General features: G+C 68.9%; 99 protein-coding genes and 1 riboswitch (1 of these 100 running past the window's edge). Of the genes, 54 read left to right on the top strand and 45 right to left on the bottom strand.

What is annotated here, in order from left to right:
- Together AB0J16_RS45220 and AB0J16_RS45215 are read left to right on the top strand one after the other, a co-directional pair.
- A partial coding sequence (locus tag AB0J16_RS45220) for a zinc ribbon domain-containing protein (RefSeq protein ID WP_358551725.1) occupies positions 1 to 1484 on the top strand: 1484 nt, incomplete at its 5' end.
- Positions 1485 to 1715: 231 nt separating this feature from the next.
- Entirely contained in the window at positions 1716 to 2654 is a 939-nt protein-coding gene (locus AB0J16_RS45215) for an MBL fold metallo-hydrolase (protein ID WP_358551723.1), read from the top strand.
- A 142-nt stretch (positions 2655 to 2796) separates the two neighbouring features.
- Here AB0J16_RS45215 and AB0J16_RS45210 read toward each other — a convergent pair whose 3' ends face one another.
- The 9 genes from AB0J16_RS45210 to AB0J16_RS45170 all read right to left on the bottom strand — a co-directional run bounded on the left by AB0J16_RS45210 (position 2797) and on the right by AB0J16_RS45170 (position 16603).
- Positions 2797 to 3918 carry a hypothetical protein gene (locus AB0J16_RS45210; protein ID WP_358551721.1) on the bottom strand — a complete coding sequence of 374 codons (1122 nt, stop codon included), beginning with the start codon at positions 3916 to 3918 and terminating at the stop codon, positions 2797 to 2799.
- A 242-nt stretch (positions 3919 to 4160) separates the two neighbouring features.
- Complete coding sequence (locus AB0J16_RS45205; protein ID WP_358551719.1) at positions 4161 to 6830, bottom strand: penicillin acylase family protein; 2670 nt, start codon at positions 6828 to 6830, stop codon at positions 4161 to 4163.
- 316 nt (positions 6831 to 7146) lie between these two features.
- The gene (cysS, locus tag AB0J16_RS45200) at positions 7147 to 8505 is read right to left on the bottom strand and encodes a cysteine--tRNA ligase (RefSeq protein WP_358551717.1); all 1359 of its coding nucleotides are present in this window, start codon (positions 8503 to 8505) and stop codon (positions 7147 to 7149) included.
- Between the two features lie 33 nt (positions 8506 to 8538).
- A complete protein-coding gene (locus tag AB0J16_RS45195; protein ID WP_358551715.1) occupies positions 8539 to 10386 on the bottom strand; it encodes a sigma factor-like helix-turn-helix DNA-binding protein in 1848 nt (615 codons plus the stop codon).
- 48 nt (positions 10387 to 10434) lie between these two features.
- Positions 10435 to 12255 carry a UvrD-helicase domain-containing protein gene (locus tag AB0J16_RS45190; protein WP_358551713.1) on the bottom strand — a complete coding sequence of 607 codons (1821 nt, stop codon included), beginning with the start codon at positions 12253 to 12255 and terminating at the stop codon, positions 10435 to 10437.
- A 3-nt stretch (positions 12256 to 12258) separates the two neighbouring features.
- Positions 12259 to 14262, bottom strand: a complete 2004-nt coding sequence (locus tag AB0J16_RS45185; RefSeq protein ID WP_358551711.1) for a hypothetical protein — start codon at positions 14260 to 14262, stop codon at positions 12259 to 12261.
- Between the two features lie 153 nt (positions 14263 to 14415).
- On the bottom strand, positions 14416 to 15192 hold the full coding sequence (locus tag AB0J16_RS45180; protein WP_357944215.1) for a class I SAM-dependent methyltransferase: 777 nt from the start codon (positions 15190 to 15192) through the stop codon (positions 14416 to 14418).
- 101 nt (positions 15193 to 15293) lie between these two features.
- The gene (locus AB0J16_RS45175) at positions 15294 to 16355 is read right to left on the bottom strand and encodes an ABC transporter substrate-binding protein (RefSeq protein ID WP_358551709.1); all 1062 of its coding nucleotides are present in this window, start codon (positions 16353 to 16355) and stop codon (positions 15294 to 15296) included.
- Between the two features lie 17 nt (positions 16356 to 16372).
- Positions 16373 to 16603, bottom strand: a complete 231-nt coding sequence (locus AB0J16_RS45170; RefSeq protein WP_358551707.1) for a hypothetical protein — start codon at positions 16601 to 16603, stop codon at positions 16373 to 16375.
- Positions 16604 to 16706: 103 nt separating this feature from the next.
- On the opposite strand from AB0J16_RS45170, the gene fdxA reads away from it, so the two are divergent.
- From fdxA to AB0J16_RS45155, 3 genes are all read left to right on the top strand, one after another.
- Entirely contained in the window at positions 16707 to 17033 is a 327-nt protein-coding gene (gene fdxA / locus AB0J16_RS45165; protein ID WP_358551705.1) for a ferredoxin, read from the top strand.
- A gap of 103 nt (positions 17034 to 17136) precedes the next feature.
- Positions 17137 to 18207, top strand: a complete 1071-nt coding sequence (gene dapC / locus AB0J16_RS45160; RefSeq protein ID WP_358551703.1) for a succinyldiaminopimelate transaminase — start codon at positions 17137 to 17139, stop codon at positions 18205 to 18207.
- 78 nt (positions 18208 to 18285) lie between these two features.
- Complete coding sequence (locus tag AB0J16_RS45155) at positions 18286 to 18951, top strand: DUF4178 domain-containing protein (protein ID WP_358551701.1); 666 nt, start codon at positions 18286 to 18288, stop codon at positions 18949 to 18951.
- An 11-nt stretch (positions 18952 to 18962) separates the two neighbouring features.
- On the opposite strand, the gene AB0J16_RS45150 is transcribed toward AB0J16_RS45155, so the two are convergent.
- Positions 18963 to 19784: a hypothetical protein gene (locus tag AB0J16_RS45150; RefSeq protein ID WP_358551699.1), complete on the bottom strand. Its 822-nt coding sequence runs from the start codon at positions 19782 to 19784 to the stop codon at positions 18963 to 18965.
- 37 nt (positions 19785 to 19821) lie between these two features.
- Here AB0J16_RS45150 and AB0J16_RS45145 point away from each other — a divergent pair, with 37 nt between their 5' ends.
- The 6 genes from AB0J16_RS45145 (at position 19822) to AB0J16_RS45120 (ending at position 24787) form a co-directional block, all read left to right on the top strand.
- Positions 19822 to 20655: a 2,3,4,5-tetrahydropyridine-2,6-dicarboxylate N-succinyltransferase gene (locus AB0J16_RS45145; RefSeq protein WP_358179325.1), complete on the top strand. Its 834-nt coding sequence runs from the start codon at positions 19822 to 19824 to the stop codon at positions 20653 to 20655.
- Positions 20656 to 21711, top strand: a complete 1056-nt coding sequence (gene dapE, locus AB0J16_RS45140) for a succinyl-diaminopimelate desuccinylase (RefSeq protein WP_358551697.1) — start codon at positions 20656 to 20658, stop codon at positions 21709 to 21711.
- Positions 21712 to 21938: 227 nt separating this feature from the next.
- Positions 21939 to 22736 (top strand): TIGR00730 family Rossman fold protein, encoded by a 798-nt coding sequence (locus AB0J16_RS45135; protein ID WP_358551695.1) that lies wholly within the window; start codon positions 21939 to 21941, stop codon positions 22734 to 22736.
- Positions 22737 to 22746: 10 nt separating this feature from the next.
- Positions 22747 to 23331: a TIGR00730 family Rossman fold protein gene (locus AB0J16_RS45130; protein WP_358551693.1), complete on the top strand. Its 585-nt coding sequence runs from the start codon at positions 22747 to 22749 to the stop codon at positions 23329 to 23331.
- An 80-nt stretch (positions 23332 to 23411) separates the two neighbouring features.
- Positions 23412 to 24224 (top strand): hypothetical protein, encoded by an 813-nt coding sequence (locus AB0J16_RS45125; RefSeq protein WP_358551691.1) that lies wholly within the window; start codon positions 23412 to 23414, stop codon positions 24222 to 24224.
- 14 nt (positions 24225 to 24238) lie between these two features.
- Positions 24239 to 24787: a DNA-3-methyladenine glycosylase I gene (locus tag AB0J16_RS45120; RefSeq protein WP_358551737.1), complete on the top strand. Its 549-nt coding sequence runs from the start codon at positions 24239 to 24241 to the stop codon at positions 24785 to 24787.
- A 3-nt stretch (positions 24788 to 24790) separates the two neighbouring features.
- Here the strand turns inward: AB0J16_RS45120 and AB0J16_RS45115 are convergent, their stop codons facing one another.
- Together AB0J16_RS45115 and AB0J16_RS45110 are read right to left on the bottom strand one after the other, a co-directional pair.
- On the bottom strand, positions 24791 to 25567 hold the full coding sequence (locus AB0J16_RS45115) for an enoyl-CoA hydratase-related protein (RefSeq protein ID WP_358551689.1): 777 nt from the start codon (positions 25565 to 25567) through the stop codon (positions 24791 to 24793).
- Positions 25564 to 26370, bottom strand: a complete 807-nt coding sequence (locus AB0J16_RS45110; RefSeq protein WP_357944246.1) for a PaaX family transcriptional regulator C-terminal domain-containing protein — start codon at positions 26368 to 26370, stop codon at positions 25564 to 25566. Before AB0J16_RS45110 ends, AB0J16_RS45115 begins: the two co-directional genes overlap by 4 nt.
- Before the next feature lie 150 nt (positions 26371 to 26520).
- Here AB0J16_RS45110 and AB0J16_RS45105 point away from each other — a divergent pair, with 150 nt between their 5' ends.
- Positions 26521 to 26688, top strand: a complete 168-nt coding sequence (locus AB0J16_RS45105) for a DUF3117 domain-containing protein (protein WP_020545024.1) — start codon at positions 26521 to 26523, stop codon at positions 26686 to 26688.
- Positions 26689 to 26766: 78 nt separating this feature from the next.
- Entirely contained in the window at positions 26767 to 28173 is a 1407-nt protein-coding gene (locus AB0J16_RS45100; protein WP_358551687.1) for a leucyl aminopeptidase, read from the top strand.
- A 69-nt stretch (positions 28174 to 28242) separates the two neighbouring features.
- Here the strand turns inward: AB0J16_RS45100 and AB0J16_RS45095 are convergent, their stop codons facing one another.
- Positions 28243 to 28881 carry an O-methyltransferase gene (locus AB0J16_RS45095; RefSeq protein WP_225300697.1) on the bottom strand — a complete coding sequence of 213 codons (639 nt, stop codon included), beginning with the start codon at positions 28879 to 28881 and terminating at the stop codon, positions 28243 to 28245.
- Positions 28882 to 29042: 161 nt separating this feature from the next.
- Between AB0J16_RS45095 and sigE the strand changes: the two genes are divergently transcribed.
- From sigE to AB0J16_RS45075, 4 genes are all read left to right on the top strand, one after another.
- Positions 29043 to 29684, top strand: a complete 642-nt coding sequence (sigE, locus tag AB0J16_RS45090; protein WP_214639755.1) for an RNA polymerase sigma factor SigE — start codon at positions 29043 to 29045, stop codon at positions 29682 to 29684.
- 1 nt (position 29685) lies between these two features.
- Positions 29686 to 30222, top strand: a complete 537-nt coding sequence (locus AB0J16_RS45085) for a zf-HC2 domain-containing protein (protein WP_357651909.1) — start codon at positions 29686 to 29688, stop codon at positions 30220 to 30222.
- Positions 30223 to 30416: 194 nt separating this feature from the next.
- Positions 30417 to 31976, top strand: a complete 1560-nt coding sequence (locus AB0J16_RS45080) for a trypsin-like peptidase domain-containing protein (RefSeq protein ID WP_358551685.1) — start codon at positions 30417 to 30419, stop codon at positions 31974 to 31976.
- A 271-nt stretch (positions 31977 to 32247) separates the two neighbouring features.
- The gene (locus tag AB0J16_RS45075; RefSeq protein WP_358551683.1) at positions 32248 to 32604 is read left to right on the top strand and encodes a sec-independent translocase; all 357 of its coding nucleotides are present in this window, start codon (positions 32248 to 32250) and stop codon (positions 32602 to 32604) included.
- A gap of 308 nt (positions 32605 to 32912) precedes the next feature.
- On the opposite strand, the gene AB0J16_RS45070 is transcribed toward AB0J16_RS45075, so the two are convergent.
- Entirely contained in the window at positions 32913 to 33332 is a 420-nt protein-coding gene (locus AB0J16_RS45070; protein WP_358551681.1) for a MarR family winged helix-turn-helix transcriptional regulator, read from the bottom strand.
- 80 nt (positions 33333 to 33412) lie between these two features.
- Here AB0J16_RS45070 and AB0J16_RS45065 point away from each other — a divergent pair, with 80 nt between their 5' ends.
- The 7 genes from AB0J16_RS45065 to AB0J16_RS45035 all read left to right on the top strand — a co-directional run bounded on the left by AB0J16_RS45065 (position 33413) and on the right by AB0J16_RS45035 (position 38031).
- On the top strand, positions 33413 to 34036 hold the full coding sequence (locus AB0J16_RS45065; RefSeq protein WP_358551679.1) for an SDR family NAD(P)-dependent oxidoreductase: 624 nt from the start codon (positions 33413 to 33415) through the stop codon (positions 34034 to 34036).
- 197 nt (positions 34037 to 34233) lie between these two features.
- A riboswitch (guanidine-III (ykkC-III) riboswitch) is annotated at positions 34234 to 34299 on the top strand.
- Between the two features lie 18 nt (positions 34300 to 34317).
- Positions 34318 to 34641: a multidrug efflux SMR transporter gene (locus tag AB0J16_RS45060; protein ID WP_358551677.1), complete on the top strand. Its 324-nt coding sequence runs from the start codon at positions 34318 to 34320 to the stop codon at positions 34639 to 34641.
- A gap of 195 nt (positions 34642 to 34836) precedes the next feature.
- Entirely contained in the window at positions 34837 to 35163 is a 327-nt protein-coding gene (locus AB0J16_RS45055; RefSeq protein ID WP_358551675.1) for a PadR family transcriptional regulator, read from the top strand.
- Positions 35160 to 35516 carry a DUF1048 domain-containing protein gene (locus AB0J16_RS45050; RefSeq protein WP_358551673.1) on the top strand — a complete coding sequence of 119 codons (357 nt, stop codon included), beginning with the start codon at positions 35160 to 35162 and terminating at the stop codon, positions 35514 to 35516. The genes AB0J16_RS45055 and AB0J16_RS45050 overlap by 4 nt, the downstream gene beginning before the upstream one ends.
- A gap of 1 nt (position 35517) precedes the next feature.
- Entirely contained in the window at positions 35518 to 35844 is a 327-nt protein-coding gene (locus AB0J16_RS45045; RefSeq protein WP_358551671.1) for a DUF1048 domain-containing protein, read from the top strand.
- Positions 35845 to 36495: 651 nt separating this feature from the next.
- On the top strand, positions 36496 to 37260 hold the full coding sequence (locus tag AB0J16_RS45040; RefSeq protein ID WP_358551669.1) for an ATP-binding cassette domain-containing protein: 765 nt from the start codon (positions 36496 to 36498) through the stop codon (positions 37258 to 37260).
- 9 nt (positions 37261 to 37269) lie between these two features.
- Complete coding sequence (locus AB0J16_RS45035; protein WP_358551667.1) at positions 37270 to 38031, top strand: ABC transporter permease; 762 nt, start codon at positions 37270 to 37272, stop codon at positions 38029 to 38031.
- Positions 38032 to 38296: 265 nt separating this feature from the next.
- Here AB0J16_RS45035 and AB0J16_RS45030 read toward each other — a convergent pair whose 3' ends face one another.
- Complete coding sequence (locus AB0J16_RS45030) at positions 38297 to 38995, bottom strand: sulfite exporter TauE/SafE family protein (RefSeq protein WP_358551665.1); 699 nt, start codon at positions 38993 to 38995, stop codon at positions 38297 to 38299.
- Positions 38996 to 39183: 188 nt separating this feature from the next.
- Between AB0J16_RS45030 and AB0J16_RS45025 the strand changes: the two genes are divergently transcribed.
- Positions 39184 to 39882 carry an alpha/beta fold hydrolase gene (locus tag AB0J16_RS45025; protein WP_358551663.1) on the top strand — a complete coding sequence of 233 codons (699 nt, stop codon included), beginning with the start codon at positions 39184 to 39186 and terminating at the stop codon, positions 39880 to 39882.
- A 6-nt stretch (positions 39883 to 39888) separates the two neighbouring features.
- Here the strand turns inward: AB0J16_RS45025 and AB0J16_RS45020 are convergent, their stop codons facing one another.
- The 7 genes from AB0J16_RS45020 to AB0J16_RS44990 form a co-directional block, all read right to left on the bottom strand.
- Positions 39889 to 44922 (bottom strand): SDR family NAD(P)-dependent oxidoreductase, encoded by a 5034-nt coding sequence (locus tag AB0J16_RS45020; protein ID WP_358551661.1) that lies wholly within the window; start codon positions 44920 to 44922, stop codon positions 39889 to 39891.
- A gap of 59 nt (positions 44923 to 44981) precedes the next feature.
- Positions 44982 to 46802 (bottom strand): AMP-binding protein, encoded by a 1821-nt coding sequence (locus tag AB0J16_RS45015; RefSeq protein ID WP_358551659.1) that lies wholly within the window; start codon positions 46800 to 46802, stop codon positions 44982 to 44984.
- A 51-nt stretch (positions 46803 to 46853) separates the two neighbouring features.
- The gene (locus AB0J16_RS45010; RefSeq protein WP_358551657.1) at positions 46854 to 48044 is read right to left on the bottom strand and encodes a peptidogalycan biosysnthesis protein; all 1191 of its coding nucleotides are present in this window, start codon (positions 48042 to 48044) and stop codon (positions 46854 to 46856) included.
- Positions 48045 to 48089: 45 nt separating this feature from the next.
- Positions 48090 to 49022, bottom strand: a complete 933-nt coding sequence (locus tag AB0J16_RS45005) for a sulfotransferase domain-containing protein (RefSeq protein WP_358551655.1) — start codon at positions 49020 to 49022, stop codon at positions 48090 to 48092.
- Between the two features lie 215 nt (positions 49023 to 49237).
- Positions 49238 to 50416 carry a hypothetical protein gene (locus AB0J16_RS45000; RefSeq protein WP_358551653.1) on the bottom strand — a complete coding sequence of 393 codons (1179 nt, stop codon included), beginning with the start codon at positions 50414 to 50416 and terminating at the stop codon, positions 49238 to 49240.
- Positions 50413 to 50898, bottom strand: coding sequence for a SigE family RNA polymerase sigma factor (locus AB0J16_RS44995; protein WP_357944289.1), 486 nt, complete (start codon positions 50896 to 50898; stop codon positions 50413 to 50415). The genes AB0J16_RS45000 and AB0J16_RS44995 overlap by 4 nt, the downstream gene beginning before the upstream one ends.
- A gap of 140 nt (positions 50899 to 51038) precedes the next feature.
- Positions 51039 to 52175, bottom strand: a complete 1137-nt coding sequence (locus AB0J16_RS44990; protein ID WP_358446048.1) for an Mrp/NBP35 family ATP-binding protein — start codon at positions 52173 to 52175, stop codon at positions 51039 to 51041.
- A 158-nt stretch (positions 52176 to 52333) separates the two neighbouring features.
- Here AB0J16_RS44990 and AB0J16_RS44985 point away from each other — a divergent pair, with 158 nt between their 5' ends.
- A complete protein-coding gene (locus tag AB0J16_RS44985; protein ID WP_358551651.1) occupies positions 52334 to 52837 on the top strand; it encodes a MarR family transcriptional regulator in 504 nt (167 codons plus the stop codon).
- A gap of 81 nt (positions 52838 to 52918) precedes the next feature.
- Here AB0J16_RS44985 and AB0J16_RS44980 read toward each other — a convergent pair whose 3' ends face one another.
- Complete coding sequence (locus AB0J16_RS44980) at positions 52919 to 53407, bottom strand: DUF1003 domain-containing protein (protein ID WP_358551649.1); 489 nt, start codon at positions 53405 to 53407, stop codon at positions 52919 to 52921.
- Complete coding sequence (locus AB0J16_RS44975) at positions 53397 to 54608, bottom strand: CBS domain-containing protein (RefSeq protein WP_358551647.1); 1212 nt, start codon at positions 54606 to 54608, stop codon at positions 53397 to 53399. Before AB0J16_RS44975 ends, AB0J16_RS44980 begins: the two co-directional genes overlap by 11 nt.
- Before the next feature lie 95 nt (positions 54609 to 54703).
- On the opposite strand from AB0J16_RS44975, the gene AB0J16_RS44970 reads away from it, so the two are divergent.
- A complete protein-coding gene (locus tag AB0J16_RS44970; RefSeq protein WP_358551645.1) occupies positions 54704 to 55666 on the top strand; it encodes an EamA family transporter in 963 nt (320 codons plus the stop codon).
- Between the two features lie 68 nt (positions 55667 to 55734).
- On the opposite strand, the gene AB0J16_RS44965 is transcribed toward AB0J16_RS44970, so the two are convergent.
- The 4 genes from AB0J16_RS44965 to AB0J16_RS44950 all read right to left on the bottom strand — a co-directional run bounded on the left by AB0J16_RS44965 (position 55735) and on the right by AB0J16_RS44950 (position 57749).
- The gene (locus AB0J16_RS44965) at positions 55735 to 56100 is read right to left on the bottom strand and encodes a hypothetical protein (RefSeq protein WP_358446035.1); all 366 of its coding nucleotides are present in this window, start codon (positions 56098 to 56100) and stop codon (positions 55735 to 55737) included.
- Between the two features lie 20 nt (positions 56101 to 56120).
- Positions 56121 to 56525 carry a RidA family protein gene (locus tag AB0J16_RS44960; RefSeq protein WP_358551643.1) on the bottom strand — a complete coding sequence of 135 codons (405 nt, stop codon included), beginning with the start codon at positions 56523 to 56525 and terminating at the stop codon, positions 56121 to 56123.
- Between the two features lie 691 nt (positions 56526 to 57216).
- Entirely contained in the window at positions 57217 to 57438 is a 222-nt protein-coding gene (locus tag AB0J16_RS44955) for a hypothetical protein (protein WP_358551641.1), read from the bottom strand.
- Positions 57439 to 57458: 20 nt separating this feature from the next.
- Positions 57459 to 57749: a DUF6247 family protein gene (locus AB0J16_RS44950; RefSeq protein ID WP_358551639.1), complete on the bottom strand. Its 291-nt coding sequence runs from the start codon at positions 57747 to 57749 to the stop codon at positions 57459 to 57461.
- A 435-nt stretch (positions 57750 to 58184) separates the two neighbouring features.
- Between AB0J16_RS44950 and AB0J16_RS44945 the strand changes: the two genes are divergently transcribed.
- The gene (locus AB0J16_RS44945; protein WP_357944315.1) at positions 58185 to 59123 is read left to right on the top strand and encodes a CoA ester lyase; all 939 of its coding nucleotides are present in this window, start codon (positions 58185 to 58187) and stop codon (positions 59121 to 59123) included.
- A 108-nt stretch (positions 59124 to 59231) separates the two neighbouring features.
- Here AB0J16_RS44945 and AB0J16_RS44940 read toward each other — a convergent pair whose 3' ends face one another.
- Both AB0J16_RS44940 and AB0J16_RS44935 read right to left on the bottom strand, forming a co-directional pair.
- On the bottom strand, positions 59232 to 59774 hold the full coding sequence (locus AB0J16_RS44940; protein WP_358551637.1) for a DUF6529 family protein: 543 nt from the start codon (positions 59772 to 59774) through the stop codon (positions 59232 to 59234).
- On the bottom strand, positions 59771 to 60502 hold the full coding sequence (locus tag AB0J16_RS44935; RefSeq protein ID WP_358551635.1) for a hypothetical protein: 732 nt from the start codon (positions 60500 to 60502) through the stop codon (positions 59771 to 59773). Before AB0J16_RS44935 ends, AB0J16_RS44940 begins: the two co-directional genes overlap by 4 nt.
- Before the next feature lie 99 nt (positions 60503 to 60601).
- Here AB0J16_RS44935 and AB0J16_RS44930 point away from each other — a divergent pair, with 99 nt between their 5' ends.
- A complete protein-coding gene (locus AB0J16_RS44930) occupies positions 60602 to 61603 on the top strand; it encodes a CPBP family intramembrane glutamic endopeptidase (protein WP_358551633.1) in 1002 nt (333 codons plus the stop codon).
- A gap of 274 nt (positions 61604 to 61877) precedes the next feature.
- A complete protein-coding gene (locus tag AB0J16_RS44925) occupies positions 61878 to 64775 on the top strand; it encodes a hypothetical protein (protein ID WP_358551631.1) in 2898 nt (965 codons plus the stop codon).
- A 412-nt stretch (positions 64776 to 65187) separates the two neighbouring features.
- Here the strand turns inward: AB0J16_RS44925 and AB0J16_RS44920 are convergent, their stop codons facing one another.
- The 3 genes from AB0J16_RS44920 to AB0J16_RS44910 form a co-directional block, all read right to left on the bottom strand.
- The gene (locus AB0J16_RS44920) at positions 65188 to 65460 is read right to left on the bottom strand and encodes a DUF397 domain-containing protein (RefSeq protein WP_358551629.1); all 273 of its coding nucleotides are present in this window, start codon (positions 65458 to 65460) and stop codon (positions 65188 to 65190) included.
- On the bottom strand, positions 65460 to 66314 hold the full coding sequence (locus AB0J16_RS44915; RefSeq protein WP_358551627.1) for a helix-turn-helix transcriptional regulator: 855 nt from the start codon (positions 66312 to 66314) through the stop codon (positions 65460 to 65462). Before AB0J16_RS44915 ends, AB0J16_RS44920 begins: the two co-directional genes overlap by 1 nt.
- A 570-nt stretch (positions 66315 to 66884) precedes the next feature.
- Positions 66885 to 68519 carry an ATP-binding cassette domain-containing protein gene (locus AB0J16_RS44910; RefSeq protein ID WP_358551625.1) on the bottom strand — a complete coding sequence of 545 codons (1635 nt, stop codon included), beginning with the start codon at positions 68517 to 68519 and terminating at the stop codon, positions 66885 to 66887.
- Positions 68520 to 68601: 82 nt separating this feature from the next.
- On the opposite strand from AB0J16_RS44910, the gene AB0J16_RS44905 reads away from it, so the two are divergent.
- The 4 genes from AB0J16_RS44905 to AB0J16_RS44890 all read left to right on the top strand — a co-directional run bounded on the left by AB0J16_RS44905 (position 68602) and on the right by AB0J16_RS44890 (position 72579).
- On the top strand, positions 68602 to 69357 hold the full coding sequence (locus AB0J16_RS44905; RefSeq protein ID WP_358551735.1) for a TetR/AcrR family transcriptional regulator: 756 nt from the start codon (positions 68602 to 68604) through the stop codon (positions 69355 to 69357).
- 604 nt (positions 69358 to 69961) lie between these two features.
- On the top strand, positions 69962 to 71272 hold the full coding sequence (locus AB0J16_RS44900) for an aspartyl protease family protein (protein ID WP_358551623.1): 1311 nt from the start codon (positions 69962 to 69964) through the stop codon (positions 71270 to 71272).
- A gap of 65 nt (positions 71273 to 71337) precedes the next feature.
- A complete protein-coding gene (locus AB0J16_RS44895; RefSeq protein WP_358551621.1) occupies positions 71338 to 71532 on the top strand; it encodes a hypothetical protein in 195 nt (64 codons plus the stop codon).
- 318 nt (positions 71533 to 71850) lie between these two features.
- Positions 71851 to 72579, top strand: coding sequence for a class I SAM-dependent methyltransferase (locus AB0J16_RS44890; RefSeq protein ID WP_358551619.1), 729 nt, complete (start codon positions 71851 to 71853; stop codon positions 72577 to 72579).
- A gap of 68 nt (positions 72580 to 72647) precedes the next feature.
- Here the strand turns inward: AB0J16_RS44890 and AB0J16_RS44885 are convergent, their stop codons facing one another.
- Entirely contained in the window at positions 72648 to 73490 is an 843-nt protein-coding gene (locus AB0J16_RS44885) for an SMP-30/gluconolactonase/LRE family protein (protein ID WP_358551617.1), read from the bottom strand.
- Between the two features lie 319 nt (positions 73491 to 73809).
- Here AB0J16_RS44885 and AB0J16_RS44880 point away from each other — a divergent pair, with 319 nt between their 5' ends.
- A complete protein-coding gene (locus AB0J16_RS44880; RefSeq protein ID WP_358551615.1) occupies positions 73810 to 74325 on the top strand; it encodes a GNAT family N-acetyltransferase in 516 nt (171 codons plus the stop codon).
- Between the two features lie 86 nt (positions 74326 to 74411).
- On the opposite strand, the gene AB0J16_RS44875 is transcribed toward AB0J16_RS44880, so the two are convergent.
- Positions 74412 to 74903, bottom strand: coding sequence for a GNAT family N-acetyltransferase (locus AB0J16_RS44875; RefSeq protein WP_358551613.1), 492 nt, complete (start codon positions 74901 to 74903; stop codon positions 74412 to 74414).
- 124 nt (positions 74904 to 75027) lie between these two features.
- On the opposite strand from AB0J16_RS44875, the gene AB0J16_RS44870 reads away from it, so the two are divergent.
- The gene (locus AB0J16_RS44870) at positions 75028 to 76332 is read left to right on the top strand and encodes an MFS transporter (protein WP_358551611.1); all 1305 of its coding nucleotides are present in this window, start codon (positions 75028 to 75030) and stop codon (positions 76330 to 76332) included.
- 117 nt (positions 76333 to 76449) lie between these two features.
- The gene (locus AB0J16_RS44865; protein ID WP_358551609.1) at positions 76450 to 77760 is read left to right on the top strand and encodes an ATP-binding protein; all 1311 of its coding nucleotides are present in this window, start codon (positions 76450 to 76452) and stop codon (positions 77758 to 77760) included.
- Here the strand turns inward: AB0J16_RS44865 and AB0J16_RS44860 are convergent.
- Positions 77681 to 78103, bottom strand: a complete 423-nt coding sequence (locus tag AB0J16_RS44860) for an NUDIX domain-containing protein (protein WP_358551607.1) — start codon at positions 78101 to 78103, stop codon at positions 77681 to 77683. The two genes, AB0J16_RS44865 and AB0J16_RS44860, sit on opposite strands and share 80 nt — an antisense overlap.
- A gap of 74 nt (positions 78104 to 78177) precedes the next feature.
- Here AB0J16_RS44860 and AB0J16_RS44855 point away from each other — a divergent pair, with 74 nt between their 5' ends.
- The 9 genes from AB0J16_RS44855 (at position 78178) to pqqE (ending at position 84932) form a co-directional block, all read left to right on the top strand.
- Complete coding sequence (locus AB0J16_RS44855; RefSeq protein WP_358551605.1) at positions 78178 to 78801, top strand: DUF6758 family protein; 624 nt, start codon at positions 78178 to 78180, stop codon at positions 78799 to 78801.
- Positions 78802 to 78878: 77 nt separating this feature from the next.
- Positions 78879 to 79589: an MBL fold metallo-hydrolase gene (locus AB0J16_RS44850; protein WP_358551603.1), complete on the top strand. Its 711-nt coding sequence runs from the start codon at positions 78879 to 78881 to the stop codon at positions 79587 to 79589.
- Positions 79570 to 80556, top strand: coding sequence for a PD-(D/E)XK nuclease family protein (locus tag AB0J16_RS44845; RefSeq protein ID WP_358551601.1), 987 nt, complete (start codon positions 79570 to 79572; stop codon positions 80554 to 80556). The genes AB0J16_RS44850 and AB0J16_RS44845 overlap by 20 nt, the downstream gene beginning before the upstream one ends.
- Positions 80557 to 80657: 101 nt before the next feature.
- A complete protein-coding gene (locus AB0J16_RS44840) occupies positions 80658 to 81815 on the top strand; it encodes an MFS transporter (RefSeq protein ID WP_358551599.1) in 1158 nt (385 codons plus the stop codon).
- A gap of 108 nt (positions 81816 to 81923) precedes the next feature.
- Positions 81924 to 82079 (top strand): pyrroloquinoline quinone precursor peptide PqqA, encoded by a 156-nt coding sequence (pqqA, locus tag AB0J16_RS44835; RefSeq protein WP_358551597.1) that lies wholly within the window; start codon positions 81924 to 81926, stop codon positions 82077 to 82079.
- A gap of 12 nt (positions 82080 to 82091) precedes the next feature.
- Positions 82092 to 82892: an MBL fold metallo-hydrolase gene (locus AB0J16_RS44830; RefSeq protein WP_358551595.1), complete on the top strand. Its 801-nt coding sequence runs from the start codon at positions 82092 to 82094 to the stop codon at positions 82890 to 82892.
- Positions 82889 to 83560: a pyrroloquinoline-quinone synthase PqqC gene (gene pqqC, locus AB0J16_RS44825; protein ID WP_358551593.1), complete on the top strand. Its 672-nt coding sequence runs from the start codon at positions 82889 to 82891 to the stop codon at positions 83558 to 83560. The genes AB0J16_RS44830 and pqqC overlap by 4 nt, the downstream gene beginning before the upstream one ends.
- A complete protein-coding gene (pqqD, locus tag AB0J16_RS44820) occupies positions 83557 to 83856 on the top strand; it encodes a pyrroloquinoline quinone biosynthesis peptide chaperone PqqD (protein ID WP_358551591.1) in 300 nt (99 codons plus the stop codon). Before pqqC ends, pqqD begins: the two co-directional genes overlap by 4 nt.
- Positions 83853 to 84932 carry a pyrroloquinoline quinone biosynthesis protein PqqE gene (gene pqqE / locus AB0J16_RS44815; RefSeq protein ID WP_358551589.1) on the top strand — a complete coding sequence of 360 codons (1080 nt, stop codon included), beginning with the start codon at positions 83853 to 83855 and terminating at the stop codon, positions 84930 to 84932. The genes pqqD and pqqE overlap by 4 nt, the downstream gene beginning before the upstream one ends.
- Here pqqE and AB0J16_RS44810 read toward each other — a convergent pair.
- The 3 genes from AB0J16_RS44810 to AB0J16_RS44800 all read right to left on the bottom strand — a co-directional run bounded on the left by AB0J16_RS44810 (position 84883) and on the right by AB0J16_RS44800 (position 88870).
- Positions 84883 to 85794, bottom strand: a complete 912-nt coding sequence (locus AB0J16_RS44810; RefSeq protein WP_358551587.1) for an oxygenase MpaB family protein — start codon at positions 85792 to 85794, stop codon at positions 84883 to 84885. The genes pqqE and AB0J16_RS44810 overlap by 50 nt on opposite strands.
- A gap of 13 nt (positions 85795 to 85807) precedes the next feature.
- Positions 85808 to 86698: an alpha/beta hydrolase gene (locus AB0J16_RS44805; RefSeq protein ID WP_358551585.1), complete on the bottom strand. Its 891-nt coding sequence runs from the start codon at positions 86696 to 86698 to the stop codon at positions 85808 to 85810.
- A 171-nt stretch (positions 86699 to 86869) separates the two neighbouring features.
- Positions 86870 to 88870, bottom strand: a complete 2001-nt coding sequence (locus tag AB0J16_RS44800) for a DEAD/DEAH box helicase (protein ID WP_358551583.1) — start codon at positions 88868 to 88870, stop codon at positions 86870 to 86872.
- A gap of 337 nt (positions 88871 to 89207) precedes the next feature.
- On the opposite strand from AB0J16_RS44800, the gene AB0J16_RS44795 reads away from it, so the two are divergent.
- Complete coding sequence (locus AB0J16_RS44795; protein ID WP_358551581.1) at positions 89208 to 89852, top strand: ferritin-like fold-containing protein; 645 nt, start codon at positions 89208 to 89210, stop codon at positions 89850 to 89852.
- Positions 89853 to 89954: 102 nt separating this feature from the next.
- Here the strand turns inward: AB0J16_RS44795 and AB0J16_RS44790 are convergent, their stop codons facing one another.
- The 5 genes from AB0J16_RS44790 to ligD (AB0J16_RS44770) form a co-directional block, all read right to left on the bottom strand.
- Positions 89955 to 90188 carry a DUF3107 domain-containing protein gene (locus tag AB0J16_RS44790; protein WP_357651993.1) on the bottom strand — a complete coding sequence of 78 codons (234 nt, stop codon included), beginning with the start codon at positions 90186 to 90188 and terminating at the stop codon, positions 89955 to 89957.
- Between the two features lie 83 nt (positions 90189 to 90271).
- Complete coding sequence (locus AB0J16_RS44785) at positions 90272 to 90892, bottom strand: TetR/AcrR family transcriptional regulator (protein ID WP_225300629.1); 621 nt, start codon at positions 90890 to 90892, stop codon at positions 90272 to 90274.
- 78 nt (positions 90893 to 90970) lie between these two features.
- Complete coding sequence (locus tag AB0J16_RS44780) at positions 90971 to 91171, bottom strand: hypothetical protein (protein WP_358551579.1); 201 nt, start codon at positions 91169 to 91171, stop codon at positions 90971 to 90973.
- Positions 91172 to 91204: 33 nt separating this feature from the next.
- Positions 91205 to 92086, bottom strand: coding sequence for a non-homologous end-joining DNA ligase (gene ligD / locus AB0J16_RS44775; RefSeq protein WP_358551577.1), 882 nt, complete (start codon positions 92084 to 92086; stop codon positions 91205 to 91207).
- Positions 92083 to 92985, bottom strand: a complete 903-nt coding sequence (gene ligD / locus AB0J16_RS44770; RefSeq protein ID WP_358551575.1) for a non-homologous end-joining DNA ligase — start codon at positions 92983 to 92985, stop codon at positions 92083 to 92085. Before ligD (AB0J16_RS44770) ends, ligD (AB0J16_RS44775) begins: the two co-directional genes overlap by 4 nt.
- Positions 92986 to 93045: 60 nt before the next feature.
- On the opposite strand from ligD (AB0J16_RS44770), the gene AB0J16_RS44765 reads away from it, so the two are divergent.
- Positions 93046 to 93933: a Ku protein gene (locus AB0J16_RS44765; RefSeq protein WP_358551573.1), complete on the top strand. Its 888-nt coding sequence runs from the start codon at positions 93046 to 93048 to the stop codon at positions 93931 to 93933.
- Between the two features lie 451 nt (positions 93934 to 94384).
- On the opposite strand, the gene AB0J16_RS44760 is transcribed toward AB0J16_RS44765, so the two are convergent.
- Positions 94385 to 94741: a hypothetical protein gene (locus AB0J16_RS44760; protein WP_358551571.1), complete on the bottom strand. Its 357-nt coding sequence runs from the start codon at positions 94739 to 94741 to the stop codon at positions 94385 to 94387.
- Between the two features lie 405 nt (positions 94742 to 95146).
- Between AB0J16_RS44760 and AB0J16_RS44755 the strand changes: the two genes are divergently transcribed.
- The 6 genes from AB0J16_RS44755 to AB0J16_RS44730 form a co-directional block, all read left to right on the top strand.
- Positions 95147 to 96046, top strand: a complete 900-nt coding sequence (locus AB0J16_RS44755; RefSeq protein ID WP_358551569.1) for an alpha/beta hydrolase — start codon at positions 95147 to 95149, stop codon at positions 96044 to 96046.
- A gap of 47 nt (positions 96047 to 96093) precedes the next feature.
- Positions 96094 to 97275 carry an adenylyltransferase/sulfurtransferase MoeZ gene (gene moeZ, locus AB0J16_RS44750; RefSeq protein ID WP_357944403.1) on the top strand — a complete coding sequence of 394 codons (1182 nt, stop codon included), beginning with the start codon at positions 96094 to 96096 and terminating at the stop codon, positions 97273 to 97275.
- Positions 97276 to 97352: 77 nt separating this feature from the next.
- A complete protein-coding gene (locus AB0J16_RS44745; protein WP_358551567.1) occupies positions 97353 to 98072 on the top strand; it encodes a hypothetical protein in 720 nt (239 codons plus the stop codon).
- Positions 98066 to 99328, top strand: coding sequence for a S8 family serine peptidase (locus AB0J16_RS44740; protein ID WP_358551565.1), 1263 nt, complete (start codon positions 98066 to 98068; stop codon positions 99326 to 99328). Before AB0J16_RS44745 ends, AB0J16_RS44740 begins: the two co-directional genes overlap by 7 nt.
- Before the next feature lie 155 nt (positions 99329 to 99483).
- Entirely contained in the window at positions 99484 to 100284 is an 801-nt protein-coding gene (locus tag AB0J16_RS44735) for a hypothetical protein (protein ID WP_357944410.1), read from the top strand.
- Positions 100278 to 100998 carry the 5' portion of a S8 family serine peptidase gene (locus tag AB0J16_RS44730; protein WP_358551563.1) on the top strand. 437 nt of this gene lie beyond the right edge of the window, so only the first 721 of its 1158 coding nucleotides appear in the window; it begins with the start codon at positions 100278 to 100280; its stop codon lies beyond the right edge, outside the window. Before AB0J16_RS44735 ends, AB0J16_RS44730 begins: the two co-directional genes overlap by 7 nt.

Below are 100998 nucleotides of genomic sequence, written 5' to 3'. Positions count from 1 at the left end.
TCCCGGCCGATCTGACCGAACTGGAGGAGCCGCCGAACGTTGCGGCGCAGGTCGTGCTGGCGGCGGCCGACCGGCAACTGCTCACCCTGGAGCGCGTCGGCGACGACGGCGCCCGGCTGCGGGTGCGGCTTCCGCTGGTGGAGTTTCCCGCCTCTTCCAGGGACTGGGCGTGGCATGTGCTGCCGGTCGCGTTGCCGCCGACGGTGCCGGCGGAGGCGGCGTTGTGCGCCCCTACCGTGCGGGTGGTCAAGGGGCGGGTGCGCGTCGACCTGCCGTTCCAGATCGCGGTCGGTTTCGCGCCGGCTACCGGTCATCGGGTCGGGTGCGGGTTCGACTGGGGGCTCAACGGGTTGCTGGTCGGCGTGGCGGGGCGTCTGGCCGATGTGGCCGATGGTCGGGTGATCAGTGATGGGCGGCCGCTGGTCTACGATGCGAGCGGTGTGTCGGCCAAGCTGCACCGGCTGCGCGGCGAGCGTGAACACCTGGCCGCCAAGCACCGGCACCTGCAAAGGCTGCTGGCCGGGATCACGCCTGCTGATCCCCGCTACCTCGCGTTGCGTACGGCCTGCCAGAGGCTCGGGGTCGAGCATGAGCGGCTGTGCGCCCGTATCCGGCATCTGAACAAGGCATTGACCTGGTCGGCGGCGCGGTGGGCGGTCGATCAGGCCGCCGCCGCGGGGGCGACGGTCATCTATCTGGAGGACCTGGCCACCCTGGAGGCGCACGGACGCCGGGCCAGGGCGAACGCGCGCCTGTCGGGGCAGGTGCGCGGCCGGATCGTGCAGGCGATCCGGCACCTGGCGGCCAAGGACGCCATCGCGGTGGTCACGGTCGCGGCGCGTGGCACTTCCCGGTACTGCCCCCGGTGCGGGGATGGCACGTCGGTGCTCCAGCATTGCCCGGCCCCGGACCGGCTCACCGACAAGGGCTGGAGGTGGGCTTACTGCCCGGCCTGCGGCCTGTCGTGTGATCGGGACTGGGCAGCGGCCGAGCGGATCGTCTCCCGCGGCCTGCTCGGCCAACACGCCACCCGCACCCACCGTTCCACCGGGGCGCGCACCATCCACGCCGTCGTGGAGGGCAACGTGGCCCGCGCCCGCCGCACTCGCAGGCCCACCCGGGCGGCCCGCCGCGCCCGCCGCACCCGAACCGATCTGCACCCCCGCCCGGCAGCACGCGACAGAGCCAAGAGGCGCCCCACCCCGAAACGGCCCACCCGCACCCAGGCCAGCCCACGCAACAACCCGATGACCTCCAGCCGTGTGCCCGACCGGCGCACGGTGCCCGCCCCACCGCCCACCGGCGGTGGACAGCGTCCGGCGGGCCATGCACCCCAGCCGGGACGGCACCAGCCGCACCGGACAGGGCATGCCAGGAATTCTCACCATCGGACCGGCTTCCACCACGCCAAAGCCACCCCCGTGCTCACGCTCATCGAGCACGGGAACAGCCCAGGCCAGGCCACGCCCGTCCGAGTTACCTGACTCCTTCAGGGAACCACAGAGAATTCAAGACGCTTCACCCGATCGGGGATCGTGGTTGCTCAGGGTGATCTATATGCGCCTCGGGTGGGGAGGGACGGGGGTTGGTCAGGGTGACCCGCGCAGCCTCTGGTGGGGCGGTTGAGGTGATGCGTGTACCCCTCTGATGGGGAAGGGGCGCAGGTCACGATTGGTCTGGGTGACTGATCCGCTACGTAGGGCAGAGCGACGCGTATGACGCAGACGATCGAGGTCCCGCACTGGCCGGACAGCTTCAAGGACCGCCTCACCGCCCCGCTCCCCGAGTTTCGTGAGTTGCTGAGCGTCACCTGGCATGGCGCGTTCCGTCCGGACATCGGTGACGCCGACCAGATTCCGGTGCTGCGCAACGGCGGTCTTCCTCGGGCCAAAACCGGCGAGACCATGGTCACCTGGGTGGGTCACTCCACATTCGTCCTGCAGATCAGAGGGTTAACGATCCTGACCGATCCGGTGTGGTCGCGCAGGATTCCCGGTGTACGGCAGCGGCTGACGCCTCCGGGTGTCGCCTGGAGCGACCTGCCGAGGATCGACGCCGTGGTGATCAGCCACAACCACTACGACCACCTGGACGCGCCCACCATGCGCAAGCTGCCGAGGGACACGCCGATCCTCGTGCCGGCCCGGCTGAAGCCCTGGTTCGACCGGCGCGGCTTCACCCAGGTGACGGAGCTGGACTGGTGGGAGTCCACGTCGATCGGCGGTGTCACGTTCGACTTCGTACCCGCACACCACTGGAGCCGGCGGACCGTCTGGGACACGTGTAAGACGCTTTGGGGTGGGTGGGTGATCGACGGCTCGGTCTACTTCGCGGGCGACACCGGCTATGGAGACCGGCTGGCGCAGATCGGGGACAGGTTCGGCGGGCTGGACCTGGCGCTCATGCCGGTGGGGGCGTATGAGCCGCACTCGTTCATGAAGGCCGCGCACATCAACCCCGAGGAGGCGGTGCTGGGGTGTCTGGACGTCGGGGCGCGGCGGATGGCCACCATGCACTGGGGCACGTTCGTGCTGTCGGGGGAGCCGCTGCTGGCGCCGATCAAGGCCGCACGGTCCGCCTGGCGCGCCCAGAGCTTGCCACGAGAGGGTCTGTGGGATCTGGCGATCGGGGAGTCGCGCTCCTTCGTCTCCTGATGGGTTTGGGCTGTGGGTCGGTGGCTGGCAGGGGTCACGTTCCTTCGTCTCCTGATGTGTGTGGGATGTGGGTCTGTGGCTTGTGGGGGGTGACGCTTCTTCATCTCCTGATCTGTGGGCTGTGCGCTGGCGGGCGGGGGAGTCATGTTCCTTCGTCTCCCGATGCGTTTGGGCTGTGCGTCTGCGGGCGGAGGAGCGTGCCCAGAGTCAGGGCGACGATGGCCAAGCCTGAGATCGCGCCCGCGCAGAGCACCGAGGCGGTGGACGGGCTGACGATGGTGATGCCGAAGAGGGCCAGGGCCGAGACGATCGCGGAGACGGTGATGTACGTCTCGATCGCCAGCCGTACGACACGCAGGCGGGTCTGCTCGGACGGGTGGGTGCGGGAGAGGAGCCAGGCCAGGGCGGGCAGGAGCAGCACACCGTGCATGAGGATGGCGTGGGCGGACTTGAGCGAGCCGGCCACCGTGTAGGCGAGCTGCTGGGAGCCGGTCATGGCCTCGACCACTCCGCGGGCGATCATGATGCCCCCAAAGGCCATCGCCGCCAGGAACGTGCCGAACCCGGCCTGGACAGCCAGACGCATGCTGGGCGATCCGCCAGGACCCGTGCTGGGTGACCTGCCTAAGCGCACGACAGATGTCCCGGTCAGACCCATGCTGGGCGATCCGGCCAGACGTACGCTGGGCGCTCCACCGAGACCTGTGTTGGGCGACCCGGCCAACCGCACGATGAGAGACCCGCCGGGATCCGTGCTGGGTCCGGTGTGACCTGTGCTGGGTGACCCACCGGGACCCGCGGCGGGTCCAGTGAGACCCGTGGTGGGGGAGCCGCCGTGACCTGTGCTGGGCGGCTCGCCGGTATCCGGGTGTGATGGGCGGAAGGCGGAGATGGTCATGAAGATTGCAACGGCGATCAGGGTGAAGCCGCCGGCGGCCAAGGTTCTGGCGATGAGCGAGTCCACGTCGGTGGACATGTTGAAGTGCGAGGGCACGCCGCGCCACGCCTGCACGCTGATGAGCGCGACCTCCATGACCGAGGCCACGGCGAAGAGGCCCAGGAGGACGTTGCGCCTGCGTAGCTGGATGAACTGTGACACCCAGGTGAGCGAAAGCACGCTCAACCCGAACGAGACCCCGAACGTGAACGGTTTGCGCCACGACACAGGGCCGTCCCACGGGCCACCGTCGACCACGAGCACGCCCAGGTGGACGAGCCCGGAGACGATCAGGAGCAGTCCGATCAGGTACCAGAGGCGAGTCATGTTCGCCATGGTGACGTGGAGGAGGGGGCGTGGGCGTCAGCCCAGGGTCTTGATTCCACATACGGCTGTGGTCGTAGCTGCCAGGTCAGGGGATGAGGCACAGAGGTTAGCGAGCGCCCTGCCAGGCCAGGAGCGGGTCGCAAGGGTCAGGGGAGCGCCCCACCAGACTAGGGAGCGCCCGGCGGGCCAGGAGTAGGCCGCAAGGGTCAGAGAGTGAGGCGCTGGTCAAGCGCCGTGCCTGGTCAAGGAGTGAGGCGCAAGGTGTGGACGGCGGTCTTCTTGACGGTTGCCGGTTTTGAGTACATCGGGAGTAACTGTCCCTTAGCCCACAGCGGTGCCTGGTCCCAGTAGTTGTCGTGGAACGCGTGCCCCGAAGCCCCCGTCAGGTTGATCCATTCAGACTTGTCCAGATCGCCCAGATCGACGATCATCCGCATCGACGGCACCGAAGTCACCGCGTAGTCGCGCTGCGCGTTCCAGCCGGTGGCGTTCGGCGCGTCCTTGCTGCCCGGTACCTCGAACGGGCCGCGGTTGAAGAGTGCCTCGATGGGCGCTATGCCCGATGTGCCGAGTGAGCCGTTGGTGAGCGTCAGCTGGTGCAGGTCGCCCCAGCGCCAGGCCTTGACGTCCGTGCCGAGCCGGTCGGACACCTCCTGGTAGGCCGAGGCCAGCGCCTGCTGGACGATGTCGTCGCGGGTCTCGGTACGGCCCTTGGTCGTGGTGTCGTCCCAGTACGGGTCGTCGGGGGTGTCGAGCAGTCGCTTGATCACCTCGTACCAGCGGTCGCCGCCGTTCGGCCTGGCGCCGGCGGGCAGGTCGTCGTCGAACGTCAGCTTGAGCAACTGCCGCCAGACCGCGTTGAAGTACGCCGCAGGCGCCGAGTCGACGCCCTGTGAGCCGTCCCAGTCCTTCAGCGACTGCCTGGCCTGTACGGCAGGACCCGCCAGAGGCACCCGCATCAGGGCGGGGACCAGGGTCTTGGCCAGGCCGTTCTGGGTGTCCTGCTGGATCTTGGACATGGTCGTGGCGTCGACCTTGCCCTTCGCGATCTCCTGGTTGAGCCGGTCGATGATGCGCTGGGAGCGATAGCCGTACGCCCAGTCCTTGGTCAGCAGCGGCCGGTACTGCCTGGGGTCGATGACGGCGTTGTTGGCCGTCACGATGTAGCCGTCGGAGGGGTCTTCCATGGAGGGCAGCTGGTCGTAGGGGATGGGGGCGGTGCGCCAGTCGTACTCGCCGGTCCAGCCGGGCACCGGCCATGTGCCGTCGCCCTTCTGGCGTACGGGGATCCGGCCGGGCGCCTGGTAGCCGATGTGGCCCTCGGTGTCGGCGTACACCAGGTTCTGGGCCGGCACGTCGAAGAGCGCGGCCGCGGCGCGGAACTCCTGCCAGTCGGTGGCCGAGTTCAGCGCGAAGATCGCGTCGACCGTGGTGCCGGGCGTCAGGGCGGTCCACCGGAGGGCCACGGCGTTCGCGCCGTCGCTCGGTTTGACGTCGCCCATCACCTCGTTGATCAGTGGGCCGTGCCGGGTGCTCCTGACGTTCAGTGTGACCGTGGCGCCGCCGGCCACCTTGATCTCTTCCTGTCGGGTCTCCAGCTTCACCGACTCGTCCTTGTACAGGTACGTGTCGCCCTTCACCCGCTCCAGGAACAGGTCGGCCACGTCGGGGCCCAGGTTGGTGAAGCCCCAGGCGATCTTGTCGGTGTGGCCGATGATCACACCGGGAACGCCGGAGAAGCTGAACCCGGTCACGTCGTACGCGCAGGATTCCGTGATCTTCCGGCAGTGCAGCCCGACCTGGTACCAGACGGACGGCATCTGCGCCGACAGGTGCGGGTCGTTCGCCAGCAAGGGCTTGCCGCTGGCCGTGTGCTCGCCGGAGACCACCCACGAGTTCGAACCGATGCCCTCGCGGTCCGCGGCGCTCATCGTGCCGGGCACCGCGTCGAGCGCCTTCGCGGCCTGGGCGAGCGCCCTGGCCGCGCCCTGGCCTTGTGTTGTCGCCTCCTGTGGCGTGGTCTTGCGTGTCGTGGTGCCACGCGGAGTGGTGCCGCGTGGAGTGGTGCCGCGTGGAGTGGTGCCACGTGGAGTGGTGCCACGTGGAGTGGTGCCGTCCGTTGTGGTGCCGCGCATGGAGGTGTCGCGTGCGGGCAGACGGTCGCGCTGGTCGAAGCGGTTGTCGGCGATCGTGCCCTGGGTGACGATCGGCATATGGCTGTCGTACGGGTAATCCGGGTAAAGCTGCTCAACCCGGGCCCGAGGCAGCTTGGTAAGCGCCAGAGCGCGGTCGATCTCGTCTTCCATATTGGAACGCAGGTCCCAGGCCATGGCCTTGAGCCAGGCGACGGAGTCGAGCGCTGTCCACGGCTCGGGCTTGTAGGACCCGTTCTGCACCTTGAGCACCGAGTATTCGAGGCTCCGGTCGGAGGCATTGGGGTTGGCCTGGAGCCAGGCGTTGACGCCCTTGGCGTACGCGTCGAGGTAGCGGCCGGTGCTTTCGCCCAGCTCGGGCAGCTCCTGCTCGGCCACCTTGCGCCAGCCCATGGTCCGGATGGCCTTGTCGTTGTCGAGCGTCGCCTTGCCGAACAGCTCCGACAGCCGCCCTGAGGTCACGTGCCGCCGGAAGTCCATCTCCCAGAACCGGTCCTGCGCGTGGACGAACCCCTGCGCCATGAACAGATCCTCGGCCGTGTCCGCGTAGATCTGTGGAATTCCCGCTTTATCGCGATAAATCTCCACATTCCCGGTTAAACCGGGTAGCCGCACGGCTCCGTCCACCTGAGGGAACGACCGTCGCACCGTGTACACGAGCACCCCGGCGAGCACCAGCGCGAGGACGAGGACCACGGTCAATGCCCGCGCCACCCACCGGAACGGCCAGGGCATCCAGGCGTAGGGCCGCAACCTCACGAAGACCTCCATCTCTCGCGCAGCCCCTTAAGTCTGACAGCCCACGATCACTACTCCCGCCCCACGAGCCCCTCCTGAAACACCGGCGCCTACGGGGTTCCAGCACATGGGGACGGCCGGCCAGGGGTAACGAAGGGCCGACTGCTCCAACATCGAACTGCGGCCGGGGGAATCTACCGAGATGCGGCCGATGCTCCCGTCTTGAGGCGGGATGTTGTGGGCGCGGGCGGGGACAGGACGTGGAGACTTGCCGGTAGGCGGGTCGGTGAAGCGTCAAGCATCCTGGCCGCTGCGAAAGCAGCAGGCGAGGAGCACGTCAATCCCACACCTGTCCGGAAGGCGTATCGGAAACCCGGACACCCATCCTCACAAGGGACTCCCGCAGCCGGTCCGAAGCCGCCCAATCCCCCGCCTCCCGAGCCCGCGCCCGTTCGGCCAGCAGCTCCGCCGCCCCCGGCGGCAACGCCGGCCGTCGAGACCGCCCGATCTCGACGGCCAGGTCCAGCCCCAGCACCTGGTCCAGATGCAGGAACGACTCCAGCTTCGCCCCCGGCGCCACCGACTCGTCCCGCTCCAGCTCCCGCAGCGCACGTAGCGCGGCCGGCGTGTCGAGGTCGTCGTCGAAGGCGGACTCCGCCCGCCGTACGTAGTCGGCCGCCATCGGCGCGCTGGGCGACTCCGACCACTCGGCCACCCGTGTCCGCCACCGCCGTACGGTCCTGTCGGCCGCGTGCAGGGTGTCCCAGGTGAGGTTGAGCTGCTGCCGGTAGCGGTGTTCCAGGAACGCCAGGCGTACGGCCAGCGGATCGAGGCCCGCCTCGGTCACGTCGGACAGGAGCACCACGTTCCCGGTGGACTTGGCCATCTTCCGCCCGTCGAACAGCAGGTGCTCCCCGTGCACCCAATGACGCACCACCTCGTGGCCGGCCGCCGCGTTCGACTGGGCCCGCTCATCCTCGTGGTGGGGGAAGCGCAGGTCGATGCCGGCGGTGTGGAGGTCGATGCGCTCGCCGAGGAAGTGCAGCGACATGGCCGAGCACTCGATGTGCCAGCCGGGGAAGCCGCGGCCCCAGGGGGCCTCCCAGGACAGTTCGCCGTCGGAGGGCTTCCAGAGGGCCCAGTCGGCGTGGAAGCGCTTGCGGGGGTCGGTGCCGTCGGGACGGAGGGAGTCGAGGCGGTTGCCGGAAATTTCGCCGTAAGTGGGGAAGGAGGTGGCGTCGAAGTACACCGCTCCGTCCGGCAGCGCGTACGCGTGTCCCCGCTCGATCAGCTTGGCGATCAGCTCGATCATCAGGTCGATCGTCTCGCTCGCGCGGGGCATGTGCTCAGGCGGCCGCATGTTCAGGGCGGCGGTGTCCCGCTTGAAGGCGTCCTCGTAGTAGCGGGCCAGGTCACGCGGCGAGCGGCCCTCGGCCCGCGCCCGCATGAGCACCTTGTCCTCGCCGGCCTCCGAGTCGTCGGCCAGATGGCCCACGTCGGTGATGTTCTGGCAGACCACCATGCGGACCCGCTGCCGTTCCAGGACCCGCCGGATCAGGTCGGACAGCAGCTGGGAGCGCAGGTTGCCGACATGCGCGTGGCGATAGACCGTCGGCCCGCAGGAGTACATGCGCATGGCGCGGGCGGGGGCGATCTCCTCGACCTGCCTGGCGCGCGTGTCGTAGATCCGCAACATCCCCCGAGCCTAGCCCCCGGCCTCCAAGCAACGTCAGCCACCCAAAAAGCCGACGATGTCCCGGTCCCCCCGCTCCCGCAGCCGTGCCAGCACCTCGTCACGCGTCGCCGTGTCCGGCAACCCGATGCGCGCCCCGATCAGCCGCAGCCCCTCCAACTCCGAGGTGACCGGAGCGGTGTAGCCGATCAGATAGAGCGCCCGGTTCAACGGCGGCATCCCCGGAGCCGCCGCGGGCAGGTAGCGGGTCAGCAGCTCGCCCCCGTCGGACACGGTCAGGAAGACGTGGTCGCCCTCCCCGGCCTTGAAGTCCGCCAGCACGTTCCTGATCGACCCCATGGTCGGCTGGTTGTGCCAGCTGACCACCACGTCGCCGGACGGCGTCGCGGCCGTGAGCTGCCCGCCGGGAGCCATCCCCAGGTACGCCGCGAACCCCGTCGGCAGCGGCGACCCCGACCCGCGCAGGTGCTCGGCGTTGACGTCGACGCGGTGCCACCAGCGGCCGTCGCGGCTGCGGAAGCTGCGCCGGGTCTCCGACACGTCCCTGCGCGGCTGGTACGGCTCGGCCTCACCGGTCGGCGAGGTGCCCGCCACCCGGATCCAGCCCCGCTGCGTCCGCTCGAACCCGGGACCGCCCGAGTAGGCGCGTACCGAGCTCTCGCTGACGTCGTAGCGGGAGGTGAGGTTCGAGACGATCGTGCTGACCGACGCCTCACCGCCGGCGCGCTCGATCTCCCTGGCGATCATCTCCCGGATCCCCAGGTATTCGTCGCCGCCCCATCTGGTCAGCCCGTACTTGTTCCGGTCCACGCGGCGGAAGCGCTCGTCGGCGGTGAGCTGGTTGCGGATGCCGACCAGGCTGTAGTCCTCGCCGATGCGCTCCTGGATCTCCTCCGGCGTCATCGGCTGCCCGGCCACCGCCAGAACCGCCTCCGCCTTCTCGTTGATGCTGCGCGGCCACGGCACCACGTGCTGGTCCAGTACGCGCAGCTGTGGCACGGCCAGGATCCACCGCTCGGCCACGTCCTCGCGGATGCCGAGCTGCGTGACCATGGTGACGGCCTCGCCGATCGGCCGCGGCCCGTCGGTGAACAGCTGGCGCGTCTTCTCCCTCAGCTCGTCCGCGCCGCCCGCGATGAGCCAGCCGTCGGCCTGCTCGTACCCGGTCAGCAGGGTGCGGACGAACCGCCAGGCGGGGATGCCCAGCGTGCGCAGCTCGCCGCGGTGCCACGGCACGGCCGCGGCCAGGTCGTCGGCGGGTACGGCCGAGCCGAGCCGGCCGCGCAGCCAGGTGACGTGCGCGACGAGCGAGACCGCCTCCGGGCCGCCCAGCCAGGCTTCGACATGGTCGCGCAGGTCGCGTTCGATCTGCCGGATCCGCTCCCGCGTGACCGAGAAGCGCTGCGCCAGCTCGTCGAGTGTGGCCCGCTGCGAGGCGTACAGGCGGTCGCGGGCGATCGCCCGCTGCCGCTCGTCCAGCGCCGCGAACAGGGCGTCGATCAATTCGGGCAGTGGCTTGTCCGGCCGGGCCACGGTCGCGGCGACCGGTTCAGACGGAGGTTCGAGCAAGCGCTCGAACACCCCGCTGAACAGCTTCTGCACGACGTCCTTGCCCAGCATCTCGGGCGTACGCTCGGCTTCGGCGGGGTCGGAGAAACGCAGCAGCGGCAGGATGTCGCCGATCAGCAGGTGCCCCCAGCAGGCCACGGCGAGATCGGCGAGATGGCCCGCCACGGTCTGCGTTGTGATGACCGCGCACGCGCGGTCGAGGGGAATCGTCTGCCACCACGCCTCGGGAAGCTGGGGCTCCTCCACGATCGGCGCTATCTGCACAGGAGAAGTCCAGCGCAGCGGTGGCGCGAGGTCGCTCAGGCTGAGGTTCATTGAGGTCCAACCGGCAATGGGAATATATCCGCAGTTCAGACTATGTGATCAGAGCGACAGAAAGGGGCTACCTCTTCCTGAATGGGAGATATAGAGCATGGATCGGGCCCGCGTGCAGGCTACATACAGCATGCTCCGTTCCCGTTGCAGTGCTCTCGCCCGGGCCCCCGGTTCGTCGGGCGGCGGTTCGGGCACCACGCCCTCCGCCACGCCGATGAGCGCGACCCGCTCGAACTCCAGCCCCTTCAGATTCTGGAACGCCGCCACCCGCACGTCCGCCCGCCCGAGCGCCTTGCGCGCCTCACGGACCAGCTTCGAGGTGCGCGCGCCGACGGCGATCTCATCGGCCGGGACACCGTCGTCCAGCCAGGAGACGACCGTGGCCACCAGCCCGGCCAGCTCCGCCTCCGGCGAGTCATACGCCCTGAGCACCGGCCGCTCGCCGTTGCGCAGCGCGCGGAACCCGTACAGCGGGGACATGCCCTTGACCAGCCCGTCGACGGGTCCGCCGCCGCGCAACCGGACCGCGAACGACAGTAGCTCGTGCGGCAGCCGGTAGGACACCTTGAGCGTGTGCTGCAGGGCCGGGATGCCCACCGAGCCGAGCGTCACGCGCGTGTCGGTGATCCGCTGGTGCGGGTCGCCGACGATGAACAGGTCGTCGTGCGCCCGCGGCGCCACCGCCCGCAGCAGCCGCCACTGCGACGGGCTGATGTCCTGCGCCTCGTCCACCACGACGTGCCGGTACGGCTTGCGGCCCGGCTCGATGTCGTCGAGCAGGTCGCCGGTGGCCCTCGACAGCAGCCGGAGCGCCTCGTCGGTCAGCTCGGCCAGCGTACGCGCGCCGGGGCCGATCAGCGCCGGACGCTGGCCCTCGGCGCTGGCCACGATGCGCATCGCCAGCCGCTCGGCGTTGTCCACGTCGACCCGCTTGCGCGTCACCCCGTCGTCGATCAGCCGGTCGAGCCGGTCTGACAGGTCCTCGCCCAGCCCCTGTGAGTACGTCACCAGCAGCACCGGCCCGCTCCCGTGCGCGGCCAGATAGGCCGCCCGATGCAGCGCGATGATCGTCTTGCCGGTGCCCGCCCCGCCGATCACCAGCACCGGGTGCTCGTAGCGCGCGGCGCGGGCCAGCCGGTGCTGTTCCGGACGCGGGAAGGCGCACCATTCCGGCGCGTCGAGGATCCGTTCCAGCTCCACCTTGTCGGCGGCGAACACCGCACGGTCCGGACTGCGGCGCAGCGCCGCGTGGAAGTCGTTTACATCGACCAGGTCGGCGCCCTCGTCCGTGGCGCGGCAGGCGTCCAGCTCCCGCCAGGCTTCGGCGAGGGTGCCGCCCCGGGCCAGCACCGCGAGCGGCACGTGCTGGGTCGGGGGGAGCAGCGGTTCGAGCGCCTCCACGTCGGCCTCGTTGCTGATGAGCCGCACCAGTGGCAGCGCGCGCACGTCGATGCCCAGCGCGAGCAGATCACCATCGCAGATCGGGGCGAACAACCCCGAAGCACTCGCCGATCGCCGTAACGCGGGCTCGACCCGTTCGAGCGCCTCGGCGTCCCACTCCTCGACGACGCCGATCACCGGGTTGATCCCGTAGCGGTAGCGCTGCGCGTACGACCAGGCCTCGGGATCCGGGAGCACGGTACGCAGCCAGTACACGTCCCGCTGACGCACCACCACGCCCCGATGCCCCGAAGTGAGACGGAGCGTCGCGATCCGCGGGTCCCTGGCGCCCCTGACCCGCTCGGGGTGGGGGGCGCCTGAGACGTTCAGCAGCAGGCGGCGGAGTGCGACCACGGCGTCCCTGCGCACCGGCTGTGCCAGTGCGCTGAGGTCCCGGGGGAAGCCCGGGGCGATCGCCAGCCGCGGCACGGCTCAGTCCAAGAGTTGCAGCAGGTCGCGGTCCCCGCGTTCGCGGAGCCTGGTGAGCAGGTCGGGCAGTCCGACAGGTCCGGTCATCCCGATCCTGGTGGCGATCACTCTGGCGGCCTGGTCGCGGGTCCCGCCGGGGGCGGTGTAGCCGACCAGGCGCAGCGCCTTGGTGATCTTCTCGGCCCCCTGCGCGGCCACCGGCAGGTGCCTGGCCCGCAACACGCCCTCGTCCGACAGCGTGAGGAACAGGTGCCCGCCCTCCTTCGCGCCGACGTCCGCGAGCAGCCGCTCGACCGATTCGAGCACCGGCCTGCCGTGCCAGACCATGGTCAGCTCGCCGGCCGCGCTCCGCACGGTCCTGCTCTCTCCCGGCGACAGTCCGAGGTACGTGGCGAACCCCGTGGGCAGCGCGCACTCGCCGCCGCCGAGCTGCTCGGCCGTCACGTCGATCCGCAGCCACCACCGGCCGTCCGGCTGGCGGAAGCACCGCCTGGTCTGCGAGACGTCCTTCAGCGGCTGGTACGGCTTGGCCGGCTCGTTCGACGCTCCGTTGCCCTCACCCACCACGACCTCGGCCGGAGCGAACGCCTGGAACTGCGGCGTCCCCGGCGGCGGCGACGGGATCGGCGGCACCTGGGCGAACGCGGATGCCGGGGGGACCTCAATGATTTTCGGCTCCGAAGCAGCCGGCGGCTCAGACGGCCTGGCGGGCGCCTCCGACGGCAGCGTGGCCAGCACGAACTGCCAGGCGGGGACCTCCAGCGCGCGGATCTCCTGGGCGTGCCAGTCGGCCGCGCCGATCAGCTGGTCCCTGGGGGCGGCCGGGCCGATCGTCCGGCGCAGCTCGTCCAGATGCGCCCGGTACGGGGCCGCCTCCTCGCTGGCCAGCCACTGGCCGAGGCGGGCCCGCAACTCGGTCTCGGTGGCGGAGATGTCGGCGGCCGGCACGGCGAACAGCTTGGCGAGCTGGTCCACGGCGGACGGCTGGTCGGTGAAGACCCGGTTCTGGGCGACGGCCCAGCTCTTGTCGTCCAGACCGGCGAACGCGGCCTCGATCAGCTCGGGCAGCTCGTGCCCCGCGGGCTCTTCCGGCTCCGGCTCCTCCGATTCGGCCGCCTCGAAGTCCGGCGTGTCGTACTTGGGTTTCGCCTCTTCGGGAGTGGGCTCGGGTTCAGGTGCGGCTTCGGCGTCCTGCGGTTCCGGCTCCGCGCCCTCGGCTTCGAGCGCGGCGGCCTCCTCGGCGGCGGGCTCCGGCGCGGGCTCGTCGGCGGCGTCCAGGACGGGCTGGGGCTCGGACTCGGCCTCCGGCTCGGCGGCCTCGTCGACGACCGGCTCGTCGTCGGCGTCGAGCACCGGCTCCTCGGCCTCCGTCGCGTCCTCGGCCTTGTGGGCGGCCACCGCCTCTTCGGCGTCCGGCGCTTCCTCGCGCTCCGGTGCCTCCTCGGCGATCGGGGCCTGCTCGGCGACGCGAGCCTCCTCGACGACCGGCTCGGCGCTCGGCGGCGCCTCCACCGGCAGTGCGACCGGCACGGCCTCGGGCGCGAGGGCAACCGGGGCCGGGGCCGGGGCCGGCGCGGCTACCGGCGCCGACGGGCGCTGGAGCTGGGGCGCGAGGTGTACCAGGGCCGCGGAGAACAGCGTGTTGAGCACCGGACGCGCCTGGATGAACGGCTGGTCCACCAGCTCTCTGCCGGTCAGCGCGAGCAGCCCCGTCCACGACCCGGCGCGGTCCAGCGCGATCGCCACCTGCGGCTCGTCGGCCTCGTCCGGATCCAGGACGTGCAGCGCCGGCAGCACGTCGCCCACAGCGGCGGCCGGCCAGTGCTCAAGCGCGATCTCCGTGAGCAGCTCGGCCAGCGGCTCGGGGCCGATGGCCGCGAGCACGAGCGGCATGGGCAGGCTGCGCCACCAGGCGTCCGGAAGCTCCGGCTGCCCGGTGAGCAGCGTGATCGTGGACGCGTCGCTCCACCTCAACGGTGGTACGAGGTCGCTCAGGCAGAAATTCATCCCGTTCCGTTCACCAGCCCCTCACGCCGCCGTATCGTCGCAAGGCTCCTCAACTTCGTCAGCGGTGCAGCCTTACTCTCTCCGCCACTCTTTCCGCCGCCCACGAACAGACCATAGTCCGGCAAAACTCCCCTACGCATCATCCACTACGTATCAGCGCCGGACGGCGGCGAAGCGTAGACGGACGTAGTCGGCCATCCAGCCCGTCTCCCTGCGCAGAGCGGGTGCGGCGAGTTCGTTGACCCGCTGGAGCAGCGGCTCGACGATGTCCTTCGGCAGCCCCTCGATGACCGAGGACGCGAACATGCGTACCCAGTCGGCGGCCCCCTGCGGGCACTCCTCCAGCGGCGTCGGCCGGTCGAAGTACTCGAGCAGGCGGACCACGAAGCCCTCCTGCTCCAGCCGGCGGGCGTACTCGGCCGGCGTGGGGAAGTACCAGGGCAGGTCGGGCTCGCGCAGACCGTACTCCCGCCAGGCGGTGTGCATGGCGGCGGTGAGCTCGGCGCAGTTGCCCGCGCCGCCCATCTCGGCCACGAACCGGCCGCCGGGCGAGAGCGCCTCGTGCACGTTGGCGATGACGGAGACGGGGTCGCGACTCATCCAGTGCAGCGCGGCGTTGGAGAAGACGGCGTCATAGGCCAGCGCCACGCTGAAGTCGTGCCCGTCGCCGACGATGAAGTCGACACCCGGATAAAGGGCCAGGGCCTTCTCGATCATGGCGGGGGAGCCGTCGATCCCCAGGACGTCGGCACCCCGCGACGCGATCTGGGCGGTCAGCACCCCGGTGCCGCAGCCGAGGTCGAGCACGCGCTCTCCCGGCCGCGGATCGAGCAGGTCCACCAGGGGCGCGCCCTGCGTCGAGACGTAGCCGAAACTGCCGTCGTAGGCGCGACTGCTCCACCGCTCCAAGCTCGGTGTGTCGTATCGCAAGACGATCAGCTCTCATTCGTCAGACAAGGGCCCCCTGTGGCCGTGCTGTCTGTTCACTTTAGAGGCTGATTGTCTCCGCGACATATCAAGTCACAATGGTCTCATCGCACACTTTGCGTCCATCGCTTCTTGAGGTAGGACTTTCCGGCATCTGTCTGCGGAATCGTGAGGAGCACCGGCGGTCCGGGGGCGACGGGCATCTTGGCTGCCTGCTCGGCGTCGAGCGTGCCGCGCATCAGCATCGCCTCGCCGCGGGCGGGGCGGGCCCAGCCCTTCTGCAGGAGATTCTGGCCCTCGTCGGAGAACAGGAACTCCTGCCAGAGACGGGCCGCGGCAGGATGCGGCGCGTCCTTGCTGATCGCCTGTACGTGGTAGTCGCCCAGCGGCGCGTCACGCGGGATCGTCACCTTCCACGCCTCCGCGTCGCGGGCGCTGCGGGCGGCGTTGAGGTGGTCCCAGTCCACGATCACGTTGGCCTTGGCCGGATCGGTGAGCCGGCCCGCCTGCTTGAGCTTCGCGAACAGCTCGACACCGCGCTGCGGCTGTGGCGCGCCCGACACCAGCGAGGCGGCCATCACGCCGTCGAAGGCCGCCGCCGAGTGCAGCGGGTCGCCGTCGAGCGCGACCAGGTAGCCCGGCTTGGCGGCCAGATCGGCGAAGGAGGCGGGGGCGGGGACCTTGCGCGGGTCGTAGCCGAGCGACATGTAGGCGCCGTAGACGCCGTACCAGGCGCCCGCGGGGTCCTTGATGTGATCGGGCAGGTCCTGCCAGCCCTGCACCTTGTACGGGGCGAACTTGGCGGCATCGGCCACCGCGACGTCAAGGGTGAGGTCGAACACGTCGGGTTTGAGCTGGGCGGCGGCGTCGATCTCGCGCCGGCTGCTGGCGCCGGGCTCGAGCTCGTTGACCTTGATGCCGTACTTGTCGGTAAAGGCGTTGATGATCGCGCCATAGTTGACCCAGTCCCGGGGAAGCCCGATCACGGTGAGCGAGCCTTCCCGCTTGGCGGTCGCGGCGAGGTTTTCGAGGGTGGTGAAACCCTGCTTCATGGAGGCGGCCTTGACGTTCACCGGCGGCAGCGGCTTCTCGGCCGGGGACGACGACGCGCCGCATCCGGCGCTTGCGATGAGGACGGTTACGGCGGCGCAGATACGTACGGTCACACGACGAATACTCGCCGTTACTTCCGTCCAGGTCGAGGAGGCGCGGCCGGAACCACCTTGGCCGCCACCAGCGCCTCTTCGGAGATCTCCACCAGAGTGCCGTCTCTCTTGCGGACACGCAGCACGCCGCCGTCCCAGGATTCGAGAATCCCGACGGCGTCACGGAAGCCTTCCGGAACCCGTCTGCGGGTGGTGATCCGGGCGCCGACGTCAGCTGTTGTGATCGCGATCACGAGGCGAGCGGCCACGAGTTTGCCACCCTCCGTTTCGGCCAGTTGGCAAGCACGGCAATACTAGGGCTAGCAGACCGCCGTCAGAGTCATGCCATGGTGCGGAGAGAAGGAGCTCGAGGTGACCTACGTCATCGCGCAGCCTTGCGTGGACGTCCTGGACAAGGCGTGCATCGAGGAGTGCCCCGTTGATTGCATTTACGAGGGCGAGCGCATGCTTTACATCCACCCCGACGAGTGCGTGGACTGCGGCGCTTGTGAGCCAGTGTGCCCCGTCGAGGCCATTTTCTACGAAGACGACCTTCCCGAGCAGTGGAAGGACTACTACAAGGCCAACGTCGACTTCTTCGAGGACCTGGGCTCGCCCGGTGGCGCCTCGAAGGTCGGCAAGATCGACAAGGACCACCCGGTCATCGCCGCGCTGCCGCCGCAGGCCGAAGAGCACTAGCCCGCACCCCGCAGCGGGGCGCCCGAACGGTGGGCCCCGCTGCCGGGCGTACGGCGCGCACGCCTGAGAGCTGGAGGCGTGCCCGCCTGATACCTGGAGAACCGTGAACAACCTGCCCGACTTCCCTTGGGACCGGCTGGAGCCGTACAAGGCGCGCGCGCTGGCCCACCCCGACGGCATCGTCGACCTGTCGATCGGCACGCCCGTCGATCCGGTGCCGCCGCTCGTGCAAAGCGCCCTCGTCGAGGCCGCCAACAGCCCCGGCTACCCGCTCACCCACGGGACGAAGGCGCTGCGGGAGGCCGCCGCCGGCTGGCTGCGCCGCAGGCACGAGGTCACCGTCGAGCCGAGCGACGTGCTGCCGCTGATCGGCTCGAAGGAGTTCGTCGCCTGGCTGCCCAGCTACCTGGGCGCGCGGCGGGTCGTCTTCCCCGAGCTGGCCTATCCCACCTACGACGTGGGCGCCCGGCTGGCCGGAGCGGAGGCGACGGCCTCCGACGGCCTGCTCGCGCTGGGGCCCCAGCACGTGGACCTCGTCTGGGTCAACTCGCCCGGCAATCCCACGGGCCGGGTGCTGCCCGTCGAGCACCTGCGCAAGGTGGTGGCCTGGGCGCGCGAGCGCGGCGTGGTCGTCGCCTCCGACGAGTGCTACATCGAGCTGGGCTGGGAGGAGCGACCCGTCTCCATCCTGCATCCCGACGTCTGTGAGGGCTCCCACGAGGGGCTGCTCGCGGTCCACTCGCTGTCCAAGCGCTCCAACCTGGCCGGTTACCGTGCCGGGTTCGTGACCGGCGATCCGGCTCTGGTCAAGCGGCTCCTGGAGATCCGCAAGCACGCGGGGATGCTCATGCCGGCCCCCGTACAGGCCGCCATGACGGCCGCGCTGGGCGACGACGCGCACGCCGAGGAGCAGCGCGAGCGCTACGCCAGGCGGCGCCTGCAGCTGCGGCCGGTGCTGGAGAAGGCGGGCTGGAGCATCGAGCACTCGACCGCCGGGCTGTATTTCTGGGCGACGGACGGGACCAGTTCCTGGGAACAGGTCAGTAAGCTCTCCGAAATCGGTATTTTGGTTGCTCCGGGGGAATTCTACGGATCGGCAGGTGGGCGGCATATCCGCATCGCCATGACCGCCACTGATGAACGCATCAGTGCGGCGGTGCGCCGCCTCCAGTAGGATCCCCCGCGAAGCAGGGCACACATAAGTTGATAACGGCGTTTGCTGAGGCAGACCGCGAGTGGAGCGAGCTGATCGATGAGCATGACCTTCGTGGTCGTACTCGGGCTGAGCATCGCCACCGTCCTCCTGCTGCTGGGTGCCTTCCTGGCCACCATGCGCCAGGACAGGAAGGGCCGCGCGACCGCACAGCCGGTCGAGATCGCGGCCACCGAGGCCCCGCTGCCGGCACCGGTGAGCATGTCCGGGTACACCGGATCCGACTATGTCGATCCCCGTACCATCAAGGTCGGTGACCGGATAGAGGTCCACGGATCGCCCGCGCGAGTGCTCGGTGCCATGTACGTCTCGTGGCAGGGCATGCAGTGGGTCGAATATCGGCTGCGTGACAGCTCCCGTCGCATGCAGTGGCTGTCGGTGCAGGTGCGGCAGGCCGAGGGCGAGCCGTCGCATCTGGAAGTGCTCATCTGGACCGAGGTGCCCACCGAGGGCATGGTGCCCGCCAAGAGCATGCTGATCATGGAGGGCGTCGAGTTCCATCCGATCGAGCGGGGCACGGCCGCGTTCAGGTCGGAGGGCAACACCGGCAACGCCGAGCGGGGCCTGCTCGACTTCGCCGACTACCGCGCCTCCGACGGGCGGCTGCTCTCCTTCGAGCGGATCCAGGGCGCCAGATGGACGGCCAGCTACGCCAGGCCGCTGCCGCCCGGCTCGATCAGCATCGTCAGCCGCGCCACTTCCTAGGGCGGATCCGCCTAGGAGATGTCCACCTTGCTGTCGGTCGCCTTGCCGCCCGACTGCCAGCCCTCCAGGTTCATGTCGTTGGTCCAGGTGGCGCCGTTGAAGCCGACGTGCTTGAGTCCGTACTTCCGCGCGTGGGCCACCGACCAGGCGGCGATCAGCCAGCCGCGCTTGCGCGTCGAGATGGACGGGTCGCCGAGCGCCCGGACGAGCTGGCGCCGCGCCTCGGCGGTCTTGGCCTGAGGGGCGGGCGTGCCCGTCTTGGGCGGTGGGTACCAGCAGTGCACCGCCTTCGGAACACGCCCGGTGAAGGCCGCCGCGAGGATCTTGGCGTCCTCCTCGTGCTGGGCGTAGGCGTAGCCGCCCGCCGAGCGCTGCACGGCCTGGGCGGCGTCCTCCAGCGGGATCTTCCGGTAGTTCTTGACCTTGACCAGCGCGGCGAAGAACCGGTTGGTCGCGTAGACGGGGTCGAGGAGTTGCTTGCGCTTGCCCCACCCCTGCGACTGGCGCTGCTGGAACACGCCGACGGAGTCGCGGTCGCCGTAGTCGAGGTTGAAGAGCTTCGACTCCTGCAGCGCGGTCGCGTAGGCGATCACCACCGCCCGCTCGGGCAGCTTGCGGCGCTCCGCGACGGCCGCGATGGTGGCCGATATCTGGGCCTGCTCGATGTCGAGATCCCGGTCGCCCACGGGGGTCTTGACGCTGCAGTGGGCTTCCGGAATGGCCAGCGGCTCCGTCTTTTTGAGCAGGTGAAAGAGGCCGACGGAGATCCCCACCGCGAGCAGCAGAACGATGACCGCGATGGTGATGACTCCGCGGGAGAAGCGCAGGCGCACCCTGAAAAACCTACCCGGCCAGATAAGCTCCGTGGCCATGAGGCACGTGAGCGGTGTGTCACCGATCGTATCCGCGGTGGACGAGCTGTGGGCGCGTCGCGAGGAGCTGTCACCCCGCGACCTGGACGCGCGCAAGGTGGTGGTGAGCGCGATCGACCTGCTGGACAGGGGACAGGCGCGGGCCGCCCGGTTGTCCGACGGCGAGGTGGTCGTGGATGAGCGGGCCAAGCGGGCGATCCTGCTCAGTTTCCAGGTGCTCGGCCTGGCCAGGTCGCAGGTGGGCGACTTCCAGCACCACGACCGGCATCCGCTCAAGACCACGCTCGACGGGGTGCGGGTGGTTCCGGGGGCGATCGCGCGCTGGGGCTCCTATCTGGCGCCCGGCGTGGTGCTGATGCCGTCGTTCACGAACATCGGCGCGTACGTCGGCGAAGGCACGATGGTCGACACCTGGGCCACGGTCGGCTCCTGTGCCCAAATCGGGAAAAACGTCCATTTGTCGGGCGGTGTGGGGATCGGCGGTGTGCTGGAGCCGCCCAACGCCGTGCCGGTGATCGTGGAGGATGACGCGCTCATCGGCAGCCGTGCGATGCTGGTCGAAGGCGCCCGGGTGGGACGCGGCGCCGTCATCGGGGCGGGCACGATCCTGTCGGCCTCCATCCCGGTGATCGATGTGCAGACCGGCGAGGAGCTGGCCCGCGGCCGCGTACCCGACTGGTGCGTCGCCGTCGGCGGCACCCGCCAGAAGGAGTTCCCCGGCGGCACGTTCGGATTGCCCTGCGTGCTGGTGATCAAGCGCCTGGAGCCGGGGCAGCGTCATGACAAGGCAGCGCTCAACGAGGCGCTGCGCGAACACGGAGTGAACACCTAGATGCTGGACCTGACGCAGGACGTACGGACGCTGACCGCGGCCATCGTGGACATCAAGTCGGTGAGCGGCGACGAGAAGACGCTGACCGACGCGGTCGAGCAGGCTCTGGCGGCGTTGCCGTACCTCAAGGTCGACAGATCGGGCGAGACGCTCGTCGCGCGCACGGAGCTGGGCCGCGCCGAGCGGGTGCTGATCGCCGGGCACCTCGACACGGTGCCGGTCGCCGGCAACCTGCCCAGCCGCGTCGAGGGCGACCTGCTCTTCGGCTGCGGCACCTCGGACATGAAGGCGGGGGTGGCGGTCGCGCTCAAGCTGGCGGCCACCGTGCCCGCGCCCAACCGTGACGTCACCTATGTCTTCTACGACTGCGAGGAGATCGAGGCCGAGCGCAACGGGCTGACGAGGGTGGCGCGCGAGCACCCCGACTGGCTGGCGGCCGACTTCGCGGTGCTCATGGAGCCCACCGACGGGGTGATCGAGGGCGGCTGCCAGGGCACCCTGCGGGCCGAGATCACCGTGGCCGGCAAGCGCGCGCACAGCGCCAGATCGTGGCTCGGGGTCAACGCCATTCACGGCATCGAGCCGGTCCTGGCCCGGCTCAACGCCTACGAGGCCCGGCAGCCCGTGGTCGACGGGCTCGCCTACCACGAGGGGCTCAACGCGGTCGGCGTGCGCGGCGGCGTGGCGGGCAACGTGATCCCGGACGAGTGCGTGGTCACGGTCAACTACCGGTTCGCGCCCGACCTGTCGATCGAGCAGGCGCAGGAGCACGTACGCGAGGTGTTCGACGGGTTCGCGGTCCGCTTCACCGACGGCGCCCCGGCGGCGCGGCCCGGCCTCACCCACCCGGTGGCGGCGGCCTTCACCGCCGCGGTCGGCGGCACACCGCGAGCCAAGCTGGGCTGGACGGATGTCGCGCGCTTCTCCACACTGGGGGTGCCGGCCGTCAACTACGGTCCCGGTGACCCGAACCTGGCGCATCAGCAGGGGGAGTACGTGTCGCTTCCCAAGATCGTGGAGAGCGAGCGGGCTCTGCTGAACTGGCTGACAAAGTGAAAGTGGCTTTCCTCGCCGGCCATTTGGCGGGGAAAGCCACTTTCAGTCCCGAGCAGCACCCTCGGCAGTTAGACGCAGGCAGGTCGAAATCTGGTTCCTGCTTCTTACAAGATTTTTTACGCGGGTTCTTAAGGCCATCTACCAGGGCATTTGCCTCAGAGGCCCTCTAACGGGTGACTAGTCCTCGTTGTGCGCGGGGCCGCCCGGCGTTGGGCTAGCGTGACCGCATGGAACAGACACGTCCGGAACGCCGTCAGGGGCAGGCCGTGATCCGCGGCAGTCTCGCGCTTCAAACCACCCATGATCAGCGGCTGCTCGACCGTCAGGGTCCCGCCGACTGGGTGCACATGGACCCGTGGCGAGTGCTGCGCATCCAGGCGGAGTTCGTGGAGGGGTTCGGGCAGCTGGCCGAGCTGCCCCCGGCGGTCACCGTCTTCGGCTCCGCCCGCACGCCCGAGGGCTCGGCCGACTACGGCATGGGCCGCGCGCTCGGCCGTGCGCTGGCCCAGGCCGGATACGCGGTCATCACCGGCGGCGGCCCCGGGATCATGGAGGCGGCCAACCGGGGTGCTCTGGACGTGGCGGGCGCCATGTCGGTGGGGCTCGGCATCGAGCTGCCCTTCGAGCAGAAGATGAACGACTACGTGGACCTCGGCATCGAGTTCCGCTACTTCTTCGTCCGCAAGACGATGTTCGTCAAATACTCGTGCGGCTTCATCGCGCTGCCCGGTGGGTTCGGCACGCTCGACGAGCTGTTTGAGGCGCTCACGCTGGTGCAGACGCAGAAGGTGACCTCCTTCCCCGTCGTGCTGATGGGCTCGGAGTTCTGGGGCGGCCTGATGGACTGGATCAAGGGCACGCTCCTGGACAGCGGCAAGATCGCCGAGCAGGATCTCGGCCTCATCACCATGACCGACGACGTCGAGGAGGCCGTACGCATCATCGTCGACGCCGACCTCAAGCGGTCCGAGCAGCTCCGGGAGGAGCAGAGCGCCGTCGCCGCCCAGCCGGCCGAGCCCCAATAAGCTCAAATATGTGAATATCTGCGTGTTTTGCGCCTCAAGTCAGAAGATTGATGAGAAGTACCTCCAACTCGCAACAGAGGTCGGCGCCGAGCTCGCCCAGCGTGGCCACACGCTGGTGAGCGGCGGCGCCACCGTCTCGTGCATGGGCGCCATCACCGCCGCCACCCGCGCCTCCGGCGGCCGGACCATCGGCGTGATCCCCCAGGTCCTGGTCGACATCGAGGTCGCCGACACGGCCTCCGACGAGCTGATCGTCACCACCGGCATGCGCGAGCGCAAAGCCGCCATGGATGAGCGCTCCGACGCCTTCCTCGTCCTGCCCGGCGGCATCGGCACGCTGGAGGAGCTCTTCGAGATCTGGACGGCCCGCGTCCTCGGCATCCATGACCGTCCGCTGGTGATCCTCGACCCATGGGGTCTGTACACGCCGCTGCGACAGCTCATCGAGAACATGTACGAGGCGGGCTTCACCCGGGCCAACATCTTCGACGCCATCTCCTGGACCAACACGGTCGAGGAGGCGTTCGCGCACCTGGAGGCCACCGGCAAGCCGGTTCGGCCCAGCGTCGAGGAGCTCGGCGAGGCCACCGGCTGACCCGTCCCGGGGAGTCCCAAGACGCAACAGGCGCGGCAAGTGCGGGACTCGTGCCTCGATCGTATGAGTACGATGCCAATGTGCTGGTCGTACTCGCCATTGCCGCGCTCGCCATTCTGGCCTGCGTGGTCCTGGTCTCCCTCGGAAGGGGCGGGGAGCTGACCGAGTTCCCGCCGGACGTGCCGCCTCTCGACCTGCCCGAGCCCGGGCAGCTCACGGCGGTGGACTTCATGGCGCTGCAGCTGCCGGTCAACCTGGTCGGCTATCACACGCAGAGTGTCGACGAGACCCTGCGCAGGGCGGCGACGGCGATCAGCGCTCGGGACACGAGGATCGCGGTGCTCGAACAGCGGGTCTCCGAGCTGCTGTCGAGCCGGCTGTACGCGCGCCAGGAGGTCTACGCGGCTCCGGGCGCCGGTCTGCGTACCGACCACCAGCCACCGGCCGCGCCCCGGGACCTCTCCCAGGAGGGGGACTCGGCGGCCGAGCCGCACAACTTGGGAGACCAGCACGCCGACCCGGACGCTTCGAGCGACCACCACGCCGAGCCGTCCACGGACGAGCCGGAGGACGTGGCGGCGGTGCCCGACCTGCGGGACGTGGTGGCGGGGCCGGACGCTGTGGGGAAGCCGGAAGACGACGCCACGCCATCCGAGGCGCCGGCCGATCGCACGGCCGCGTTCGACGCCTCGGCTGCGGCAACAGAAGACGAGCCCGTCCGCGACGGTGAGCTGGTCCGCGATGGGGTGCCGGTTCGCGACGGCGAGCCGGTCGCGGTCCAGCCCAGCGACGACGGGGAGCCGATCGCGGCCCAGCCGAGCGACAAGGGGCTGGAGCGCGAGGGCGAGCCGGTGCGGGTGGCGCCGGGCGAGGACAGGGACGAGAGCAAGTGACGCAAGCGACCGAAGTGATCCGCTGTACCTGGCCGGGGATGGCGGACCCCATCTACATCTCCTACCACGACGAGGAATGGGGCCGCCCGGTCCGGGGCGACGACGGTGTCTTCGAGCGGGTCTCCCTGGAAGCCTTCCAGTCAGGCCTGTCGTGGCTGACGATCCTGCGCAAGCGCGAGAACTTCCGCGCCGCCTTCGACCAGTTCTCCATCCCCAAGGTCGCCGCGTACACCGAGGAGGACGTGACCCGGCTCCTCGGCGACCCCGGCATCGTGCGCAACCGCGCCAAGGTGGAGGCGACCATCGCCAACGCGCGGGTCGCACTGGACCTGCCCGGCGGCCTGTCCGATCTGGTCTGGCAGTACGCCGACGCCGAGTCCCCGATCCCCAGGTCGATGACCGACGTCCCGGCCATCACCCCGGCCTCCAAGGCGCTGGCCAAGGACCTCAAGAAGCGTGGCTTCAGATTCGTCGGCCCGACCACCGCGTACGCCCTCATGCAGGCCATCGGCCTGGTCAACGACCACATCGAGGGCTGCGTCGCCCGGCAGGAACAGCCCTGACAGTCAGCGGCCGTGGAACGTCGGCAGCTCCTTGGCCAGGAAGGCCCGCGTGGCGTCGAGGTGGTCCTGGGTGGCCACGCACTCGTCCTGCAGGTCGGCCTCCACGGCCAGGGTCTCGGGCAGTGAGTGCGTCGCGGCGTAGGCCAGCGCCCGCTTCGTGGCCGCGTACGCCCTGGTGGGCCCCGCCGCCAGTCGTACGGCCAGTTCATGGGCGGTCTTGAGCACGTCTTCGGCGGGCACCACGCGCGTGACCACGCCCAGTTCGAGCGCGCGGGCCGCGCCGAGCGGCTCGCCGAGCAGCAGCAGCTCGGTCGCCCGTCCCAGACCCACCAGGCGGGCCAGCGTCCACGACGCGCCCGAGTCGGGCGCCAGGCCCACCCCGGCGAACGCCATCGCGAACTTGGCCTTGTCCGAGGCCACCCGAAGGTCGCAGGCGAAGGCCAGCGAGGCGCCCGCCCCGGCGGCCACGCCGTTGACCGCCGCCACGACCGGCTTGGCCATCGTGGTGATCAGCTCGACGATGGGGTTGTAGTGCGCGCGGACCGTATCGGCCAGGCCGCGGCCCGCCTCCAGGTTGTCGGCGTGCTCGCGCAGGTCCTGGCCCGCGCAGAAGGCCCGTCCCGAGCCGGTGAGCAGCACCGCGCGCACCTCGGGGTCGGCGGCGGCGCGGCGCAGCGCGTCGAGCAGGGCCGCCTTCACCTCGGCCGTCAGTGAGTTCATCGCCTCGGGCCGGTCGAGGGTGATGGTGGCGACGGCATCGGACACGTCATAGCGGATCAAGGCAGCTCCCTGTCGACGAACGCGGCGGCCGCGGGCAGCAGGCGGACCGCCTCCTGCTCGAAGTAGGCCCTGGCCTTCTCGCCCGGCCAGGCGGACGGCAGCAGTTCCGGGGGGAGGCCAGGGTCCCGGAACAGGAAGTTGCGCCATCCATGCACGAGTTTGCTCCTGGTCGCGAACACCTGATCAGCCGGGGCGCCACCGGGCAGCGCGCCGACCAGAGTGACAGCTTCCGACAGCCAGTGCTCGTACGCCGCGCCGATGGCGGTCAGATCCCAGGCGCGGGCCACCAGCTCGCGCGGGTCGCCCTCCAACGCCGCGTCGAACCTGTCGGCGCGCACGCCTTCGCCCTCCAGCAGGTTGTCCAGCTCGATCGACGAACGCGGGCCGATCCACGTCGTCTCCGACAGCGCGGCGTACCCCAGGAAGGTCAGGTCGGCGCGGATCCGTTCCCTGCGCGGACGGTCCTTGACCGGCTCGAGGACGATCAGGTGCCACCGGCCACGCCAGCTCAAAGTTCCGGCTCGGTAAATTCTCAAGGCGGCTTCGTCCAGACGTCTGACGCACTTCGGCGTAAGTCCGTAACCGGCGCCCTGGGGCAGCCTGACGGGCTGCAACCAGCCCTGCCGCACCATGCGGGAAACGGCCGTCCGCACGGCTGGGGCGGCGATTTCGAGGGGCTTCATGAGCCGTACGAGAGCGGCCACGGACGCCTGTCCACCGCGCGAGCGCAGGTGGTCTCCATAGAGGTCGAACAGAGCGGCGCGAGCATGCACGAAGTCCAGTTTGGCCGCCTTCGCCAGCATGGACAACGCATTCTGGGAGGAGATCGTTACCCATGAGCGCTCTCGATGCGGGAGAATAGGACATCACAGATGACGTGAATGCGTCGGCCATCCTCAGGGGCGGCCGGAAACCGCGGGCCGCGGGAGCCCAAGGCAGGAAGGGATGCACGCATGGCGGCGATGAAGCCGCGGACCGGCGATGGTCCGCTGGAGGTCACCAAGGAAGGGCGCGGCATTGTCATGCGGGTCCCCCTGGAGGGTGGCGGCCGGCTCGTCGTGGAGATTTCCGCCGACGAGGCGAAGGCGCTCGGCGAAGCGTTGAAGAACGTCGTCGGCTGAGAGCTCCCGAGACACAGGTCGTTCCACGGCCCTGGCGTGCGTCCGCGCCAGGGCCGCTGACGTTTGAGGGGGATTTCCGTGCCCATTGAGACCACGGCATCGGTGGTGGCCGACGTACCAGCGGATGTCGAGCTGCTCGCCGTGCCCTATGACGCCGATCTCGCACCCGCCGTCGAGCTGGATCTGCACCTGCCGACGGCCGCCCTGTTGGCGCACTACGACGCCAAGGGAGAGGCGGGTGAGGTGGTGGAGGTCCCGGTGGCGCGGGCGGACGGGGTCGGCCGGGTGCTCCTGTACGGGGTCGGCGACGGCTCGCCGCGCGCGCTGCGCAAGGCCGCGGCCGCGCTCACCCGCAAGGCCAAGGGCAGGGACGCGCTGGTCGTGGTGACGCCGGCGGGCGACGTGACGGCCTTCACCGAGGCCGCGTTGCTGGCGGCGTACACCTTCAAGATCGGTGAGCCGGGCAAGTCGTCCGTGCGGGCGCTGAGGTTCGTCGGCGCCGACGAGGACGCGGTGCGGCGCGGCCAGACCGTCGCCCAGGCGGTGGCGCTGGCCCGCGACCTGACCAACACGCCCGCGTCGGTCAAGAACCCGCTCTGGCTGGCCGAGCGCGCGGCCGAGCAGGACGTGCCGGTACGCGTCTGGGACGAGGAGCAGCTTCAGGCGGGCGGCTTCGGCGGCATCCTGGCCGTCGGCCGGGGCTCGGCCAACCCGCCCCGCCTCATCCAGCTCTCCTACACCCCGCCCGAGCCGACCGATCGGCATGTCGTGTTGGTGGGCAAGGGCATCACGTTCGACTCGGGCGGTCTTTCGCTCAAGCCGAACGAGAACATGAAGACCCAGAAGACCGACATGGCGGGCGGCGCCGTGGTGATCGCCGTCATCTCCGCGCTCGCCCGGCTGGGCGCGCCCGTGCGGGTGACCGGCCTGGTCGCGGCGGCCGAGAACATGCCTTCCGGTACGGCCCAGCGGCCCAGCGACGTCATCAAGCACTACGGCGGCCGCACGGTGGAGGTGCTCAACACCGACGCCGAGGGGCGGCTGGTGCTGGCCGACGCGCTCGCCTACGCCGACGCCGAGCTCGACCCGGACGCGGTGGTGGACATCGCCACGCTCACCGGGGCGATCACCGTCGCGCTCGGCCGCGGCTATGGCGCCGTCTACGCCACCGACGACGACCTCGCCCAGCGGCTGGTCGAGGCGGGGCAGGCCAGTGACGACCGGCTGTGGCGGATGCCGCTGATCGACGACTACGCGCCGGCGCTGGAGTCCTCGATCGCGGACCTGGCCAACGTCGAGAGCGGTTCCACCTATGGGGCCGGGTCGATCACGGCGGCGTTGTTCCTGAGGGAGTTCGCGGGCAAGCGGCCGTGGGCGCACCTGGACATCGCGGGCGTCGGACGCAGCACCGTGAACGAGGGCGTGCTCACCAAGGGCGCCACCGGGTTCGGGGTGCGCGTGTTGCTGGAGTGGCTGACGCGCTAGGAGTACGCACGCTGCTGGTGTGGCTGACGCGTCAGGAGTACGCGCCGCAGTTTTGGCGCTATGAGGGCGCTATGAGGCGATCTTGACGGCGGCGAGCAGGCCGTCGCCCAGGGGCATCAGCAGCGAGCGCAGGCGGTCGTCGGACTGCACCAGCTTGCCCAGTTCGCGTAGCGCGACCGTGTCGGGGTCGCGCTGCGCCGGGTCGGCCACGCGGTTGTGCCACAGGACGTTGTCGAAGGCGACAATGCCGCCCACGCGCAGCAGCCTGACCGCCTCGGCCAGGTAGTCGGCGTACTCCTGCTTGGCCCCGTCGGCGAAGACCATGTCATAACCGCCGTCGGAGAGCCGGGGCAGCACGTCGAGGGCCCGGCCGGTGATCAGCCGCACCCGCCCGCCGGAGAACCCGGCCTCCGCGAACGCCTGCCTGGCCAGCCGCTGGTGCTCCGGCTCCACGTCGACGCTGGTCAGCGTGCCGTCGGGGCGCATGCCACGCAGCATCCAGAGACCGGAGACGCCGCAGCCCGTGCCGATCTCGACGACCGACTTGGCGTTGACGGCGGTGGCGAGGAAGCAGAGCGCCGCCCCGCCCCCGGGAAGGATGGGCGTGGCACCCATTTCCAGGCCGCGCAGGCGCGCCGCGTGCAGGATCTCATCCTCATGATGGAACTGCTCCGCATAGGCCAGAGTGGCCTCTACCGGACTGGTCATCGGCCTCCTCCCCCCACTTTCGTGCGATTGGTCACCGATCGCAGCCTAGGGGAGACACGCCGGGACGGGAACTCAAGACGACCGTGAGGCGTTGCAGGTTTAAACGGGCTTTGCCGGTCCGGAAGGCAGGCAGTACGCACGAAGGGACGAAACCAGGCACTATGGCGGTAGCGGTGGTCCCAATGAGAGGAGTTCTGGTGGACGAAAGTGACCACCAGGCCGATACTCCCGTGTCTGACTGGACGCCTCCCACCTGGGAGGAAGTGGTGCGGACTCATTCCGCACGTGTATACCGGCTGGCGTATCGCCTGACCGGCAATGTCCACGATGCCGAAGATCTCACCCAAGAGGTCTTCGTGCGGGTCTTCAGGTCCCTGTCGAGTTACACCCCCGGAACGTTCGAGGGCTGGCTGCACCGGATCACGACGAACCTGTTCCTCGACATGGCGCGGCGCAAGCAGCGCATCCGGTTCGAAGGACTCGCCGACGACGCGGCCGAACGGCTGCGCGGGCGCGAGCCGTCACCGGCGCAGGCGTTCGACGACGCGCACCTTGAGCCGGACATCCAGGCCGCGCTCGACGCGCTCGCACCGGAGTTCCGGGCCGCGATCGTGCTGTGTGACATCGAGGGTCTGTCGTACGAGGAGATCGCGGCCACGCTCGGCGTCAAGCTGGGTACGGTCCGAAGCCGTATTCACCGTGGCCGGGCGCAGTTGCGGGAGGCGCTCGATCACCGGGCCCCCCGTAATTCCCAACTCCCCCCGCCATCATTCCCGTCGGGGACCCGTGGGGAGGAAGTCTGATATGTCGCATCTTGGAGAACGCGTTTCCGCGCTCGTGGACGGTGAGTTGAATCACACCGAACGCGACCGCGCTCTAGCCCATCTGACCTTCTGTGGCGACTGCAGGCGGGAGGTCGAGTCGATGCGGGCGCTGAAGTCGCGCCTGCGCTCGCTCGACGGCCCGGTGATGCCGGCCGATCTCACCATGTCGTTGCTGCGGATGTCCGAGCCCGGTGGCCCGTTGCCCCCCAGGGAGCGGCCTTTCCCTACCCGGACGTTCGGCGGAGTGCCCATCCCTGGGCCGCACAGCATCGCTCCGCTGGACAACCGCCCGCGCAGGGACGCGACTGGTGGCGGTTCGGGCCCTGGCCGCGGGGGTAGGCGGCGCGGCGCGTACGTGGCGGTCGGCGTGGTATCCGCGGCCGTCGCGCTCGGCACCTTCTTCGCTGTCTCGGGGGTCGGTCAGAGCGCCCAGGCGCCGCCGGTCGAGCTGTTCGAGCAGGCGCGGCACACGCCCACTTCGTCGCCCACCACTACTCTGCCCACCGCCACGCCCTGATCTCCCGCCCGCTCTCAGGAATGCCTGGGATACTCGAGTGGCGTAGTCGACGGCGTCAGGGGCATACGATTTGAGTTCGGGAATCTGTCAGGTGTCCACATATGTTGGCTCATCGCCTGACAATTGCTTTACGACTCTCGTATGCCGTTCACGCCAGGATTGCGGTGTCCGAGGCAAGGAGTGGTGAGATCTAGATGACCGACGAGACGCGCCCACCAGAAGGACGCATGCCGTCGGACTTCCCTGAGCCACAGGGGCGGCCGGAGTTCCTGCCGGCCGACGACCAGGCCGAACAGTCTGGATGGCGGTCCGAGACGGCCTCCTTCGAGAGCGGCCGGTGGGGTGACCCGTCAGGCCGCCCCGGAGACACCGCGTCCTATGGCAGCCCCTCCTACCCGCCTCCGGCCTCCTACGCGGCTCCGGCCTCGGATCAAGGGCCGGCTGAGGAGCCACCGCCGCCCAACAGCACCCGCACCTACGAGAGCCCGTTCTTCGGCAACTCGGCGGGCCCGCCGCCGTTCGGCGGCGGCGACAAGCGTCCGCCCCCGCCGCCCAACGCGCTCGGCATGGGCGCGGGCTGGGCGCCACCGCCCGGCGGCCTGACGTCGGCACCCGCTCCCAGGCGCGGTCCCGGCACGGGCGTCCTGATCGTCCTGGCGGTCGTCATCGCCCTGGTCGCCTCGGGGCTGGGCAGCGTCGGCACCTACCTGCTGACCAGGTCGGGCGGCAGCGGCACCAACCCTTCCTACAGCCTCGGCCCCATCCCGAGCGGCGCCACGAACCGGGCCCCCGACTCCGTCGCCGGAGTGGCCGCCCGCGCCCGGGCCAGCGTGGTCTCGCTGGAGGTCAACGCCAGCAGCGCCGAGGGCGTGTCGGGCTCTGGCTTCCTGATCAAGGACGGCTACGTGGTCACCAACAACCACGTGGTCGCCCCGGCCGCCAAGGGCGGCGACATCCAGATCATGTTCAACAACCGCAAGACCACGAAGGGCCGCATCGTCGGCCGTGACCCGGGTTCCGACCTGGCCGTGGTCAAGCCGGAGGAGACGTTCGGCACGCCCGAGATCACCCTCGGCAACTCCGAGGACGTGGTCGTGGGCGACCCGGTCATCGCGATCGGCTCCCCGCTCGGCCTCACCGGCACGGTGACGACCGGCATCGTCAGCTCCCTGAACCGCCCGGTCATCGCGGGCGACGAGAGCGGCACCAGCAGCGAGGAGCCGGCCTACATCAGCGCGATCCAGACCGACGCCGCCATCAACCCCGGCAACTCGGGTGGGCCACTGGTCAACGGCAAGGGCGAGGTCGTGGGCGTCAACTCCGCGATCGCCACGCTGAGCCGCTCCATGAGCAGCCAGGGCGGCAGCATCGGCCTCGGCTTCGCCATCCCGGTCAACCAGGCGCGCCGCGTCGCCGAGGAGATCATCACGACCGGCAAGGCCAAGCGCCCGAAGATCGGCATCGTCCTCGACAAGGACTACAAGGGCCAGGGCGTACGCATCGCCTCGGGCCCGACGGAGGGCCGGCAGCCGGTCGACGCGGGCGGCCCAGCCGCCAAGGCGGGCCTCAAGGCGGGCGACGTCATCATGGAGATCGACGGGCTGATGCTGCAGGACGGCAACGAACTGATCGCCCTGATCCGCAGCAAGTCTCCGGGCTCCAAGATCACTATCAAATACCAACGCGCCGGCCAAGACCGCACCGCCACCCTGACTGTTACCGCGGATGACACTCCGGCTCCGACGCCGTCCTGACTTTCAAAAGCTTTTTCTTTCACAGCTTTACGGCAGGCACGGTGGGCCCCACCCGCCGTGCGGGGCCGGGGTCTGTCCAGGGGGACGCTCCTCCGGTGGAGGTGGTCGGCCGCCGCGACGAGACGGTGAGACCGCCCGCGTGGTCTTGGAGACCGCCTACGTGGTCTTGCTGAACCGAGACGGGGGCTGGCGACCTGGCCGGGGTGGTTTGGCCTTAGTCTTGAGGGGTCGGGTTGTCCCCGGTTTGGTTGGACTGCGGTAGGAGCAAACGGTGTTCGGACTCGGGTGGATGGAGATCTGCGCGCTGGTCGTCATCGCGCTGCTCGTCTTCGGTCCCGACAAGCTGCCTCAGGCGGCCTCGCAAGCCGGTAAGACGCTGCGTAACCTGCGCCGGATGGCCAACAGCGCGCGCGACGACCTGCGGGCGGGCCTGGGCCCGGAGTTCTCCAACTTCGACCCCAGCGACCTCAACCCCAAGAACTTCGTCCGCAAGCATCTGCTGGAGGACGAGGACGACTGGGCCAGCAAGCCCCAGCAGCTTGAGCCCGTCACCACCTCTTACGATCCTGAGCCGGTCGACGAGCTGGGCTACGGCGAACTGCCTCCCTACGACGCGGAAGCGACCTGAGCCGGGGTACGGCCTGGAAGCGACCTGAGGCGGGGTTTCGGTGTACGGCGCGGTCGTCTACGACCGGACCTAGACCGTGGGGCGCCGGCACGTCGCCCCCGGCAACGCGGTCCCGGCGCCCCCCGTGATGTCGACGTCCGACTCACCCCGCGATGACACCTGCGGCTGGACCAGGGATGACGCCTGCGGCTGGATCCGCGACGACGAAGTGATCGACACGTAGGTCACACGCGCCTTCCTCTGCCGTTTCGCGGCGGTCAGCCGCTTCCAGGGTTTCACGACCCCGGCTCCCGGGAGTGCCGGGTGAGTCAGTCGGGTCCGACGGCACGGTTCAGCAGGGCCATGAGCTGCCGCAGCTCGCTATCGGTCAGCGCTGCCAGCGGGGTCTTCTCCAGCGCCGTCCGGACCAGTTCGTCGCGGACCTGGCGGCCCTTGGCGGTCAGGACCAGGACGCGAGAGCGGCGGTCGGCCGGGTCCACGGCGCGCTCCACCAGTCCCCGGTCGGTGAGCTGGTTGGTGATGAAGGTCAGGTTGGGGGCGTTGCAATACAGGCGTTCGGCCATCACCTTCATCGAGGGGGGCGGCTCTTCCGGGTCGATGGCCCAAAGCGCGTGGAACGTCGCCGGTGTCAGTTGGTGCCCGGCCAGCGCGTGCCCGATCAGGTCGTTGGTCCGCATCCAGATCTCGTGGGTCGCGGCCACCACCGCGGTGAGCTCGGGCGTGGTCATGCCGCCATCCTATAGACGTTTCGAGAATTGAAGGATCGGGCTAGCTTCGATGCTTCGAGACTTGAAGCAATGGGAGTCTGGTGAAAGACGACTTTCGCGACGTCACCGTGCTTGTCACGGGCGCGTCCAAAGGGCTGGGGCGGGCATGCGCGCTGGAGCTGGCGCGCCGGGGAGCGCGGGTGATCCTGCTGGCCCGCTCGTACGGTGACCTGCGAGAGCTCGCCGCCCAGATTCGAGAACGGCACGGCGGTCCGGACACCGAGGTGATCGTCGGCGACCTCGCCGCTCCTGACGGCCCGGAGCGGATCCTGCGGGAGCTGCGCGACCGCCGCCTGACCGTCGACCTCCTGCTCAACAACGCCGGCGCGGGCAGCGCGGGTCCGTTCCTCAATCGTCCGCTCGAGCCACAGCTGCGCTCCGTCAGGCTCAACGTCAGCGGCCTGATCGCGTTGACTCACGCGATCGCGACCGGCTTCTTCGACGGCACCTCAGCCGCGATCGACCCCCGGGCCGACACGCCGGCCACCGTCGCGGCGCGCACGCTGGACGACTACGCCCGGCGGCGGCCGGTGTCCTACCCGGGCCGGGCCGTGAACCGGGCCTTGACCTGGCCCGCGCGCCTGCTGCCGCGCACCGTCGTGGCGCGGATCACCGGCGAGTTCCACCGCCGGCAGCGCCTGCACGAGGTCGTCGACCTCGCCTAGCCGTTCTCGCGGGCGTGATGCTACTCGCGAGGCCGCCGATGCGGGGACGCGGGCCAGGGCTCGTCTGGCAAAGATCTCGGTGGTAGGCAGTGATGTCGTGTCGGTGTCGCCGCCCGCGAACCGCTGGCGGCGTCATGAGTGATCAACAACCAGGGCCGCGGCCGGGAATCCTCAGGTGGTCGCGGCCGTTGTCAGCGATGTGGGGCCGATCGGGTCCCACCCGGACGAGATGCGCCGTACCCGGCCTGCGAAGACGACGCTCCTTGAAGAAAGGGGCTGTCATGGCCTGGCTCATGATCATTGTCGCCGGTCTGTTCGAGGTCGCCATGGCCTACTCGCTCAAGCACGGCAACGGATTCTCCGTACTGCTGCCGAGCATCGGCTTCTTCGTCTTCGCCGTGCTCAGCTTCGGCCTGCTGGCATTGGCGCTCAGGACTCTCGAAATCGGTACGGCCTACGCGGTCTGGACAGGCATCGGAGCCGTCGGCACGGCCGCTCTCGGCATGATCGTGCTGGGAGAAGACGTGTCCGTCATCAAGATCGCCTCGATAGCGCTGATCCTCCTCGGCGTTGTCGGTCTCAACCTGGCGGGTGGCAGTCACTGACGCCTTGACGCCAGATGCGGGTCCGAGGGCCCGGGGCGTCGTCGCGGGTGCACACGCCCGTGGAGCTGCGCGGGCGTGCGGCCATGATCCTTTCTAGTTCGCCGGTCCGCTCGCTAGGCATTTCTTCTCTACTCTGTGCTACTGTATAGTGGTACTCGGTACTACAAAGTACTAGGAGATCGAAGAGGAACCACGATGGACGACCTGACGGAGATGCTGAAGGGCACGCTTGAGGGCTGCGTGCTGGAAATCATCGGCAGCGAGGAGACCTACGGGTACGCCATCACGCGTCGGCTGAATGAACTCGGCTTCGCCGACGTCGTCGAGGGGACGGTTTACACCATCCTGTTGCGGCTGGAGAAGAACAAGCTCGTCCAGGTGACGAAACGACCGTCCGGGGTGGGCCCGCCGCGCAAGTTCTATGCGCTCAACGACGCGGGGCGGCAAGAGCTCACGAGGTTCTGGGCGAAATGGGAGTACGTCACATCACGGATCGACAAGCTCAAGGAGGGCGGGAGATGAACTTCTGGGAGGCCATGACAGGCAGCGATCTCACCAGGGACTGGAAGGCGTTCGAAGTCCGGGCCGCGGCATTGCCGGCCGAATACCGGGCGGCGTGGGAAGAGATCAAGGGTCATCTTTTTCCCTACGGGGACTTCTCGGGTCGCAACCTGATGCCGATCCTCGACAGCGCCCTGGGGTTGCTCGAAGAGACGGCGGCCGATGAGCAGAGCATTCACGAGGTGCTGGGTGACGACATCGCGGGCTTCTGCGCGGCGCTGGTCGGCGGAGAAGGGGCTCGGAGCTATCGCGACCGGTGGCGCGAGCAGTTGAACAGGAACGTCGCAAGGAAACTGGGCCGGCTAGGAGGCTGACGTGGGCATCCAAGACATCATCGAGGGCAAGAAGCAGTGGCGGGCGCATATGGCGCGGGTCAAGGCGCTCCCGCCGGACTACCGGATCGTCTACAAGGAGATTCAGAAGTACCTCTTCAAGGTCGGACCGATCGACCTGTTTGACGGGTCCCTGCTCACAGGGATCCTCGATTTCTTCGAGGAGGGCGTCGCGGCCGACAGGGGAGTCCTGGAACTCATCGGCAACGACGTCGCTGCCTTCTGCGACGATCTGATCAAGGACTCGCGCACCTACGCGGACATCTATCAGGAGTCCATCAGCGGGGAAGCCGGCTCGGCCGAGAAGTAACACCGTCGACCGGTGCCAGGCGGAGTTCTTCCGGCCCCTGGCCATCGACAGCCCGCTTGCCGCTGCGCGCGCCGAGTCGCGCCGCTTGTCTCCCGCCGAAGCCGGCGTCGCGGTCGCCCGCGGCGCTCGATTGGTGGACACCCGTCCGCGCGTCCAGCGGGCGGCCGACGGTGAGATCCCAGGGGCCCGGGGAGGGCTCTGTGGGCGCCGAATCGTCCCTCGGGGGGCGTGTCAGGCCGGTGGGGTGGGCGGGCCTGCCGCAATGTCGTGTCAGCGTCCATGTCAGCACGGCAACGGGCTGGTATCAGCGCGTTCGGCGATGGTGGATGCCATGAACAGTTCAGCGATCGCACTCGTGGCCGCGGGGCGCTCCCGCCTCGGCCGCGACGATCGAACTCTCCAGTGATCCGGCGGAGCCCGTCTTCGCCCAAGGGATGACGGACTCACTCACGAACGGCGATCAGGCCGCCCGCACCCACACGCTCAGACCTCTGCTATTCGGTATTGCTAAGTACTGGTAGTCAGTGTTACTTTATACCGGTAGTCAGTAGCGCTAAATAGCCGCCCGAGGGTCTACGAGCGGAACCGCTTCGCCACTGCCATCGAGCGTGCCGTCGGCGAGAACACCACGAAAAAGGACAGGACGGACTGATGACGACACAACAAGCTGCGGCGATCCAGGTGCAGGGCCTGGAGAAGGCGTACAAGGAGCTGCGGGTGCTGCGCGGCGTGGACTTCGACGTGGCGCGGGGCAGCATCTTCGCCCTGCTCGGCTCCAACGGGGCCGGCAAGACCACGGTCGTGAAGATCCTGTCCACGCTGCTCAAGGCCGACGCGGGGACGGCACGGGTGAACGGCTTCGACGTCGCCACCCAGGCCGCGGACGTACGCGAATCGATCAGCCTGACCGGGCAGTTCGCCGCCGTCGACGAGATCCTCAGCGGGCGGGAGAACCTCGTGCTGGTCGCCCGGCTGCGGCATCTCAAGAAGCCCGGCGAGATCGCCGATGACCTGCTCGCCCGCTTCTCACTCACCGATGCGGGCGGACGCAAGGTCGCGACGTACTCCGGCGGCATGCGCCGGCGCCTGGACATCGCGATGAGCCTCATCGGGAACCCGCCGATCATCTTCCTCGACGAGCCGACCACCGGCCTCGACCCCCAGGCCCGCATCGAGGTCTGGCAGGCCGTCAAGGAGCTCGCCGACCGCGGCACAACGGTGCTGCTCACCACGCAGTACCTGGACGAGGCCGAACAACTCGCCGACCGGATCGCGATCCTCCACGAAGGCCGGATCATCGTCAACGGCACCCTGGACGAGCTCAAGCAACTGCTCCCGCCCGCCAAGGTCGAATACATCGAAAAGCAGCCGACCCTCGAGGACGTCTTCCTCACCCTCGTCGGCACGAAGGCATAAGGAACAACAATGAGCAAGCATTTCCTCACCGACACCACCGTCCTGCTGGGACGATCCCTGCGCCACATCACGCGCAGCCCGGACACCATCATCACGACCGCGATCATGCCGATCGCCATGATGCTGATGTTCGTCTACGTGTTCGGCGGCGCGATCAGAACAGGGTCGGACTCGTATGTGAATTACATGCTGCCCGGCATCCTGCTCATCACGGTCGCCTCGGGCATCGCCTACACCGCATACCGGCTGTTCATGGACATGAAGGGCGGCATCTTCGAGCGCTTCCAGTCCATGCCGACCGCGCGCTCGTCGGTGCTGTGGGCGCACGTGCTGACCTCGCTGGTCGCCAATCTGATCTCGCTCGTGGTCGTGACGCTCGTCGCCCTGCTCATGGGCTTCCGCTCGGGGGCGGGAGTGCTGGCTTGGCTGTCGGTGGCGGGCATCCTGATCCTGTTCACCCTGGCGCTGACCTGGATCGCCGTCATCCCCGGCCTGTCGGCCAAGACCATGGAAGGCGCCAGCGCCTTCTCCTACCCGCTCATCTTCCTGCCCTTCCTCAGCTCGGCGTTCGTGCCCACCGACACCATGCCCGGCCCGCTGCGCGTCTTCGCCGAGAACCAGCCGGTCACCTCCATCGTCAACGCCATCCGCGCCCTGTTCACCCAGCAGCCGGTCGGCACCGACATCTGGATCGCCCTGGCCTGGTGCGTCGGCATCCTCGTCGTCGCCTACGCCTTCGCCATGAACACCTACCGCCGCAAGATCTCCTAAGCCACGTGCGGCAGCTACTGCTCCTTGCCCGTGCGAGCGACGAACGACCTCCCCGGCCGACGCGGAAGCGATCTGAGCCGGGGAGTCGTTTTCCGGCCACTCGGAAGCCAGCTGGGCCGGAAGTCCACGCGGGCGGTCTCACCGTCTCGTCACGGCGGCCGGCCCCCTCCACCGGAGGAGCGTCTCCCTGGACAGAGGCCGACCCCGTGCGGCGGTTGGGGCCCACCGGGCCTGCCGTAAAAGCTGTAGAAGCGGTAAAAGGACGTCAGCCGTTCAGTGCGGCGGAGAGGGTTACCACCGCGCTGACCAGGAGGGCCGCCAGCACCACCTTGCGGAAGCGGTCCGGATCGATGCGGCGGAAGACCGCGTTGCCGGCGAACCACCCCAGCTGCACGATCGGCAGGCCCACCACTCCGATCCAGATCGACTGGGTGTTCACCTCGCCGGCCACGGCGAATCCGACCAGACTCAGCACGCTGGTGCCGGCGAACACCACCGAGAGGGTGGCGCGGAACTTGGTGGGGTCGTAGCCCATGCCCTGGAAGGCGGCGACCATCGGTGGCCCATTGGTGCCGGTCGAGGTGGAGAGCGCACCGGAGATGAAGCCGACTCCCACCAGTACGGGAACATTCCCCGGCACCTTCACGCGCCGCCACACCATCACCGTGCAGCCCAGGACTCCGACCCCGATGAGCGCCGTGAGCACTCGCTCGGACGTCACTCCATAGACCCAGAGGCCGAGCGGCATGCCGAGCACGATGCCGGCCATGGCGATCATGGCCACCTTCCACTCGGCGTGGTGACGCTGCCGCACGGCGATCGTGACGGTCATGGCCAGGGCGGACATCGTCGTGGCGACCACCGCTGTATGAGGGTCGACCGTGAGGGCCAGTAGGGGAGTGGCGACGAGGGCGTACCCGAATCCGGTCACCGCGTGCACTGTTGAAGCGATCAGGATAATCACGGCGGCAGCTAGCAGCGTGGACACCTGCCACACTTTGCCATGATCTACTGAAATGAACCAGTATTCTCGGAAAATTTGCCTCTGGCGGTTGGCGTTGCGATATATGGAGACTGTCCGGGATGGGGTAGTTACACGTTGGTAAATGGTTGGCCCTTGTACTTCGTCACTTGTCAATAGGAGCGAATGAAATGGGTGGTCAGGAGCCTGCGAGCTACATTGTCAGCCCGGCACTCGATGGTGGCCAGGCCGTCATCTTCGTTCCCGGTCTGGGCGGCCGGACGAAGTTCGTGGAGCGGTGGAACGAGCCGGGCCAGGAACCTGTCGTCCGCCGGGCCAACTGGAGCGAGCCGATGAATGTGCCCTCCGTCGACGAGCGCGGCGCGGCGCTCGCGGTCCTCATCGCGGACTCTGGCGCCACGGATGTCGTGCTCGTGGGCCACAGCATGGGTGCTCTGGTCTGCCTGGAGGCGGCCAAACACCTGGAGCGACAGCTTCGCGGCACCGTCGTCATGTGCCAGTATCCGCCGCATCGCACGCCGGTCTCGCCTTTGGCGGAGCTGCCGGACCGGGCATTGGCCGAGGAGTTGGAGGCGCCGTCACACATCATGGAAACGGCGGCTCTCCCCGAGTACGCACGTCTCTGGCGGTCTGAATATCAGCTGCTCAATCGCTATCTTGAGACAGATCCGCGGCCGATGCTCAACGCGCCGATAATCGCGGTCGGCGCCAAGGATGATGCGAGCTCATGGAACACCGAGTGTCTCAATGACTGGAGCCAGTACACGACAGAATGGCTGTCGGTCCACATGATCGACGGCGGCCACCAGATCGTCGAGCAATTGCCTCCCGAGACTCTTCACGAATGGGTCAGGAAGGTTCGTGGCTGAACGCCGCTATGACGTCAGCCGGCGCAGTTCGGCGGCCAGCTCAGCCACCGTCGGGTGGTCGAAGATCACCGCGATGCCGACGTCCACACTGAAAGCCCTGCGGATCTCCTCGACCAGACCCACCGCGGCGAAGGAGTCGCCGCCCAGCTCGAAGAAGTCCTCGTCGGGGCGGACCGACTCCACACCGAATTCGGCGCACCACATCTCCGTCAGCCGAGCTTCGAGCGACGCCTCGTCCGATGGCGCTCCATCCGAGACCCGCTCGGGCGCACGTGCCATGGCCGTCGGCTGTTCAGAGGCGTCGGCGTCGGCGGAGTCTGGCATGCCCTCGGGGGAGTTCTTCAGGACCGAGTCCTCCCCCGACATGGTGATCGCCACTTGTCTGTGGCTGGGCCGACCCAGGAGGCGCAGCAGCATGCTGACCCCGGTCGCGGGCGTGATCCCGTCGTCGGGCGATGACGGGGCATCGGCGCCTCGCTCTTCACGAGAGTCACGAGAGGTCTCGGGGGCGACCATGGATTCGTCGACGCGGCGCATCGTGAAGCCCCTGACCTCGACGGCGACGTCACCGCCGGCCGTCAGCACGTCGATGTCCGCCACGATCGTGTCCGAACCGCTCGGGCGCCGGCGGATGTGGCTGTATGCGAGCCCCGGTATCGACCGGTGCACCACGATCGACTGGTACGCGAAGGGCGCGTGCGGAGGCTCAAGGTCAGGATCCCGCGCCAGCGACACCGCCGCGTCCAGAAGGGTGGGATGCAGCGCGTGCTCGTCGAGCTCATGGTCGAACGCCTCGGGAAAGGTGAGTACGGCGAGCTTCGTGCTGATGTCCTCCCCGGAGGTCCAGATCTCCTCTCCCGGCCATCGCGGCCCGATGGTGAACAGCCGGTTCTCCGCGTCGTTCACGGGTATCCGCCGCTCGGGCAGCGACGCGCGCAGCCCGTCCAGGTCCACCGTGTCCGCCCCGGCGTCCACCAGCAGGATCTCCCCCGTCGTGTGGACGCGGTAGCCGTCAGGAGAGTCGGGGGAGAGCGGCGCGGTGCGAACGGTGAATCGCCAGAGGTCCTCGTGCGGCTCGAAGCCGACCTCGAGTGACACCGGCTCCGGGGTGGTGATCGGCTTCCGGAAGACCATGTGACGCAACTGCGCGGGCCGCCCGTTCGGGCGATCGATCGCCTCGTGGAAGGCGCGCAGGACGAAGTCCACCTGGGCCGTGCCCGGCAGTACCGGTACGCCGTCCATACGGTGTTCGTCCAGGATCGGATAGTTCTCGGCCGACAGCGGGGTCGACCACCAACGCACATCCGATGATGTGTCTTGCGGTGGCCGCCCTTGGCGGGCAGCCATACCGACCTCGGCCCACGAGGGCCAGTTGATGGTCATCGAGGCGCAGCCTGCCAAGGGCTGCCGGCGTACCACCGCATCGAGGAAGGCGTTCGCCGCCGCGTAGTCGGCACCGCCGACCAAGCCCCTGAGCGCCGCGCGGCTGGAGAAGGCCACGAAGAAGTCGAGGTCCGCCCGGCCCCGCAGCACCTCGACCAGCGCCAACGTACCGTGGACCTTCGGTGCGAGCGTTCGCGACACCTGCTCCCGCGTCCGGAACTGGAGCATGCCCCCTCCCGCCACGCCGGCCAGGTGGAAGACCCCGTTGATGCCCCCGAAGGAGTCCGACGCCTGGTCGATCACCCGGCGCAGCGCGGCCACGTCGGTCACGTCGCATGCCTCGACGCGGCACTCGGCGCCGAGAGCCCGGATTTCGGCGAGCTCGGCTTCGTGCCCGCCTGCCACATGGCGGCCCAGCAGCAGCAACCGTGGTCGCAGACCGGTGTCCGCCAGGCCGCGCGCCACCGCCAGACCGAGGCCACCCAGTCCGCCGGTGATCACATAGGCACCCCTGTGCCGCAGGTCGACAGGGCCCGCACCGTCAGGGACGAACTCCCGCTCCCCGGGCACCCAACGCCGATCCCCCCGCAGGGCGACGATCTCGGATCGCTTCCGGCCGCCCAGCTCCGCGATCAGCCGCTCGTCTGTCACGCCGTCTTGGATGTCGACGAGCTTGCACATGGCGCGCGGGTTCTCAAGGATGTAGCTCCGCAGGAGCCCGAGCAGCATGGCCCGCACCGGGTGCACGTTCTCGCCGCCTGTCACGTCAGCGGACAGCTCGGTGATGACCAGGACGTCGCGAGCGCGCTTGTCGGGCGCCCGTCGCGCCGCTTCCTGCAGCAGGTCGACGATTCGCTGGAAACCGGTGTCGAGCTGGTCGTCGATGCCGCTCAGGCCGGGTTCGGCCAGGTCGCCGCCGAGCTGCGTCGCGTCGATGATGAGCTCCGGGTATCGCCGCGAGTCTCTCAGCTCGTCCAGCAGCCGGACGACGTCCGCATCGTGGCGGGGACGGATCACGAACTCCGAGCTCCGGTCCACTGCGCCCGAAACGGCTCCCGAATAGTCCGCTGCTCCCGAATAGGCGGAACCGTGCCGTACCAGCAACGCGTCCTCCAGACCGGCCCTGCCGAGCAGGCCGATCAGCTCGGCGGCTCGTCGCGCATCGTCGGGCAGGAATACCAGTGGCCGGTCCCAGACCTCGGTGTGCCCGGCCGACGCGGCCTCCACCCACGTGGGCAGACGGAACACCGCGCGGCCCGCTGGTTCCCGCGCCTCGTGGACGGGCGCGGGGCCGCTCGGAGACTCGATCCAGTACCGCTCGCGCTGGTACGGGTAGCCCGGCAGAGGTACGCGTTCACCCGTCGCGGCCAGCGCCGACCAGTCCACATCGGCGCCAAGGGTCCACAGCCGGGCCAGCGCGTGAAGGAACGAGCTGCGTTCGGTGGCGCCCTTGGACGGCCCGCTCGGCAGCGTCGGCACCGTCAAATGCCGCTTGGTGCGCACCTGAGGATGTGAGCGCGCCAGGGTGGTGAGCGTCCGCCCGGGACCCACCTCCACCAGCACGCGGTCACCGTCGGACAACACAGCCTCAAGCGCCTGCTTGAACAGGGCGGGCTGGGTGAGCTGCCGGCTCCAGAAGTCCACGCTGCTCACCAGGCCGCCTGTGGACGCGGAGTAGAGCTTCCACCGAGGACGACGTAACTCGATGCCGTCGAAGGCCGGCCGCGCGCCTCCGGGTGACTCGCCCATCGCTCGGGCGCTCACCAGCCGTACCGCTTCCGGAAGGGTGAACACCTCGGCGAGCGTGGCGGCCGCGAACTCCCCGACGCCGTGGCCGAGCAGCGCGTCGGGCTCGATGCCCAGGGCCAGCCACAGCCGCCCCAGCGCGTACTCGACGCTGAAGAGCGACGGCTCTTCCGGCGCCCGCTCCCAGATCTGCCGCTGGGGCAGGCCGCAGGCATCGAAGAGAGCGAAGCACTCGTCGAGTGCCTCGCTGAACGCTGGTTCGGTGCGATAGAGCTCCGCCGCCATGTGGGCGTGCCGCGCCCCTTCGCCCGGGAACAGGAAGACGGTGCTTCGGTCTGCCTGCTCCTCCGGGGTGACGATTCGCCTCCCGTGGTCACGTACGGCATTGGCCGCGTCGGACATGCTCTCGACCACCACAGCGCCTCGCACCGGGTGCGGCGTACGCCCCTGCCGCAGCGTGAACGCGACGCTGGAGAGCGGGTCCGCGCTCTCCTTGAAGGAGCGGGCAAGCTGCTCCGGGTACGCCTCGGCCGCGGACGGCGTCCGTCCTGACCACACGATCAGCTGCGTAGGCCCCGGAGCGGGGTCGACCACGCGGGGCGGCGGCTCTTCGAGTATCGCGTGCGCGTTCGTGCCGCCGATGCCGAAGGAGCTGACCCCTGCCAGGCGTCGCTGCCCGGCCGATCGAGGCCAGGGCCGCAGCGTGTCGTTGACGAAGAAGGGTGAGCTCCCGAGCTCGAGGAACGGGTTCACCTCCGTGAAGTTGACGCTCGCGGGGATCTGCTCATGATCGAGCGACAGCGCCGCTTTGATCAGCGACGTGATCCCTGACGCGTGACCCAGGTGGCCCACGTTTCCCTTGATCGATCCGATGGGACACCGCCCGGGTGCGAGTCCCGACGTCGCCCGAGCGCTGAACGCCTTCCTCAGCGCCGCGATCTCGATGGCGTCACCCAGTCGAGTAGCGGTGGCGTGCGCCTCCACGTACCCGATGTCCTCGGGACCCACGCCGGCCAGCTCCATGGCTCTCAGCACGACCTCCGCCTGCCGATCGGCGCTGGGCGCGGTGAAGCCGACCTTGTTCGCGCCGTCGTTGTTGACGGCCACAGCCCGGATCACCGCGGTGATCCGATCGCCGTCTGCCATGGCGTCGGCGAGCCGCTTGAGCACCACGACGCCGACGCCGCTGCCGAAGATCGTGCCGGTGGCCGCCGCGTCGAAGGGGCGGCAGTGGCCGTCCCGGCTCAGCGGGCCGTCCTGGGCCCACCAGTACCCGTGACCGACGGGGAACTCGACGTCGGCACCGCCGGCCAGAGCGACGTCGCACTCGTGGAGTCGGAGCGCGTTCACGGCGAGATGTACGGCCACGAGCGAGCTCGAACACGCGGTCTGCACGGTCATGCTGGGGCCGTGCAAGTTCAGCTTGTACGAGACCAGCGTGGACGCGCTGTCAGGGTTGTTCCACATGCCGGCCGCCATGCCGGTGGCACTCCGGAGCGCCTCAAGGTTTCCGAGGATGCGGCCGACCCCGTAGCGGTTCGCGGCGACCGACGAGAACACACCTGCCTTACCAAGCCTCAAGGCGTCATAACCGGCGTTCTCGACAGCGGCGTGCGAGGTCTCCAGGTACAGCCGTAGCTGCGGGTCGCACACCTCGGCCTCACGCCGGTTCAGGCCGAAGAACCCGGCGTCGAACAGGTCGATGCCCTCAGGCTCGGCCACCGCCCGCACGTAAGCCTGGTCGTCCAGCGCTTCACGCGACACGCCGCTCGACCGGAGCTCGTCCTCGGACGGGAAGCGCACCGCCTCCTCGCCGGCCACGAGGTTCCGCCAGAGCCGCTGGGTGTCGACCGCTCCCGGGAAACGACCGGCCATCCCGATGATCGCGATCGGCTCAACGAGGTTGCCCATATCGTCCGCCCTCCGATTCGCTTGCTGCCGCTCCGTACGGGGAGCGAGCCGTCGCGGGGTCAGGACACGTCGTCCAGGTTCTCCCGCAGGTAGTTGGCAAAGGCATTCAGGGTGGGGTAGCGAAAGACCAGCAGGGGAGAGATCTCCGTGCCGAGCTGTACGGAGACCTCCGACACGAACCGCATGAGGGACATCGAGGTGAAGCCGGCCTCGAAGAAGCCGTCGTCAGGGTCGATCCGGCCGTCGCTGCGGCCTTGGCCGAGAGCGGAGCGCGCGCTCTCGTGCAGTACCTCCCACAGCGTCGCCGCGGGGTCCTCAGCCTGTGCGGCGTCCACGACCGCCGGTTCGTCTGGCAATGAGTCGCGCACCTCGATGCTCGAGGGCACGACCGCGGGGTCCAGGTGGGCGTGGAGCGCCGCACGAAGCTCGTCGCTGTCGATCGCCGTCGTGGAGCTCCCTACGACGGTCAGGCGTACGGATCCGACTCCGCTGCTGTCTTCGACGAACGTCGCCACCGCTTCGGCGACACCGGCGACCAGGGCGGCCGCGCCCTCGATCTCGTCCAGCTCCACCCGCGCGCCGTTGACCTGGACCTGCCGGTCCGCCCGGCGTACGAAGCACATCGAGCCGTCCGGTAGCCGACGGACGATGTCGCCGGTGTCGTACCAGCGGCCGTCAGGGCCGGTGGTCAGCAGCGGGGTCCCGTCCGTATAGCCGAGTGCGCAGGCGGCGGCTTCCACGTGCAGCCGGCCTTCCGGACTCTCGCCGCCGGCCGTGTCGATGGGCACGATCTTGACCACGGCATGGTCGAGCGCGCGCCCGATGGGAACCGGGTCCTCACCCGCCACCCCCTTACCGGGCGGCACCTGGTGCACGCACACGACCTGCGGCGTCTCCGACGCGCCGTAGCAGTTGGCGATGGTGGCCTGTGGGGCGAACCGTGCCGTCGACCGCAGCGCCGCTGCCGTGAGCCGGGCCCCCACCGAGCAGACCACCCGCAGGCTGTCGACGGGGAGACCCGACGAGCCCGCCATGAGCTGGAGGAGGACCGGCGAGCCCTGGAGCACGGTGATGGAATGCTTCGAGAGCCAGGCCGCCAGCAGCCGGGGATCCGCGGCCGTGCGACTGTCGGGAATGAACAACGTCGCACCGGTGAGCCAGGGCGCGATCAGCTCTCGCAGGCTCGGATCGTGGCCGGGCCTGCTGAGAAAGGCGATCCGATCTGATTCGTCCATGGGCAGTTCCTTGAAGAACGCCATACTGGCGGCCTCGAAGGCCGCTCGTCCGACGACGATCCCCTTGGGCCTGCCCGTCGTGCCGGACGTGAAGAGGATATGACTGACTCCTCCCACATCCTCTTCGTCCTCTTCGTCGAACCCACGGAGTCCGTGGAGCCCATCGAGTCCATCGCCCCCATCGAGGCGCGAGGGTGACGGGACACCGTCGTCCAGCAGCTCCAGGCCGGCCGGGGCGGACGATGGTCCGAAGGTCGCCACGGCGCCAGTGGCCGTCAATGCTCCACGCACCCGCGCGGCACCCCAGTCTCCCAGGATCGCCGGGACGGCTCCCGCGCTCCAGAGCCCCACGATCCGCGCGACGAACTCCGGGCTCCGGTCCGCCGGCACGCCCACCACGCGGCGCGTCAGGTGGTGACCCCGCACGACGCCGCTGATGTCCTCGCTGAGCGCGGCGACGTCGCCGAAGGTGATGCCACGATCTTCGTGAACCAGGGCGACCCTGCTCAGGTCACGAGGCACCCGTCCGAGAAGTCCTGGGGGGACGGCGCTGGTGGCGGTGTTGGTCGCGGTGTTGGATGTGGTGCTGGTCGTCGTTCTGGTCGTGTCACGGACGGGGCCGGCCGGCTCGTCCACTCGGCTCACGCTAACCTCCCTCGTGGGCATGACATCCAGCCCGTCGGATCGATGTTGCGTTCACAGCAGCTCATCCCACGCCGAGTGAAAGTACCTGGGGTGAGCGCTGCGTAGTTCGCGCCAGTGCTGCCTGCGGTTCTCCGCCGGCGTGGTGTCGATCTGGCCGTTGGGGCCGCCTCCGGCCGTCGCCCACGCCAGGTGCACCAGCGGGAGCACGGCCGAACCACGCCGGGCCTTGCCCAGCTCCGCCCCGGCGCCGGTGACGACTCTCGACAGCCCCACCGAATAGGCGTACTTGATGGGTTCGTAGACCGCCGCGTTGAAGTACACGAACGGGTCCGGCGCCTCGTCATCGAGGCGCCCGAAGTCCGTAACGTACAGCCGGTCATGCCAGCGGCACATGACTCCAGCACCGACGAGACGACCCCGCACACGGCACAGCACAGCCATCGACGAGGCGTCTCCCAGCGCGGCCGAGTACGCGGACAGGCGTCGCGTGACCGCCTCCACGCTGTACGCCATCCCGTGCTTGGCCCGCACGTTCACGATCATCGGCGCGATGGTCGTGATGGCTTCACCGAGAGGTACGGTCTCGGCCGCACAGTCCTTGGCGAAGAGCCCGACCTCCCTGCGGACGCTGGTGCGGGTGTTCCGTGGCAGCGTCGCCAGGTAATCCTCGAAGTCCCCACCGGGGAGCTCCAGTTCAGTCTGCGCGACGCTCGCCAATCGATGATGGTCTCCGTCGCCGACGACCGGAGCGAGGTCTCTCCACGCGGAGGCGTCGAGGAACAAGAAGAAGGTGTACGGAAGCCCGCGCTCGACCGCGACGGCGCGGGCGGCATCCCGAAGTGCGTGCAGGACCATTGTCCTGGTCGAAGTCGGCAGGGTGCGGTCCACGATGAGCCGCGTACTGAATCCCGCGCAGGAACCGGCCAGCAATCCCAGCCGGCCGTCGAGCGAACTCGCGGCGTGCAGCAGGTCTTGGAAGTGGAGCTCCGGCCAGTACAGGTAGTCACCACGACTGGGGAGCGAGTCATAGAGGGGAAGGGCACCGACGATTCGCGGATGCCCAGATTGTCGGGCGATCAGGTACATGACGGGCCCGTCACCGGATCGCTCAAGAGCCGTCAGCCACGCACGACTCTGGAACATGTCCCGCGGGTCAGCGACGTCATCCCACACGCACCCGGCGACGTCGTCCAACGAGGGGACGCGCTCGACCGTCACGAGCCCGGCCGCTTCTGGCGACATCTCCGGAATTTCCTGATGCTTCATCGAAACCCGGCAGTCATACCGTCACCTGGCCCCGTGATGGAGCCATTCGCGCAGGTCTGGCTCCGCGAGCTCGGCTATCCGACGGTCGTAGTGTGCTCGATCCTCATCGGTGAGGAACTGCTGCCATTGGCCCGACTTACCACTGCGGAAAAAGCGTTTGTGATCGCGGATGTAGCCCAGCTGCTCGTCGGGTGCGAGTTCATCGGCGCGATTGCGCATCTGCTGGAACGTGGCGGCCTCGACCAGTTCCGGCCACTTGCTCTCGTCGATCTCGATGCCGAGCCGTTCGGCGAGCCGTCGCATCTGGCCGGCGAGATCGTTGGAGAGGTCGGCGTAGTGGAGCAGAATGACATTCGGCTCCGCGCGGCGAATCCATGCGCGGCTCTGCGTCCAGATCAGCGCACGCAGCGAGTCGAGATTGTCGTACGGCGAGTCGTCGTTGTCCACCCAGCGTAATAAGTACTCTCGTTCGTCGAGGAAGTCCCTCTCGTCATGATCGTCGACCTGGACTTCAGCCGCCGCGTTTCCGGGGTGGGCGGCCTGATGGATCAATCGACGAATCACGTCACGCTTGAGATTCTTGCCGTGGCTGCGCAGGGAGATGGCGACATCGCGCGGGTCCCGCCCCACCGTGATGTAGGTGACCTGCGGGTCGACCGGGATGCCGTCGAGCGGAATGTGGGTTTTGATGAAACGGCGGTGTTGCTGCGCGGCGAGGTTGTCCCAAACCTCCTGTTTCGGACGCACGAGCATGTCGATCCACGGTGAGAGGCTCGACAGTGGCGCGGGTAGCTGGGGCGTCTGGAAAATCAGGAGCGCGCAGATCGTCTGGGTCCAGGTGGTGCCGCATTTGGCCGGCGAATTAATGACAATATCGCCGGGCCGGAATTCGAACGCGTCCCACCGGGAGCTGTCTTCCATCGGTGTGAGGTAATGGACTGGATGCGTCGTCATCAACGTGAGTTTAATCACATTATGAGAGTTAAGGAAGGTATGTGATTGCCTGTGTGCATTCAGTGATAATAATGCGCAAATTGATGACATTTCCGATCTGACTGCAGGGGAATTCCAGCCACAACAAATCCCCTGGTGGGACATGGTCATTTCGCTGGCATTTGGCGAGAATCGCGCTCGTTGCCGGGGCCCGGCCGCTCACGCGCATGGTGGGCTCATCCACTGCGCAGGGAGTAGGCGGTCACACTCTTGGGCAGGTCGGCGACGCGTGACAGGGCGCCGGTGTGGATGTTCCAGCCGAGCAGCCTGTCCCCGCTCTCGACGATCACCGTGTCCTGGCCGATCCAGCCGCGCACGGGGCACCCGCCCTTCCCGCACCTCCTGCCGGAAGAATCTCCCCAGGGCAGGAGCAGCGTCCTGGCCACCCGTCCCGTGGCGATGTCGGCCACGACGACCACGTCGGCTTCCTTCGCCTGGTCGTGGCGGGCGAACGCGGACCTGGCGACGAGGCCGCCGCGCTGCCATCCGTGGTTGCCCAGGACGCCCACGGGCATGCCGCCCTTGTCGGTGATGTCCCGGACGTTCAGTGCCACCTCCGACCCGCCCTCCTGGATGACCGTCCAGCCGCCTTTGGCGGGCGAGACGATCCTGAGGTCGCGGTAGCCCGCGACACCCGTGAATCCCTTGTACGGCTGCCGCCGCGCCTTCCCCGTGGACAGGTCGAGCTGGTAGTTCGCCTCCTCCTGCTCGACGAGGAGTTGGTCGCCGCGCCAGAGCACCATCTCGTTGAACCCGGGCACCGGGTAGCGCCTGGCCTGGCCGATCACGAGGTCGACGACCACCACCTCGTCCTTCTGCGGGAAGGCGGCCATCGTCCCGTCGGGGGCGAGCGAGTTGGGCTTCAACGGAGTCCCGCCGTTGCCGGCCGAATCCACGAAATCACCCAGCTTCACATCGAGAGGGATGCGCCCGCCGGATTTCATGATGTAGATCCGCCCGTCGCCGTACTCGGCCAGCGCCAGGACGGGCCCGGAAACGGTGGTCACGACGGGGATGTCGGCCCACCTCTCCGGCAGCGCGGTCGCCAGGGTGGGCAGTCCCGCCTCGCCGCTGGGCGGCGGAGCTGTGTCCATGGGGGGAGTCGGCGGGATCGTGGCCGTGGGTGTGGGCGTGACGCTGGGATACACGGTGACGCCGCGCTCGACCGGCTCCGGGGACACGACGATCCCCACCACGACGAGAACGGTGACCGTCGCGGCCGCCGCGAGCACCGTCCACCGGCGGCGAGTACGGCTCCGCGTGCCCTGCCGCCACAGCTCGCCCGCGCGGGACGACCCCTCGGGCAGAGTCTCGGCGAGATCATTGAAGAGCTCCCGCAGCCCCTGGTCGGTCATATCAACACCTCTTCCAGCTCGGGAGCGACCTCGCGTAACCGCTTCAGGGCCGCGTGCGTCTGGCTCTTGACCGTCCCGGACGAGACTCGGAGGATCGCCGCGACCTCCCCGACCGGCAGGTCTTCGTAGAAGCGCAGCACCAGCACCGCCCGCTGCTTCACCGGCAGCCTGGCCAGCGCGCGGGCGAACACCACCTTCAGGTCCGACGCTTCCGAGGTGTCGTGATCCGCCTGCTCGGGCGGCTCTCCGTAGGCGAATTCCCGTCGCCGCCGCCAGGTGGACGCCACGTCCCTGTACAGGGTGGTACGCACGTAATTGACCGGGTCGGTATGTACTTTCGACCAGCGGCGCGCCAGCTTGATCAGGGCATCCTGGAGTACGTCCTCGGCCAGATGCCTGTCACCGCTGATGAGGATGGCGGCACGCAGCAGCCGCGGGTGCCAGGCGGCGACGAAGGCCTCGAACGCCTCGGAATCCGTCATATAGACAAGACGCCCGAGAGGGGATGAACGGTTGGGGCTTCTACGAAATCAGCCGTTGCCAAAGGGGCCCGCGCTGAGGAGCGGGCCCCTTTGGACCTCCACGGTCGGAGGAGTGGGCAATACGGACGTTGGGCCGGACGTCAGCGGTTGGGGGACAGGCCCAGCTGGAGGCCCTTCAGGCTGCTGGAACGCTTGCTCAGCCCGGCGGCGATCGTGCGGAGCTCGGCCGCGGCCGGAGAGTCGGGGTCGGTCAGGACCAGCGGCTTGCCCTCGTCCCCGCCCTCGCGGAGGCGCAGGTCGATGGGCACCTGGCCCAGAAGGGGGACCCGAGTCCCCAGTGTCCGGGTCAGAGCGTCGGCCACCGTCTGGCCGCCACCCTCGCCGAAGACCGAGATGCGCTCGTCGCAGTGCGGGCACGGCAGCCAGGCCATGTTCTCGATGACGCCGGCGATCTGCTGGTGCGTCTGCGCGGCGATCGAGCCCGCCCGCTCGGCCACCTCGGCGGCGGCCATCTGCGGGGTGGTGACCACGAGAAGCTCGGCCGACGGCAGCCGCTGCGCCACCGAGATGGCGATGTCACCGGTGCCCGGCGGCAGGTCGAGCAGCAGGACGTCGAGGTCGCCCCAGTAGACGTCGGCGAGGAACTGGTGGAGCGCGCGGTCGAGCATCGGCCCGCGCCAGACCACCGCGCTGTTGCCCTCGGGCTTGAACATGCCCACCGAGATGACCTTGATGTCATGCGCCACCGGCGGCATGATCATGTCTTCGACCTTGGTGGGGCGCTCCGAGGCGCCGAGCATGCGCGGGACGCTGTGGCCGTAGATGTCGGCGTCGACGATGCCGACCTTGAGCCCGCCGGCGGCCATGGAGGCGGCCAGGTTGACGGTGACGGACGACTTGCCGACCCCGCCCTTGCCGCTGGCCACCGCGAAGACGCGGGTCAGCGAGCCCGGCTGGTTGAAGGGGATCTCCTTCTCGGGGCCCCGATCGCCGCGCAACGTGGTCTGGAGCTTCTTGCGCTGCTCGGTGCTCATCACATCGAGCTCGATCTCGACGCCAGTGACACCCTCGAGTTTGGTCACCGAAGTGGCGACGTCGCGGCGGATCGTGTCCTTCATCGGACATCCGGCCACGGTGAGGTAGACACCCACGCGAACGACACCGTCGGCACCGATGTCGATGCTCTTGACCATTCCGAGATCGGTGATCGGGCGACGGATCTCGGGGTCGATGACGGTGGCTAGAGCGGCCGTCACCAGTTCCTGTGTTGGTGCCATCTAAGTCTCGGCACGAGGGAGTGCCGTCCCTCCTTAGTCGTATATGTGTGACCTGGCGCTGCACGCCGGTGAGGATGCCCCTCCATCGTATGAACCAGGGACCCCCTGCGGATAATCCGCGCTGTTTAGGTGTCCGTGCAACGTTCTAAGGTTACTCCGTGACTCTTCTGCGCGACGAGGGCCTCACCACCGACCGCCCCACCGGCCTCACCGGCCCCACCGGCCTCACCGCCGAGGAGCTGGCGGTCTGGCGGATGCTGCAGCGAGCTCAGGTGCACATCACCCGCCACCTGGAGGCCGAGCTGCTCGTGGCCCACGGCCTGCCGCTGGCCTCCTACGACGTGCTGACGCAGCTGGCCGAGGCACCGGACCGGCGACTGCGGATGAACGACCTGGCCGGCCGGGTGCTGCTCTCCCGCAGCGGCCTGACCAGGCTCATCGACCGGCTCCAGCGTGACGGCCTGGTGGCGCGCGAGGCGTGCGCGAGCGACGCGCGGGGGCTGTTCGCGGTGCTGACGGACCGCGGCGCGGCCCGGCTGAGCGAGGCCACCCCCACTTACCTGCGCGGAATAAGATCCGAGTTCCTCGACCTGCTGGGGCCCGGCGAGATCCGCCTGGTCCGCGAGATGCTCGCCAAACTGCCCATCACCGCCGCTCCCTGAGCCCTGCCGTTCCTCAAGGGCCACCGCTCCTTAAGGGCCACCGCTCCTTAAGGGCCACTGCTCCTTAAGGGCCACCGCTCCTTAAGCGCCGCCGCGCTCACTGCCGTTTCTTGAATTGAGCTCCTCCGCCAATCGCTGCAGCTCCGAGCGGAGATAGTCCCGGGTGGCCACCTCGCTGATCGCCAGCCGGAGCCCGGCGATCTCGCGGGTCAGATATTCGACGTCGGCCTGGTTGCGGTCGGCCGCCGCCCGGTCCTGCTCGTACTGGACGCGGTCCCTGTCGTCCTGCCGGTTCTGGGCCAGCAGGATCAGCGGCGCGGCGTACGACGCCTGCAGGGACAGAATGAGCGTGAGGAAGATGAACGGATAGGGGTCGAACCGCAGGTCGGTGGGCGCCAGGACGTTCCAGGTCACCCAGACCGCGACGAACGCCGTCATGTAGACGAGGAACCTGGCCGTACCGAGGAAGCGGGCGATCTGCTCCGACAGGCGGCCGAACGCCTCGGGGTCGTAGTGCGGGCGCAGCGAGCGGCGCAGCGCGCGTGGCTGGTCGAGGCGTTCAGTCGTCACGGTGTGCCCTCTCGCGCCAGTCCTTGGGAAGCATGTGGTCGAGTACGTCGTCGACCGTCACCGCGCCGACTAGCCTGCCCAGCTCGTTCACGACCGGCGCCGCCAGCAGGTTGTAGTTCGCCAGGTAGGAGGCGACCTCGTGCACGGTCAGCTCCGGCCTGATCGGGTCGACCGAAGGGTCGATGGCCGAGCCGAGCAGCGTGGAGGGCGGTTCGCGCAGCAGCCGCTGGAAGTGGGCCATCCCCAGGTAGGCGCCCGTCGGTGTCTCTGTGGGCGGCCTGGTCACGTAGACCTGCGCCGCGACGGCGGGCGCCAGATCCTTCTGCCGCAGGTGGGCCAGCGCCTCGGCGACCGAGGCGGTGGGCGGCAGGATCACCGGCTCGCTGGTCATCATGCCGCCCGCGGTGTCGTCGGCGTAGGTGAGCAGCCGCCGTACGGGCGCCGCCTCCTGCGGCTCCATCAGCGCGAGCAACTGGGTGGCCTGCTCGCTCGGCAGGTCGTGCAGCAGGTCGGCGGCGTCATCGGGGTCCATCGCCTCCAGTACGTCGGCCGCCCGCTCCACCTCCAGTGACCGCACGATGGCGATCTGGTCGTTGGGCGGCAGCTCCTGCAGGGTGTCGGCGAGCCGGTCGTCGTCCAGGGCGCGGGCGATCTCGATCCGGCGCTTGTCCGGCAGGTCGTGCAGGGCACTGGCCAGGTCGGCGGCCCGCATCGACTCGAAGGCGGCGATCAACCCGGCGGCTCCCTGGTCCTTCTGCAGGACGCCGAACCCCGACACCTCGCTCCAGTCGACGATCCTCGTCTCGCGCCGCCGCCTGCCCCGGTAGACGGCCACCTTGGTGATCTGCCAGAACGACGGCTTGGTCTCCTCCATCGCCACGTCGTAGACGGTGACCGGCTCGCCGTCGAGTCGCACGGTGAGGTCGAGCATCTGGGCGATGACCAGCGTCTCGGTGTCGCGCTGCTCGAACCTGCGCATGTTCAGCCGGCCCGTGAAGATCACCGCGCCCGCTTCGATGCCGCGCACCCTGGTGATGGGCAGGAAGACCCGGCGCCGCGGCTGGATCTCGACCACCATGCCGTGCACGCTCGGCGGATTGCCGTCGTGCGGCCCGACCACGACGTCTCTGATGCGGCCGATCTGATCGCCCGCTGGGTCGAAGACCGGGGTCCCCGCCAGGCGGGCCACGAAGATCTTCACGTCAGCAGGCTAACAGTGCCCCTCCATTGCGCTCCGGACGCCCGGCGTGTCAGTATCAAAAGTACATTACGGTGATTACGAAGTTGAGGTCGATCGTGAAGTACCCAGGGCTCGCGCTGGCTTTCGTGTCCTCGTGCTGTTTCGCGTTCTCGGGCCCGATGGCCAAGTACCTGATCGCCGCCGGGCTGGCCCCGATCGAGGCGGTCTGGACGCGCATGGCGGGCGCCGGCGTGCTCATGGTGGTCGTGTTGGCCCTGGTCAAGCCGCGTGCTCTGCGGATCCCGCGGTCGCGGCTGCCGTTCTTCGCCATGTACGCGATCGTGGCGGTGGCCGCGGTTCAGTCACTGTACTTCGTGGCCATCACGCGGTTGCCGGTGGGGATCGCGTTGCTGCTGGAGTTCATGGCGCCGGTGATGGTGGTGCTCTGGGTACGTTTCGTCCGCCGGGTACGGCTGGCCCGCGCGGCCTTCGTCGGCGTCATAACCGCCGTGGCCGGCCTCGCTATCGTCGTGGAGGCCTGGCAGGGCCTGCGACTCGACGCCCTGGGCCTGCTCCTCGGCCTGCTCGCCGGAGCCTGCTGCGCGGGCTACTTCCTGATGAGCGACAGCTTCGGCGACGACGTCGACCCCCTCGGCCTGATCGGCTGGGGCCTGATCGGGTCGGCCGTGATCCTGGTGCCCTTCGCCCGCCCGTGGGACATCCCGTGGGACGCCTTCACCCGTACCGTCACCCCCTCGGCGGGCGCGCACACGCTGCCGGTGCTCGGGGCGTACCTGTTGATGGTCCTGATCGCCACGGTCGTCGCGTACATCCTGGGCGTGAACGCGGTCCGCCGACTGACGGCGGCGGTGGGCGCCACGGTGGCCTCACTGGAGGTCATCGGCGGCGCGGTGGTGGCGTGGGCGCTGGTGGGGGAGACGCTGGGCGTGTTCCAGATCGTGGGCGGCCTGATCGTCCTCACCGGCGCCCTCCTCGCCCAAACCGCCACCGAACAACGACCGGAACCGAGTACGAAGCCCAGCCCGGACGACCTTGAGCAGCCGGTCGGCGTGGTGTGAGTTTCGGTCGGACAGCGCCGTGTGAGTTTTGGTTTTGGCGCGGCGTGAGCTTTAGCGCCGTGCGGGCGTTAGCGGCGTGTGAGCTTGAGTACGGTCGACTCCCGCGCCCAGCGGTCGGTCAGGTGCTCGCTGTCGGGAGCGTTGAGCCGCTCCTTGGCCAGCGCGGCGACGGCCTCAGGCTCCGCCGCCTGATCCACCACCCGGACCTCGGCCTCGAAGTCGGCCAGCCTGGCGCCGTTGTCCTTGCTGCGCAGGATGACCTGGACGGTGTCGAGCCCCTCGATGCCCGGCAACTGCTGCTCGCCGCCACCCGTGACGAGGTAGATGGCACCCTCGTGCCAGGCATGCCAGGCCAGGCGCGGGCGGTCGAGGGTGAGCCAGAGGACGCCTGACTTCTTCGCGCCCTCTTCGATGGCCGCGGATATGTCGCTCACGCCTCGACTGTACCGGGGCTTCAATCGCCGAGGGCGGCGGTCAGGTCGAGCTCGACGAGTTGACCGGTGAAGCCGAGCTGGGTAACCCCCAGCAAGGTGCTCGCGGTGGTGAAGGCGGCGGCGAGGGGCGAGTCGAGCAGGCGCTGCCATACTCCCCCGAGCGCGGCGCGGTCCTGGCTCACCACGTAGATGACCGAGCGCACCACCTGCTCCGGGCGGGCGTTCACGGCCGCGAGCGCGGTCAGGGCGTTGGCGACGACCTGGTCCACCTGGGCGTCCTGATCTCCTTCGCCGACCAGGGCGCCGGTCACATCCAGCGGACACTGTCCGGCCAGGAACGCTGTCCGCCCGGCCTCGACCACGGTGATGTGGCTGTAGCCGGGAGTCTTGTGCAGTTCGTCGGGGTTGAGGCGGGTGATCGTCATGCGGAGATTGTGGCGGCTCCGGGGTCGGAGAATCATCTGGTTTGTGTCAGCGCTCGCGAAGGCCCCGAAGGGAACTTTCACCTCCCGACTGGCCGGGGCGGGATGCCGGTGGCGCGAGCCGCTAGCTCGCTCAGGGAGTCCACGGACCCTCCGGCAGAACGCCCACGGGCCTGGCGGCAGAACGTCCACGGACCCTCCGGCAGAACGCCCACCGATCTACCGGCAGACCGCCCACACGGCCCCATTCAACTGCGGTAATGTGCGGCGAGTGATGGATCCGTCTCTGTTCCGCGAGGCGGCGAGGCAACGGCGCTCGAAGCGCTGGCGGGGGACGCGGGTCGTTGTCGTGAACGGCGCCCGGCAAGTGGGCAAGAGCCGGCAAGCTTGAACGCCGCGCCGCTACCTGGATCTACTGGAATTGATCTTTATCATCAAGCGCGGCCTGGTCATCGGATCTCACCCGCCCCGCCATCTCCTACCCTCAACTGATCGTCACAGACAGTGGGTTCGGCGGTCGCCTCATCACGCCGAGCCTGGTACGACAGGAGTCGGTCCCGAGCTCGGAGAGCAGTCTGGGGGTTTCGAGGGGGCGGGTGTGATCCGTAAGGCATCCGTCTCGAAAACCCACGAGCACCATCTGGTCTTCAGGACGTCATCTACGAAATCTAGATGACGTACATTGCTGCCGCCATCAGCCCGTCCAGGTCACGTTGAAGATCAAGATCAACTCGGCGGCCTCGTCGACCTTGAAATACATGATGCCGAAGTCACCGAAGGTCGTCTGTCGATACTCGGGCTGATCCGCGTACAGCATGCGGGCATCCCACGGCTTCTCGACCAGATCCACGGTTCTGGCGAGGAGCGCGTCGAACGCCTTGCTCGGCAACCCTTTCATCTGGGCCAGTGCTGCCACGTGGAGCTCCACGCGATAGTTCACCGACGGTCGGCCCAGCCCGGGAACGCCATGTCCATCGAAACGAACTCATCGGTCCGTCCCTCACGCACCGCCCGTTCGGCGTGGTCGAAATCAGGGTTGGAGACCGCGATCGCATGCAACCGCCAGACATGCAAAAGCTCTTGAAGCTGCTTGAAGCGCCACACCTCGTGGGCTGCGTCCAAGGCGGTGTGATAGTCGCTGAGGAACTGCTCGTGCCACCTCTCCGGCAGGAGACGCAAGATCTCCGCAGGGTCATCCCCGATCCCATGCAGCGGCTCAGCGGTCATACCCGCAGTCTAGGCGCCTCCTTCTCGGAGCGTGTTGATTTCCCGGTCGGCCGTAACGGGGAGCCTCTTGGCGACAGAGTGCCATCGCCACTTGCGCCATGCCGCAGCAGAAGTCCCTATACGACCTCCACTGGACACGGCTTCGGGTTCGTCCACCCGCTGCACGCGCATGCCGCCTTTCCGGGGACACGGCGCGCTCCGGAGCGTGCGCGGGTGGAGCCCGCCAATATGGCGTCCGAGCGGAGCGAGGGCCTGCAGGGGTCGGGGCTTGGCCCGACTGGAAGTAACGCCTGCCCCGAAGCGCGAAGCGCCCACCCGCGAAGTCCTTTGTTGAGGGGCGGGCATCAGACGGTCAAGCCGGTAAGTGGGTAACGGGTGGGGGCGCGGTGAGTGGGGGGTGCGAAAGGGTGGGGGCGAGGGGGCTAGCGTGTGCGCATGCGCTCACGTCGATCTGTTCTCGCCGTCCCCGGTAGTAACCCGAGGTTCCTCGAAAAGGCCCAGACGCTGCCGGTCGACGAGGTGTTCCTCGATCTGGAGGATTCGGTTGCGCCCCTGGTCAAGGATGAGGCTCGTAAGAACGTCGTGACCGCGTTGCGGGAGGGGGACTGGACGGGGAAGACGCGGGTCGTACGCGTGAATGATCTGTCGACGCAGTGGACCTACCGTGACGTGATCGAGGTGGTGGAGGGTGCGGGGGACAACCTCGACTGCCTGATCCTGCCCAAGGTGCAGGACTCGACCGAGGTCGTCTGGCTCGACACGCTGCTCACCCAGATCGAGAAGACGATGGGGCTGGGGGTCGGGCGGATCGGGATCGAGGCGCAGATCGAGAACGCGCGCGGGCTGGTCAACGTGGACGCCATCGCGGGGGCGTCCAGGCGGCTGGAGGCGCTGGTGTTCGGGCCGGCCGACTTCATGGCGTCGGTGAACATGCGCACGATGGTCGTGGGGGAGCAGCCGCCGGGTTATACCGAGGGCGATGCGTACCACTACATCCTGATGCGCCTGCTGATGGCCGCGCGGATGCACGATCTGCAGGTGGTCGATGGGCCGTACCTGCAGATCAGGGACGTCGAGGGGTTCAAGCGGGTGGCCAGGCGGGCCGCGGCGCTCGGGTTCGACGGGAAGTGGGTGCTCCATCCGTCGCAGGTGGAGGCGGCCAATGAGGTGTTCTCGCCGACGCAGGAGGACTACGACCATGCCGAGCTCATCCTGGAGGCGTACGACTACTACACGACCGTGGAGAAGCGCGGCGCGGTCATGCTGGGGGACGAGATGATCGACGAGGCCTCGCGCAAGATGGCGCTCGTCGTGGTGGCCAAGGGGCGGGCTGCCGGGCTGAGCCGTACGAAGACGTTCAGCCCGGAGAGCTAGAGCCGTCCGGACGGCCCTGAAGCCGTCCAGCGTCATGACCGTCAAGGCCTTCAAGCCGTCAAGGTCTGACGGCTTCAAGGCCTTGAAGCCGTCAAGGCCTTGAAGCCGTCAGACCTTGAAGCCGATCGTGGTGAAGAACCAGAACGACGACGTGAGCCAGAGCCCGACCAGCGCGGTGAACGCGAGCCCGCCGATCACGGGCAGCGTCCAGCCTGGTGTGCCCCGCTTCGGCAGGGCCAGCATCTTGGCCGTGAACAACCCGTAGAAGAAGCAGCCGAGCAGCGAGTGCGCGAGCACCCTGGGCACGTCGTACTGCAGCCCCAGGGCGTACAGGCAGTGGAAGGCGACGGGGATGGTCAGCAGGAAGGCCAGCCGGCCCGACCAGCGATGTACGGCCGGCGGAATGGAGACCCCGAGCTTGCCCCACATCGACAGGGCGGAGATGACCTGGACGGCGGCGAGCACGAACGCGCCCGTCGTCAGCCACGCCTTCATCGGCAGCGCGGCGGAGAAGCCGGCGGGGCCGACCGCGAAGCCGGTGGGGGCGTGGATGCGCCCGAAGACGCCGAGGGCGATCGCCACCATTCCGCCGATCAGCAGCGGGACTGACAGGGGGTGGAAGCTGGTCGGCCGGTGCGAGGTGACGCTCATTGCATCTCCTGAATGAAGCCGTCGACGTCCTTCGGGTAGAGGGTGGTGTCGTCGTCGAGCGGCACCGGCTTGGTCGGCTGGTAGGCGTTCAGCTGCGGGATCTGCAGCTGCTTCTCGTCCGCGAACGCGGCACCGACCTGCGTGAAGCCGCCTTGCGGGCGCTTCAGTACGATCCAGCCGGCTCGTAGCTTGGCGCCCCTTACCTGGGCGGTCGCCCGATAGAGGCCGGAGGGCTTGACGACGGTGTTGGCGGCGAAGGTCCACTTCTTGCCGCCGATCTTCAGCCAGCCGGTGGCCTTGCCACCGCCGAGCGTTCCGCCGACGGCCGCGGCGCCGAAGCCCTTCAGGGTGATCTTTCCGTCTTTCTCGTTGCCCTTGAACCAGGCCTCGGACTTGCCGTCACAGAAGTAGCCGATGGTTTTGCCGTCGCGGGTGGAGATGGCGATCAAGCCGCCGTTGCCGCGTACGTAGCCTCCGTAGTCCGCTTTGTCGATGGTCTTCGGGGCGGCTTCGGCGGTTTCGGTGGGTTCGGGGGTAATGGTGGCGGCGGTGGCGGCGGGTTCCGCCGAAGGTTCAGCCGCGGCGGCGGTCTCGGTCGCGGGGGGTTCGTTGGAGGTGGCGGCAGCCGTTGTGTTCGCCGCCGGTGTCGCGGTGATGCTGGCGACACCCAGCCCGACGGCGAGCGCGGCGCCCGCTGTCAGGGTGATGACAGGTCCCAGCCTTGACATGAACTGCTCCCAGGGTCGAAATGCTTACTCCACCGAGCATCCGCTCAAACTAACGGATCGTCTGTGAACTAATGCTCATCTCCCAGACAGAATGTAGAGATGCAGGAAAATCCTGGACCCCAGCTTCCGTACGGGACGCAGCCGCCGGGCCGGCCGGCCTACCCTTACCAGCCGCCGCCCATGCCCGTGCGAGAGCCGTGGTTCCGGCCGATGCCCAGGGGCGCGCGGTACGACTACCTGGCCCGAGTGGGTGACCGCGGTGTCTGGCGGGAGATCGTCGGGACGATCCTGGTGGGCGTCGCGTTCTTCGTCGTCGGTGCGGTGGTCATAGGCGTCGGCATGGTGGTGGCGAGGATCCTCGGCATCAGCTCCTCGCTGACGGCCGGGGAGTTGTTCAGTGATCCGGTGTTCTCGCTGGTGGTGCTGCTGCTCTCGATCGCGGCCGTGCTCCCGGCGGTGTTCGGTACGGTCGCGCTCATCCAGCGGCGCCGGCCCGGGTCGCTCTCCTCGGTCGCTGGGCGGTTGCGGTGGGGATGGCTGCTGCGCTGCCTGGGTGTGGCGGTCATATCTCTGGCGCTGGGGCAGGTGGCCCAGGTCGCCATGATGACGGTGACCAGGGAACCGGTTACGGACCTGTTCGGCTGGGCCGGGTGGAGCGCGTTCCTTCCCGCGCTGATCGCGATCGTGCTGCTCGTGCCGTTCCAGGCCGCCACCGAGGAGTACATCTTCCGCGGCTGGGTCATGCAGGCGTTCGGCGCCCATCTGCGGAGCCCGATATGGGGGATCGTGCTGGGTTCGGCGCTGTTCGCGTCCCTGCACGGGTACTCGTGGATCGGGCTCATCGACGTCTTCAGCTTCGGTGCCCTCATGGCGTGGCTGGCGGTGCGGACCGGAGGGCTGGAGGCCCCGATCGCCCTGCACGTGGCGAACAACATGCTGGCGTTCGGGATCAGCGCGGCCGCCGGGCATCTGGACAAGGCGCTGCAGCAGGGGGACGTGCCCTGGCAGGCGCTGGTGGGGACCGTGGTGCAGTTGGGGGCGTACACGGTTGGGGTGCTGTACCTGGCGAAAAAACGGTCAGTTAGCGATCTTTCGGGATAAATAGCTAGCTGGTGCCAGGAATCTCGCTAGAGAGGTCTCGCCATTCGGGCTCAGTCGTGTTGCTCTGGATCCAGTGGGTGGGCGAGGATTCCGGAGGTGATCATCTCGGCGAGACAGGGTAACTAGCACTCATGTGCGATATTTCACGCCGCAGTGACATAAAAAACGAAATAAGCGCATAAACGTGGACAGGCTGCCCTGGAACGATTCGGCATACCTCTCTCTACCGGGTCGTTCGCTCAGTTCGATCAGTACGTACTAGGAGGTGCGACGCGTGGCCTCCGGCCCCAGCGACCCGCCACGGCGACCGCCGGGTGATGACGACCCGCGGCCCGAGGAAGCCGCCGACCCCCATGCCGCCAACGAGCCCCGGATCCGGCACTCTCCACCGGGCCCCACCGATGATCGGGCTCGTGGCCTGCCTGCGGCCTCACCGTGGGGTATGCCGCCGTTCTCCTCCCCCGTCCCTGGAGACGAGCCTCCGGACCCGCCGAAGGGGCGCCGGCCGTACAGCTCCCCGACCGCGGAACCCGAGACGGAGCCGCGCCGCCGCCGGGTCGTGAACCACCCCGACAAGCTCGTGGCCGGCGGCCCACCCCGGACTGAGCCCGAGCCCCGGACCGGGGATGAGCCCCCTGACGTCACACCCCGCTCCTGGTTCGAGACAGAGGACCAGCCGCAGGACGAGGATCAGCCCCAGCACGAGGCCCCGTACAGCACGCCGGACGTCCCGGACGACGAACGCGAGGATGACGAACCCGAGGATGACGAGCCCGAGGTGCGGCGCGTCGGACGCCCGCCCGCCGGCCGCCCCACCAGACCGGACCGCCTCGTCGCGTCGGGCCCGCCGCGTCCCGGCGGCTCCAGCGGCAGGCACCACCGCGGCCCCGCCCCGTCGGCGGTCCGCCGGTCGAGTCCGGTACGCAGGCGCAGCCTGGCCGTGCCGACGGCCATACTCCTGGCGCTGGTACTGCTCGTGGCGGGCGGCGTGCTCGTGTGGCAGTGGCGCTCCTCCGACAAGCCCGGACTGGCGCTGTCCGAGGGCACGGAACGTTCGGGCGACGAGCTGTTCACGGTGCCGTCGGCCGGTGACGGCTCCGATCAGAAGCTCAACGACATGACCTCGGTGGGCCGTGCGGTCGTGGCCGTCGGCAGCGACACGACGAGTCCGACGCCGCGGCCGCTGTTCCTGTTCTCACCGGACAGCGGGAAGACGTGGCAGCTCGGCCAGGTCAACGGGTCGACCACCGCGACGGTCCAGCGGGTCGTGGGCGGCGACGGGCGCTGGCTGGCCAGCGGCGGCGACGGGGTGGGCGCCGAGCGCGGCCTCTGGACGAGCACCGACGGGTTCACCTGGGCGGCTGTGGAGCAGAGCGGTCTGTCCGCGTTCAGGACCGGTGACCTGATCTCCGGTATCGCCAGGACGTCGTCGGGGTTCGTGGCGGTCGGCCGTACGACGCTCACCGGCGGCGCGACGGGACCCGCGGCCTGGCAGTCGCCGGACGGGCGCGCATGGGAGCGCGTGAACACGGGCGGGCTGGACGTACGCGAGCTCAAGGCGGTCGTGGCCAAGGGGAACACCGTCGTGGCCATCGCCGAGTCCGCTCCGGGCGACGGCTCAAGGGTCGTCCGGTCGAGCGACGGCGGCGCCACCTACCAGGCCACCGGGTTCCAGTTGCCCGAGGCGCGGACCGGGTCGTCGCTGGCCGTACTGCCCAAGCAGTTCGTCCTCGTCCCCACCAGGCAGCGAACGATCACCGGCGACGTACGTGTCTACTGTTCACCGACCGGCGCGCAGTGGGCGCAGTGCGGCTCGATCCGCGGCCTGAGTGGTACGAGCCCCGGCATCGACTCGCTGATCAGCTACCCGTCGGGGATCGCCGCGGTCAGCCAGGCGGACCTCGGCAAGTACTCCATCCTGACCAGCGCCGACGGGCGCGGCTGGGCCAAGCGGACCGACCTCGCCAACCTGCCGGGCGCCACGCTGCGCGGCTTCACGATCTCCGACTCGGGCACCCTGTTCGCGGGCGGCGACCAGGCCACGGCGGACGTCGAGAACCAGCTCGTCCTCATGACCGCGCCCCCGCGCGGCGACGCGACGCGCGTACGGCTGGCCGGCGTCGACGGCCTGTCACGGATCGCCCGCCAGACCAACCGCCTGGCCGGTTTCGACGGCCGCTACGTCGCGGTCGGCTCGGCCTCCGGCGACGCCGGCATCTGGACCAGCCTGAACTGGCAATCCTGGACCTCCATGAGCCTCGGCGGGACGAACCAGCAGACCCTCGACGACGTCGCCCACGGCCGCCGCGGCTGGCTGGCCGTCGGCAGCACCCAGGCGGACACGTCGGTCACCGACCCGCTCCTGGTGTCCTCCGAGGACGGCCGCACCTGGAAGAAGGTGACGGCCTCCGGTGACCTGGCCCGTACCCAGGACCATCCGTACCTGGCCCTCCACGTCGTGGCCGCCGGCGAGTCGGGCTATGTGCTCGCCGGCGAGGACCGGAACGCGGCCGGTATACCGGGCGCCGCGCTCTGGTTCACGCCGGACCTGCGCAAGTTCACCCGGTCGAAGAAGCTGCCGCAGGGGGGCTCCGGTGTGCGCGTGTACGACGTGGCCGCCACACAATCCGGATATGTCGCCATAGGCGGCTCGGGCACCGGCGACCGGGAGAGCGCCGTGGTCTGGTTCTCGGAGGACGGCGTCAACTGGAAGTCCCGCGACCGCGTCTCGCCACCGGAGGCCGGCTCCGCCGGACTGCGGGAGGTGGTGGCCTACCAGGACAAGCTCGTCGCCATCGGAACGGCCCAGACACCCGGCTCGCGCCGCGCCTTCGCCGCGGTCTCGGAAGACGACGGTACGACCTGGCGTACGGCCTGGCTGCCTGCCGACCAGGCGGCGGCCGTGTACGACCTCGCGGCGGCCGACCAGGGGCTGGTGGCGGTCGGCTGGCACGGCACGCCGGGGGAGGGGGACAGCGCGGTCTGGCTGTCTGAGGATGGTTTGACGTGGAACCGAGTGGACCTGACGAAGGGACGGCTGGCGGGGCCGGGGATGCAGTGGCTGGCGGCGGTGACGGTGATGGGATCGGAGGTGGTGGCATTGGGCCGTTCGACGACCTACAACGCCGATCACATGATCCTGTGGACGTCTTCCCTCTCGTCTGACCGCTGAGAGCCAAAGGGCCTCCGCTACGCTCCGGACGCTCTTCTGGGGGCGCCTCCGGCGCACAACGGGCTTCGCCATGGGCGCTCCGCGCGTAAGGCCTCAGGCGCTTCCTCCCAGCCGGGCCGGAGCCCCGGCCCCTGGAGGACCTCGCTCCGCTCGGACGCCTTCCCAGCGCGGGCTCCGCCCGCGCCCCGCTTCGCCGGGACGGAACCCGCATCGCTCAAGCGATCAGGCAGAGGAACGTGATTGTTTCGACGCTGGGCAGGCGGCCTCGCGAGTCGAGTGCCGAGCGAGAAGAGGACGCCATGCAGTTGAGCGCATTTAACAGGATTCCAGTCTGGGCGACCGATATCGCCAAGGATGAGGCAACAGCTTGACGGCCCCCATCCCGATGAGAGGGGGCACGCCGGAGGCGCTTTTAGCTCTCGTTGGTCGCGTCGAACTCGCCGTCTTTAACCCCCGACACGAAGGCGTCCCACTCGCCTGGGGTGAAGATCAGCGCGGGGCCATTCGGGTCCTTGGAGTCTCGGACCGCGAACAAGCGGCTCCCCACTTTCGGCCCTGTACTTGCCGAAACTACGGCTATCTCCACGCAGTTGCCGCCGTTGTTGCTGCGACTGCTCTTGCGCCATGACGCACGCGCAAGCTCAGCTTCCAACCCCATCTCCGCGCCATCCGGGTTAGTGATCATCACACTTCCTTCAACGCCGATGCGAGTAGGCTGCGGCTTCGATCTGGGTCGAACGCCTTGGCTCGCAGGTGGTTAAAGACCAGGTTATACCGGTCTACGGCGGATGGTTCTTCTAGATAGAGGCTACCGACCTGGCTCTCCAAATAGATCACGTCGGGATCTGGTGCCTGTGGGAATCCCATGACCACAAAGCCGCCGTCCATCGCGGGATGCGGCCCAGCAGAGAAGGGCAGTATCTGGATGGTGACGTTGGCTCTGCGCGACATCGTGATCAGGTGGCTAACCTGCTCCTTCATGGTTTCGTGGCTGCCGATCAGGCGGCGAATGGCGGCCTCGTTCATGATCGCCCATAGCTGCAATGGGTCGCTCCCCGTGACCCGGTCCTGCCGGGCTTGGCGGAACTCGATCTTGCGATCGATCTCCTCTGTGCTTTCCGACAGGGGGGCGACGCTGAGGTAGGCCCGGTAGTAGTCGGGCGTTTGAAGCAAACCGGGTACCAGTTCTGGGTCGTAGCTCCGCAGCTCTGATGCCTCCGCCTCCAGGCCAACGAAGACTTGGAACCACTCCGGAATGACGTCGCCATAGGAGTGCCACCATCCTCGCTGGCGGGCTTGACGAGCCAGCAGGAGGAGTTCCTCGCGGGCGGGCCCGTGGACGTCGTACACGTCGAGAAGCGCACGAAGATCGTTGGCGCGGATTCCTCGGCGTCCCGATTCGATGCGACTTACCCATGACTGATCGAATTCAAGTCGCTCGGCGACTGTTTCCGCGGTTATCCCGGACTCTTTGCGAAGGCGGCGAAGCTCGCTTGCAAGGCGTCGGCGTCTCACGGTGGGGCTACTGCCGGCGGTCATACCGTACGTCACCTCGACACTCAGAGCGCATATCCCGAACCTGATGAGAGTCCCGCACCGGGTGGACTCCAGCAACTCAGAATCTATCTAGTGGCATCTTGCCAGAAGTTGCATGCCAAAGGCACTATGGCATCGGCAGGGTGCCAGCAAGGGTCGCCAAATCCCGTCGGAATTGCACTCTTTGCGGTATTGGCCGAGAGTGCGAGCAGTTCTCAATCGGGCGTGGCTGATGTGGGACCTGCCACAACGACAGGGATCGGCGGAATGGGTAGGGCCGCGATCCGCGATGGCGGGTCAGGGCTCTCCCGAAAGAGGATCAACGCGATATTCGCCCAATGTGATCAACGCGCGATCTGTGAAGCTTCGGTTCGTCGAAAGGGTCCTTTATGCGGCACTTCGATTACGAAGAGGAAAGATTCATTCACTTAGTGCGACTGACTTGGGACCTGTCTCGGCTCGGGGTGGCGCTGGCGGTGCAGTGGCCACAGCGTGATGAGCCGTTCATCTTCATTCCTCGGGCGCGGGGGGCTTTGCGGGTGCGGGCCGCGCTGAGGGGTGAGCACTGGGTCTTCACATGGGGTCATGGTCGGAGCCGCGGCCTTCGTGCCAGACGGGCTCGTCGCTCTCCTGGATCGTGCCGTCGGCGCCGAATATGAGGAACCGGTCGAAGTCGGCGGCGAACCACCGGTCGTGGGTGACCGCCAGCACCGTGCCGGAAAAATTATCGAGTCCCTGCTGTAGGGCCTCCGCGCTCGCCAGGTCGAGGTTGTCGGTGGGCTCGTCCAGCAACAGCAGGGTGGCGCCGGACAGCTCCAGCAACAGGATCTGCAGCCGGGCCTGCTGGCCGCCGGAGAGAGTCTCGAATCTCTGGTTCGCGGCGGGAGCGAGCTCATAGCGGGCCAGCGCCGCCATCGACTCGTTCAGGATGAGGGGGTGGTCGCTCATGATCAGCTCGATCGGGGTGCGGCCGTGCAGGTCCGGACGGGCGTGGGTCTGCACGAACCGGCCGGGCACCACCCGCGCGCCCAGCCGCACCGTACCGCTGTGGCTCATCGCGGGCACCGCGCCGTCCGCGGCCTGTTCCAGTATCCGCAGGAAGTGGGACTTGCCCGTGCCGTTGGAGCCGAGCACGCCGACGCGTTCGCCGTACCAGATCTCGGTGCCGAACGGCCGAGTCAGGCCGGTGATCTCCAGGTCCGCGCAGATGACGGCGCGTTTGCCGGTACGGCCGCCGCGTAGCCGTATCCGCACGTTCTGCCGCTTGGGCGGGCGCTGCGGCGGGCCGGCCTCCTCGAAGCGGACCAGCCGGGTGCGGGCGGCCCGGTAGGACGAGGCCAGCGCGTCGTTGTTGGCCGCGGTCTGCCGCAGAGTGTTGACCATCTGCCGCAGCCTGGAGTGCTCTTCGTTCCAGCGGCGGCGCCGCTCCTCCAGTCGGTTGACGCGCTCCTCGCGGGCCTTGGCGTACGTGGCGAACCCGCCACCGTGCGCCCAGACGCCGCGGTCCTCCACAGTGACGATCCGGTCGGCGGCGTTGGCCAGGAGCTGGCGGTCGTGGGAGACCAGCAGCACGGTCTTGGACGCGGCCCGCAACCGACTCTCCAGCCACTGCTTGCCGGCCACGTCGAGGTAGTTGTCGGGCTCGTCCAGCAGCAGGACCTCGTCGGGGCCCCGTAGCAGGGCCTCCAGAACCAGGCGTTTCTGCTCTCCGCCCGACAGGGTGGTCACCGGACGGTAGCGGATCGCGTCGTAGGTCAGGCCCATGGACTCGGTGACGCAGACGTCCCAGACGACCTCCATGTCGTAGCCGCCGAGTTCGGCGTAGTCCGCGGCGGCCTGTGCGTAGGCGAGTTGGACCGCCTCGTCGTCGTGCGCGGCCATCGCCGCTTCCGCCCGCGCCAGAGCCGCCGCCCCGGCGCGGATCCGCTCCGGCGCGACGGACAACAGCAGGTCGTGCACCGTACGGTCATCGCGGATGCTGCCGATGAACTGCCGCATCACCCCCAGGCCGCCCGAGGAGACCACGCGACCGGCCTCCGGCTGGAGGTCACCGGCGATCAGGCGCAGCAGCGTGGTTTTGCCCGCGCCGTTGGGCCCGACGAGACCGGCCTTGGCCCCGTCACCGACACGGAACGAGACCTCGTGCAGGAGCAGCCGCCCGTCGGGCAGCACGTAGGTCAGCCCGTCCACCTCCACATGTCCCGCCACGGTCGCGCCTCCTCAGGGTACTCGATCATTGGTCGAGGAACAGGATCAATGATCCAGTAATATTAGACTTGCGTCCGTGGACATGAGCAAGGCGGGACCAACGACCAAGGGAGCGGCCGGAGGCGTGTGGCTGCGGCCGGCCACGCGGGCGGGCCGCGAAGGGCCACCGCTCACCCGGGAGCGCATCGCCGCCGAGGCCATGGCCCTGCTGGACGGGGAAGGCGTCGACCGGCTGACCATGCGCAGGCTCGCCCAGCGCCTCGGCACCGGCTCCACCACCCTCTACTGGCACGTCAAGACCAAGGAAGACGTCCTGGATCTGACCCTCGACATGATCTTTGGGGAAGTCGAGATCCCCGAAGAGGACGCGGACTGGAGGGCCGCCGTCACCACACTGGCCGGCCGGTGGCGTTCCGTCCTGCTGAAGCATCCCTGGTCGGCCGTGCTGCTGGGCCGGCCGATGCTAGGCCCCAACGTGTTGGCACGCAGCGAGTTCTTGTACGCCACGCTGATCAAGGCGGGGGTCGGCGGGCCATCCCTCACCGCTGCGGCGTACGGCCTGTCCAACTACATCGTCGGCTCCGCCCTGATGCAGGCGACCTGGCAGACGAACGCCGACCCGGACATCCGGCAGGCCGCTCGCGAACACTTGCGCACCAGCAGGGACAGTTACCCGAGCCTCGCGGAGCACGGCCCGATGGTGGCGGGCGACGACTGGGACTCGGCCTTCACACTGGGTCTCGCCTGGCTGCTCGACGGCATCGAGGCCGCCGCCGGCGGCGAAGTACGGGGCGGCACTGGGGCGGTTTACGGCGAGCCGGAGACCTTCGGGCCTTGACGGGGAGCCACCGCGGCGCAGCACGGAGAGTTACTGGGAGGCCGCGGACTGGCTGAGACCGGCGCGTTCAGCCACGTGCGCCGGGTCAAGCTTGCTGCGCCGTCGGAGCTGCTCCGCTCGACCGGGCGATGCGAATGAGATCGTCCAGGTCGGGTGCCCACACACGGACCGGGGCCCTCGGCGATGACGATTCTGCCCTCATCGCCGTCCAGGTCGTCGCCGACCTTGTCCCAGGCCGGGTACATCTCCCCAGCTCATCACGAACTGCCATTGGTGCCGAATGTGCGCGCGTTGTCTGCCGCATGTCTCGGTTTGTCGACGGCTGCCACCGTCGGTCCCGGCCGTGACACGACCATGACACGGCGCGGACGAGGCGGGGACACGGCTGGCCGACAGTGGACGGGGTCGGCCCGGCGGGCGAGTTACGGAGCGCGCTGCGAGGCGATCCGACCGCCCGCATCGGGACGGACGCTGTATGGCCTGGGTGGCCCCGGCACCACCGGTGTCGCCCTCATCAAGCAGGGCGAGACGAAGCGGCCGGAGCTGTTGTGCCCGTCCGTCGGACAGAAAGTCATGGCGAAGGTGATCACGAAAAGGAGCAGGCGTGGCTGATGACGGGAAATGGGACCGGCGTTCGCTGTTTCGGGGCGCCGCCGTGCTGGCCGGTGCCGCAGCGGCCGCACCGCTGCTGGGCGGGGCGGCCACGGCGTTAGCCGGCAGCGGTGACGCGGACGCGCTGTTCAAAGCCGGCAAGTTCGAGCAGGCCGGCCGCGCGTACGAGGAGATCCTCAAGAAGGACCCCAAGAACCTGCACGCGGCCCGCCAGCGCGGCTATGTCGGCCTGCTGGCCAACCGGTTCCCCGACGCCGAGAAGTACCTCAAGATGGCCCTCACCCTGGCGCCCGACGACAAGGAGACCAACGCCTACCTGGGCGACTGCTATATCCGGCAGGACAAGTTCGCCCTGTCCGCACCATGCTGGCAAGCGGCCGGCGAAGACAGCTACGCCAAGTGGTTCGCGGCAGTCCACGGCGAGGGGTATCAGATCCACGGCGACCTCGCACAGCTGCCGATCAAGCAGATGGACCCGATTCCGCTGGTGGAGGCCTCGGTCAACGGAGGACCGACCAAGCGCTTCATGTTCTACACCGGCGCCCCGAACCTGAGCCTGCGCGCGTCGGTGGCCAAGGAGGCCGGGCTGAGCCCTGTGGCCAGTCAGAAGATCGACTACGAGGACAGCGTCATCTGGGCGTACTACGGGATACTGGACTCCATCAAGCTGGGCGGCATCGAGCTGCGCAACGTCCCGGTGGGCTGGTCGTCGACGGAGTCGGGCGAAGATGTCGGCACCGACAGCGATGGTCTGATCGGCACGTGGGTCTTCTACCACCTGCTGACCACCTTCGACTACGCGGGCCGGCAACTGATCCTGCGCCGCAGAACCCCCGAGGCGGCCAGGAAGGCACGAGCGGCGGCCACCCAGCCGCTGCCGCTGTGGCTGGCCCGCGAGCAATACCTGCACAGCACGGGCAGCTTCACCGGCGCCACCGGCTCCCGCACAGGAGTGGTGGGCGTGAACCTAGGCGGAACCAGCGAGATCGCCGCGGGCCTGCGCGGGCCGACAGCCGAGCAGTTGGGGGTCCGCAGCGACTACGACCGCGAGATCGGCACCTTCGGCAGCAGCCACCCGGCCGTCGTCTACCCCAGCTATCCCAAGGAGATCCGCCTCGGCATTGCCACCGCCAAGGAGGTCTACTGCTACACCAACCCCAACCAGCAGGTCAACGTGCCCTTCCCCTTCGGGACAGGGTTCGACACGATGGGCTGGTTTTCCCACTGCTTCTGGAAGCCCTACAACATCACCGTCGACTTCACCGACATGAACCTCTACATCGCCCGCGGCAAAGCCACCTGATCACCGGAACCGCACGGGCGTCACTGGAACTGCCGGCTCCTACGAGCGCGGGGGAAGGGCGGACCGTGCGCCCTTCCCCCCGCCGCCCGATGCCGCACTCGGGAGTGTGCCGGCCGCCGCCGCAGCGGCTTCGTCACCGCACCCTGGTCGCCGACGAACTCGCCACCGTCTTGACCACAACCTTCGCCCACTTGGGCCTGGAAATCCCCGACGCCACCACTACCGAGGCCATCGCCGCGAAGCACGGACTTCTCCCCTGAGGTATGCCTTGGACACCGCGTGCGACCGGTAAGGACACCGCGCCTGCGGTCTGTTGGAAAGAAATTCGACCGGTGCCGTAGAACGAGGCTTGGGGTGACGCTCAGAAGCCCGATGGGCGCCCCTGACGCGGTCGTCGCCGGGCACGGACAGCCCTCTCCAAGGGAGAGGCGCGGCGAGTTCCCCACGTCGCTCTGCCGCCCTTTGAGGCCCTTCTGGATGATCTCGAAAACGGCTGCTGACGTGGGCAAACGTGGCCTGTCGCGGCTAAAATTCAAGGACCCGGTCGCGTGGGCGGCCGGGGTCTGAGGAGGCCGTGAGTGAACCGCGATATCCGCACCGTGGAAGACGTGCTGTCCATGTTGGACCGCCTTTTCGCCGCGGACGCCGACCGATGGACGCCGAACGCCTCCTCCTGGTGGGACGAGTTCTACTCCGACCGCTCCACGCCCATCCCCTTCTTCGTCGACAAGCCGGACGAGAGCCTGGTGTCCTACCTCGATCGCGGCCTGCTCACCCCCGGCCGAGCCCTGGACCTCGGCTGCGGGCCAGGGCGCAACGCCGTTCACCTCGCCTCGCTCGGGTTCGAGGTGGACGCCGTCGATCTTTCTCCGGCCGCCGTGACCTGGGGGCAGGAGCGGGCCCGTGAGGCGGGCGTCGAGGTCCGCTTCCACTGCGGCGACATCTTCTCCGTCGACCTGCCGCCCGGGCACTATGACCTGGTCTATGACTCCGGCTGCCTTCACCATCTGCCGCCGCATCGCCGGGTGAGTTATCTGAGCCTGCTGGACCGTCTGCTCGCCCCCGGCGGTCATCTTGGCCTCACCTGTTTCGCCGCCGGCGTCATGGGGTCCGAGCTGCCGGACGAGGAGTTCTATCGCCAGGGTCGGCTGCACGGCGGGCTGGCCTATGCGCCTGAGGCGCTGCGCTGGATCTTCTCGGACTACACCGAGGTCGAGTTGCGGCTCATGGAGGAGCAGGCGCCCGACGCGCCCGTCTTCGGCGTTCCCTTCCTACTTGCCGCCCTGTTCCGGCGGCAAGGCAGGTAACTGAGGGCGTGCGCGGCGATCCAACGCTGTGCGTACTGCACTACGGCCGACCAGCACCGGACCCTGCTTTACGGCCAGCCGGCACCGGGGACCTCGACCTCGGTGGACAGGACTTGGCCGGTTCCGGGCGGCACCATCTCGGGCATGCCGCGCCACTCCGCGGCCACGATGAAGAGCGTCGAGCGGTTCGCGCCGCCGAGTTCGCAGGCGAAGGCGCCGCGGTCGAGCTGGATGGTCCGCACCTTCTCTCCGCCTTCGCGGACGCGTACGCACTGCCGGTTGGGCACGTCGGCGTACCAGACGGCGTGCTCGGCGTCGACGCAGATCCCGTCGGGGACGCCGTCTCCGAGGTCGGCCCACACCCGGCCGTTCGCGAGGCTGCCGTCGGGTCCGATGTCGTACCCCATGAGCCTTTTGCCGTACGAGTCGGCGACGATCAGCGTTGAGTTGTCCGGCGTCACGGCCAGCCCATTGGGGAAGGAGATGCCGTCGGCCACGTCACGTGCCAAGCCGTCGGGACCGACGTGTGTGACCGCCCCGGGAGCGAACTGTGCACCGCTGAGCATGTCGAAGCCCGCGCGGTCGACGTAGATGTTGCCGCGGCCGTCGATGACGATGTCGTTCCAGCCCTGCCCGATGCCGCTCAGGTCGGCGTGGGTCACCAGTGAACCGTCGGGTTCCATGCGCAGCAGCAGGGCCCGCGCCGAGTCGACGATCACCAGCCGCCCGTCAGGCTGCCAGGCCGTGCAGAGGGGTATCGACTCCACCCGGGCCACGACCTCATGCTTGCCGTCGAGGTCCAGCGCGATCACCTCGTGCGCGGTCCAGTCGGAGAAGTACAGGCGGCCGTCGTGCCAACGCGGCGCCTCCAGCAGTCCGAGGCCGGTGAGCCAGGTACGCAGTTCAGACATCGAAGTCTCCCTTCGCGACGTCTATGAGGACGAGGAGCACATATGGAGAGCGAAAGCTCATCACGGCCTCCATATGTCAGGGACGTCGAGGCCGAGCGACCCGGTTCGACATCGTGAGCGGACGAATTCTGGCGAAACAACGATTTGCCCGGCCCGTCGACCCGTCGATAGCATCACGCCAGCGCGAGAGGCGCGTGATCGCCGTGTGACGAGGGAGGTTGATGAATATGGCTGCGAACAGCTCTCATCAGCATGCCCTTGTCCGGCCCGCGCGAAGCTAGCGCGGTCCGGGTCGTACGAAAACGACCAGGAGTCACACGTGTCATCTTCCCCTTCACCGACCCACTCCGATCTGACCACTGCCCGCCTCATCCTGCGGGCATGGACCGACGGCGAGGCCGCCGCCGTCCTTGACGGCACCCGGCAGGCGCACTGGGCAGAGGACTTCCCCGCCGAGGGCGACGGCGTCATCGTCGGCCTCTTCGCCGAGCATCCCGCGTGGCTGGGTGAGTACGGCCACCGGCAGGTCATCGAGCGCGAAAGCGGTCTTGTGGTCGGCTCGATCGGCCTGTTCTGGCCGCCCAGCGACGGCACCCTTGAGCTCGGGTACGGCATCGTGGCCTCCCGGCGCGGCCGCGGCTACGCCCCCGAGGCCACCCGGGCCATGACGGCGCACGCCCTCACCGCACCAGGTGTGCACACCGTGTACGCCAATGTGGAGCTGTCGAACCCGCCCTCGATCCGAGTGCTGGAAAAGGCCGGTTTCGAGCGGTGGAGCACTGAGCCGGAGACAGCCCGATACCGCGCCACGACGGCGGACCTACCGCAGCGGTAACAGTCTCCGCGCCGAGTGTCGAAGCGAGCGCGCTTTCGGCACTCGGCGTGGAGAGGGGCTGGAGCTGTTCAGTCGTCAGCGCCGCCTCAGACGGCCAGCTTCTTCGCCATAACCAGCTCCCGCAGCCCGTTCGGCAGCTCGTCACCGAGCTGCGAAGTGTCCTCGAACCCGTGCCGCCGATATAGTGCGATCGCCTTCTCGTTGCCCGGCGCGACCGCCAGCTCCAGCACCTCGGCCCCCACCTCCACGGCCCACGCCGCCACGGCGCGTATCAGGTGATCGCCGACCCCACGCCCCCGCGCCTCCGGAACGACCCACATCGAGATCAGTTCGGTCACGCCGTCCCGCTCGCCCGGGATACCGCTGGCCATCCCCGCGGGCTTGCCGTCGAGCAGGGCGATCAGGTTCCGCGAGCCGGGAATGCCCAGGCGGTCCCGCCACCGCTCCTCCCGGTCGCCGTCGCCCTGCCAGTCCGAGAGCGGGACTCCGAACGCGTACGGCGCCTCCTCCAGCGCGACGAGCCTGAGCTCTCGCCAGAGGGCCCAGTCATCGGCCGACAGCTCCTGCAATTCGATCATCCGGGCAGCCTGTCGCCCCGAACGTCCTGATCGCAACCGCTTAGGCGGCCTCCTGAAGGTAATTGACACACTCGTGGGCATCTATGAAGCTTGTCGTCATACCGGACAGCCGAAAGGGCACCACATGACGGCGACGGCCCCCGACCCCCAGCACACAGACCCCGCCCGCTCCCGCCGGGCCCTGATCGCCGGCTCGGTCGGCAACTTCATCGAGTGGTATGAGTTCGGCGTCTACGGCTATTTCGCCACCATCATCGCCGCCAACTTCTTCACCCCCGACGGCGCGAGCGACATGGAAGCGCTGGTCAAGACGTACGCCTCCTTCGCCCTGGCGTTCTTCTTCCGCCCGCTCGGCGCCGCGCTCTTCGGCCGGCTCGGTGACCGGATCGGCCGTAAACCCCTGCTCATCCTGGTCGTCCTGCTCATGTCTGGCGCCACGACGCTCATCGGCGTACTCCCGACTTACGCCACGATCGGCGCGGCGGCCCCGTGGCTGCTGACGCTCGTCCGGATCGTGCAAGGGCTGTCGGCCGGCGGGGAGTTCGGGGGCGCGGTTTCGGTCATGACGGAATTCGCGCCGCGTGGCAGGCGTGGGCTGTACGGGTCGTGGCAGTCGTTCACCGTGGCGCTGGGGCTGCTCGGGGGAGCAGGCGCGGCGGCCGTGCTCGCGACCGCGCTATCGGAGCACGACTTGGCGGACTGGGGATGGCGGGTGCCGTTCCTGCTGGCCCTCCCGCTCGGTCTCGTGGCGCTCTGGCTGCGGCTGCGGCTTGAGGAGACGCCGTCGTTCGAGCGGGCGCGTACCGCGGGACCGCTCACGAAGCCGAGGGCCGGTGAGGTGACCAAGGCGATCGTGCTGGGTATCGGGCGGCTCATGGGCTGGTCGGCCGCCGGGTACACGTTCCTGGTCGTCATGCCCTCCTACCTTCAGACCACGCTGAACGCCACCTTCCAGCAGGCGCTGATCGCCACGGTGCTGGCCAACCTGGGCTTCGCGCTGGCGATCATCCCGGCGGGCATGCTGAGCGACCGGGTCGGCAGACGGCCGGTCATGCTGGCGGGGGCGATCTCGGTCATCGTGCTCGCCTTCCCCCTGCTGAACCTGCTCCAGGACCCCGGTGCTCCCAGCTGGGCCAAGGGGCTGGCCGTCCTGGTGGCCGGGGTGGCGGTCGGCCTGATGGCGGGGCCGGGGCCCGCGATGCTGGCGGAGATGTTCCCGACCACGGTCCGCTACACGGGGTTGGGGCTGGCATATTCGCTGTCGAACGCGGTCTTCTCCGGGTCGGCGGGGCTGATCATCACCGAGCTGATCAAGACGACCAAGGACGTCGACATCCCGGCCTACTACGTTGTGGCGGCCTGCGTCGTCAGCGCCGTGGCACTGGCCAGTCTGCGCGGGAACGACCACCGAGAGGAACTGCGCGGCTGACGGGGCAGGGGACAGATCCCGCATAAAACCGGGGACAGATCGCGCATAAAAGTGGGGACGATCCTGATATAAAACAAGGGACAATCCAGAGTTGTACCAGGTCGGGAGGGTAGATCGATGGATCCGGACGCCCTCGTAGAAAGACATCTGAAGGAGGTGATCTGTCGGCGGCTTGCCAGTCGGCCCGTCGTCGTACTGACAGGGCCGCGCACCGTCGGAAAGAGCACGCTGCTGATCGCCTGCGCGCGCCTGCAAGACGTCCCGGTCATCGATCTCGACGACGTCTCGGTCAGGCGTGCCGCGGACGCCGACCCAGGTCATTTCGCGACCATCCCGCTCGAACCGGTATGCATCGACGAGTTCCAGCATGTGCCCGAGATCCTTTCGGCGATCAAGGCTGAGCTCAACCGCGACTTGCGACCGGGCCGGTTCATCCTCACGGGCTCCACGCGCTATAGCGCGCTACCCCGTCTCGGGCAGGCGTTGACGGGTCGCGCGCATGTCATGACCATCTGGCCGCTGTCCCAAGGCGAGCTCAGCGGTCATCGGGAGACCTTCTTGGATGCCGTGCTCACCGATCCGGAGAGCCTCCTGACGTCTGTGCCGTCGCGTACGTCGCGCGCCGAGTACGAGGCCGCGATGCTCGCCGGTGGTTTCCCGGTCGCCTTGGGTATGCCGGAAAGCGAACGCGGATCCTGGTTCCGCGACTTCCTCTCGATGGTGATCGAGCGGGACGTGCTGGAGATCCGCAAGGTACGGCAGCGCCACGTGCTGCCCGTCATCCTGCGCCAGTTGGCCGCCCGTACCTCCAGCACCGTGAACATGGCAGACATCGCTGCAGCCGTCGGGCTTGAACAACGGCTCGTGGGTGACTATGTCGCCCTGCTCGAAGCGGTCTTCCTCACCCACCGACTGGAGGCGTTCGGCCGTACGCTCGCCAGCAAGGTCGCCCGGTCACCGAAGATCCACCTGATCGACAGCGGCTTGGCCGCGCACCTCCTGGGCATCACGCGCAGGAAGCTGGACCGGCGCGATCCTGCCACCCTCACTGAGTTCGGCCGAGTCGTGGAGACCTTCGCCGTGAACGAGTTGATGAAGCAGGCGGGCTGGTCGGAGGAACTGGTCGAGTTCAGCCACTTCCGCACGCGGGATCAGCGGGAGGTCGATCTCGTCATCGAGTCGCAGGAGGGATCAGTCGTCGGCGTGGAGGTGAAGGCCAAGTCGTCGATCGAGGAGAAGGATTTCCAGGGGTTGCGACTGCTCAGGGAGCGGCTCGGGTCGAGCTTCGTCGCGGGAGTGCTGCTCAATCTCGGCCAGCAGTCGTTCCGCCACGACGACCGGCTCTACGTCATGCCGATGGATCGGCTCTGGACGCCTGTCCCGGCAGCGCGTCCCAGGACGTCAGCGCCTCCAGCAGGCCGTCCGTGAGCGGTAGCCGTACCAGGTCCTCCCGTGAGCACCAGCGGGCGTCGGCGGCGTCGTCGCCCGCCGCGAGCGTGCCGTCCGTGACCGTGGCGCGGTAGTCGCGGATCTCGTACGTCACGCCGCCCGGCCCCGGACGGTCCACGGTGCCCACGAGAGGGCCGACCGTGACGACCAGACCGGTCTCCTCCAGGACCTCGCGGCGCAGGGCGGCGGCGTCCGTCTCGGCGGCCTCCACCCGCCCGCCCGGGATCGACCACAGGCCCGCGCCCGGCGGGTGACCGCGCTTGATCAGCAGGAGCCGGCCCGAGGCGTCGCCGATGATGGCGCCCACGCAATTTACGCGCACATGGTCAAGATTACGGCTGGACAACAGCATGCGGCCTTGACGGGGTGGTGCCCGAGGACGCAGCGTGAGTAGCTGTGAGAGCGGTTCCAACCTGCCCACGGTGTTTTGGTTCACTTCACGGGCCAAGTGCGTGGTCGAGCGCCTGGCGATGTGACGCGCACGGTGATGTCCTGCCCTACCAGCCACCTTGGCCCCCGACCGCCAGGGCGGTCGAGACGATGCGGAAGAGCTCGATGGTGCCCGTCTGGCTGCCATGGCCCTTGCCGCCCGGCTGGCTCGTCACCGGGTTCGCGGAGGCGGGCGACGAGCGTACGGGGGGCCGGGCCAGCGTGGTCGCGCTGTGCGGCCCTTCGCTGACGCGGGGGCCCGCCGACCTGCTGGTCATCGCGGAGGAGCCCGGTGTCGGGCTGGGGGCCGCGTTCGCGGGGCTGGACGGGCCCGATCCCGGTGAGGGGTTCGACTCCGGGCCGCCGAACGCGAAGATCGTGGTGCTCGGGCATCCGACCGCGCTGTGGTGCGTGGGCGCGGGCGCCGATCGGGCCGTCTACGCCGGCGAGGCGATGGGAAACTGGCTGTGGACGATCGCCTGGCCCGCCGAGGCCGGGTGCCTCATCGCGCTGGCCGAGCTGAGCCTGCACGACCTGCGTGACCTTGAGCTGGACCTGCCTTTCGGCGCTTTCTCGCCGAGGTTGGAGTAGTCCGTACGGACGCCTCTCGACCGCGGCACGGTCAACGCGATTCGCTCTGTCACTCAGACGGACTAGAGTGCGGAGGCGTGACAGCGCGTATCGAGCGAGTGGTGAGCGAGGGTGTCGTCGACGTCGACGGCACCGAGCACAAGGTCGAGAACAACATCTGGATCGTCGGCGACGACGAAGAGGTGATCGTGATCGACCCGGCGCGTGACGCCGACAAGATCCTGGAGAAGGTCGGCGAGCGAGAGGTGCTCGCCGTGATCTGCACCCACGGTCTGCCTGACCACGTCGGCGCGGCCATCGAGGTGGCCAGCAGGGACGAGGCGGTGATCGCCCTCCACCCCAAGGACAAGCCGCTCTGGCGGGAGACCTGGTCGCAGACCTGGCCCGACATCGACATGGAGGACGACGGCATCTTCGAGGTGGCCGACGTCCGGCTCGACGTCATGGATACGCCAGGCGTCACGCCCGGCGGGGTCTCGCTCTACTGCGAGGCGCTCGGGGTGGTGTTCAGCGGTGAGACGCTGCAGGCCGACGGGCCCGGCAAGATCGGCGGCGAATACCCCGACCTCAACTTCCAGCTCAACGCGATCGGGGCGCGGCTGTTCACGCTGCCTCCCGAGACGCGGGTGCTGGCCGCGCACGGCGACGAGGTGACGGTCGGCGACCTGGAGCCGCACTTCGGCGAGTGGCGCATCAGCGAGTCGGACGACGCGGACGAGGGCCCGCTGACGGACGGCACGAAGGCCGCCGGGATCAGGCTCGATCCGGATGACGACCGGGGTGTATGACCAGCTGCCGCTGGAAGGGATGCCGCGACGGCTCTATTCGTGTACGCCGTCGCGGCTGAACGCCTGGCTCGACTGCCGCCGCCGCTACCGGTTCACCTACCTCGACCGGCCGCAGCCGTCCAAGGGGCCGGGGTGGGCGCACAACAGCGTCGGAGCCAGCGTGCACAACGCGCTGGCGGCCTGGTGGCGCGAGCCCTATGAGCGGCGGACGCCGCTGACGGCGGCCATCCTGCTGAGCAACGGGTGGATCACCGAGGGGTTCAGGGACGCCGACCAGTCGGCGCAGTGGCTCGGGCGCGCCCGCGACCTCGTATCCGGATATGTCGGCACACTGGATCCGTCGGATGATCCGGTCGGCGTCGAGCGTACGGTGGCCACGCGCACCAAGGTCATCGCCGTGTCCGGCCGCATCGACCGGCTCGACCGGCGGGGCGACGAGTTGGTCGTGGTCGACTACAAGACCGGGCGGCGGCCCCTCACCCAGGACGACGCGCGGTCCTCGCTCGCGCTGGCCATCTACGCGATCGCGGCCTCCAGGATGATGCGCACGCCGTGTCACTCGGTCGAGCTGCACCACCTGCCGACCGGCGAGATCGTCGAATGGCGCCACACGGACGAGTCCCTCGGCCGTCACCTGGGGCGGGCGGAGGAGGTCGCGGTCGAGGCCGCCACCGCCGACGAACGCTACCGCGAGGTGATGGGCGCACCGGGCCCCGTACGCGCCCGCTCCTCCCGTGCCGCGTCCGCTGAGACGGCCGATGGCAAGAGCGGCGGGACCGTCCCGGAGGCGGCGAGCGGTTCCAGGGAGCGGCCGCACGTCGGGCCTCCGGCGGTGTCGTCCGAGCTGGACACGATGTTCGCCCCCAGCCCCGGCCCGATCTGCGGCTGGTGCGACTTCCGGCGCCACTGCCCCGAAGGGCTGGCCGCCGCACCCGAGCACCGCCCCTGGGACGGCCTGGCCGAATAACCCCTACAACCTGACACCCGGTCGGAGGTTGTACGACGCCTCCGGCCGGGTGGTCAGGTGACCATGGTGAGACATCCGGTTATGGTCGGATAGTGGGTCGGGTGGGGCGTTTGCCGGTGGCGGTGGCGCTCGGTGCCCTGTTCAACCCGCTGAACTCCTCCATGATCGCCATAGCCCTGGCCCGCATCGAGACGGAGTTCCGCGTCGGCGTCGTCGCCGTCACCTGGCTGGCCGCGGGCTTCTACCTGACCGCCGTCGCCGTGCCACCCCTGATGGGCGCGATGGCCGATCGGTTCGGTCCCAGGCGGGTGTTCTGCGGCGGGCTGGTGATGGTTGGCCTGACCGGCGCCCTGACCGCCTTGGCCCCCTCCTATCCCGTTCTGGTGGTGGCCCGGCTGCTGCAGGCGTTCGGGAGTTGCGCGACGCTCCCGGCCGGGATGGGGATCATCACGGCGACGGCGGAGAAGGGGCGGCCGGCGCCCCGCGTCATCGCGCTGATCTCGATGGTGCTGACGGCCAGCGCCGCCGCTGGGCCGGTGCTGGCGGGGTTCCTGGTCAGCCTGTGGGGGTGGCGGGCGATCTTCCTGGTCAACGTCCCGCTCGCGGCGGTGGCGCTCGTACCGGCGCTGCGCTGGCTGCCCAAGGTGGCCCCCGTACGGCGACGGCAGGCGTGGCTGCCCAGGCCGAAGCCGGCGCTGCTGGCCACCTACGGGGTGTTCGCGATGGTCAACGTGGTGTTCTATCTGGCGTTCATCATGGTGCCGCTCTGGGCGCAGCGCTCGGCCGGGCTGCCGCCGCACCTCGCGGGGCTGCTGGTCCTGCCCATGGCCGTGTCGGCGCTCCTCATGACGCCGGTGGCGGTGGCGGTGGCCGCGCGCGTGGGGATGCGGGCCGTGCTGCTGGTGAGTGCGGGGCTGCTGCTGGCGGGGTCCTGTGTCATGTTCTTTGTCGGGCCCGTCGGGGTGGTGCTGGTGATCACGTCGCTGATCGGCCTGGCGTCCGCGTTCAGCCAGTTCGGCCTGAACTCGCTGGTGTTCGTACACGCCGACCGGAACGAGACCGGCTTGGCCGTGGGCCTCTTCCAGGCGTCGCGGTACATCGGAGCCGCCACCGCCGCCTCGATCACGGGCGTGCTGTACGCCCCCGAGACCATGGCCCCCAGCGGCTGGGTCATGGTCACGGCCTCGACGCTCATCCTGCTCGCCGGATTTATCATCCCCGTCGAGACATCGGATGAAGAATCTCGTCAAAAGAGCTAAAAACCAGCAATAGGGAGAAATCTCAGGGCATAGCTCCGATCTCAGCCATTGACGCCAAGCTTCCAGAGCGGTCATATCTGGTGTAACCCCTATGGAAGGCAGGTGCGCATGTCCCAGCCGAAGGAACAGGGCAAGAAGCAACCACGCAGGATCCATGAGAAGAAGGTCAGGGCCCGCGGCGAGGAGATGACCTGGCACAAGCCCGACTACCAGGTCGTCGAGGCGTCGATGGAAATGACCGCGTACTTCCTGGCCACCAGGTAACTGGGCACCGCCATGCGACTGCAGGTGCTCGGCACCGCGGCCGGTGGCGGCGTGCCCCAGTGGAACTGCGCGTGCCCTGGCTGCTCCGGGGCACGCGCTCATCCGGGCCGCCGCAGACGCCACGCCAGCCTGGCCGTACAACAGGACGACGGGTGTTACGTCGTCAACGCCACGCCCGACATCGCCGAGCAGATCGAGGCGTGCGCGTGGCTGCGGCCGGGGCCGGGGCCGCGCGAGTCGCCGCTGAAGGGCGTGATCCTCACAGACGCCGAGCTGGACCACACGATCGGCCTGCTCAGGCTCAGGGAGGCAGACGATCTGGAGGTCCGCTGTACCCCAGTGGTACGGCAGGCGCTGCGCTCCTTCGCCGACATCCTCCGCCCGTACGTGCGGATCTCCTGGGCCGACGCCGACCTCATCCCGATATCGGCGAAGCGACCCCGGTACGCCGACTCCCCGGAGGCTACGGACTGGGTCTCCGCGCTGCGCCTGATGGGAGGAGCCGTGGTGTACGCGCCCGCCATGGGCGTGTGGCCCGCAGCGCTGGACGAGGCCGAGTGCGTCATCATCGACGGCACGTTCTGGGACGACGAGGAGCCCCGCCGCACCGGGATCTCGGCGAAGACCGCCACCCAGATGGGCCACCTCCCGATAGAGGCGACCATGGAGCGCCTGTCCCGCTTACCGGGCCGTCGCCTGTACACCCACCTCAACAACACCAACCCCCTCGTGGACCCGGCGGCCGAGCAGCACAAGGTGCTCGCCGAGCTGGGCATCGAGGTGGCCGCCGACGGGATGGTGATCGACCTGTGAACGGCTTCGAGGCCGAGCTGCGTGCCGTACCGGAGAAGCGCTACCACCACCTGCACCCCTTCAACCAGCGCATGCACGCCGGTGAGCTGACCCGTGACGAGCTGCGGGGCTGGATACTCAACCGCTTCCACTACCAGCGGCACATCCCGATCAAGGACGCGTTCATCCTCGCCAAGCTGGCCACGCCCGACCTGCGCAGGACGTGGCTGCGCCGGATCCAGGACCACGACGGCACCGCGCCGGGCGAGGGCGGCATCGAGCGGTGGCTGCGGCTCGGCGAGGCGGCCGGACTGGACCGGGCCCTGCTGCTGTCGGGCGAGGGCGTGCTGCCGGGCGTGCGGCTGGCCGTCGACGGCTACGTGAACCTGTGCCGCCACGGCTCCGTGCTCGAAGCCGTGGCCGCCTCGCTGACGGAGCTGTTCGCGCCGGACCTGATGCGCACCCGGATCGCCGCCTTCGAGCGGCACTACCCGTGGATCGACCCCGAGGGGCTGCGCTACTTCCGCGTACGCGTCTCTCAGGGCCGCCAGGACAGCGGCGAAGCACTGGCCCTGGTCATGGAGTGGGCCCGGTCCCGTACGGACCAGGAGAGGGCCATTGCGGCGCTCGGCTACAAGTGCGACGTGCTGTGGGCGCTGCTCGACGCGGTGGACGGGGCGTACCGATGACCGAGCCGACGACCGGGCCGACGACGGGCTCGACGGCCGAGCCGACGACAGGGGCGACCACCTGGCGCCCCGTGCTGTCCCGCGCGGCCATGCTCCGCCACGATCCGGTACGGCAGGCCGACCTGCTGATCGTGCCCGAGCGGATCGTCGTACTGAACGAGGAGGCGGCGGCCATCGTCGGCCTCTGCGACGGCGAGCGGACCGTGGCCGACATCGTCGCCGAGCTTCCCGAGGGCGCGGAGGCCGACGTGGTGGAGTTCCTCGACCGGGTGCGCGCCGAGGGTTGGGTGCGATGAGCGCTCCTTGGGCCATGCTGGCCGAGCTCACGCACGCGTGCCCGCTGCGCTGCCCGTACTGCTCCAACCCGACCGAGCTGGCGGCCAGGTCGAGTGAACTGAGCACCGGCGAGTGGCAGCGGGTGTTCGCCGAGTCGGCGGCGCTCGGCGTCGTGCACGCCCATCTGTCCGGTGGCGAGCCGCTGCTCAGGCCGGATCTGGCGGCGATCGTGGCGGCGGCCGCGGGGGAGGGCGTCTACACCCAGCTCGTCACCAGCGGCGTCGGGCTCACGGAACGACGGCTCGGCGAACTCGCCGCGGCGGGACTGCGCAGCGTGCAGCTCTCGGTCCAGTCGGCGACGAGCGCGGAGTCGGACCGGATCGCCGGAGTCGCCTCGTTCGCGTGGAAGGAGCGGGCCGCCGACGCCGTGGCGGCGAGCGGGCTGCCGTTCGGGCTCAACGTGGTGCTGCACCGGGAGAATCTCGACGCCGTCGGCGAGATCATCGAGCTTGGGCTGTCGTGGGGCGTGGAGCGCATCGAGCTGGCCAACACCCAGTTCTACGGGTGGGGGCTGCTCAACAGGACCGCGCTGCTGCCCACCAGGGAGCAACTCGCCCGCGCCGAGGCTACAGTCACGAAATATCGGGAAAAGACGGATGTTGAGCTGATCTGGGTGGTCCCCGATTACTTCGACGGCGTGCCGAAGCCCTGCATGGGCGGCTGGGGCGCGATCTCGATCACCGTCGCGCCCGACGGCCGGGTGCTGCCGTGCCCGGCGGCCTACGCCCTGCCCCTGGAGCCGCCGAACGCCCGTGACCACTCGATCGGCTGGATCTGGGAGCACTCGCCCGCCTTCAACGCCTACCGGGGCACCGACTGGATGGGCGAGCCCTGCGCGAGCTGCCCGCGCAAGGAGCTCGACTTCGGCGGCTGCCGCTGCCAGGCGTACGCGCTCACCGGCGACGCCGGCCGCACCGACCCGGCATGCCGCCTGTCACCCGACCACCATCTCCTCGACGACCTGGCGAGCGGCGGCACCTGGACCTTCAGGCGGCCAGCGCCTTCGGGTGGCGGCGCGGATCGGTCAACCCCCTGAGCCCCTTGCCGGTGTCGTAGCCGGCGGCTGCGAGTCGCTCGCGGGCGGCCCGCAGCATCTCCCTGGTCGCCGGCATGAACGCGTGGTCGTGCAGCGGCTCGGGCAACGAGTTCATGGCCAGCCGGAACGCTCTCAGCCCGGCCGTCACCGTGGCCCGCGGCACCGCCGGCAGCACCCCGTACATCCGCCTGGCCCATTCCGGCAGCGAGTAGTAGCACAGCGCGCCGAACGGGAAATAGGCGGGTTTGCCCGGTGTGAGCGCCCGCAACTCCTGCGGCAGCCTCGGCCACAGCAGGAACCGCACGGTCGCGGCGGCCTCCTCGGTGACGCGCAGCGCGGGACGTACCCGCTTGAAGTAGGCGTCCATCTCCGCGCACGAGCCGGGCACGTCCTCGGGGTGCAGGCCGACGTAGGAGGCGCTCTTTCGCTGCTCCCGCAGGTAGGCGTCGGCCTGGCGCTCAGTGAGCCCCAGCCCGCCGCGCCTGGCCACCTCCAGGTACGACGAGACCTCCGCGCAGTGCACCCAGAGCAGCAGCTCGGGCTCGTCCACCTGGTGCGTCCGGCCGGTGTCGGGGTCGCTGATGCGCAGGCTCTTGTGGATGCCGCGCACCCGCCGGCCGATCTCGTCGGCCTCGGCCGGACTGCCGAACGTCACGCGCCCCACGAAGTCGGCGGTGCGGCGCAGGCGGCCGAACGGGTCCTCCTGGAAGTTGGAGTTCTGCCAGACGCCGCGCATAGCGAGGGGATGCAGCGCCTGGAGCATCAGGCCGCGCACGCCGCCGACCCACATGGCGCGGTCGAGGTGCACCAGCCAGGTCGCGCTGTGCGGCGGCTGGACGACGATCTCTTCGATGCTCGTCATAGTAAGTACATGGTTACAGATCATTGGATCGAATGTCCAATTGCTGATGCTCTGCGGCGTTCCAGAACCGGACCAGCGCCGTGGCCGTGGTCTCCGGAGCCTCCACGGCCGGTGAGTGGGCCGCGCCGGGCAGCACCACGCACTCCGCCTCCAGCCGGGCCGCCATCTCCGACTGCAGCTCGGCCGGCCAGCCGTCGTCGCGCTCGCCGTAGAGGACCAGAGTGGGCACCTCGATCTGCCTGAGCTCGTCGGTACGGTCCGGCGCGGCCAGCACCTGCTCGGCCATGCGCGACAGCGCGGTGGGGGAGTTGGCCAGCAGGCGCTTGTGCAGGAAGGCGATGATCTCGTCGGGCACGCCGTTGGCCAGCGCCTCGGGCTCGAACCTGGTGGACCAGAGGTGTTCGAGCCCCAGGGTGGGGAGCTCCTTCATGATCGTCTTGCCGCTGCGCGCCCGCTCACCCACGATGCCGGAGGGCCCTGAGCTCATCAGCGTGAACGAGGCGAACTTCGTCCGGCCGTCGATGACCGCCTCGCGCGCGACCAGGCCGCCGAAGGAGTGCCCGACCAGGTGCATCGGCTCGTCGCCGCTGAGCGTCTGGGCCAGCAGGTCGACGTCGGCGCCGAGCGCGGCGAAGGAGTAGGCGGCGGGGTCGTCGGGACCGGGCGTCTCATACTGCCCGCGCAGGTCGACGGCCACCACCCGGCGGCCCGACTGGGCCAGGGTCTGCAGGATCGCGATGAAGTCTTCCTTGCTGCCGGTCAGACCGGGAACGAGGAGCGCGGGCCAGCGCTCCACCACACCACTGACCGGAAGCGCCTCAAGGGCCGCGAAGGTGCCCTGGGACGTTTCTATCTTTTGTGGTGCAACGCCAGGAGGCAGGTCGAGGAAGCGCGGCGTACTCACGTGAGGCAACAATACCCAGAGGTCAGCGCCTCGACACCGGCATACTCCCCACGCTGGTGCGAAACGGCGCAGGCGCGCACCGCGGGATGCGGTGCGCGCCTGCGTCTATCAGGTGCCTGCGTCTGCCAGGAGTCTGGCCGACGTGCTTGCGTCGGCCAGAGGCCGAGCGGTCTAGCCGGCGCGGCGGCGGTTGCCACCGCCGCCGTTGTTGCCGCCGCCACGCGGCTGGCGGCGCTGCTGCTTGCGCTCGGTGGCCGCGGACGGGGCGATGTCGTCGTCGTCCGTGGCCAGGTCGGGTGACTGGAAGATCACCATGAACGGGCTGGCCGGCACGATCCGCTCCGGCTCCTGGCGCGCCGCGGGCTGCGGCGTGGACAGGAAGCTCGGCTCGGCGATCGGTGCACGCTCCATGACCCGCTCCTCCACGACCTGCTCCTTCGCGATCTGCTCCTCCACAATCCGCTCCACGATGGGAGCCTGCTCAACGACCTGACCGCGCTCGGCGGCGGGCTTGCGCGTACGGGCCGGCCTGCGCTCGCTGACCTGAACCTGCTCAGCGGCCTGCTCGGCGACCGGTTCACGGGTCGAGGTACGGGCCGACCTGCGGGCCGGCTTCTGCTCGGTGACCGGCTCGCGCTCGGTGAGCGGGGCCTCCGGGGCGTCGGCGAGGGCGTTCTCGATGGCGGCCGACGCGGCCCCCCTGCGAGTGCGACCGCGCCGCGGCTCGGCGGCCGCCTCGATCTCGTCCGCTGAGATGATGGCGGGTGTCTCCTCCGTCTTTCGGGCGCTCGCCTTGCTGGAGCGACTGGGCACAGGCTCGACCTCCGGCGTCTCGACGGGTGCGGTGCCCTCTTCCGTGGGCATGCCGCCGCGGGTGCGGCGGCGCTGGCGCGGCGCGCGCGCCGGACGCTCCTCCCGCTCGTCACGGCGACCCTCCCGCTCGTCACGGCGACCCTCCCGCTCGTCACGGCGACGGCCGCCGTTGCGCGTGCGGGTCCTGCCGGTCTCGCCGAGGTCCTCGATGCGCTCCGCCGACAGTCCCGCCCGCGAACGGCTGGCGTGCGGCAGGACGCCCTTGGTGCCCTCAGGGATGTTGAGCTCGGTGAAGACGTGCGGCGAGGTGGAGTAGGTCTCCTCGGGTTCGGCGAAGTCGAGCCCGAGCATCTGGTTGATCATCTTCCAGCGGGTCAGCTCCTCCCACTCCACGAACGTGACCGCGATGCCCGTGCGCCCGGCCCGGCCGGTGCGGCCGGTGCGGTGCACGTACGTCTTGTCCTCGGTGGGGCAGTCGTAGTTGACCACGTGGGTGACGTCGTCGATGTCGATGCCGCGCGCCGCCACGTCGGTGGCGACCAGCACGTCGATCTTGCCACTGCGGAACGCCCGCAGGGCCTGCTCGCGCTGGCCCTGGCCGAGGTCGCCGTGGACGGCCGCGACCGCGAAGCCGCGCGTCTCGAGCTGCTCCGCGACCATGTCGCAGGCCCGCTTGGTCTCACAGAAGACCATGGTGAGCCCGCGGCCCTCGGCCTGGAGCAGCCGGGCGACGATCTCGATCTTGTCCATGCGGTGGACGCGCCAGACGATCTGGCGTACCTGCGGGTGCGGGATGCCCTCGCCGCCCTCGCCGTTCTCGTGCTCGGCCCGTACGTGCGTGGGCCGGTTGAGGTATTTGCGGGACAGCGCGACGATCTCACCGGGCATGGTCGCCGAGAACAGCATGGTCTGCCGCTCTTCGGGGATCAGCTTGAAGATCCGCTCGATGTCGGGCAGGAAGCCCAGGTCGAGCATGCGGTCGGCCTCGTCGAGCACCAGCGAGGTGATCTGGCTGAGGTCGAGGTGCTTCTGCTTGACCAGGTCGAGCAGGCGGCCGGGGGTGCCGACGATGACGTCGACGCCGGCCTTGAGCGCTTCGACCTGCGGCTCGTACGCCCGGCCGCCGTAGACGGTCAGGACCCGCGAGCCGAGCTTGCCGGCCGCGGTGACCAGGTCTTCGCTGACCTGTACGGCCAGCTCGCGGGTGGGCACGACGACCAGCCCGCGTGGCTTCTTACGGTTCTTACGCGGTTTGCCGATGCCCTGGAGCATCGCGATGCCGAACGCGTAGGTCTTTCCCGTGCCTGTGCGTGCCTGACCGATCAGGTCCTGGCCGCTCAGCGCGAGCGGGAGTGCCATCTCTTGGATGGGGAACGGTGTGGTGATGCCCTCGGTCTCGAGGGCATCAGCGATCTCTGGTGTGACTCCGAGGTCTCGGAAAGTCGTCAGCGTGGCCTGCCTCAGTCTCAAATGAAGGCGGGCCTGCCGGGACCGACGGGCGGAAAACAAACCCCGTGCCTGGGTCCTCGCGGTAGAGCCAGCCCTCTCGCGTCATCGCGACCGCAGACCCGGAAGCGGGGGGTTAACGGGGAAATCCCCCGAATTAACACAGTGCGGTCGCACTTTCACAGAGCAGTGTACTCGATACCACAACGTTGGCCGAGTTTCCGAATGTTCCCGAAGTACGCTGCCTTCCATGAACGAGTCTCCAGGAGTCGTCGATCTGCTCGGTGTGCTGGCCTATGCCGAGCTCAGCGCCTTCGCGCGGATGACCGAGGACGCGGCCTCCCTGGCCCCCTCCTTGGCCGATCAGGCCGCGCTCAGCGAGCTGGCCGTAGCCGAATATGCCCACTTTCGTCTCCTGCACGACAGGCTGACGGAACTCGGCGCCGATCCCGAGCAGTCGATGTCGCCGTTCGTCGAGGCGCTGGACGCCTGGCACACCCAGACGGCCCCGGCCGACTGGTTGCAGGCGTTGGTCAAGGCGTATGTGGGCGTGGGGATCGCGCTCGACTTCTACCGGGAGGCGGCCAGGCACCTCGAACCGTCGATCGCGAAGCTGGTCGACGAGGTGCTCGTGGACGAGGGCCGCTCGGAGTTCGCCGTGGAGCGGGTCAGGGCCGGGGTCGCGGCCGACCCGGCGGTGAGCGGCCGCCTGGCGCTGTGGGCGCGCCGGCTCGTCGGTGAGGCGCTCAGCCAGGGGCAGCAGGTCGCGGCGGCCCGGCCGGAGCTGGCGCTGCTGGTGGTCGGCCCGGCGGCCGACGACCCTACGCAGATCTCCCGCCTGTTCGCCAAGCTGACCGAGGAGCACGGCAAGCGGATGGCCGCCCTCGGCCTCTGAACCGCCCCCGCGCCCTGCGCGTCGCTCCAGCGAGGGTACGGCGTGTGCCGCCGCACCCTCGCTCAAGCCGCTGGAGGGCGTCGCCGCACCCCATATGAGCCGTTAGAGAGTGCCGCCGAAGCCGACCGGCCTCGACTCGTCCTCGCCGATCTCGATGAAGCCGATCGACGCGACCGGCACGATCACGCGCCGCCCCTTCGCGTCGGTGATGGAGAAGACGCCGCGATCGGCGGCCAGCGCCTTTCTGATCTCCTCTTCGACCTGCTCGGAGGACAGCTCGGTCTCGACAACGAGTTCGCGGTGTACGGAGCGTACGCCGATCTTGACTTCCATCATGCTCCCTTTCGACGGGGCTGGCTCCTCCCATCGTCGCCGCTGGTGGGCCAGGAAACGCCGATGATCGCGCCCAGCGAACGGGTTTAAGCCGTACGCGGAAAACCGCTGATGCCGCGCCAGGCCAGCCGGGCCATGAGCTGCTCGGCGGCGTCCTTCGGGATGGAGCCCTGCGTGGTCACCCAGTAGCGGGCGCTCACCTCGGCCATGCCGACCAGTCCGACGCCGAGCAGGTGGGCCTCGTCGCTGGTGCAGCCGGTGTCCTCCTGGATCACCGCGCTGACCATCTCGGCGCACTCGCGCAGGGAGCGCTCCACCCGCTGGCGCACCGGCGCCACGTTGCGCAGGTCGGACTCGAAGACGAGCCGGAACGCCTCGCCCTGGGTGGAGACGAAGGAGTAGAACGCGCTGAAGGTGGCCTGGACACGGAGTTTGTTCTCGTGCGTGGAGGCCAGCGCCTCACGGCAGCGGTTGACCATGTCGTCCACGTGCAGGTCGAGCAGCGCCAGGTAGAGCTCCAGCTTGCCGGGGAAGTGCTGGTACAGGACGGGTTTGCTGACTCCGGCCCGATCGGCGATCTCGTCCATGGCGGCCGCGTGATAGCCGTTCTCCACGAACACTTCCTGCGCGGCGCTGAGCAGCTGCCGGCGGCGGGCTAGTCGGGGCAGCCGAGTGCCCCGGGGCTTGGCGTCCGGGGTTGCGGTCACGCTGGTCTCCATGGGGCTCCGAGTCGGCTGTTCGGACATCCTACGTGCGACTCAACGACTCATCAGCGATAGTCGTCATCAGCGATAGTCGTCGTCATCGAGGTCCACCTCGCGATACTGCTCGGCGGCGTCGGCCGGATCGACCTCCAGCGGGGTCTCGCCCTCCGCGTCGCGCACGTCACGGTGCTGCTCGGCGGCGTCGGCCTCGGGGGCCTCGATCGACAGCTCTTCCATTTCGTCGAAGGGGAGGTCGTCCCCACGTACGTCCATCTCCGACATTGCAGTCCCCTTCTAGGTGCGGACGGAACCAGACTACGCCTGACCGAAAAGGTCGCCGTGCTCCTCGACTCTGGCCAGTACGGCGTGTGTCGTGAACACCAGTTCCTCCGGGTGCTCACAGCCCTCGACCTCCTTCCACAGCAGCGGCGTCGAGACCGTGGGCTGTGGCCCGGCGCGCAGTGAATAGGGGGCCACGGTGGTCTTGGCCGGGTTGTTCTGGCTCCAGTCGATGAACACCTTGCCGGGGCGCGCCTTCTTGGCCATCACGCTGACCACCTGGTCACGGTGGGCCTTCTCCAGCACCTGGGCCAGCCTCTTGGCGTACGCGGAGGGCTCCTCGCGGCCGTCCCATTCCGCGTACAGCTGCATGCCCTTGTTCCCGCTCGTCTTCGGGCGGGCGGTGAGACCGTCGGCGCGCAGCACCTCGCGCAGCATGAGAGCCACCCGGCAGCACTCGACGATGGTCGCCGGAGCCCCGGGGTCGAGGTCGAACACGAGCGTGTCGGGCGGCAGCGCCGCGCCGTCGTCGGACACCCGCCACTGGGGCACGTGCAGTTCCAGGGCCGCCAGGTTGGCGTAGTAGACGAGCGACGGCAGGCCGTCGATCACGGCGAAGTCGATCTCGTCGCGGTTCTTGGTGCTGCCCGGCACCGGCAGGGTGGCCCTCCTGACCCAGTCCGGGGTGTGGTCGGGGGCGTTCTTCTCGAAGAAGGACTGGCCGGTCACGCCGTTCGGGTAGCGCTTGACGGTGAGCGGCCGGCCCTCCAGGTGCGGCAGGAGCGCGGGGGCGACGCGGCTGTAGTAGTCGATCACCTCGGCCTTGGTGAAGCCGACCTCGGGATAGAGCACCTTGTCCAGGTTGGTCAGCACCAGCTGCCGCCCGTCGACCCGCACCGGGACCTTCGCTGGGCTCACAGCGTCACCTCCGAAGGGAGCTTGTCCGGGCGCAGGCCGCGCCACACCGGGTGGCGCAGCCGCAGATCGTCGGTCCACATCGTGTAGGCCACCTCCCCGACGAGCTCGGGTCTAACCCAGCGGTTGCGCCACGGGACGACGTTCTGGAAGGGGCTGCGGGGGATCTCCAGCGGGCTCAGGAACGCGTAGAGCTGGTCGAGCACGGCCTCGGTGAAGCCGGTGCCGACGTGACCGACGTACGTCAGGCCCTGCTCGGTGAACACGCCCATGATCAGCGAGCCGATCCCGCCCGACCTGCGGCCTTTGCCGGGCTTCCAGCCGCCGATCACGACGTCCCTCGTGCTGAGGTGCTTCACCTTGATCCACGACGGCGAGCGCGTGCCCGGCCGGTACGGCGAGTCGAGCCGCTTGGCGACGACGCCTTCCAGGCCCTGCTCCTGGGTGGCGGCGAGCAGGTCGGAATCTCCCGGGAAGTACGGCGGGGCGCCGATGTCCAGCTCGTCGAGGAGGCTGCGCCGGTCGCGGTACGGCAGGTCCAGCAGCGTTGTGCCGTCGAGGTAGAGCAGGTCGAACGGAAGGTACGTGACCGGGTACAGCTCCAGCATCACCTCCTCCGGGTCGGTGAGGTGCATGCGGTGCTGCAGCCGGACGAAACTGGGCCGCCCGCGCGGATCGAGCGCGACCACCTCGCCATCGATCACCGCATTCTTCACCCCGAACCTCGAAATTTCGGGATACCGGCGGGTGTACTCGACTCCGTGCCTTCCCGTCACCTTCAGTTCACGGTCCAGGTGGAGGATGGCGCGGATGCCATCCCACTTGACCTCCAAGCCATACCGCTCGCGATCTTCCGGTAGTCGTCCGGGTACGGCGAGCATTGGTTCGATGGGGTATGGCATTGGTTGCACCATGACGGGTATGTGCCCATAGGGCGAGCCCGCTAGAGCTGAGGAGTGCCCATGCGCAGCATCTGGAAAGGGGCGATCTCCTTCGGCCTCGTCACGATCCCGGTGAAGCTCTACTCCGCGACCGAGCAGAAGGACGTGACCTTCCACCAGGTACACCGCGAGGACGGCGGCAGGATCCGCTACAAGCGCGTGTGCACGGTCGACGGCGAAGAGGTCCCCTACTCCGACATCGCCAAGGGCTACGAGCTGGCCACCGGAGAGATCGTGGTGCTGACGGACGAGGACTTCGAGGATCTGCCGCTCAGCACCTCACGCAGGATCGACGTCCTCCAGTTCACGCCGGCCGACCAGATCGACCCGATCTACTTCGCCAAGTCGTACTACCTGGAACCGGACGGCCAGGGCGACAAGCCGTACGTGCTGCTGCGCAACGCCCTGGAGAGCTCGGGGCAGGTCGCCGTCGTCAAGGTGGCGCTGCGGCAGCGGGAGTCGCTGGCCACGCTCAGGGTGCGCGACGGGGTGTTCGTGCTGGAGACCATGTACTGGCCGGACGAGATCCGGGTGCCCGACTTCGGGTTCCTCGAAGAGGACATCGAGGTACGGGCCCAGGAGCTCAAGATGGCCGAGTCGCTCATCACCACGATGAAGGCGGACTTCGACGCGACCGAGCACCACGACGCCTACCGCGAGGCCCTGCAGCAGGTGATCGAGGCCAAGGTGGAGGGCAAGGAGGTCATCGCGCCGCCGGAGGGCGAGGAGGAGGCGGGTCCCGCCGTCGACCTCATGGCCGCGCTGCGGGCCAGCGTCGACGCGGCCAAGCGCGAGCGTTCCGGCGAGGCCGCCAAGCCCAAACGGGCCACCAAGGCGTCGAAGGACGCGGGAGACAAGGACACGGGGGAGAAGGCCGCTCCCAAGCGCAAGGCCCGCAAGTCCGCCTGATCCGACACCGCACTCCACCGACACCGCACTCCACCGACACCGCACTCCACCGACACCGCACTCCACCGACACCGCACTCCACCGACACCGCACTCCGGCGGCGTACGCACGCGGGCTGTTCGGGAAGTGCGCACAAACACCCGGCGGTGGGCACAAATACCGAGCGGTGCGCACAAAATGCAAAGGCGCCTTCGGCATCAAATGCCGAAGGCGCCCCGCATTTATCGGAGGGGGAGGCTTAGCCGGAGGAATTCCGCTTCACTGCTCCCCTGAAATGCCATGGGAATCAATTCTCGCCGAGCCCGGACGCGTTGGCGTGGCGACTTTTCCCGAGTGCCTGTGTCCTTTGTCGAGAACACAGGCACCCGGTGGTGCGTCCGGAGCTCACCTCAACCGCGTAACGGGTTGCATGGCTATCTCCTCGACGACCGGATCGGCCGTCTCCGAGTTGTTACTGAAGAGCCTCGCGACGAGCGCGCTCCTCTTCCTCACGCTCGAAGTTGAACGAGCGAGCGTTGGCGTCGGCGTCAGAGTCCGTGCGCACGGTGTTCTGGTTGTTGTTGTGCAGGTGGATGTGGACCTTGACCCGGCCACTGCGGCCGTGGTGGCGACGGCCCCAGCCGCCCCAGCCGCCCCAGCCGCCGCAGCGACGGCCACAGCCCCACGAGAAGGTGGAGGCGCTGGTGCTCGCGGAGGCGGTCGTAGCGCTGGCGGAGGTGGCGGTGGTCAGGGCGCCGAGGCTGATGAGGCCGCCGGACATACCCGTGCTGATCACAAGCCCTGCGATGACACTCTTGAACTTGGGCATTGAATTCCCCCCTAAAGGATCGGTTGCCCTGTTCCAGATATTTGCCGGAGTGAATGGTAAATATCTGGGATGACATTGAATGCGTCATCCGTGCTGATTTATTTCCGACGTTCCGGCGGGATAAACGGCCGTAGTTGTGTTTTGCTATACGCTAACTCTCTCATTGCTCTCATTAAGCATTTATGAAATGAAATGAAATGATTTGTCCGTTTTATGGGGGCGGGTGGTCTGCGATGCGGCCGCCCCGACCCCGGCTCGCGGCGATGGTCTGGCAGCGAGGCGCCGCCGGGAAATCCGGCTAAAGGCCGCGAATCGCGTACCGATAAATGCCAATAAAGGAGCATTTATCCGAAATGTAGGCTGGAGGGCGAGGGCGGTTATCGTTGGAGGAGGCGAGGAGGACGCATGACAGCAGCACCGATCCCGCACTGGCCAGGACGGATGTTCGGGTCGGTGCACGTGAGGAAGACCCCCGAAGGCGCCCCAGAGAAGGCGGTCTTCGTGCACGGCCTGGCCGGCGCGGCCACCAATTGGACCGACCTGATGGACGAGCTGAAAGACCTCGTCACCGGCTACGCCATCGACCTGCCCGGCGCGGGATTCTCGCCCGAACCCACGAACGGCGACTACACCATCGCCGCGCACGCCCGCGCGGTGATCGGCCTGCTGGAGGAGACCGGTCCCGCCCACCTGTTCGGCAACTCGATGGGTGGCGCGGTCGCCGTCAGGGTGGCCGCCACCCGCCCCGACCTGGTGCGCTCGCTCGTCCTCATCTCGCCGGCGCTGCCCGACCTGCTGCCCAGGTACGGCCCGATGCGCATCGCCGCCGCGGCACTGCCCCGGCTGGGCGAGTGGGTGGCGGGCAAGCTCCAGCTGATCCCCGCCGAGCAGCGGATCAGGTCCTCCTTCGCCATGGTCTGGGCGGACGTCGCCGCGGTCCATCCGCTACGGCTGCGCGACGCGATCGAGGAGCAGCGCAGGCGCGACGGGCTGCCCCACGCCGCCGCCGCCATGATCGGCTCGGCCAGGGGCATCGTGGCCGAGTACTTCCGCCGCGGCGAGGCGAACCTGTGGCGCCAGGCCGCCCTGATCGAGGCGCCCACCCTGATCATCCACGGCAGACACGACCGCCTGGTGCGCCCCGCCATGGCCGCCAAGGCGGCCCGTACGTTCCGGCAGGTCAGACTGGTCCTCCTGCCGCGCGCCGGGCATGTGGCGATGATGGAGACGCCCCGCGTGGTCGCCGCGGAGGCCCGCCGTCTGATCGGTGAGACACGCTTGGGGAATGCCCCACTCGCCAACTAGGTTTCACAGGTGGATGGGATAGTCCCCCTCGAACGGGAGCGTAGAAAGTGTCGTTGCCACCGCTGGTCGAGCCGGCCGCAGAGCTGACCGTCGACGAAGTGCGCCGCTACTCGCGCCACCTGATCATTCCCGACGTGGGGATGGCCGGGCAGAAGCGGCTGAAGAACGCCAAGGTGCTCTGTGTGGGCGCCGGCGGCCTGGGCTCGCCCGCGCTGATGTATCTGGCGGCGGCGGGCGTGGGCACGTTGGGGGTCATCGACTTCGACGTCGTCGACGAGTCCAACCTGCAGCGCCAGATCATCCACGGTCAGTCCGACGTGGGCCGGCCGAAGGCCGAGAGCGCCGCGGCCACGGTCCGCGAGATCAACCCGCTGGTCAACGTCGTCGTCCACAACACGGCGCTGACCAACGACAACGTGATGGAGATCTTCTCCGGCTACGACCTCATCGTCGACGGCACCGACAACTTCGCCACGCGCTACATGGTGAACGACGCCGCGGTGCTGCTCGGCAAGCCGTACGTCTGGGGCTCGATCTACCGCTTCGACGGCCAGGCCAGCGTGTTCTGGGCCGAGCACGGCCCCTGCTACCGCTGCCTCTACCCCGAGCCCCCGCCTCCCGGCATGGTGCCCTCGTGTGCCGAGGGCGGCGTGCTGGGCGTGCTGTGCGCCTCGATCGGCTCCATCCAGGTCAACGAGGCCATCAAGCTGCTCACCGGCATCGGCGACCCGCTGGTCGGGCGGCTGATGATCTATGACGCCCTGGAGATGAAGTACCGCGACGTCAAGGTCCGCAAGGACCCCGAGTGCGTGCTGTGCGGCAAGAACCCGACGGTCACCGAGCTGCTCGACGACTACGAGGCGTTCTGCGGCGCGATCTCCGACGAGGCCGCCGAGGCCGCGACGGGCTCGACGATCACCGCCCGCGAGCTCAAGGCCATGCAGGACAACGGCGACGACATCTTCCTCGTCGACGTCCGCGAGATCAACGAGTACGAGATCGTCTCCATCCCCGGCGCCACGCTGATCCCCAAGGGCGAGTTCCTCAACGGCTCGGCCCTGGAGAAGCTGCCGCAGGACAAGCGCATCGTGCTCCACTGCAAGTCGGGCGCGCGCTCGGCGGAGGCGCTGGCGATCGTCAAGAACGCCGGGTTCTCCGACGCGGTGCACGTCGGCGGCGGGGTGCTCAGCTGGGTCGCTACGGTCGACCCCAGCCTGCCCTCCTACTGATACTCATTTCGTGAGTCCGTCCACCGGCGTCGCCTTTCTGCGGATGGCGCCCGGTCGCCCGCATTAAGGTCGATGCCGTGGACGACGCCCGCCCCTGGCCCGCTCTCGTGGCGGCCTCCGTGCTGACCATGGTCTGCGCGGTCGCCGCCGGGGTCGCGGCCAGTGCGGCGGGCGCGGAGCTGTCCCGCGGCCCGAGCCCGGCCGAACTCCACTCGGCGGCCAGGCGGGAGGTCGCCGAGCGGTGGCGCACCTGGGCGAGCGGGCGCATCTTCCCCACCAGCCTGCCCTACTCCGCCGAGCAGGGCGGCCGCGAACGTGCCAGCCGGATCGGCATCTCACCGGCCGTCACCTGCGCCGACTCCGTCGACGCCAAAGCCGCCAAGGCGCTGCGCAAGGCGGGCTGCCTGGGCGTGCTGCGCGCCACCTACATCGACGCCCTGCGGGGCGTGCTCGTCACCGTCGGCGTCGTGGCCCTGCCTGATGCGCCCAAGGCCGTACGCGCCAAGTCCGCCTTCCCCGCCGCCGGCGCTCCCGTGCCCGGCCTGCGGCCCGTGGCCTTCCAGGGCACGGTCTCCGACCGTTTCACCCCTTCCGTACGTCAGGCCGGCTCGGTACGCCAGGCCGGCCCGTACCTCGTGCTGACCACGGCGGGCCAGGTCGACGGCCGGCCGGCGCGCACGGTCGGTGAGCAGCGGCCGGCCATCTTCGCCTTCGCCGGCGAGATCTCCGAGCGGATCCTGGCCGACCTGAGCACGCCGCGGATGCCCGACTGCGCCTCCCAGGAGTGGCGGTGCTGACCCGCGCGGCCGTGCTCATCACGGCGACGCTCCTCTTCAGCGCTGGGTCCGCGCTCGGGGCCTTGAGCGCCGGGCCCACGCCGGGGCTCTTCAACGCCGCGCCCGCGCTGGCGGACGACGTGCGCGGCGGTCAGCAGCAGGTGATCAGCACGCTGGAGCTGAAGAAGGCGTGGCGGATCAGCAAGGGCGCGGGCGTCACCGTGGCCGTGCTCGACTCGGGCGTCGATCCCGGCCACCGCGACCTGGCCGGCTCCGTGACCGTGGGCAAGGACTTCACCGAGGGCGCCAACCCGCCGGACGTGCCGCCGCGTCGCCTGCACGGCACGTACATGGCCTCGCTGATCGCCGGACATGGCCACGGACACGAGGGCAGGCTCGGCGTGATCGGCGTGGCTCCGAAGGCGCGGCTGTTGTCGGTCCGGGTGATACTGGAAGACGAGGAGCCGGGGTTCAGGGAGTTCAACACCGCCGTGCGCTTCGAGAACGTGGTGGCCAGAGGCATTCGCTACGCGGTCGATCGGGGGGCGCGCGTGATCAACATGTCGATCTCCAAGGATCTGGCGACCGAGGAGGAGCGGGCGGCCGTGCGTTACGCGATCTCCAAGGGCGTCGTGCTGGTGGCCGCCGCGGGCAATGACGGCGCGGGCAAGCCCGATGAGACGGGATTCGCCCCCTTCTCCTATCCGGCCGCCTTCCCCGGCGTCGTCTCCGTGGGCGCCACGGACCGGCGGCTGCGGCGGGCGACATTCTCCAACTGGAACTCATCGGTGCTGGTGGCCGCGCCCGGCGTCGACATCATGGGAGCGGGCCCCGACGACGAGTACTGGGTCGGCAGGGGCACCTCGCAGGCCACCGCGCTGGTGTCCGGGGTGGCCGCCCTCATCAAGGCCAAATATCCGGCGATGTCGCCGCCGCTGGTCGCGCAGGCCATGACAGCGAGCGCGACCGACCGGCCACCGGGCGGCTACGACACCGGCACCGGCTTCGGCGTGGTCAACGCCGCCAAGGCGCTCGCCGAGGCGGCCCGGCTCGCCAAGCACACCGAGACGGCCGCGGGGGCGCAGGCGCAGGACCCCGCCCGGCCGCTCGCCGGCGGATCGGCGGGCCGGATCGAGGTCGTCAACAGGGACCAAGCGCGCGTAAAGGTCTATGGGGCGATCGCCTTGGCGGCCGCCCTCGGCGCGCTCTCCTCCATGTGGGCGATATTCGCCCTGGTCAGACGCGTGCGTCGCGCTCAGAATGGGCAAGACGCATGATCCGCCCGCTAAGGGGGACGAAATAGACACGAACCGAGCCTGGGAACGAGGCGGTGGTGAAGGCACGTAGGTCCACCTCAGGGTTGCCGCGCGCCGGGGGAGCCACATCGGGACGAAGGAACCCGCTCGGTGCTCCAGCCGGCCGCCGCTCTCGCGTGCGCTCCTGGCCGGCCGCCACCGGCCGCGACAGGCTGGCGAGCAAGGAGCGGGTGGAGCAGGCCGTGCTCCGGCAGGGTGTGCGCTTCCGCCGCCTGTTCGTGACGCTGGTCGGCACCATCGTGGTCGCCTCTGCCGTCCTCGTGCTGCTCGGCACGATCGGGCTGCTCGAGGAGACCCGGTCCCGCCCGCTGACCGCCGCCGAGCAGAACCAGTACAAACAAGAGGAGATCGCCAGGCGCTGGCAGGCGTGGCCCGCCACCGACGTCTTCCCCGAAGAGGTCAAGTACGTCGGGCTCGACAAGGCCCAGCAGTACGCCCGGCGCGTCGGCATCGCCCCCGAGACCGAGTGCGGCAAGGGCGTCGACCCGTCCGTGGCGGGCGTCCTCGACGACAACGGATGCGTGACCATGCTCCGCGCCACCTACGTGGATCAGACGGCCATGTTCGTCTTCACGGTCGGCGTGGCCGTACTCAAGGACGAGGACTCCAGGCTCTCGGCGACCGAGCAGCTCACCCAGGACGACCGGGTCGGCGTGCTGCCCGTGGCCTTCCCCGGCACGGTGACCGAGCGGTTCGGGGCCGACCAGCGCCAGCGTACGGGCTGGGTGGGCGCCGGTCCGTACATCGTGTTCTCGACGGCGGGCTACACCGACGGCAGGACCCGGGCGGCCATCCCGCCCGAGGAGATCCTCCACAGTGAGCTGTGGCCGGCGGGCAAGTCGATCGGCAACCAGATCGCCTACTTCCTGGCGGACCCGCCGAAGGTTCCGCCCTGCACTCAGGGGAACGTGTGCTGACCGTCGTACGCGCGCTGACCGCCGCCCTGGTCATGCTGCACGCCCCGGCGGCCGCCCCCGTCCGGGACCAGCAGCAGTGGGTGCTCGACGCGCTCAACGTCGAGCAGGCGTGGACGGTCACCAAAGGCAAGGGCGTCACCGTGGCCGTGGTCGACAGCGGTGTCGACGGCAAGCTCAAGGAGTTGCGCGGCCGCGTGACCGCCGGGCCCGACATGACCGAGGCCACCGTCCAGCGCCAGGCCAAGCCCGGCGAGCACGGCACCGCGATGGCCGCCCTCATCGCCGGGTCCGGGGCCGACGACGGGCTGATCGGCGTGGCGCCCGAGTCGGGCATCCTCTCCCTGGCCCTGGCCGTCGACGAGGACCCCGGCGCCGGCACCATCGACCCCCAGCAGGAGGAGCAGAGCGCGCTGGAGAGCCCGCTGGCCCGTGCCATCCGCTACGCCGCCAACCACGGCGCCAAGGTCATCAGCATGTCGATCGGCTCCTACGGGCCGCTCAAGTCCGAGCGCGAGGCCGTCTCCTACGCGCTCGGCAAGGGTGTCGTGCTGGTCGCCGCAGTCGGCAACGACGGGCAGACCAAGTACGCCAAGGACAACGGCACCTCGTTCTGGAGCTTCCCCGCGGGCTATTCGGGCGTCATCGGTGTGGCGGCCGTCGACAAGCAGGGCAAGAAGGCGACGTTCAGCAGCGACAACCTGTCCGTCCTCGTCT

This window comes from Nonomuraea sp. NPDC049750, assembly GCF_040659625.1.
Lineage (GTDB): Bacteria > Actinomycetota > Actinomycetes > Streptosporangiales > Streptosporangiaceae > Nonomuraea.
Note: the sequence above shows the minus strand (reverse complement) of the source record. Positions and strands in the feature narration are given on the sequence as shown.

Excerpts from the sequence above, each read along its gene's own strand:
- AB0J16_RS45215 (WP_358551723.1), top strand. The coding sequence starts at position 1,716 with ATGACGCAGACGATCGAGGTCCCGCACTGGCCGGACAGCTTCAAGGAC.
- AB0J16_RS45210 (WP_358551721.1), bottom strand. The coding sequence starts at position 3,918 with ATGACTCGCCTCTGGTACCTGATCGGACTGCTCCTGATCGTCTCCGGG.
- cysS (WP_358551717.1), bottom strand. The coding sequence starts at position 8,505 with ATGTTGCGGATCTACGACACGCGCGCCAGGCAGGTCGAGGAGATCGCC.
- AB0J16_RS45195 (WP_358551715.1), bottom strand. The coding sequence starts at position 10,386 with ATGAACCTCAGCCTGAGCGACCTCGCGCCACCGCTGCGCTGGACTTCT.
- AB0J16_RS45185 (WP_358551711.1), bottom strand. The coding sequence starts at position 14,262 with ATGAATTTCTGCCTGAGCGACCTCGTACCACCGTTGAGGTGGAGCGAC.
- AB0J16_RS45155 (WP_358551701.1), top strand. The coding sequence starts at position 18,286 with ATGAGCATGACCTTCGTGGTCGTACTCGGGCTGAGCATCGCCACCGTC.
- AB0J16_RS45145 (WP_358179325.1), top strand. The coding sequence starts at position 19,822 with ATGAGGCACGTGAGCGGTGTGTCACCGATCGTATCCGCGGTGGACGAG.
- dapE (WP_358551697.1), top strand. The coding sequence starts at position 20,656 with ATGCTGGACCTGACGCAGGACGTACGGACGCTGACCGCGGCCATCGTG.
- AB0J16_RS45135 (WP_358551695.1), top strand. The coding sequence starts at position 21,939 with ATGGAACAGACACGTCCGGAACGCCGTCAGGGGCAGGCCGTGATCCGC.
- AB0J16_RS45110 (WP_357944246.1), bottom strand. The coding sequence starts at position 26,370 with ATGCTGGCGAAGGCGGCCAAACTGGACTTCGTGCATGCTCGCGCCGCT.
- AB0J16_RS45105 (WP_020545024.1), top strand. The coding sequence starts at position 26,521 with ATGGCGGCGATGAAGCCGCGGACCGGCGATGGTCCGCTGGAGGTCACC.
- AB0J16_RS45095 (WP_225300697.1), bottom strand. The coding sequence starts at position 28,881 with ATGACCAGTCCGGTAGAGGCCACTCTGGCCTATGCGGAGCAGTTCCAT.
- sigE (WP_214639755.1), top strand. The coding sequence starts at position 29,043 with ATGGCGGTAGCGGTGGTCCCAATGAGAGGAGTTCTGGTGGACGAAAGT.
- AB0J16_RS45085 (WP_357651909.1), top strand. The coding sequence starts at position 29,686 with ATGTCGCATCTTGGAGAACGCGTTTCCGCGCTCGTGGACGGTGAGTTG.
- AB0J16_RS45080 (WP_358551685.1), top strand. The coding sequence starts at position 30,417 with ATGACCGACGAGACGCGCCCACCAGAAGGACGCATGCCGTCGGACTTC.
- AB0J16_RS45070 (WP_358551681.1), bottom strand. The coding sequence starts at position 33,332 with ATGACCACGCCCGAGCTCACCGCGGTGGTGGCCGCGACCCACGAGATC.
- AB0J16_RS45060 (WP_358551677.1), top strand. The coding sequence starts at position 34,318 with ATGGCCTGGCTCATGATCATTGTCGCCGGTCTGTTCGAGGTCGCCATG.
- AB0J16_RS45055 (WP_358551675.1), top strand. The coding sequence starts at position 34,837 with ATGGACGACCTGACGGAGATGCTGAAGGGCACGCTTGAGGGCTGCGTG.
- AB0J16_RS45050 (WP_358551673.1), top strand. The coding sequence starts at position 35,160 with ATGAACTTCTGGGAGGCCATGACAGGCAGCGATCTCACCAGGGACTGG.
- AB0J16_RS45040 (WP_358551669.1), top strand. The coding sequence starts at position 36,496 with ATGACGACACAACAAGCTGCGGCGATCCAGGTGCAGGGCCTGGAGAAG.
- AB0J16_RS45035 (WP_358551667.1), top strand. The coding sequence starts at position 37,270 with ATGAGCAAGCATTTCCTCACCGACACCACCGTCCTGCTGGGACGATCC.
- AB0J16_RS45025 (WP_358551663.1), top strand. The coding sequence starts at position 39,184 with ATGGGTGGTCAGGAGCCTGCGAGCTACATTGTCAGCCCGGCACTCGAT.
- AB0J16_RS45020 (WP_358551661.1), bottom strand. The coding sequence starts at position 44,922 with ATGGGCAACCTCGTTGAGCCGATCGCGATCATCGGGATGGCCGGTCGT.
- AB0J16_RS45010 (WP_358551657.1), bottom strand. The coding sequence starts at position 48,044 with ATGTCGCCAGAAGCGGCCGGGCTCGTGACGGTCGAGCGCGTCCCCTCG.
- AB0J16_RS45005 (WP_358551655.1), bottom strand. The coding sequence starts at position 49,022 with ATGACGACGCATCCAGTCCATTACCTCACACCGATGGAAGACAGCTCC.
- AB0J16_RS45000 (WP_358551653.1), bottom strand. The coding sequence starts at position 50,416 with ATGACCGACCAGGGGCTGCGGGAGCTCTTCAATGATCTCGCCGAGACT.
- AB0J16_RS44995 (WP_357944289.1), bottom strand. The coding sequence starts at position 50,898 with ATGACGGATTCCGAGGCGTTCGAGGCCTTCGTCGCCGCCTGGCACCCG.
- AB0J16_RS44990 (WP_358446048.1), bottom strand. The coding sequence starts at position 52,175 with ATGGCACCAACACAGGAACTGGTGACGGCCGCTCTAGCCACCGTCATC.
- AB0J16_RS44960 (WP_358551643.1), bottom strand. The coding sequence starts at position 56,525 with ATGACGATCACCCGCCTCAACCCCGACGAACTGCACAAGACTCCCGGC.
- AB0J16_RS44950 (WP_358551639.1), bottom strand. The coding sequence starts at position 57,749 with ATGACCGCTGAGCCGCTGCATGGGATCGGGGATGACCCTGCGGAGATC.
- AB0J16_RS44945 (WP_357944315.1), top strand. The coding sequence starts at position 58,185 with ATGCGCTCACGTCGATCTGTTCTCGCCGTCCCCGGTAGTAACCCGAGG.
- AB0J16_RS44940 (WP_358551637.1), bottom strand. The coding sequence starts at position 59,774 with ATGAGCGTCACCTCGCACCGGCCGACCAGCTTCCACCCCCTGTCAGTC.
- AB0J16_RS44935 (WP_358551635.1), bottom strand. The coding sequence starts at position 60,502 with ATGTCAAGGCTGGGACCTGTCATCACCCTGACAGCGGGCGCCGCGCTC.
- AB0J16_RS44930 (WP_358551633.1), top strand. The coding sequence starts at position 60,602 with ATGCAGGAAAATCCTGGACCCCAGCTTCCGTACGGGACGCAGCCGCCG.
- AB0J16_RS44920 (WP_358551629.1), bottom strand. The coding sequence starts at position 65,460 with ATGATCACTAACCCGGATGGCGCGGAGATGGGGTTGGAAGCTGAGCTT.
- AB0J16_RS44915 (WP_358551627.1), bottom strand. The coding sequence starts at position 66,314 with ATGACCGCCGGCAGTAGCCCCACCGTGAGACGCCGACGCCTTGCAAGC.
- AB0J16_RS44905 (WP_358551735.1), top strand. The coding sequence starts at position 68,602 with ATGAGCAAGGCGGGACCAACGACCAAGGGAGCGGCCGGAGGCGTGTGG.
- AB0J16_RS44885 (WP_358551617.1), bottom strand. The coding sequence starts at position 73,490 with ATGTCTGAACTGCGTACCTGGCTCACCGGCCTCGGACTGCTGGAGGCG.
- AB0J16_RS44875 (WP_358551613.1), bottom strand. The coding sequence starts at position 74,903 with ATGATCGAATTGCAGGAGCTGTCGGCCGATGACTGGGCCCTCTGGCGA.
- AB0J16_RS44870 (WP_358551611.1), top strand. The coding sequence starts at position 75,028 with ATGACGGCGACGGCCCCCGACCCCCAGCACACAGACCCCGCCCGCTCC.
- AB0J16_RS44865 (WP_358551609.1), top strand. The coding sequence starts at position 76,450 with ATGGATCCGGACGCCCTCGTAGAAAGACATCTGAAGGAGGTGATCTGT.
- AB0J16_RS44845 (WP_358551601.1), top strand. The coding sequence starts at position 79,570 with ATGACGACCGGGGTGTATGACCAGCTGCCGCTGGAAGGGATGCCGCGA.
- pqqA (WP_358551597.1), top strand. The coding sequence starts at position 81,924 with ATGTCCCAGCCGAAGGAACAGGGCAAGAAGCAACCACGCAGGATCCAT.
- AB0J16_RS44830 (WP_358551595.1), top strand. The coding sequence starts at position 82,092 with ATGCGACTGCAGGTGCTCGGCACCGCGGCCGGTGGCGGCGTGCCCCAG.
- pqqD (WP_358551591.1), top strand. The coding sequence starts at position 83,557 with ATGACCGAGCCGACGACCGGGCCGACGACGGGCTCGACGGCCGAGCCG.
- pqqE (WP_358551589.1), top strand. The coding sequence starts at position 83,853 with ATGAGCGCTCCTTGGGCCATGCTGGCCGAGCTCACGCACGCGTGCCCG.
- AB0J16_RS44810 (WP_358551587.1), bottom strand. The coding sequence starts at position 85,794 with ATGACGAGCATCGAAGAGATCGTCGTCCAGCCGCCGCACAGCGCGACC.
- AB0J16_RS44800 (WP_358551583.1), bottom strand. The coding sequence starts at position 88,870 with ATGGCACTCCCGCTCGCGCTGAGCGGCCAGGACCTGATCGGTCAGGCA.
- AB0J16_RS44795 (WP_358551581.1), top strand. The coding sequence starts at position 89,208 with ATGAACGAGTCTCCAGGAGTCGTCGATCTGCTCGGTGTGCTGGCCTAT.
- AB0J16_RS44790 (WP_357651993.1), bottom strand. The coding sequence starts at position 90,188 with ATGATGGAAGTCAAGATCGGCGTACGCTCCGTACACCGCGAACTCGTT.
- AB0J16_RS44780 (WP_358551579.1), bottom strand. The coding sequence starts at position 91,171 with ATGTCGGAGATGGACGTACGTGGGGACGACCTCCCCTTCGACGAAATG.
- ligD (WP_358551575.1), bottom strand. The coding sequence starts at position 92,985 with ATGCCATACCCCATCGAACCAATGCTCGCCGTACCCGGACGACTACCG.
- AB0J16_RS44765 (WP_358551573.1), top strand. The coding sequence starts at position 93,046 with ATGCGCAGCATCTGGAAAGGGGCGATCTCCTTCGGCCTCGTCACGATC.
- AB0J16_RS44760 (WP_358551571.1), bottom strand. The coding sequence starts at position 94,741 with ATGCCCAAGTTCAAGAGTGTCATCGCAGGGCTTGTGATCAGCACGGGT.
- AB0J16_RS44755 (WP_358551569.1), top strand. The coding sequence starts at position 95,147 with ATGACAGCAGCACCGATCCCGCACTGGCCAGGACGGATGTTCGGGTCG.